This window comes from Streptomyces sp. NPDC047525 (genome assembly GCF_040643025.1).
Classification (GTDB): domain Bacteria; phylum Actinomycetota; class Actinomycetes; order Streptomycetales; family Streptomycetaceae; genus Streptomyces; species Streptomyces durmitorensis.
Window position 1 is genome coordinate 99,271 of the sequence record NZ_JBEYTL010000017.1, and the last position, 98,216, is coordinate 197,486.

Annotated in this window: 79 protein-coding genes and 1 pseudogene; 48 read left to right on the forward strand and 32 right to left on the reverse strand. The window is 70.8% G+C overall.

Features of this window, described 5'->3' with window-relative positions:
* Positions 1-27 precede the first annotated feature (27 nt).
* The 6 genes from ABZ833_RS36000 to ABZ833_RS36025 form a co-directional block, all read right to left on the reverse strand.
* The gene (locus ABZ833_RS36000) at positions 28-1,182 is read right to left on the reverse strand and encodes an LOG family protein (RefSeq protein WP_361055988.1); all 1,155 of its coding nucleotides are present in this window, start codon (positions 1,180-1,182) and stop codon (positions 28-30) included.
* Positions 1,183-1,219: 37 nt separating this feature from the next.
* Complete coding sequence (locus ABZ833_RS36005) at positions 1,220-1,624, reverse strand: VOC family protein (protein WP_361055991.1); 405 nt, start codon at positions 1,622-1,624, stop codon at positions 1,220-1,222.
* A gap of 151 nt (positions 1,625-1,775) precedes the next feature.
* On the reverse strand, positions 1,776-2,951 hold the full coding sequence (locus tag ABZ833_RS36010) for a hypothetical protein (RefSeq protein WP_361055993.1): 1,176 nt from the start codon (positions 2,949-2,951) through the stop codon (positions 1,776-1,778).
* The gene (locus ABZ833_RS36015) at positions 2,933-3,760 is read right to left on the reverse strand and encodes an ATP-binding cassette domain-containing protein (RefSeq protein ID WP_361055996.1); all 828 of its coding nucleotides are present in this window, start codon (positions 3,758-3,760) and stop codon (positions 2,933-2,935) included. Before ABZ833_RS36015 ends, ABZ833_RS36010 begins: the two co-directional genes overlap by 19 nt.
* A gap of 222 nt (positions 3,761-3,982) precedes the next feature.
* The gene (locus tag ABZ833_RS36020) at positions 3,983-5,362 is read right to left on the reverse strand and encodes an aspartate aminotransferase family protein (RefSeq protein ID WP_361055999.1); all 1,380 of its coding nucleotides are present in this window, start codon (positions 5,360-5,362) and stop codon (positions 3,983-3,985) included.
* A complete protein-coding gene (locus ABZ833_RS36025) occupies positions 5,347-5,859 on the reverse strand; it encodes an Lrp/AsnC family transcriptional regulator (RefSeq protein ID WP_249592806.1) in 513 nt (170 codons plus the stop codon). The genes ABZ833_RS36020 and ABZ833_RS36025 overlap by 16 nt, the downstream gene beginning before the upstream one ends.
* 161 nt (positions 5,860-6,020) lie before the next feature.
* Here ABZ833_RS36025 and ABZ833_RS36030 point away from each other — a divergent pair, with 161 nt between their 5' ends.
* The 3 genes from ABZ833_RS36030 (at position 6,021) to ABZ833_RS36040 (ending at position 11,575) form a co-directional block, all read left to right on the forward strand.
* Positions 6,021-7,460: a gamma-aminobutyraldehyde dehydrogenase gene (locus tag ABZ833_RS36030; protein WP_361056002.1), complete on the forward strand. Its 1,440-nt coding sequence runs from the start codon at positions 6,021-6,023 to the stop codon at positions 7,458-7,460.
* A 170-nt stretch (positions 7,461-7,630) separates the two neighbouring features.
* Positions 7,631-10,246 carry an MXAN_6230/SCO0854 family RING domain-containing protein gene (locus ABZ833_RS36035; RefSeq protein ID WP_361056005.1) on the forward strand — a complete coding sequence of 872 codons (2,616 nt, stop codon included), beginning with the start codon at positions 7,631-7,633 and terminating at the stop codon, positions 10,244-10,246.
* A 138-nt stretch (positions 10,247-10,384) separates the two neighbouring features.
* On the forward strand, positions 10,385-11,575 hold the full coding sequence (locus ABZ833_RS36040) for an extracellular solute-binding protein (RefSeq protein WP_361056008.1): 1,191 nt from the start codon (positions 10,385-10,387) through the stop codon (positions 11,573-11,575).
* 37 nt (positions 11,576-11,612) lie between these two features.
* Here the strand turns inward: ABZ833_RS36040 and ABZ833_RS36045 are convergent, their stop codons facing one another.
* The 5 genes from ABZ833_RS36045 to ABZ833_RS36065 all read right to left on the reverse strand — a co-directional run bounded on the left by ABZ833_RS36045 (position 11,613) and on the right by ABZ833_RS36065 (position 17,197).
* Positions 11,613-13,076 (reverse strand): hypothetical protein, encoded by a 1,464-nt coding sequence (locus ABZ833_RS36045; RefSeq protein ID WP_361056011.1) that lies wholly within the window; start codon positions 13,074-13,076, stop codon positions 11,613-11,615.
* Positions 13,060-14,112, reverse strand: a complete 1,053-nt coding sequence (locus tag ABZ833_RS36050) for a caspase family protein (protein ID WP_361056014.1) — start codon at positions 14,110-14,112, stop codon at positions 13,060-13,062. The genes ABZ833_RS36045 and ABZ833_RS36050 overlap by 17 nt, the downstream gene beginning before the upstream one ends.
* Positions 14,109-15,623: a hypothetical protein gene (locus ABZ833_RS36055; RefSeq protein ID WP_361056017.1), complete on the reverse strand. Its 1,515-nt coding sequence runs from the start codon at positions 15,621-15,623 to the stop codon at positions 14,109-14,111. The genes ABZ833_RS36050 and ABZ833_RS36055 overlap by 4 nt, the downstream gene beginning before the upstream one ends.
* A gap of 329 nt (positions 15,624-15,952) precedes the next feature.
* Positions 15,953-16,420, reverse strand: coding sequence for a hypothetical protein (locus tag ABZ833_RS36060; protein ID WP_361056020.1), 468 nt, complete (start codon positions 16,418-16,420; stop codon positions 15,953-15,955).
* Between the two features lie 84 nt (positions 16,421-16,504).
* Positions 16,505-17,197 (reverse strand): IclR family transcriptional regulator C-terminal domain-containing protein, encoded by a 693-nt coding sequence (locus ABZ833_RS36065; RefSeq protein ID WP_361056023.1) that lies wholly within the window; start codon positions 17,195-17,197, stop codon positions 16,505-16,507.
* A 97-nt stretch (positions 17,198-17,294) separates the two neighbouring features.
* On the opposite strand from ABZ833_RS36065, the gene ABZ833_RS36070 reads away from it, so the two are divergent.
* The 4 genes from ABZ833_RS36070 to ABZ833_RS36085 all read left to right on the forward strand — a co-directional run bounded on the left by ABZ833_RS36070 (position 17,295) and on the right by ABZ833_RS36085 (position 19,893).
* Complete coding sequence (locus ABZ833_RS36070; protein ID WP_361056026.1) at positions 17,295-17,945, forward strand: nitroreductase family protein; 651 nt, start codon at positions 17,295-17,297, stop codon at positions 17,943-17,945.
* A 71-nt stretch (positions 17,946-18,016) separates the two neighbouring features.
* Positions 18,017-18,160: a hypothetical protein gene (locus ABZ833_RS36075; protein ID WP_361056028.1), complete on the forward strand. Its 144-nt coding sequence runs from the start codon at positions 18,017-18,019 to the stop codon at positions 18,158-18,160.
* A gap of 177 nt (positions 18,161-18,337) precedes the next feature.
* Positions 18,338-19,174, forward strand: coding sequence for a hypothetical protein (locus tag ABZ833_RS36080; protein WP_361056030.1), 837 nt, complete (start codon positions 18,338-18,340; stop codon positions 19,172-19,174).
* Positions 19,171-19,893 carry a class F sortase gene (locus tag ABZ833_RS36085; protein ID WP_361056033.1) on the forward strand — a complete coding sequence of 241 codons (723 nt, stop codon included), beginning with the start codon at positions 19,171-19,173 and terminating at the stop codon, positions 19,891-19,893. The genes ABZ833_RS36080 and ABZ833_RS36085 overlap by 4 nt, the downstream gene beginning before the upstream one ends.
* Before the next feature lie 3 nt (positions 19,894-19,896).
* Here the strand turns inward: ABZ833_RS36085 and ABZ833_RS36090 are convergent, their stop codons facing one another.
* The 4 genes from ABZ833_RS36090 to ABZ833_RS36105 all read right to left on the reverse strand — a co-directional run bounded on the left by ABZ833_RS36090 (position 19,897) and on the right by ABZ833_RS36105 (position 23,267).
* On the reverse strand, positions 19,897-21,105 hold the full coding sequence (locus ABZ833_RS36090; protein ID WP_361056036.1) for a serine hydrolase domain-containing protein: 1,209 nt from the start codon (positions 21,103-21,105) through the stop codon (positions 19,897-19,899).
* A gap of 185 nt (positions 21,106-21,290) precedes the next feature.
* Positions 21,291-21,458 carry a hypothetical protein gene (locus tag ABZ833_RS36095; protein ID WP_361056039.1) on the reverse strand — a complete coding sequence of 56 codons (168 nt, stop codon included), beginning with the start codon at positions 21,456-21,458 and terminating at the stop codon, positions 21,291-21,293.
* Positions 21,459-21,488: 30 nt separating this feature from the next.
* Positions 21,489-22,187: a glycerophosphodiester phosphodiesterase gene (locus tag ABZ833_RS36100; protein ID WP_361056042.1), complete on the reverse strand. Its 699-nt coding sequence runs from the start codon at positions 22,185-22,187 to the stop codon at positions 21,489-21,491.
* Positions 22,188-22,208: 21 nt separating this feature from the next.
* Positions 22,209-23,267: an adenosine deaminase gene (locus tag ABZ833_RS36105; RefSeq protein WP_361056045.1), complete on the reverse strand. Its 1,059-nt coding sequence runs from the start codon at positions 23,265-23,267 to the stop codon at positions 22,209-22,211.
* A 478-nt stretch (positions 23,268-23,745) separates the two neighbouring features.
* Here ABZ833_RS36105 and ABZ833_RS36110 point away from each other — a divergent pair, with 478 nt between their 5' ends.
* The gene (locus tag ABZ833_RS36110; protein WP_361056048.1) at positions 23,746-24,204 is read left to right on the forward strand and encodes a DUF4190 domain-containing protein; all 459 of its coding nucleotides are present in this window, start codon (positions 23,746-23,748) and stop codon (positions 24,202-24,204) included.
* Between the two features lie 217 nt (positions 24,205-24,421).
* Here the strand turns inward: ABZ833_RS36110 and ABZ833_RS36115 are convergent, their stop codons facing one another.
* Complete coding sequence (locus ABZ833_RS36115) at positions 24,422-25,003, reverse strand: NADAR family protein (RefSeq protein ID WP_361056051.1); 582 nt, start codon at positions 25,001-25,003, stop codon at positions 24,422-24,424.
* Positions 25,004-25,179: 176 nt separating this feature from the next.
* Here ABZ833_RS36115 and ABZ833_RS36120 point away from each other — a divergent pair, with 176 nt between their 5' ends.
* From ABZ833_RS36120 to ABZ833_RS36155, 8 genes and pseudogenes are all read left to right on the forward strand, one after another.
* Complete coding sequence (locus ABZ833_RS36120) at positions 25,180-26,682, forward strand: gamma-aminobutyraldehyde dehydrogenase (protein ID WP_361056054.1); 1,503 nt, start codon at positions 25,180-25,182, stop codon at positions 26,680-26,682.
* 62 nt (positions 26,683-26,744) lie between these two features.
* A complete protein-coding gene (locus tag ABZ833_RS36125) occupies positions 26,745-27,989 on the forward strand; it encodes an extracellular solute-binding protein (RefSeq protein ID WP_361056057.1) in 1,245 nt (414 codons plus the stop codon).
* A 71-nt stretch (positions 27,990-28,060) separates the two neighbouring features.
* Complete coding sequence (locus ABZ833_RS36130; protein WP_361056060.1) at positions 28,061-29,221, forward strand: ABC transporter ATP-binding protein; 1,161 nt, start codon at positions 28,061-28,063, stop codon at positions 29,219-29,221.
* The gene (locus ABZ833_RS36135) at positions 29,218-30,156 is read left to right on the forward strand and encodes an ABC transporter permease (protein WP_361056064.1); all 939 of its coding nucleotides are present in this window, start codon (positions 29,218-29,220) and stop codon (positions 30,154-30,156) included. The genes ABZ833_RS36130 and ABZ833_RS36135 overlap by 4 nt, the downstream gene beginning before the upstream one ends.
* Positions 30,156-30,959: an ABC transporter permease gene (locus ABZ833_RS36140; protein WP_361056067.1), complete on the forward strand. Its 804-nt coding sequence runs from the start codon at positions 30,156-30,158 to the stop codon at positions 30,957-30,959. Before ABZ833_RS36135 ends, ABZ833_RS36140 begins: the two co-directional genes overlap by 1 nt.
* Positions 30,960-30,988: 29 nt before the next feature.
* Positions 30,989-32,407: an FAD-dependent oxidoreductase gene (locus ABZ833_RS36145; protein WP_361056070.1), complete on the forward strand. Its 1,419-nt coding sequence runs from the start codon at positions 30,989-30,991 to the stop codon at positions 32,405-32,407.
* Between the two features lie 140 nt (positions 32,408-32,547).
* Entirely contained in the window at positions 32,548-33,024 is a 477-nt protein-coding gene (locus ABZ833_RS36150; protein ID WP_249587428.1) for a hypothetical protein, read from the forward strand.
* Between the two features lie 298 nt (positions 33,025-33,322).
* Positions 33,323-34,327 (forward strand): annotated as a pseudogene (locus ABZ833_RS36155) (chitinase); the annotation flags it as partial.
* Between the two features lies 1 nt (position 34,328).
* On the opposite strand, the gene ABZ833_RS36160 reads toward ABZ833_RS36155, so the two are convergent.
* Positions 34,329-35,033, reverse strand: coding sequence for a phosphatase PAP2 family protein (locus ABZ833_RS36160; RefSeq protein ID WP_361056074.1), 705 nt, complete (start codon positions 35,031-35,033; stop codon positions 34,329-34,331).
* Positions 35,034-35,424: 391 nt separating this feature from the next.
* Entirely contained in the window at positions 35,425-36,759 is a 1,335-nt protein-coding gene (gene gabT / locus ABZ833_RS36165) for a 4-aminobutyrate--2-oxoglutarate transaminase (RefSeq protein WP_361056077.1), read from the reverse strand.
* A gap of 301 nt (positions 36,760-37,060) precedes the next feature.
* Between gabT and ABZ833_RS36170 the strand changes: the two genes are divergently transcribed.
* The 13 genes from ABZ833_RS36170 to ABZ833_RS36230 all read left to right on the forward strand — a co-directional run bounded on the left by ABZ833_RS36170 (position 37,061) and on the right by ABZ833_RS36230 (position 59,473).
* A complete protein-coding gene (locus ABZ833_RS36170) occupies positions 37,061-39,439 on the forward strand; it encodes an ATP/GTP-binding protein (RefSeq protein WP_361056080.1) in 2,379 nt (792 codons plus the stop codon).
* 205 nt (positions 39,440-39,644) lie between these two features.
* Positions 39,645-41,231 carry a PucR family transcriptional regulator gene (locus tag ABZ833_RS36175; RefSeq protein WP_361056084.1) on the forward strand — a complete coding sequence of 529 codons (1,587 nt, stop codon included), beginning with the start codon at positions 39,645-39,647 and terminating at the stop codon, positions 41,229-41,231.
* A gap of 173 nt (positions 41,232-41,404) precedes the next feature.
* A complete protein-coding gene (locus ABZ833_RS36180; protein WP_361056088.1) occupies positions 41,405-42,850 on the forward strand; it encodes an aldehyde dehydrogenase family protein in 1,446 nt (481 codons plus the stop codon).
* Between the two features lie 142 nt (positions 42,851-42,992).
* On the forward strand, positions 42,993-45,170 hold the full coding sequence (locus ABZ833_RS36185; protein ID WP_361056091.1) for a PQQ-binding-like beta-propeller repeat protein: 2,178 nt from the start codon (positions 42,993-42,995) through the stop codon (positions 45,168-45,170).
* A 156-nt stretch (positions 45,171-45,326) separates the two neighbouring features.
* Positions 45,327-47,699 carry a PQQ-binding-like beta-propeller repeat protein gene (locus ABZ833_RS36190; protein ID WP_361056094.1) on the forward strand — a complete coding sequence of 791 codons (2,373 nt, stop codon included), beginning with the start codon at positions 45,327-45,329 and terminating at the stop codon, positions 47,697-47,699.
* Between the two features lie 5 nt (positions 47,700-47,704).
* A complete protein-coding gene (locus ABZ833_RS36195) occupies positions 47,705-49,921 on the forward strand; it encodes a PQQ-binding-like beta-propeller repeat protein (protein ID WP_361056097.1) in 2,217 nt (738 codons plus the stop codon).
* 158 nt (positions 49,922-50,079) lie between these two features.
* Complete coding sequence (locus ABZ833_RS36200) at positions 50,080-52,026, forward strand: acyl-CoA dehydrogenase family protein (RefSeq protein WP_361056100.1); 1,947 nt, start codon at positions 50,080-50,082, stop codon at positions 52,024-52,026.
* A 109-nt stretch (positions 52,027-52,135) separates the two neighbouring features.
* A complete protein-coding gene (gene dxr / locus ABZ833_RS36205) occupies positions 52,136-53,392 on the forward strand; it encodes a 1-deoxy-D-xylulose-5-phosphate reductoisomerase (RefSeq protein WP_361056104.1) in 1,257 nt (418 codons plus the stop codon).
* Positions 53,389-54,690 carry a site-2 protease family protein gene (locus ABZ833_RS36210; protein WP_361056107.1) on the forward strand — a complete coding sequence of 434 codons (1,302 nt, stop codon included), beginning with the start codon at positions 53,389-53,391 and terminating at the stop codon, positions 54,688-54,690. Before dxr ends, ABZ833_RS36210 begins: the two co-directional genes overlap by 4 nt.
* 163 nt (positions 54,691-54,853) lie before the next feature.
* Positions 54,854-56,011: a flavodoxin-dependent (E)-4-hydroxy-3-methylbut-2-enyl-diphosphate synthase gene (ispG, locus tag ABZ833_RS36215; RefSeq protein ID WP_249587406.1), complete on the forward strand. Its 1,158-nt coding sequence runs from the start codon at positions 54,854-54,856 to the stop codon at positions 56,009-56,011.
* 242 nt (positions 56,012-56,253) lie between these two features.
* Complete coding sequence (locus tag ABZ833_RS36220; protein WP_361056111.1) at positions 56,254-57,102, forward strand: GNAT family N-acetyltransferase; 849 nt, start codon at positions 56,254-56,256, stop codon at positions 57,100-57,102.
* Between the two features lie 61 nt (positions 57,103-57,163).
* On the forward strand, positions 57,164-57,709 hold the full coding sequence (locus ABZ833_RS36225; protein ID WP_361056114.1) for a GNAT family N-acetyltransferase: 546 nt from the start codon (positions 57,164-57,166) through the stop codon (positions 57,707-57,709).
* Between the two features lie 69 nt (positions 57,710-57,778).
* Entirely contained in the window at positions 57,779-59,473 is a 1,695-nt protein-coding gene (locus tag ABZ833_RS36230; protein ID WP_249587403.1) for a proline--tRNA ligase, read from the forward strand.
* Positions 59,474-59,600: 127 nt separating this feature from the next.
* Here ABZ833_RS36230 and ABZ833_RS36235 read toward each other — a convergent pair whose 3' ends face one another.
* From ABZ833_RS36235 to ABZ833_RS36245, 3 genes are all read right to left on the reverse strand, one after another.
* Positions 59,601-60,494 (reverse strand): aminoglycoside phosphotransferase family protein, encoded by an 894-nt coding sequence (locus ABZ833_RS36235; RefSeq protein ID WP_361056117.1) that lies wholly within the window; start codon positions 60,492-60,494, stop codon positions 59,601-59,603.
* Positions 60,495-60,564: 70 nt separating this feature from the next.
* Entirely contained in the window at positions 60,565-61,032 is a 468-nt protein-coding gene (locus ABZ833_RS36240) for a ferritin-like domain-containing protein (protein WP_361056120.1), read from the reverse strand.
* Positions 61,029-61,568, reverse strand: a complete 540-nt coding sequence (locus tag ABZ833_RS36245; RefSeq protein WP_361056123.1) for a hypothetical protein — start codon at positions 61,566-61,568, stop codon at positions 61,029-61,031. The genes ABZ833_RS36240 and ABZ833_RS36245 overlap by 4 nt, the downstream gene beginning before the upstream one ends.
* Positions 61,569-61,816: 248 nt before the next feature.
* Here ABZ833_RS36245 and rimP point away from each other — a divergent pair, with 248 nt between their 5' ends.
* The 9 genes from rimP to ABZ833_RS36290 all read left to right on the forward strand — a co-directional run bounded on the left by rimP (position 61,817) and on the right by ABZ833_RS36290 (position 73,766).
* Positions 61,817-62,317, forward strand: coding sequence for a ribosome maturation factor RimP (gene rimP / locus ABZ833_RS36250; RefSeq protein ID WP_361056126.1), 501 nt, complete (start codon positions 61,817-61,819; stop codon positions 62,315-62,317).
* 2 nt (positions 62,318-62,319) lie between these two features.
* Positions 62,320-63,318, forward strand: coding sequence for a transcription termination factor NusA (gene nusA / locus ABZ833_RS36255; protein WP_249587398.1), 999 nt, complete (start codon positions 62,320-62,322; stop codon positions 63,316-63,318).
* A gap of 123 nt (positions 63,319-63,441) precedes the next feature.
* The gene (locus ABZ833_RS36260; protein WP_160507520.1) at positions 63,442-63,732 is read left to right on the forward strand and encodes a YlxR family protein; all 291 of its coding nucleotides are present in this window, start codon (positions 63,442-63,444) and stop codon (positions 63,730-63,732) included.
* A gap of 145 nt (positions 63,733-63,877) precedes the next feature.
* Positions 63,878-67,072, forward strand: a complete 3,195-nt coding sequence (gene infB / locus ABZ833_RS36265) for a translation initiation factor IF-2 (RefSeq protein ID WP_361056130.1) — start codon at positions 63,878-63,880, stop codon at positions 67,070-67,072.
* 138 nt (positions 67,073-67,210) lie between these two features.
* Complete coding sequence (locus ABZ833_RS36270; protein ID WP_249587396.1) at positions 67,211-67,504, forward strand: DUF503 domain-containing protein; 294 nt, start codon at positions 67,211-67,213, stop codon at positions 67,502-67,504.
* Positions 67,505-67,536: 32 nt separating this feature from the next.
* Positions 67,537-67,995 carry a 30S ribosome-binding factor RbfA gene (rbfA, locus tag ABZ833_RS36275; protein WP_361056134.1) on the forward strand — a complete coding sequence of 153 codons (459 nt, stop codon included), beginning with the start codon at positions 67,537-67,539 and terminating at the stop codon, positions 67,993-67,995.
* Positions 67,992-68,900, forward strand: a complete 909-nt coding sequence (gene truB / locus ABZ833_RS36280) for a tRNA pseudouridine(55) synthase TruB (RefSeq protein ID WP_361056137.1) — start codon at positions 67,992-67,994, stop codon at positions 68,898-68,900. The genes rbfA and truB overlap by 4 nt, the downstream gene beginning before the upstream one ends.
* Positions 68,901-69,160: 260 nt before the next feature.
* Entirely contained in the window at positions 69,161-72,703 is a 3,543-nt protein-coding gene (locus tag ABZ833_RS36285) for a trypsin-like peptidase domain-containing protein (protein WP_361056140.1), read from the forward strand.
* A gap of 115 nt (positions 72,704-72,818) precedes the next feature.
* Positions 72,819-73,766: a bifunctional riboflavin kinase/FAD synthetase gene (locus ABZ833_RS36290; protein ID WP_249587392.1), complete on the forward strand. Its 948-nt coding sequence runs from the start codon at positions 72,819-72,821 to the stop codon at positions 73,764-73,766.
* 44 nt (positions 73,767-73,810) lie between these two features.
* Here the strand turns inward: ABZ833_RS36290 and ABZ833_RS36295 are convergent, their stop codons facing one another.
* Positions 73,811-74,005 (reverse strand): hypothetical protein, encoded by a 195-nt coding sequence (locus ABZ833_RS36295; protein WP_361056144.1) that lies wholly within the window; start codon positions 74,003-74,005, stop codon positions 73,811-73,813.
* A gap of 184 nt (positions 74,006-74,189) precedes the next feature.
* Between ABZ833_RS36295 and ABZ833_RS36300 the strand changes: the two genes are divergently transcribed.
* On the forward strand, positions 74,190-74,414 hold the full coding sequence (locus tag ABZ833_RS36300; RefSeq protein ID WP_361056214.1) for a hypothetical protein: 225 nt from the start codon (positions 74,190-74,192) through the stop codon (positions 74,412-74,414).
* Positions 74,415-74,498: 84 nt separating this feature from the next.
* Here the strand turns inward: ABZ833_RS36300 and ABZ833_RS36305 are convergent, their stop codons facing one another.
* The 7 genes from ABZ833_RS36305 to ABZ833_RS36335 all read right to left on the reverse strand — a co-directional run bounded on the left by ABZ833_RS36305 (position 74,499) and on the right by ABZ833_RS36335 (position 84,744).
* Complete coding sequence (locus ABZ833_RS36305) at positions 74,499-74,696, reverse strand: hypothetical protein (protein ID WP_361056147.1); 198 nt, start codon at positions 74,694-74,696, stop codon at positions 74,499-74,501.
* 172 nt (positions 74,697-74,868) lie between these two features.
* Positions 74,869-75,885, reverse strand: a complete 1,017-nt coding sequence (locus ABZ833_RS36310; RefSeq protein ID WP_361056150.1) for an ABC transporter ATP-binding protein — start codon at positions 75,883-75,885, stop codon at positions 74,869-74,871.
* Between the two features lie 60 nt (positions 75,886-75,945).
* Positions 75,946-76,971, reverse strand: coding sequence for an ABC transporter ATP-binding protein (locus ABZ833_RS36315; protein ID WP_361056153.1), 1,026 nt, complete (start codon positions 76,969-76,971; stop codon positions 75,946-75,948).
* Positions 76,972-77,000: 29 nt separating this feature from the next.
* The gene (locus ABZ833_RS36320; RefSeq protein ID WP_361056156.1) at positions 77,001-77,939 is read right to left on the reverse strand and encodes an ABC transporter permease; all 939 of its coding nucleotides are present in this window, start codon (positions 77,937-77,939) and stop codon (positions 77,001-77,003) included.
* Entirely contained in the window at positions 77,936-79,018 is a 1,083-nt protein-coding gene (locus ABZ833_RS36325) for an ABC transporter permease (protein WP_361056159.1), read from the reverse strand. The genes ABZ833_RS36320 and ABZ833_RS36325 overlap by 4 nt, the downstream gene beginning before the upstream one ends.
* Before the next feature lie 3 nt (positions 79,019-79,021).
* Positions 79,022-80,935 carry an ABC transporter substrate-binding protein gene (locus ABZ833_RS36330; protein WP_361056162.1) on the reverse strand — a complete coding sequence of 638 codons (1,914 nt, stop codon included), beginning with the start codon at positions 80,933-80,935 and terminating at the stop codon, positions 79,022-79,024.
* Between the two features lie 374 nt (positions 80,936-81,309).
* On the reverse strand, positions 81,310-84,744 hold the full coding sequence (locus ABZ833_RS36335; protein WP_361056165.1) for an SCO5717 family growth-regulating ATPase: 3,435 nt from the start codon (positions 84,742-84,744) through the stop codon (positions 81,310-81,312).
* Positions 84,745-85,314: 570 nt separating this feature from the next.
* Between ABZ833_RS36335 and ABZ833_RS36340 the strand changes: the two genes are divergently transcribed.
* Positions 85,315-86,799: a PQQ-binding-like beta-propeller repeat protein gene (locus ABZ833_RS36340; protein WP_361056168.1), complete on the forward strand. Its 1,485-nt coding sequence runs from the start codon at positions 85,315-85,317 to the stop codon at positions 86,797-86,799.
* Positions 86,800-86,889: 90 nt separating this feature from the next.
* Here ABZ833_RS36340 and ABZ833_RS36345 read toward each other — a convergent pair whose 3' ends face one another.
* Positions 86,890-87,207: a DUF397 domain-containing protein gene (locus ABZ833_RS36345; RefSeq protein WP_249587382.1), complete on the reverse strand. Its 318-nt coding sequence runs from the start codon at positions 87,205-87,207 to the stop codon at positions 86,890-86,892.
* A gap of 306 nt (positions 87,208-87,513) precedes the next feature.
* Between ABZ833_RS36345 and rpsO the strand changes: the two genes are divergently transcribed.
* From rpsO to ABZ833_RS36370, 5 genes are all read left to right on the forward strand, one after another.
* Positions 87,514-87,801, forward strand: a complete 288-nt coding sequence (rpsO, locus tag ABZ833_RS36350) for a 30S ribosomal protein S15 (protein ID WP_160507553.1) — start codon at positions 87,514-87,516, stop codon at positions 87,799-87,801.
* A gap of 453 nt (positions 87,802-88,254) precedes the next feature.
* A complete protein-coding gene (locus tag ABZ833_RS36355) occupies positions 88,255-90,471 on the forward strand; it encodes a polyribonucleotide nucleotidyltransferase (RefSeq protein ID WP_361056173.1) in 2,217 nt (738 codons plus the stop codon).
* Positions 90,468-91,847, forward strand: coding sequence for a pitrilysin family protein (locus tag ABZ833_RS36360; protein ID WP_361056176.1), 1,380 nt, complete (start codon positions 90,468-90,470; stop codon positions 91,845-91,847). The genes ABZ833_RS36355 and ABZ833_RS36360 overlap by 4 nt, the downstream gene beginning before the upstream one ends.
* 30 nt (positions 91,848-91,877) lie before the next feature.
* Complete coding sequence (gene dapB / locus ABZ833_RS36365) at positions 91,878-92,630, forward strand: 4-hydroxy-tetrahydrodipicolinate reductase (RefSeq protein WP_361056179.1); 753 nt, start codon at positions 91,878-91,880, stop codon at positions 92,628-92,630.
* Between the two features lie 30 nt (positions 92,631-92,660).
* Entirely contained in the window at positions 92,661-93,113 is a 453-nt protein-coding gene (locus ABZ833_RS36370; protein ID WP_361056181.1) for a tetratricopeptide repeat protein, read from the forward strand.
* Positions 93,114-93,134: 21 nt separating this feature from the next.
* Here the strand turns inward: ABZ833_RS36370 and ABZ833_RS36375 are convergent, their stop codons facing one another.
* Together ABZ833_RS36375 and ABZ833_RS36380 are read right to left on the reverse strand one after the other, a co-directional pair.
* Complete coding sequence (locus tag ABZ833_RS36375) at positions 93,135-93,695, reverse strand: hypothetical protein (RefSeq protein ID WP_361056184.1); 561 nt, start codon at positions 93,693-93,695, stop codon at positions 93,135-93,137.
* 143 nt (positions 93,696-93,838) lie between these two features.
* Complete coding sequence (locus ABZ833_RS36380) at positions 93,839-94,078, reverse strand: hypothetical protein (RefSeq protein WP_361056187.1); 240 nt, start codon at positions 94,076-94,078, stop codon at positions 93,839-93,841.
* Positions 94,079-94,268: 190 nt separating this feature from the next.
* On the opposite strand from ABZ833_RS36380, the gene thyX reads away from it, so the two are divergent.
* From thyX to ABZ833_RS36395, 3 genes are all read left to right on the forward strand, one after another.
* Positions 94,269-95,009 carry an FAD-dependent thymidylate synthase gene (thyX, locus tag ABZ833_RS36385; RefSeq protein WP_249587375.1) on the forward strand — a complete coding sequence of 247 codons (741 nt, stop codon included), beginning with the start codon at positions 94,269-94,271 and terminating at the stop codon, positions 95,007-95,009.
* A gap of 190 nt (positions 95,010-95,199) precedes the next feature.
* Entirely contained in the window at positions 95,200-96,099 is a 900-nt protein-coding gene (dapA, locus tag ABZ833_RS36390; protein ID WP_361056191.1) for a 4-hydroxy-tetrahydrodipicolinate synthase, read from the forward strand.
* Between the two features lie 135 nt (positions 96,100-96,234).
* A complete protein-coding gene (locus tag ABZ833_RS36395; RefSeq protein ID WP_361056193.1) occupies positions 96,235-97,920 on the forward strand; it encodes a ribonuclease J in 1,686 nt (561 codons plus the stop codon).
* Positions 97,921-98,216 lie beyond the last annotated feature (296 nt).

Consider the following 98,216-nt stretch of genomic DNA (forward strand, 5'->3'; position numbering starts at 1 on the left):
GCGTCACCGGCTTCGCCGAGTTCGTCCTCAAACGCCGGACGGGCTGAAACCCCGCAGCACGTCCGGCGCCTCCTCCACCCTGTCCACCAAGGCGATCCTCGACTCCATCGACCGGCCCCGCGCCAGCGCCCGCAGCAGTGGCCATGCCGGGAGGCGGTTCGTCCAGTGGTCCTGGTTCACCAGGATCATGGGGGCCGGTTCGCCGCGGGACTCGTAGTAGTTCGGGGTTGCCGCGTCGAAGATTTCCTGGAGCGTGCCCGCCGCGCCGGGGAGGAAGATCACGCCCGCGTTCGAGCGGGCCAGGAGGCCGTCCTCGCGGGTGGCGTTGGCGAAGTACTTGGCCAGGTGGGTGGCGAAGGCGTTCGGCGGCTCGTGGCCGTAGAACCAGGTGGGGATGCCCACCGACGCGCCGCCCGACGGCCAGCGCTCGCGGACGTCGAAGGCCGCCCGCGCCCAATCGGTGATGGAAGGGGTGAAGGACGGGGTTTTGGCGAGGAGTTCGAGCACCTCGTCCAGCATCTCGTCGCGGAAGACGGACGCGTACGCGCCCAGGTTCGCCGCCTCCATCGCGCCGGGGCCGCCACCCGTGGCGACCGTGAACCCGGCGCGGGCCAGCGAGCGGCCGAGCCTCGCGGCACCCTCGTACGCCTCCGTGCCGCGGGCCATCGCGTGGCCGCCCATCACGCCCACCACCCGCGCGCTGACGAGCAGTTCGTCGAGGGCGTCCGAGACCGAGTCGTCGTGGATCGCGCGGAGCATCGAGGAGAAGACGTCGCCGTCGGCCTTGGTCTCCTGGAACCAGGCGTACGCGCGGGCGTCAGGAGTCGCCTCGTACCCGTCCTCGGAGAGTCCCGCGAAGAGTTCGTCCGGCGTGTAGAGGAGACCGCGGTACGGGTCGAACGGCAGGCCGGGGACGGGCGGGAACACCAGCGCCCCGGCGGTGCGCATCGCGTCCACGGCGTCCTGCTCCATCGGGCAGCCGAGGAACACCGCGCCCGTGGCGTCGCAGGCCCGCAACGCGGACGTACGCTCCGTCAGGTCTATGGCCTGGACGCGGCACCCGGCGAGCGAGCCGCGAGCGGCGATCTCGTCGAACTCCTCCAGCGACTCGATCTCGCGGTCGCCGCCCGGGAGTCGGGGCGAGGGGCCGGGGGCGGATGCGGGTTCGGGAGTCGGCTGCATCCGCCCATGCTAAGCAGGCCGCGCCGGGCGTCGGGCGTCAGCCCTGGACCTCGGACGGGTCCATCCACATGATTTCCCAGGTGTGGCCGTCCAGGTCGTCGAACGCGCGGCCGTACATCATGCCGTAGTCCTGCGTCTTGCCCGCCGTGCCGCCGGCCGCAAGGGCCTTGTCGACCAGCTCGTCGACCTTCTCGCGGCTCTCGGCGCTCAGACAGAGCAGCGTCTCGCTGGTCGTCGTCGAGTCCGCGATCTCCTTCTTCGTGAAGTCGCGGTAGCGCGGCTTGCTCAGCAGCATCGCGACGATCGTGTCGCTGATCACGACGCAGGCGCAGTCGTCCGTCGAGAACTGCGGGTTGATCGTGTAGCCGAGCTCCGTGAAGAACTTCCTCGAGCTGTCGACGTCGTTCACGGCGAGGTTCACGAAGATCATCTGCTGGTACATGAGGTGTCTCCCGTTGCGGTGAGTTCTGCGTGGCGCGTGCGGTCCGTGTCTTACGGAGGGGTAGACGTACGTTCGACGCAGAACTCATCGCCCGTCGCGGAATTTCTCGAAATTTCTTCCCGGTCTCTTCCCGCGCAGTCGGCGTGGCCGCTCACGCCGCGAGCGGCATCGCGGCCAGCTCCGCGACCACCCAGGTCAGCGGCCCGAGCACGGCCACGAGCGCGCCCGCCCGCAGCGCCGCGGTGCCGCGCAGCATCGAGGCGGGCGCCCCGAGCTGGAGCAGCGCGGACGTCGTGTCCGAGCGCGCGTGCTTGGCGTCGATCGCGGCCGTGGCCAGGGTGAGGACCGCGCAGCCCGCGACGAGCAGCGAGCCGAGCGTGGTCAGCGGGCCGACCTCGGGCCGCGCGCCGGAGTAGAGCGTGAGCGCCGCGTACGCCCCGGAGCCCACCGCGCAGAGCACCCCGAGGGGCCGCCCGATCCGCCGTGCCTCCTCCTGCAGCCCGCGCCCGGCCAGGAGCCGCACCGCGCCGGGCCTGACCGCCTGGAGGATCCGTCCGCACAGATATGTGAGGCCGGGGCCCGCGAGGGCGAGGCCGACCGCCGTGAGCGTCCACCCGGCGAGCACGCCGGCGGGGCTGCCGGTCAGACCGCCGGGCATCGTGAGGTCGGAGGCGCCGGGGGAGCGGCTCGCGTACGCCTCGACGGCGAGGCCCGCCGCGAGGAGCGCGATGCCCCAGGGCAGCCCGCTCGGCGGTGCGGCCGGTGCGGCCGGTCCGTCCTGGCGGGGCGGTTCGTCCTGCTCGTCGCTCGACTTCGTGGTCCTGGGGCGCAGTACGGCCGCGCTGGCTGCGGAGGCGGTCAGCGGGACGAGGGCGAGCAGGGTGAGGGCCGCGCCCAGGGGCAACGGCTGGTCGGCGGCGAGCAGTTCGGCCGCGGCGCCGTCGAACGGCAGACCCGTCAGATCGCCGCGCAGGTGCAGGAAGAACAGGAGCGCCACCATCGAGCCGAGCGTGCACGCCACGGCCGTGGAGATCGCGGCGAGCACGGTGAGCTTGGCCGGGCCGAGCCCCACGGCGGAGAGCCCGGAGCGCGGACGGGTCGCCGGGTCGGTGCGCGCGACGGTGACGGCGAAGTAGACGGTGGCGGCGATCGGCGCGACGCACCAGGCGAGCCGCAGCAGGGCCGCGCCCGACGCGTCCGGGTGTCCCATCGCGTACCCCAGCGTGCACAGCAGCAGGAAGCCGGTGCCGGCCGAAGCGGCGGCGACAAGCAGCCTGCGCAGCTGGACCAGGGGGTGGGCCCCGCGGGCTAGACGGAGAGCGAGCACGCGGCCCGGCCTTCCGCCTCGTCGGAGTCGCCAGCGGAGGCGGCGGTTTCCCCCGCGGCCCCCGCGGCCTCTGCGGCCCCTGCGGCACCGGCCACCGGTGCCGTCGGCTCGTCCGAGCCCGGCAGATGCACCGTGTTCACGCGCCTCCCGTCGAGCAGCGTGACCGTCCGGTCGGCGAGGGCGGCGACCTCGGCGTCGTGCGTGGCCAGGACGACCGTGATGCCGTGCGAGCGGGCCGCGGTCGTCAGCGTACGAAGGACGTGGGCGCGGTCGGCGCGGTGCAGCGGCGCGGTCGGCTCGTCGGCGAAGATCACGGACGGCATCGTGACCAGCGCGCGGGCGATGGCGATGCGCTGGCGCTGGGCCTGCAGCAGCGCGTGCGGCCGCTTGCGGGCGCAGTCGCCGATGTCGAGGCGCTCGAGCCACTCCTGGGCCGTGGTCTTGGAGACGCGGTGCGAAGCGTCGCGCAGCATCATCGGCAGCGCGACGTTCTCCCAGGCCGTGAGCTCGGGCACGAGGTGCGGCTCCGGGTCGATCCAGCCGAAGCGGTCGCGGCGCAGGCGCTCGCGGACCACGGGCCCCATCGTGTGCACCGGCGTGCTGTTGAACCAGACCTCGCCCTGCTCGGGCAGGAGCTGGCCGGAGAGACAGCGCAGGAGAGTCGTTTTGCCGCTGCCGCGCGGGCCGGTGACGGCGAGGATCTCGCCCTCGCGCACACCCAGCGATACGCCGGTGAGTGCGGGCGAGCCGTTGTGTGTGACGTGCAGGGCGCGTGCCCACAGCACGTCGTTGTCCGGCGGAGCCACCATCACGTACACCTCGGTTCAGATCAGTTTGCCTCCCCCGTACGGGGGAACGAAGGCGGGGCCGATCGGTCACTGGGCACGCTAGGGATCCAGGCCGCGATGCCTGGAAACGACGCGGCCCGGGGGCACCCGTTCTCACTCGAACGGGCGCCCCCGGGGCCGGTGTTGATCACTCGATCACACTATGGATCCCGGAGGTCCTGGAGGTCCCGGGGATCCCATGGATCAGAGCTTCGTCCACGCCTCCGTGAGCACGTGACGCAGCACGCCCTCGATCTCGTCGAAGGTCTCCTGGGTGGAGATCAGCGGCGGGGCGAGCTGGACGACCGGGTCGCCACGGTCGTCGGCGCGGCAGTACAGGCCGTTCTCGAAGAGCGCCTTGGAGAGGAAGCCGTACAGGACGCGCTCGGTCTCCTCGTCGTTGAACGTCTCCTTGGTGGCCTTGTCCTTCACGAGCTCGATGCCGTAGAAGAAGCCGTTGCCGCGGACGTCGCCGACGATCGGCAGGTCGTGCAGCTTGCGCAGGGTCTGGTAGAACGCGTCCTCGTTGTCGAGGACGTGCTGGTTGAGACCCTCCTTCTCGAAGATGTCGAGGTTGGCGTTGCCGACCGCGGCCGAGACCGGGTGGCCACCGAAGGTGTAGCCGTGCAGGAAGGTGTTGTCACCCTTGTAGAACGGCTCGGCGAGCTTGTCCGAGATGATGCAGGCGCCGATCGGGGAGTAGCCCGACGTCATGCCCTTGGCGCAGGTGATCATGTCCGGGACGTAGTCGAACTTGTCGCAGGCGAACATCGTGCCGAGGCGGCCGAAGGCGCAGATGACCTCGTCCGAGACGAGCAGCACGTCGTACTTGTCGCAGATCTCGCGGACCCGCTGGAAGTACCCGGGCGGCGGCGGGAAGCAGCCGCCCGCGTTCTGTACCGGCTCCAGGAACACGGCCGCGACGGTCTCGGGGCCCTCGAAGAGGATCTCCTGCTCGATCTGGTCGGCGGCCCAGCGGCCGAAGGCCACCGGGTCGTCGCCGTGGATCGGGGCGCGGTAGATGTTCGTGTTCGGCACCTTGTGCGCGCCCGGGACGAGCGGCTCGAAGGGGGCCTTGAGCGCGGGCAGGCCGGTGATGGACAGGGCGCCCTGCGGGGTGCCGTGGTAGGCGACCGCGCGCGAGATGACCTTGTACTTCTGGTGGTTGCCGGTGAGCTTGTGGTACTGCTTCGCCAGCTTCCACGCGGTCTCGACGGCCTCGCCGCCACCGGTGGTGAAGAAGACCTTGTTCAGGTCGCCCGGCGCGTGGTTCGCGAGGCGCTCGGCGAGCTTGACGGCCTGGGGGTGCGCGTAGCTCCAGATGGGGAAGAAGGCCAGTTCCTGCGCCTGCTTGTACGCCGTCTCGGCGAGCTCGTGACGACCGTGGCCGGCGTTGACCACGAACAGGCCGGAGAGGCCGTCGAGGTACTTCTTGCCCTTGTCGTCGTAGATGTAGGTGCCTTCGCCACGCACGATGGTGGGCACGGGTGCGTTCTCGTAGTCCGACATGCGGGTGAAGTGCATCCACAGGTGGTCGTACGCGGTTTGGCTGAGGTCCTTGCTCACGGCTATCGGGTTCCCCACATATAGGTCTGCTTCTTGAGCTTCAGATAGACGAAACTCTCGGTGGAGCGCACGCCGGGGAGGGCGCGGATGCGCTTGTTGATCACTTCGAGAAGGTGGTCGTCGTCCTCGCAGACGACCTCCACCATCAGGTCGAAGGAGCCCGCGGTCATCACCACGTACTCACACTCGGCCATGGCCGTCAGCGCCTCCGCGACGGGATCCAGATCGCCCTCGACATTGATGCCGACCATCGCCTGGCGCCGGAAACCCACGGTGAGCGGGTCCGTGACGGCGACGATCTGCATCACGCCCTGGTCGAGCAGCTTCTGGACGCGTTGGCGCACGGCCGCTTCGGAAAGGCCCACGGCCTTGCCGATGGCGGCGTACGGACGGCGTCCGTCCTCCTGAAGCTGTTCGATGATCGCCAGGGAGACGGCGTCGATGGACGAAGAACCGTTCCCTTGTCGGGAACTGCTGGAATCTGCGCTGCGACTGGCCACGACCCCATGGTGCACAGGACTCGACAGTTCCGCAAGGTCAGATCGATGAAATTCGTTGTCTGGAGCTTCGATCGTCACGGATTTCGCAGCTATGGGCCCCCGGGTATGTTGAAAGCGTCGGTACACCGACTAGGGTGGGTGTCTCATCCACTGGACATCTGACTGGAGGGCCGGAAGTGACCACCGAGCTGCGCCGTCTGCGTAACTACATCGACGGAGAATTCCGGGACGCCGCCGACGGGCGGACCACCGAGGTGGTCAACCCCGCCAACGGCGAGTCCTACGCCACCGCGCCCCTGTCGGGGCAGGCCGACGTCGACGCCGCCATGGAGGCGGCCGCCGCCGCGTTCCCCGCCTGGCGCGACCTGACGCCCGCCGAGCGCCAGAAGGCCCTGCTGAAGATCGCCGACGCCTTCGAGGAGCGCGCCGAGGAGCTCATCGCGGCCGAGGTCGAGAACACGGGCAAGCCCACCGGACTCACGCGGTCCGAGGAAATCCCGCCCATGGTCGACCAGATCCGCTTCTTCGCGGGCGCGGCCCGGATGCTCGAAGGCCGCGCGGCCGGCGAGTACATGGAGGGTCTGACCTCCATCATCCGCCGCGAGCCGATCGGCGTCTGCGCGCAGGTCGCACCGTGGAACTACCCGATGATGATGGGTGTCTGGAAGTTCGCCCCGGCGCTCGCCGCGGGCAACACCGTCGTCCTCAAGCCCTCGGACACGACCCCCGCGTCGACCGTCCTGATGGCCGAGATCATCGGCTCGATCGTCCCCAAGGGCGTTTTCAACGTCGTCTGCGGCGACCGTGACACCGGCCGCGCGATGGTCGAGCACCACACCCCGGCGATGGCCTCCATCACCGGCTCGGTGCGCGCCGGCATGCAGGTCGCCGAGTCCGCGTCCAAGGACCTCAAGCGGGTCCACCTGGAGCTGGGCGGCAAGGCGCCGGTCGTCGTCTTCGAGGACGCCGACATCGCCAAGGCCGTCGAGGACATCTCGGTGGCGGGCTTCTTCAACGCGGGCCAGGACTGTACGGCCGCCACGCGCGTGCTCGTCCACGAGTCCATCCACGACGAGTTCGTGACCGCGCTCGCCAAGGCCGCGGCCGACACGAAGACCGGCCAGCCGGACGACGAGGACGTGCTCTTCGGCCCGCTCAACAACGCCAACCAGCTGAAGCAGGTCTCCGGCTTCATCGACCGCCTTCCGGCGCACGCCAAGGTCGAGGCGGGCGGTCAGCGGGTCGGCGAGAAGGGCTTCTTCTACGCCCCGACCGTCGTCTCCGGCCTCAAGCAGGACGACGAGATCATCCAGAACGAGGTCTTCGGACCGGTCATCACCGTCCAGTCCTTCACGGACGAGGCGCAGGCCGTGTCGTACGCCAACGGCGTGGACTACGCCCTGGCCTCCTCGGTCTGGACGCAGAACCACGCGCGTGCGATGCGCATGGCCAAGGTCCTCGACTTCGGCTGCGTCTGGATCAACACGCACATCCCGCTGGTCGCGGAGATGCCGCACGGCGGCTTCAAGAAGTCCGGCTACGGCAAGGACCTCTCGGCTTACGGGTTCGACGACTACACGCGCATCAAGCACGTCATGACGTCGATCGAAGGCTGAGTCCACTTGGCCCTCGGCTAATTGGGATGCCCGGCCCCGCCGCCCCCGCGTACCGTCAGGAACGCGGGGGCGGCTCCGTGGTGTGCTTCCTTCTTCCTCATCTCTGTAAAAGATCCGTAGCGCACCCACTCTCCGCCCCCGCCTTTCTGTACCTACGGGGGTGGGACCTGATGATGACGACGGCCGACGATCTCGCCGGGCTGCTGCTGCGCCGCCGCCAGAGCGTGTACGTCCCCTCCGGCGCCGGACGGTCCGCCGTGACCGATGCCGCCGTGGTCGTCCTCGAAGCCGAACTCGCCGACCGCGGGCACCTGTTGACCGCTCCTCTGCGCCGCGCGCTGGCCGCGCTCTCCGTCGCCGACCTCGCCGAGACCGGCCGCGAGCTGATCGCCGACGTCGACGCGCTGATGGGCTCCGACCGTCACCACGCCCCGCTGTTCCAGCGCTTCCCCGACGACATCCCGTACCAGCACGCGTACGACCGCTACACCTCCCTCGTCGTCGCGCACCTCGCCGCCCAGCCGCACCAGCCCTGCATGAACTGCGCCGGCACCACGTCCCGCGTCCGCGCGCTCGCGCCCTGCGCGCACCTGCTGTGCGACGACTGCCACCGCAAGGAGGAGGACTGGGGCTGCTGCGAGGACTGCTGCGTCTGGTACGCCTGCCCGGTCTGCGAGAACCGCTACGAGACGGACGGGCCCACCGACCCCTGGATCGACTCCGGCGCCGGACTCGGCGGTGACGGCGGCGAGATCCTGCGCGCGCTGTGCCTGGCAGCGCCGGGCGACGCCGCCGCCGAGCTCACCGCCCTGCTCGCCCGCCGCACGCCCCTGAGCCCGCAGGACCACGACGACCTGGTCCTGCTGCTCGGGCACCTGGACCCGGCCGACGCGGCGGACTGGCTCCCGGCGGACATACCCCTGCGCGAGAGCAAGGCGCTCGCCCTCGCGCCGCTGCTCGACGTGCCGGACGTGCGCGCGCTCGTGGGGAGGTACGCGGACACCGCCACCGACGTGCTGCGGATCCTCGTCGTACGGTCTGGAGGCGACCCCGACCTGCTCGAACTGCCCCGCCTGCGCGGGCTCCCGCGTCCCGTACGCCGTGAACTCCTCGCCCTGCTCGACGGGTTCGACCTCCTGCGCCTCACCGAGGACATGGCCCGCAACCCGCGCGCCTGGAAGCGGGTCGGCGAAATCCTGCACCCCTTCGAGCAGGCGCACCGCCACGCGCGTGTGGCGCTCGCCTTCGCCGTCCTGCGCGGGACCCGCGTCGGGGACTCCGCGCTCGGTGAGGTGCTGCTCGCCGAGGCCGCCCGGCACGAGGACATCCGCATCGAGGGCGACCGGCTGCGGATCGTCACCTGGCAGGGGCGCGTCGAGGAGGCCATCGGCCGCTGGGACACCACGGCCGCCGCCGGGCTGCTGCGCGAGCGCCCCGGTGAACTCCTGCGCCGCCTGGACCTGTTGCTGGCCCGGTCGGGCTCCGAGACCCTGCCGGACGCGGTGGGCGAGGCGCTCGCGGATGCCCTGCCCCGCTCCGGACCCGGGCCGCTCCTTGGCGCGTACGGCCGCATGAAGGTCCGTTCCGTGCCGGGGCACCGCCGCGTCTTCTTCCCGCGCGGGCGCGTCACCCGGGCGTACGCGATCGAGGACCACCGGCCGCCGCTGCCGTCCCGGGTGGCGGTGCGGGCCGGGGAGCTGATCGAGGCGGAGGCGGTGCGGCGGCTCGCCGCGGGCTCGGAGGGCTCGGAGAGCCAGAAGTACGAGGTGGCCGTCCTGGACGCCTCGCTCGCCGACCTTCCGGTGCCGTTCGCCGAGCGAGCCTCGGCGGCCTCGCTGGTCGCGGTGCCGCGCGGCAGCTCGCTGCCCATGCCCACGGACAGCGAGACCGTGCGGCTCTTCCTGCACTGGCGGCAGCCCAAGGGCGTGCGGGTCGACCTCGACCTGTCCGTCGCGCTCTACGACGACCTGTGGCGCTTCATCGGCCTGTGCGACTACACGCAGCTGACGTACGCGGGCGGCGCCGCCCGGCACTCCGGCGACCTGACATCGGCGCCCGCCCCGCACGGCGCCACCGAGTACCTGGACCTGGACCTGCCGCGGCTCGCCCATGTGGGGGTGCGCTTCGTCGTGCCCGCGGTCCTCTCGTACAACGACGTCCCCTTCGACGAACTCCCGGACGCCTTCGCGGGGTTCATGGCGGTGGAGGGCACGGGGCGCGCGGTCTACGACCCGCGGACCGTGCGCCAGCGCTTCGACCTCGCGGGCGACGCGGCGCTGCGCGTGCCGATGATCGTCGACCTGCGGTCGCGGCGCGCCTGGTGGACCGACGTCACTCTCGCCACGGGCGACGGCAACCACGACGTGTGGCGGTACCGCAAGCAGCTCGGCCGCATGGGCAACGACCTGCTCGACACCTTCCTGCCGGGCGGCCGGGCCACCCTGTGGGACCTCGCCTGCTGGACGGCGGCGGCCCGCACGGACGGCACCGTGTACGTGCGGGGCAAGGGCCACGTCCTGTGGGGGTACCGCCGTGCGCAGGACGAGCCGCGCGCCGACTTCGCGCTGCGCGTGCGCGACGGCTGGGAGCCCGACGAGCTGCGCGCGGACCCTGCTCCGGAGCTTGCCGGACGCCGTGCGCTACTGGCGCTCCTGCACGGGGAGTTGGAGGGGGCGGAGGGCATCGCGTCCGGCACGGTGTACCGGCTCTACCCGGGGCCGGTGGACGCGGCCGCGGCGGTGCGGATCACGGCGGGGGACCTGGCGGGGTGGCTGGAGCCCGCGTGACCGGCGGGAGCGCGAGGGGCGGAGGGCGATGGGCGGAGGGCGACGGGCGGGGGTGATCGACAGGGTGTCGCTTCCCGACCGCTCGGCTCGACGCAGCGTCCATTGCCTGTACGTGACACGCAGGCGCATGCTGCCGGGGTGCGAGCGAACCCCAGAGCCTCCTCAGTCTCCCGTCGGTCCCTGCTGCGTGCCATCGGCGGCGGGGCGGCCGTCAGCGCCCTCGCGGGCTGCGGCGTGCCCGCGGCGTACATCGGACCCGGCGAGCGCGCGGCCGGGGACCGTTCCCGGCAGGACAAGACGCTGACCTTCGCGAACTGGCCGCTGTACATCGACACCGATGACGACGACTCGACGAAGCGGCCCTCGCTCGACGCCTTCGAGAAGCGGACGGGCATCGACGTCCGCTACACGGAGGAGATCAACGACAACGACGAGTTCTTCGGCAAGATCAGCCCGTCCCTGATGAACCACCAGGAGACCGGCCGCGACCTCATCGTCATCAGCGACTGGATGTGCGCCCGCTTCGTGCGGCTCGGCTGGGTCCAGGAGATGGACCGCGGCAGGCAGCCGAACGTCACCAAGTACCTTGACCCGCTGCTGCGTTCGCCCAGCTTCGACCCCGGCCGCAAGAACACGGTGCCCTGGCAGTCCGGGATCACCGGCATCGCGTACAACAAGCGCAAGCTGGGCCGGGAGATCAAGCACGTCTCGGACCTGTGGGACGACGACCTCAAGGGCCGGGTCACGCTGCTCTCCGGACTCGACGAGTCGTTCGCGCTGCTCATGCAGGGCGACGGGGTCGACATCACGAAGTGGAAGGCCGACGACTTCCACGCGGTGTGCGACCGGGTGGAGAAGCTGGTGGCCTCGAAACACATCCGCCGCTTCACCGGCAACGACTACATCAAGGACCTGTCGAGCGGCGACGTCCTGGCCTGCCAGGCCTACAGCGGCGACGTGATCCAGCTCCAGGCGGACGACCCGGACATCGAGTTCGTCGTCCCCGAGGAGGGCGCCGAACTGTGGGCGGAATCCCTGATGATTCCCAACCTGGCCCGCCACAAGCGGAACGCGGAAGCGCTCATCGACTACTACTACGAGCCGGAGGTGGCCGCGGAACTGGCCGCCTGGGTCAACTACGTCTGCCCCGTACCGGCCGCGCGCGACATCCTCGCCTCGTCCAAGGACAAGGAGCTGGCCGCGCTGGCGGAGGACCCGCTGATCTTCCCGGACGACGCCATGCGCAAGCGGCTCGCGATCGCTCGGGACATCACGTCGGAGGAGCGGACGGAGTTCGCGAAGCGGTGGAACGCGATCGCGGGGCTGTAGGCCCTTGCTTCGGGCGCGTTCACTGCTTCGGCCCGGTTCACACCGTCCGGTCGTCCAGACCGAGGTCCCGCAGCGCGGCGACCACCAGGGTCTCCGGAAGCTCGAAGCGGCGGGCGAGCTTCCGGCTGCCCAGCCGATTCACGACCTGTTGGTCCCCCGTCTCCCGCAGGGCGGCGATCTCCGTCACGGCCTTGGCCACCCGGTCCACGGCTGTCTCCGGGGCACGCACCTCCTTCCCCTCCGCCGCCCAGCCGTCCCGTTCGCCAAACTGGTACGCCCCTGGACCCCGCGTCTCCCACGGAATCGCCTGCTTGGCGTAGTGGCCCGTCAACAGGTCCTGGGTCGAGGCCCATTGGAGCCACGACCGGGAAGGGCGCAGGGCCGCAGCCACCCGCTCCGCCGGGCTGCCCGCAGGCAGCACCCGGCCGTCTTCGGCGTCGGCGGGCAGCAGGCAGTGCCGGTAGGCGGAGCGGAGCATGGGCGGCCACGGCACCGTCGTCGGGTTCAGCCGGGCCCAGGCGGCCAAGACGTCCGGATGCGCCGGCCACAGCCGGACCAGCAGCCCATGGACCACGCTCGCATAGGCCTCCGACGGCTTCCAGAGGTCCCGTTCCCGGTGCAGGGCGAGGATCGCCAGCATGGGGTTGGCCGTCTTCTCTTTGGCGAGCTTCTCGATCGCGTCCGCGCCGGGCAGCACTCCGTCCCGCAGTCCGGCCAGCGAGGCCTCGACCATCAGCGCTGTGAGGTCTCCGGGATCCCATGCCGTTCTCAGGGGGACCATGTGGACCGAAGCGCCCCTGGAGTCCGGGCCGCTGGGGGTGTTGGGGAGGAACACGAGCGTCTGCCATCCGGCGCACAGCCAGACCGTCTGGTCGGTCCACTCCGTCCGGCTTCCCGCCGCAGCGGCTTCCGGGGCGGCCTCCGTACGGCCGTCCGTGGAGCCCGCGGCCGACCCCGGATACGCGCTGTGGCCGGTGCGCAGGACATAGGGCCCCGGCTCCAGACGCCCGCACCGCCCGATCGCGGTGTGGTGGGGATCGGGAATCCAGTCCGAACTCCACCGGGACACCGGGCGCAGCCGCGAGTCGAGCAGCACGGCAAGGTCTCCACGCGGCGGAGCCTCGGGGGTGTCGCGCAGGGTGCGCAGGATCAGCACCGCGCCCGATTCCGGGCCGGCCCCGGCCGCGACCTCGGAGCTGAGGCGGCGGGCCAGTTCGCCGTGAGTCTCGTTCGCAGTCGGGGTGCCGTGTGCCGGGGCGCCGGCGGCGAACTCCACCGTCAGGCGCCGGCGTTTCCTCGCGCCGGGCGTCAGCATGACCAGTTCTGTCTTCTCGGCGCTGCCCACCCTGGCCTGGATCCGGTAGACGCCGGGCGCCAGCGCCATGCTCAGCTTGCCCTCCTTGGAGGCGATCTGCCGGAGCGTGCTGTCGAACACGCTGAGCAGCGTGTTCGAGGGCCAGCTGGACAGCTCGAGCCTGGCCGGCTCAGAGTCGGATGACACTGCCGCCTCCCATGGCCGCCATGAACATGCCTTCTTTGGCGAAGGGCTTCCCATCGAATGTGCCGGAGCGCACGACGGCGTACGCGCCCGGTGGCAGGGAGAGGACCCAGGGGCCGGCCGCCGGATCGTAGGTGGTCCGCACGGTGCCTTGGAGGAGATCCACCGGCTCGGTCCAGCCGGCGGGGAAGTGAATCGTCACCATGCGGGTCTCCTGGCCCCCGGCACCGCTGAAGACGATGGGGTGTCCGGGATCCGATGGCATCTCCGCCCGCTGTGGCACCGGCCTTTCCCGGGTGGCGTCCAGCACCGCGATCGCGACGTACTCGGCGAGGGTGACGGAGGTGACGGCGTCGAGGGCGGGGTCCTTGCGCGCACTGCGCAGGCCGTCCACGAGGGCCCGGGTGAAGTAGCCCCGCCGCTCGTCGGGCGCGATGGACAACTCCCGCTCCTCGTACGCCGGATCGTCCGGCCCGGCCGCGTACCCCACCAGGGTGCGGACCCGTTCCCCCGGTCGGGAACACAGGTCGAAGCCCACCGTGGACGGCTCCACCTGCCGGAAGTAGGTACGGCAGCAGTCGGCGAACACCACCACCTCGTGGAAGACCGCGCAGCTGCGGTACCAGTCGACGTAGGACCGCAGTTCGAGGTTCTCGTACCGGCCGAGCCGGGCGTCCGCGAGGAGCAGGGCCGCGTCGCCCCGCCCAGGCATGATGCCGTGGCCGGACACGTAGAGGTACAGCCGGGTGTTCTCCCAGCGGTGCGGGTCCCCGGCCACGGCCTCGTTCACTTCGGTGTGGATCAGTTCGAGCGCGCGGTCGATCTGGCGCTTGATCGGGCGTGCGAGGTAGGGGTCGGTGACCGTGGTTCCGGTGGGTGTCGTAGTGATCGTCTTGACGTGTTCCTTGGGGAGTTGACCGCCGAGCGGGTCGACCAGCCAGTTGCGGAACATCCGCGCGTCCATCACCGGCGACTCAAGGTCGGAGACTCCCGGATATCGGGTGATCCCGGCGACCACCGCGTAGTGGTCCTGGTTCACGGGGTGCCCCTCAGGATCGCAGCGATGCTGTCGAGCACCTGGGGGTCCTCGTCGAAGGTGGTGTGGCTGGTGGCCCCGGAGGCCCTGCCGGGGGAAGCGCCATCGGCGGTGGGGGAGAGGACCACTCGGGAGTCCGTCAGGAATTCCCGCCCGGCCGCCAGGCCCGGTACGTCCTTGAACTCCCCGTCCGCGTAGGCGGGTTCGCGGTAGCGGGCCATCCCGACCACCGGTGTCCAGGCGGAGGCGCCCTGCGGATCCCGTTCCAGGGCACCGGAGATGAGGTGCAGCAGGGACCGCGGGTAGAGGGGACCGACCAGGCGGTCCTTCTCCTCGGTGGCCCGGTCCATGGTGAACATCCGCAGGTCCGAGATCAGGTCCTCGTCCTTGTCGAGCACGGCCGCGAAGTTCTCGTACGTACAGGCCGGTGCCAGGAACACCACCTGGAAGCGGGCGTCCCGCGGCCAGGCCCGGTCACCCTGTGCACGGCCGCGGGCCACCTCCCCGAGCAGATGGTTGATGTAGACGGCGCCAGTACTGTGTCCGACAAGGGTGATCCGGGGGCGGGCACCGGTGGCGAGCGCCTCGCTCAGTCCGTCCAGGAGGGTGCGGCCGAAGCGGTCCGCGTCAGGGGCGAAGGTGTCCTGGGTCTCCTTCTTCATCGCGGCCCAGACCGCGCCGCCGGCGTTGGCGAGGTAGAACTCCCGCAGCAACTCCTCGACGACGGTGCAGTAGACCCCGTGGTCGTTGTCGGCACGGAAGCGGTCGATGACACGTTTGAGGACGTGTACGGCCTTCACCGCGAGGCCGATCGTGGTGAGGATGCCGCGTTCGCCCTCCGCCCGTCCCTGCTCGTCGATGGGGTGGAGGACGTCGGGATCCATGAGGCTGGCGCTCGATGCCACCCTGCGTACGGTGGCCCCCCGCGCACCCTCGTCCTTGACCTCCCGCTCGGGATGCCCGGCCGCCAGGATCGCGGTCAGATCGGCGATCAGGACCGGGTCCTCCTCGAGGGAGGCCTGCAGTTGCTGCTCCTCGGCGGGGCTCACCCCGGCAAGATCGGTCGGCGCCGCCTCTGCGGCGTACGGTTCCCCGCCCGCTGTGCGCGTGGCGAGTTCGATGTCCACCTCGCGGTCCTTGGGCAGCGGCACGGCCCCGGCGGCGCGCTCGCCGGGCCCCTGGCGGAACTTGCCCACGGTGAACTGGGTGACCCGCTTGAGGAGCCGCTGGAAGATGTCCTCGCCCACGATCTCGTCGAGGTTGTGCTTCAGGGTTTCGAGGAGTCCGCTCTGCCACACGACGAACACGGGCCGGGCTTGCGCCGCGAGGTAGCCGTCGGTGAGCCGGAGCGCCGTCTCGGTACCGCTGCGCTCGTTGACCAGGCCACCGTGGAGATGGATGACGATGGACTTCCCGTCACGGGCGGCCGCGAAAAGATCCTCGAGCTTCGCCGACTTCTCCGGGTCCGGCTTTCCGTTACGGCCCGTCGTGTAGATGTACTCGTTCGGTGCCATGACGTTCCTCCGCGCTGAAAAGGAGCGCGTGTACTTCTCCCATGGTCCCATGCGAGGTGTCACCGCGCGTGCCGGAGGCCGCGAAATCCCAGAAACCCAACCCACGTCGAGGGCGCGAAGTCATGCAATGAGGCGGGTCAGTTCACTGCGTGGCGCGGCTGAGCCTTCGACCGCCTGCGGATGCTCCTTGGGATACCGGTCGGCGCCGGGCACGGCGAGCGCGGTCCGGAACTGATCCCTTGCTTCGGCGATCCGGCCCGCCGTGCGGTAGGAGCGGACCAGTCGGCAGCGGACGACCCCGCGCCTCCGGTGACGAACGAGGGCCGCTCTCAGGAGCGACGTCGGCGCAGGGCCTTCCGGACGGCGCTGACCGCGTCATCGGACCGCATCCGCCAGACCTCCAGCTTGTCCTGCACCCTTGACGCCACCTTCCGCCACTTGAACCACGGCGGCAGCTGCCGGAACGGCACGAACGTCAGGGTGTCGTCGACGGCGGTCTCGGCGAAGCCGCCGTGGCCCTCGGCCTGCAGCGCGGCGTACAGCTCAGGTGTCAACGCGCCGTTGAGCCGCGCGGCGGCGCCCGCCGCGGTGAACGCGAACCCCCGCTCACCGCGGTCCGCCAACTGCATCGCCCTGATGATGCGTGGAGAGGCCTCCGCCAGCGAGCAGTTGAAGGCCAGGCCGATCGCGGCCGTGCCGAGTCGGCGCTCGCCGCGCTCGTGAGCCGCGTCCCAGTCGGCGGGGTCGTCGATGCGCAGCAGGCCTTCGCCGCTCTCCCAGTCCCATGCGGATGCCATGGCCGACATTCCTCCACCCCGTGATCCGTCGCACGGCGGTGGGGCCGCCTGCTGGATCCTGCTGATTCCTGCTGACTCCTGAGGCTATTGATCATGCCCCGTTCGTGCGGCCTGGGGCCACTTGCCCATCCTGGTCACGGCCTCCCGTACGGCAGTGACCAGACGTGCTGCAGGGGTCCCCGTTCGGGCGGTGACCGTGACGGCCGCGACGGTGGTCCCGTCGCGCAACACCGGCGCCGCATAAGCGAGTTCACCGAGTCGGTACTCCTCGTGGGCCGCGGCGAGTCCCGCCGTGCGGACAGCTGTCAGTTGTGCCGCGAGGCGGGCGGGGGCGATCACGGTGTGTGGGGTGTGACGGGTCAGTTCGCGTACGTTCCCGAGGCCTGCCGCAAGCAGTACCTTGCCCGCGGCCGTCGCATGCAGCGGCAACCGCTCGCCGCTCACCAGGAACAGTGCCGTCCCGTCCGACTCCACCGCCACGTCCGCGTGCCCGCCCGTCCGGGCGGACAGCTGCCGCAGCGCGGGGAGCGCCGCGTCGAGGAGACCGCGAGGGCAGGGCGCTGCCGCGCCGAGCGCCCTGATCCTCGTCCCCAGACGGTAGGAGCCGTCCGTGGCGCGCTCGAGTCCACCCCAGGCGACCAGCTCCCGCACCATCCGCAGCGCGGTCGGCAGTGGGAGGCCCGTGCGGCGCGCGATGTCCGTCAGACGCAAGGTGTCCGGTCCCTCCGCGAACGCGTCGAGCACCGAGAAGACCCGCCCGGCCACGCTCTCACCCATGCCGCCCACCCATGCCGCCACCCCGATCTCCCGTGGGCTTTCACTCAGTGGAAGCGATCCGTTGCCTCCCCGCCCGCTCGCCCGTGAAGGTCAACGCATGGCACTCGACCTCTCTTCCGACCAGCTCCTGTCCACCACCCGCGCGGTACGCCACCGGCTCGATCTCGCCCGACCCGTGGCCCGTGAACTCCTGGCGCAATGCGTCGACTTGGCGGTGCAGGCGCCGACCGGACGCAACCGTCAGCGCTGGCACTTCGTGATCGTCACCGATCCGGAGCGGCGCGCGGCGCTGGCCGATGCCTGGCGAGCGGGCGTCTCCGCTCCCGGCACCTCACCGGCGATCCCGGAGCGGGACATCCCGCGCATGAACGTCGAACCCGGAGTCATGGACCGCGTGTTCTCCGGCGCCACGCACCTCTACGAGCATCTGCACGAGGTTCCGGCGCTCGTGGTCCCCTGCGTCGAGGGCCGAACCGAGGGCGCGGCGGTCGTCCACCAGGCGGGGACCTGGGGGTCGATCCTGCCGGCAGTCTGGAGCTTCATGCTCGCGGCCCGCGCCCGTGGCCTCGGCACCTGCTGGACGTCCGGCAATGTCGCGAACGAGAAGGAGGCCGCCCGCATCCTCGGCATCCCCTTCGGGGAGGTGATGCAGGCTGCCCTGATCCCCGTGGCGCACACCGTCGGCGCGGACTTCAGGCCCGCGAAGCGGATTCCTCGGGAGCAGGTGCTGCACTGGGACCGGTGGTGAGGCCACCGCTCCCCGCCGGGCTGCGCCGACGCCTTCAGGAACGCCGTCGGCGCAGGGCCTTCCTGACGGGCATGAACGAGTCCTCGGACAGCATCCGCCAGTACTCCACGGGGCGGGTCGGCGAAGGCGTGGAGGTGGCCTGCGTGAACGTACAAGGGCGGCCGTTCAAGGGTAAGTCGGCGACGGTCCAGGGCAGATCCTCGCGCTCGTTTTGAACACCCAAGAGTCTCGTTGCGTTTCATAGGTAACTGCATGGCGCGCAACCGGAGGCCGACGGTATCCGCTTCGTCCGTCCCTCCAACTGCCGTGCAGCTAAGGAGAGTTGATGCCCACGTAGGTGCGATGTGCGGCCTTCCCGTCCCGTCGGGTGCCGCGGAAAAGGAACGAACGTGATGCCCAAGCGAATCGGCCTGCTCGCGGCGCTCGCCGCTCTGCCCGCCGCCCTTCTCACCGTGGCCGTGTCGTCCCCGGTGTTCGCGGCGGACACCCCGGCCTACCAGATCGACCTGGCGTCGCTGAACGACTCAGGCTCCACGGGAACGGCCCTCCTGAGCCTGCGCGGCAACGCGCTGACCGTGTGGATCAAGTCCGAGGGCATGGTGCCGGGACAGCCGTCGGCCCAGCATCTGCACGGGTCCACCGACGGCCACGACTTCCAGTGCCCGGACGACGGCGACGACACCAACGGCGACGGCATCCTCGACAACACCGAGGCCACCGTCCACTACGGCGACATCAACATCTCGCTGACCGAGTCCGGAGGCACCGACGCGGGCAGCGGACTCGCCGTGGACCGGATGCCGGTGGCCGACGCGCAGGGCAAGGTCTCCTACAAGCGGACCATCACGGTCGGGCAGGACGTGGTGGACCACATCAAGGACCTGCACATCGTGCAGCACGGCATCGACCGCAACGACAACGGCAAGTACGACTTCGAGGGCGCGGGCAAGAGCGAACTCGACCCGAAGCTTCCCCAGGAGGCCACCGCTCCGACCAACTGCGGTGTGGTCAAGGGCGCGGCCGTCGGATCCGTACCCGTCGGCGGGGTCGAGACCGGCAGTGGCCCGGCCGAGGGCGGCGGCATGTCCTCCGGTGCCGTGATCGGTACCGCGGGGACGGCGGCGCTGACGGCAGCGGGGCTGCTGGTCCTCGCGCGTCGGCGTCGGCAGACGGCGCCCGTCGCCGCCGTAGCCGTCGCCGCCGTCGCCAAGACCGGGGACGCCGCGTGAGCCGCTCGGTGCGCAGGGTGTGGGCCGGGGTCCGGCATGCCTCCGCCGCCGTGGTCGCCGCCGTCGCCGCGGCCCTGCTGCTCACCGCGTGCGCAGGTCAGGACAGCCCGGCCGCCTCGCAGGCGGCCCCCCGCCAGAGCGCCGCGCAAGACGGCGCGGAGGGCGACAGCACCGACAGCACACCGTCGGCGGAGTCGTCGGAATCGTCGGAGCAGTCGGAGCAGTCGGAGCAGCCGGAGCAGCCGGGGAACGCCGTCGCGGCCCTGGAGCGGTCGGCGCCCCGGCGCGTGGCCATCCCCTCCCTGGGCGTGACGAGCGAGCTGGAGACGCTGGGGCAGAACAAGAAGGGGGAGATGACCACGCCCGAGAACCCGGATCTGGCGGGCTGGTACGAACCGGGCCCCGCCCCCGGCTCCCAGGGCCCGGCGGTGATCGCGGGACACGTGACCTGGGACGGCGCGGACGCCGTCTTCAAGGGGCTGAAGACCATGAAGGCGGGGGACGCCATCGAGGTGACCCGCGAGGACGGCAGGACGGCGACCTTCACGGTGGACCGCGTCGAGGAGTACCCGAAGAAGAAGTTCCCCACCCTGGAGGTGTACAAGAACATCGACCACGCGGGGCTGCGCCTGATCACCTGCGGCGGCGAGTTCGACGCGGACCGGCACTACTACCCCAACAACGTCACGGTGTTCGCGAGCATGACGGGCGTCACGTAGGGCTCAGCCCTGGCCGAGGGGCTTGCTGGGGACCTCGGCCCGGGTGAAGGCGGCCCGTGCGATCCGCTCGGCGACCGGGTTCATGGTCGCGCCCTTGGCGTCGGTCGCGGTGACCGAGTAGACGAGGGTGCGCGAACCGTCCTCGGTGGAGGCGATCATGTTCGTGTAGCCGTAGCGGGAGCCGGTCTTGAGCCAGAGCACCTTGCCGTCGACCTTCATCCGCTGGAGTCCCGCTCCGAAGGAGGCCTCCGGGACGCCGGGCGCCAGCTCGGGCAGGGTGAACATCTCCTTCAGCTGCGGCTCCGGCACGACCTCTCCGTCGAACAGCGCCTGGGTGAACACCTCCAGATCGGCGGTGGAGGAGATCATGTCGCCCGCCGCGAAGCGGTCCGACTGGTTCCACTCGGTCACGTCGACGAGGCGGGTGGTGCCGTCCGGCTGCTTCATGCTCTGGTAGCCGCGGTTGTGCGGACCGCGGATGCGGGGGTCGGCGCCGGGGAAGTAGGTGTCGCGCATGTGGAGGGGCTTGAAGATCCGCCGGGCGGCCTGGTCGGCGTACGAGTCACCGGTGACGCGCTCGATCAGGAGGCCGAGCACGGTGTAGCCGATGTTGCGGTAGTGCTGCTCGTCGCCCGGGTCGTGCTCGGGGCCCTTGGCGATGGCCGATGCGACGACCGTCTGCGGCTTCAACGTGTCGTAGCGGTGGGCGTATTCGTCGTCGAAGCCGTCGCCCGACTTCAGGCCGCTCGTGTAGTTGAGGAGGCTGCGGACGGGGATGGGCTCGAACTCCTGGTGCGGCTTCCCCTTCGGGAACAGGTCCGGCATGTAGTGCTGCACCGGTCTGTCGAGGTCCAGCTCGCCGTCGGCGGCCAGCTGCAGCGCCACCGCCGCGGTCACGATCTTGGTCGTCGACCCGGCGCGGAAACGCCCGTGCGGGTCGGCCTTCCGGCCCGTGACCAGGTCGTGTACGCCGGAACTGCCGCGCCAGGTCCCGTCCGTGCCGCCGACACGGACGAGGGCGGAGGTCGCGTCGGTGTCCGGGAGTCCCTTGATCGCCTTGCGCAGGGCCTTGCTGTCGGGCGCGGAGTCCTGAGCGGGAGCCGTCGCGGCCGGTGGACGGGTGGGGGAGTGCGCGAGGGCGGGGGCGGTCGCGGCGCCGGTGAGGCCGATGACGAGGGCGGCGGCGAGGGCGGTGCGGGCGCGGAACTGCACGGTGTGACTCCAGGGTGGGCTGTGGTGTGGTGCTTCCCATCCTGGTGACCTGCGAGCCGGGTCGGATCCTCACTGGGGAGGGCGGGGTCCCGGTGTTCCCTGAGGGGGCAACACCCATATGTGTCAGGGGTGTTGGCGGTGATCCCCCTAGGGGGCTTCGGCGGATGACCTCGGGGCGGGGGACGTCACTTCGCCATGAGCAGGATGACTAGGACGACGCCGACCAGGAGAGCGATGGTCAGCATGCGGCCGACGGGATGCCGCGGATTGAGACGGTGGCCGCGGTAGCCCCGCTCGTCGCGCTCGTACACGAAGAGCGGCTCTTCCCGTTTGTCTTCGTCGCTGTTCCCCATGGACCACAAGCTAGTTGAGGGACCGCCCGGCTACGAGGGTGCGCCGTCGGACTGTGCCCGCAGGGCGTGCAGCGTGTCGACGCGGTTGGTCGTGATCGAGTCGACGCCGATGTCGATGAGGCGGCGCATCGAGCGCTTCGTGTCCGGGGTCCAGGCCGAGACGAGCAGCCCCTGGCGCTGCACGTGGACGGCCAGTTCGCGGTTCAGGAGCGAGAAGCGGTAGTTGAGCCAGCGGGGCTTGACCGCGTCGAGCACGGCCGGGCGCGGCGGTGCGAGGCTCGTCCAGGTCAGGGCGATCTCGGCGGCGGGATCCGCAGCGCGCACCGCGAGCATCGTGCGGGCGCCCGCGCAGTAGTACGTACGCTCCGCCGCCCCGCAGTCCGCGATGGCGCCGACGACCACGCGTACGGACTCCGGCGTCGCGCCCGGCAGATCGACCATCAGCCGGTGCCCTTCGGTCGCCGCGACGGCTTCTTCCAGGGTGGGTACGCCGCGGTCGGTCAGGCCGCGCACTTCGTCCGCGGAGAGCGCGGACAGCGGGCGGTCGAGGTCCCACAGACGCTTGAGGGTCGCGTCGTGCAGCAGGACGGGGACGCCGTCACGGCTGAGGCGGACGTCGATCTCCACCGCGTCCGCGCCCCGGTCGAGCGCGGAGCGCAGGGACGGGAGGGTGTTCTCGCGGACGCGGTAGGGATCGCCTCGGTGGGCCACGGCTGTCACGGTGCGCATGGGCCCATTGTGGTGCCGGGCCTAGGGGGCGAGCCAGGTCTGCGTGTACGTGTCGATCTCCGCGGTGAGCTTCGCCTTGCCCGCCGGGTCGAGGAACGACACCTCGACGGCGTTCTTCGCCAGGTCCGCGATGCCCCGTTCGTCGAGGTCGAGGAGGCGGGCGGCGACCGCGTACTCGTTGTTGAGGTCGGTGCCGAACATGGGCGGGTCGTCCGAGTTGATGGTGACCGGGACGCCGGCGGCGACGAACTGCTTGATGGGGTGCTCGTCGAGGGTGGCGACGGCGCGCGTCGCGATGTTCGACGTCGGGCAGACCTCGAGCGGGATGCGGTGCTCGGCGAGGTGGGCGAGCAGCTTCGGGTCCTGGGCGGCGCTGGTGCCGTGGCCGATGCGCTCGGCGCGCAGGTCGGTCAGGGCGTCCCAGATGGTGCCGGGCCCGGTGGTCTCGCCCGCGTGCGGCACGGAGTGCAGGCCCGCCGCGATCGCACGGTCGAAGTACGGCCTGAACTGCGGCCGCGGCACGCCGATCTCGGGCCCGCCGAGCCCGAAGGAGACCAGGCCCTCGGGGCGCAGCTTGTCGGTGGTCGCGAGCCGCACCGTCTCCTCGGCGGACTCGAGCCCTGCCTCGCCCGGGATGTCGAAGCACCAGCGCAGTACGACACCGAGCTCGTCCTCGGCGGCCTTGCGGGCGTCCTCGATGGCGTCCATGAAGGCGCGGTCGTCGATGCCGCGACGTACGGAGCTGTAGGGGGTGACGGTCAGTTCGGCGTAGCGGATGTTCTGCCGGGCCATGTCGCGGGCGACTTCGTACGTGAGCAGGCGTACGTCGTCCGCGGTGCGGACCAGGTCCACGACCGAGAGGTACACCTGGACGAAGTGGGCGAAGTCCGTGAACGTGAAGAAGTCGGCGAGGGCCTCCACGTCCGTGGGGACCTTGGAGTCGGGGTGGCGGGCGGAGAGGGCCGAGACGATGCGGGGGGACGCCGAGCCGACGTGGTGCACGTGCAGTTCTGCCTTGGGCAGTCCGGCGATGAAGGCATGCGGGTCGCGTGGCTCACGGGTGCTGCGCGGATCGGTCACGGTTTCCTCCCCAGGAACGGATTTGATCGGCTGATCGGTGGGTCGGGGATCATCGTAAGTGGCGCGCCTTCGGCCGGGGGCGGTGGCCGTAGCATGACGGAACGTATGAAAGAGGTGACGCGGGATGTCTGAGGGTTCGGCGGGCTCGGGTAGGGGCTCGGGTGCGCCCGAGGGGCGGGACCCGTGGGCTCCGCCGGAGGACGAAGGGGCGCGGGGGGCGGCTGGGGCGCCGGGGGCGGGGTCGGCTTCGGGGGCGGCTTCTGGACCGGTGCCGTTGGAGAAGCGGGATCCGTGGGCGGCGCCGTCCGCGCCGTCCGGGCAGGGGCAGCCGGGGAGCGGGCCCTTCGCGCCGCCTTCACAGCAGCCCTCTTGGCAGCAGCCCTCTTCACAGCAACAGCCTCAGCCTCAGCCTCAGGCGGGGCCTCAGGGTGAGGAGCCGGTGCCGCCGCCTCCGGTCGGGCCTGAGGGGCCGGGGCAGGTGCCTTACGGGTACCCCGGGTTTCCGGGAGGCCACCAGGGCGCCGGTGCGCACGGGCCGCAGGGCTACCCCGGTTATCCCGGCTACCCGGGCTACCAGGGGCAGGGCCCGCCCGGGTACGGCTGGCCCGCGATGCCGATGGCTCCCGCCAACGGGATGGGCGTGACCGCGCTCGTCCTCGGGATCATCGCGGCCGCCGGTTTCTGCCTGTGGCCCCTGGCGATCGTGCTCGGCATCCTCGCGATCATCTTCGGGGCGATCGGACGCGGCAGGGCGAAGCGGGGCGAGGCGACGAACTCCGGTCAGGCGCTGGCCGGGATCATCTGCGGGATCGCGGGCATCGTCCTGGGCGTGGCTCTGCTGGTGGTGCTGATCGTGACACCGGACGACGTCTTCGAGGAGGACGGGGCCTCGGACGACGGCAGCAGCTATTCGACGACCTTGGTCGTCGGCTCCTAGGGCCGGGGGCGCTCTGAACCGCCGCTTCGCGGCGGATCTTTCCCGCCCGCCCACCCGATTACCTCGCAGTGCAGGATGGGCGAAGAGCCTGGTGACGCCGGGCAATCGCGTGGGCGGGCCGGAGAACTTGCAGGACGCCCAGGCGCAAGGTCCCTGGGCGGGGGCACCAGGCCCCCGGCCGACGCAAGCCCTCGGGACAAGGCCCCCGGCCGAGGAGCTAGCGCAAACGCTCCCGCGCCCCCATCAACGCGAAGCCCAGCAGATTCGGCCCCCGCCACTTCTCCGGGTCCTGGGCCCGCTCGTCGTCGGCCGCCAGGCCTATGCCCCAGATGCGGTCCATCGGGCTCGCCTCGACCAGGACCCGCGAGCCCGTGCCGAGCAGGAACGAGCGCAGCGGCTCGGTCGACGCGAACTTGTGGACGCTGCCCTCGACCACGATCCCGAACCGCTCCCGGTCCCACACCGCCTCGTCGAAGCCTCGCACCAGGCGCCCCGCGTTCTTCGCCTCCGCGGGCGTACGCGCGGCGAGGATCGTGGCTTCGGCCTCCGGGTCGGCGAAGAGGCGGGCCTTGGATGCCATCATCCAGTGCTCAGCCGTCCCGTACTCCACCCCGTCCACGGTGAACGGCGCCGGCCACCACTGGCTCAGGCAGCTCGAACCGAGCGTCCCGTCCTGCCGCGGCCGGTGCCCCCAGAAGTGCAGATACTTGACCCGTTCCCCCGCACGCACCGCGTGGACCAGCGCGTCCACCGAGTCGATCTTCGTCATGCACGCGAGTCTGGCACGCACCACTGACATTCCGTCCTGGGTTTTCCAGGAGGACTCGACACCTGGTCGACAGATTCCGTCGCGTAACCAAAAGGCAACAACGGAATCACTTGTTGGAGTACCACTGCTCTGTCAGGATCGGCACTCAAATCGATCTGGAGCTACGCCGACCCCCTGGGACGGGGACGACGGCGGAGGAGAGCGTCATGCACAACTTCCAGGCGCAGGACCACTTCGCGGACGGCGCGCAGTACATCGCGGGACGGCTGACCAAGGGCACCTCAGGGCGCTCCCACGCCGTCGTCGACCCGGCCACGGGCGAGGACGTCCACCGTTACGAACTGGCGGGCGAGAAGGACGTCGACGCCGCGGTGGCCGCCGCCGCGCACGCCTTCCCCGAGTGGGCGGGCGCGACCCCCGGCGAGCGTTCCGACGCCATGCACCGCTTCGCCGGCGTACTGGCCGAGCGCGCCGAGGAGTTCGCGCAGGCCGAGTCGCTCCAGTGCGGCAAGCCCATCAAGCTCAGCCGGGAGTTCGACGTACCGGGCACCGTCGACAACGCCGCCTTCTTCGCGGGAGCGGCACGGCATCTGCAAGGACAGTCGGCAGGGGAGTACAGCGGGGACCACACCTCGTACGTACGGCGTGAGCCCATCGGCGTCGTCGGCTCCATCGCGCCCTGGAACTACCCCCTCCAGATGGCCGCCTGGAAGGTCCTGCCCGCCATCGCCGCGGGCAACACGATCGTCCTCAAGCCCGCCGAGCTCACCCCCTTCACCTCGCTCCTCTTCGCGCAGGCCGCCACCGAGGCGGGCATCCCGGACGGTGTCGTCAACATCATCAGCGGGGCGGGGCGCGATGCCGGAGAGCGGCTCGTCGGGCATCCCGACGTCGCCATGACCTCCTTCACCGGGTCCACCGGCGTCGGCAAGCGTGTCGCCGAGATCGCCACCTCCACCGTGAAGCGGCTGCACCTGGAGCTCGGCGGCAAGGCGCCCTTCGTCGTCTTCGACGACGCCGACCTCGACGCCGCCGTGCACGGCGCGGTCGCCGGCGCGCTCATCAACACCGGCCAGGACTGCACGGCCGCCACGCGCGCGTACGTGCAACGTCCGCTGTACGACGCCTTCGTGGACGGCGTCGCCGCGCTCATGGAGACCGTCCGGCTCGGTGACCCCTTCGCCGACGACACGGACCTCGGGCCGCTCATCTCGCACGTCCACCGCGACCGCGTCGCCGGTTTCGTCGACCGGGCACGCTCCTACGCGCGCGTGGTCACCGGCGGCGAGGCGCTCGACCACCCCGGTGCCTTCTACAAGCCCACCCTCATCGCCGACGCCGCGCAGGACAGCGAGATCGTGCAGTCCGAGATCTTCGGCCCCGTGCTCGTGGTGCTGCCCTTCGACTCCGACGAGGAAGGCATCCGGCTCGCGAACGACACCCCGTACGGACTCGCCGCCTCCGCCTGGAGCCGCGACGTGTTCCGCGCCAACCGCGCGACGCGCGAGATCAAGGCGGGCTGCGTGTGGGTCAACGACCACATCCCGATCCTCAGCGAGATGCCGCACGGCGGATACAAGGCATCCGGCTACGGAAAGGACATGTCCGCCTACTCCTTCGAGGAGTACACCCAGATCAAGCACGTCATGTTCGACAACACCGCGGTGGTCCGCAAGGACTGGCACCGCACCGTCTTCGGGGACCGATAGCCGATTGCTGGAAGGCCGCCCGACCAGCGGCCGCCCATCCTCCCGAAAGGGCAACCAAGCGCATGGAGCAGTACGAGCCCGAACCCCTCTCCCCGGCCCAACTGGCCGCCATGCACCGCAGCTTCAGGAACGGCAGGGCCGCCCTGACCCGCCGTTCCCTGCTGCGCGCCTCCGCGAGCGGCGCGTTCGCCGTCGGCGGTCTCGGTGCGCTCAGTGCCTGCGGGATCCCGGCAGCGAGCAAGGGCCAGGGCGACGTCACGTCCGACGACCACTCGGCCGAGGAGAAGCGGATCACCTTCTCCAACTGGACCGAGTACATGGACGTCGACGACGACGAACGACGCCCCACCCTGGACGCGTTCACGAAGCGCACCGGGATCACGGTCAAGTACACCGAGGACATCAACGACAACGTCGAGTTCTTCGGGAAGATCAAGCCGCAGCTCGCGGCGGGCCAGGACACCGGACGCGACCTCATCTGCGTCACGGACTGGCTGGCGGCCCGGCTCATCCGCTTCGGCTGGGTCCAGAAACTGGACCCGGCCAACCTGCCGCACGCGTACACGAACCTGGCCGCCCAGTTCCGCAACCCGGACTGGGACCCGGGGCGGGCCTACTCGTACCCCTGGACCGGCATCTCCACGGTCATCGCGTACAACAAGAAGGCGACCGACGGCGAGGACATCACCTCCGTCTCGCAGCTCCTGGACAACCCCAAGCTCAAGGGGCGCGTCGGCTTCCTCTCCGAGATGCGCGACAGCGTCGGCATGACGCTCATCGACATGGGCAAGGACCCCGCGAAGTTCACCGACGACGACTTCGACGCGGCCATCGCCCGCCTCCAGAAGGCCGTCGACAAGAAGCAGATCCGCCGCTTCACGGGCAACGACTACACGTCGGACCTCGACAAGGGCGACCTCGCCGCGTGCCTCGGCTGGGCGGGCGACATCGTCCAGCTCCAGGCCGACAACCCCGACATCGCCTTCCACATCCCCGACCAGGGCTACATCACGTCCACGGACAACCTGCTGGTCCCGAACAAGGCGCGGCACAAGAAGAACGCCGAACGGCTCATCGACTACTACTACGAGCCCGAGCCCGCCGCGCGCCTCGCCGCGTACATCAACTACGTCTGCCCCGTGGACGGTGTGCGCCCCGAGCTCGCGAAGCTCGACAAGAAGGCCGCGGCGAACCCGCTGATCCTCCCGGACAAGGAGATGGCCGCGAAGTCCCACGGATTCCGCTCGCTGACGCCGAAGGAAGAGACGGCGTACGAGGAGAAGTTCGCCAAGCTGACCGGTGCCTAGACGGTGCGCCCACGCCCGTCCGTAGTTCCCGCGCCCTCCCTTTCCGTCCCCTCGACCCCCCTGGACGCACCATGACGACTGCTACAGAACACGGCGGCGACGTCCGCCTCACCGGGATCAGCAAGACGTACGGCTCCTTCACGGCCGTCCGGCCGCTCGACCTCACCGTGCCGCAGGGCTCCTTCTTCGCGCTGCTCGGCGCGTCCGGCTGTGGCAAGACCACCACGCTCCGCATGATCGCGGGTCTTGAGGAGCCCAGCTCGGGCACCGTGCACCTGGGCGAGCAGGACGTCACGGCGCTGCCGCCGTACAAGCGGCCCGTCAACACGGTCTTCCAGTCGTACGCCCTCTTCCCGCACCTCGACATCTTCGAGAACGTCGCCTTTGGCCTGCGCCGCCGCGGCATCAAGTCCGTGAAGGGCAAGGTCGGCGAGATGCTCGACCTCGTCCAGCTCGGCGAGCAGGCCCGCAAGAAGCCGCACCAGCTCTCCGGCGGCCAGCAGCAGCGCGTCGCCGTCGCCCGCGCCCTGATCAACCACCCCAAGGTGCTGCTCCTCGACGAGCCGCTCGGCGCACTCGACCTCAAGCTGCGCCGCCAGATGCAGCTCGAACTCAAGCGCATCCAGACCGAGGTGGGCATCACGTTCATCCACGTCACGCACGACCAGGAGGAGGCCATGACGATGGCCGACCAGGTCGCGGTGATGAACGCGGGCCAGGTCGAACAGCTCGGCGCCCCCGCCGACCTCTACGAGAACCCCCGCACCACCTTCGTCGCCAACTTCCTCGGCACGTCGAACTTCATCGAGGCCGAGATCGCGGGCCGCAGCGGCGACGACCTCACCCTCAAGGCGGGCGACGGCAAGCTCACGCTGCCCGCGACGCGATGTACGGCGCCGACCACCACGGGCGGCAAGGTCATCCTCGGCGTACGCCCCGAGAAGATCTCCCTCACGCACGCCGACGAGGCGGGCCAGATCCCCGAGGGGCGCAACCGCATCACGGGCCGCATCGCCGACAGCAGCTTCATCGGCGTATCGACGCAGTACGTCATCGACAGCCCGCTCTGCGACGCCTTCGAGGTCTACGCCCAGAACATCGAGCGCGACACCCGCCTGGTCCCCGGCGTCGAGGTCGTCCTGCACTGGAACCCCGCCCACACCTTCGGCCTGGACGCCGCCCAGGACATCGAGGCGGGCGTCGAGAAGGTCGAGGAGGACGCCTCCGCATGACGACCACCCTCGCCAAAGCGCCCCCGGCCGGCGAGCCGGACGAGGCGCCCCGCAAGACCCGCAAGGTCCGCAAGCGCGGACGGCTCGTCCCCTACTGGCTGCTGCTCCCCGGCATCCTCTGGCTCGTCGTCTTCTTCGCGCTGCCGCTCGTCTACCAGGCGTCGACGTCCGTCCAGACGGGGTCGCTCGAAGACGGCTTCAAGGTCACCTGGCACTTCGCCACCTACTGGGACGCCCTGAGCGACTACTGGCCGCAGTTCCTGCGCTCGGTGATGTACGCGGGCGCCGCCACGATCCTGTGTCTGCTGCTCGGCTATCCGCTCGCGTATCTCATCGCGTTCCGCGCGGGCCGCTGGCGCAACCTCATCCTCGTCCTGGTCATCGCGCCGTTCTTCACCAGCTTCCTCATCCGTACGCTGGCGTGGAAGACGATCCTCGCGGACGGCGGCCCCCTCGTGGGCGCCCTGAACTCGCTGCACGTCCTTGACGTCACCAGCTGGCTCGGCGTGACGGAGGGCGACCGGGTCCTTGCCACACCGCTCGCGGTGATCTGCGGACTCACGTACAACTTCCTGCCGTTCATGATCCTGCCGCTCTACACCTCGCTCGAACGCATCGACGGCAAGCTGCACGAGGCGGCGGGCGACCTCTATGCCAAGCCGTCCACCACCTTCCGCAAGGTGACCTTCCCGCTCTCCATGCCGGGCGTCGTCTCCGGGACGCTGCTCACCTTCATCCCCGCGGCGGGCGACTACGTGAACGCGGATCTGCTCGGCTCCACCGACACCCGCATGGTCGGCAACGTCATCCAGACGCAGTTCCTGCGCATTCTGGATTACCCGACGGCCGCGGCCCTCTCCTTCATCCTCATGGCGGCGATCCTCGTCATCGTCACCGTGTACATCCGTAAGTCCGGGACGGAGGATCTCGTCTGATGGCTGCCTTCTTCCGCTGGCTCCGCGGCAAATTCGTCGTCATCGCGGGTCTGCTGACACTCGCGTATCTGCTGCTCCCGAACGTCGTCGTGACGGTGTTCTCCTTCAACAAGCCGAAGGGGCGCTTCAATTACGCCTGGCAGGACTTCTCGCTCGACGCCTGGAAGGACCCCTGCGGCGTCGCCGACATGTGCGGCTCGCTCAGCCTGAGCCTGCAGATCGCGGCCTGGGCGACGATCGGCGCGACCGTACTCGGCACGATGATCGCCTTCGCGCTCGTCCGCTACCGCTTCCGGGCGCGCGGCGCGGTCAGCTCGCTGATCTTCCTGCCGATGGCGATGCCCGAGGTCGTCATGGCAGCGTCGCTGCTCACGCTCTTCCTCAACATGGGCGCGCAGCTCGGCTTCTGGACGATCCTCATCGCCCACATCATGTTCTGCCTCAGCTTCGTGGTGACCGCCGTCAAGGCGCGCGTGATGTCCATGGACCCGCGCCTGGAACAGGCCGCGCAGGACCTCTACGCGGGCCCCGTGCAGACCTTCGTCCGGGTCACGCTGCCGATCGCCGCACCGGGAATCGCGGCGGGCGCGCTGCTCGCCTTCGCGCTCTCCTTCGACGACTTCATCATCACGAATTTCAACGCGGGCTCGACCGTGACCTTTCCCATGTTCGTCTGGGGATCGGCACAGCGCGGTACGCCCGTTCAGATCAATGTCATCGGTACGGCGATGTTCCTCGTCGCCGTTCTCCTGGTGCTCGGCGGCATGATCATTTCCAAGCGCCGCAACAAGCAGGCGCGGTAACACCCGACAGTTCTGAAGGAGTGGAAATCATGGCCCCAAGCGCCATGACCCGTTTCACCAAGTCCCTCTCCGACGCCCAGCCGGTCTCGTACTGGCTGGACGACCCCGGCAAGCCACGCGCCGAACCCGCCCTCACCGGCGACGAGCAGTGCGACCTGCTCGTCGTCGGCGGCGGCTACAGCGGACTGTGGACCGCGCTCATCGCCAAGGAGCGCGACCCGCACCGCGAGGTGGTCCTGGTCGAGGGCCGAGAGGCGGGCTGGGCCGCCTCCGGCCGCAACGGAGGCTTCTGCGCCGCCTCCCTGACGCACGGCATCTCGAACGGCCTGTCCCGCTGGCCCGGCGAGATCGCGAAGCTGGAGGAGCTCGGCGCCCGCAACCTCGACGAGATCGAGGCGGCCGTCAAGCGCTACTCCATCGACTGCGACTTCGAGCGCACCGGCGAGATCGACGTGGCGACCCAGCCGCACCAGCTCGCCGAACTGCACGAGATGTACGAGGAGATGGCGGAGCACGGCCTGGCGGGCGGCTCCGAGCTGCTCGACGCGGACGCCCTGCGCGCGCACGTCGACTCGCCGACCTTCCTCGGCGGCCTCTGGGACCGCGAGGGCGTCGCCATGCTGCACCCGGCGAAGCTCGCCTGGGGCCTGAAGCGCGCCTGCCTGGAGAAGGGCGTACGCGTCTACGAACACACGCCCGCGCTCCAACTCGCCTCGTCCGGCGCCGGGATGGCCGTGCGCACCCCCTACGGCCGCGTCCGCGCCCGGCAGGTGGCGCTCGCCACGAACATCTTCCCTTCGCTGGTCAAGCGCGTGCGCGCGTACACGGTCCCGGTCTACGACTACGCGCTGATGACGGAGCCGCTGACCGAGGACCAGCTGGCGGCCATCGGCTGGAAGAACCGCCAGGGACTCGGCGACAGCGCCAACCAGTTCCACTACTTCCGGCTCTCCGCCGACAACCGCATCCTGTGGGGCGGTTACGACGCGATCTATCCGTTCGGCGGCAAGCTGCGCGCCGAGCACGACGACCGCCCCGAGACGTACGCGAAGCTTGCGGGCCACTTCTTCACCTGCTTCCCGCAGTTGGAGGGCGTCCGGTTCACGCACGCGTGGGGCGGCGCGATCGACACGTGCTCGCGCTTCTCGGCGTTCTTCGGCACGGCTCACGCGGGGCGCGTCGCGTACGCGGCGGGGTACACCGGGCTCGGTGTCGGGGCCACCCGCTTCGGCGCCGACGTCATGCTGGACCTGCTCTCCGGCGAGCGCACGGAACGCACGTCCCTGGAGATGGTGCGCACGAAGCCGCTGCCGTTCCCGCCCGAGCCGTTCGCGTGGACGGGTGTCGCGCTGACCAAGTGGTCCCTGGCGCGGGCCGACGAGAACGGCGGCCGGCGCAATCTGTGGCTGAAGACCATGGACAAGCTGGGCCTGGGCTTCGACAGCTGACCTGACCTGCTCCGGGGCTTGGACCGGCTTTCTGTCGACGATTCGTCAACAAGTTCCCGGAACCCGCGTAATGCTGCCGCCCGAACCCCCTCTCTCCTGTGACATGCACAGCTGCAGCACAGGAAGAGGGAGGTCCCGCCATGACTGGCTCGGGCTCGGGAGCGAAGTCGGCGGTCGAATGGCTGGTGTCGGTGGCGCCGGATCCGGAGGCCTGCCGCTGGGAGTGGGAGCGCAACCCCCTGGGGGTCGCGCTCCTTCCCGCGGGCAGGCTCTGGGACGTACTCATCCTTCCCGGTGAACTCGGCTATCCGACGCTCGACGTACTGACCCGCTGCATCGACCGTCCGGGCCCGGTGCTCGCCGACTTCGGGGACTCCCGCATGGGGTTCTTCGTGCCGGCGGGCACGGTCGCGCGCTGGCTCGGCACAGGCGTACGCGGAGCGGGCCACGGCACCTGGATCGTGGTCCCCTACCCGGGGCGCGCCACGGGCGGCGTCCGCTGGCTCGTACCGCCCGACGGCTCGGGCACGCTGACGGATCCGGCACTGCTCGAACTCGCGATGCACGAGGCGGCGGCCCAACTGGCGCCGCGGGACGGGGAGCAGGCGGGGGAGTAGCCGGGGGAGTAGCCGGGGGAGTCACTGAGACGGACCGCCGCCCGGCGAAGGCTTGACGGGGCCTTGACAACTTGATTGGTCTGGACCAAATTGAGCGGCCCACCCTCCCATCCCCCCATGCCCGGAGGCAGTCGTGGACCGTTCATCGCCGCGTCCCCTTGTGCGTCCCCTTGTGCGCCGCATCAGACGTCTCACCCTGGCAGCGGCCACGGCCTGCGCGCTCGCCGCGTCCGGCCTGCTCGCCGCCGAGGCCTCGGCGGGCCCCTCGACGGGGCCGGTGCCGAAGGCTGCTGCCGACCACGCCCTGGTCGGCTATCTGCACACGAGCTTCGCCAACGGCTCCGGCTACACGCGGCTCTCGGACGTCCCCGACAGCTGGGACATCATCGACCTCGCCTTCGGCGAACCCACCTCCGCCGCGTCCGGCGACATCCGCTTCAGCCTCTGTCCGCAGACGGAGTGCCCGAACGTGGAGTCCAAGGAGGAATTCAAGGCGGCGGTCAAGGCCAAGCAGGCGGCGGGCAAGAAGGTCCTGATCTCCATCGGCGGCCAGAACGGCCAGGTCCAGCTGACCACCACACAGGCCCGCGACACCTTCGTCTCGTCGGTCTCCGCGATCATCGACGAGTACGGACTCGACGGCCTGGACATCGACTTCGAGGGCCACTCCCTCTCGCTGAACGCCGACGACACCGACTTCAAGAACCCCACGACCCCCTCGATCGTGAACCTCATCGCGGCGGTCAAGACCCTCAAGGCCAAGTACGGCAGCGGCTTCACGCTCACGATGGCCCCCGAGACCTTCTTCGTGCAGCTCGGCCACCAGTTCTACGGGACCGGCAAATGGGGCGGCCAGGACCCCCGCGCCGGGGCCTACCTCCCGGTCATCCACGCCCTGCGCGACGACCTCACGCTGCTGCACGTCCAGGACTACAACTCGGGCCCGATCATGGGCCTGGACAACCAGTACCACTCCATGGGCGGCGCGGACTTCCACATAGCGATGACCGACATGCTGCTCACCGGCTTCCCCGTGGCGGGCGACACGAACAACGTCTTCCCCGCGCTGCCCCCGGAGAAGGTGGCCATCGGCATGCCCGCATCGACGAACGCGGGCAACGGCCACGTCCCCACGACCGAGGTCAACAAGTCCCTGGACTGCCTGACGAAGGGCACCAACTGCGGCTCGTACAAGACACACGGCACCTGGCCGGGCCTGCGCGGCCTGATGACCTGGTCGATCAACTGGGACCGCCACAACAACTGGGAGTTCTCGAAGAACTTCGACGGTTACTTCGGCTGAGTCACGCCGGCTCAGCCGCTTCCTCGTCCGCATCGGTGGCGCGGCGGCCGTACCGCGCCACCACGAGCGCCATCACCTGCAGCACCATCCCGAACAGGCACCAACTGGCCACCACGTCCAGCGGCCAGTGATAGCCCCGGCGCATGAGCCCGAGGCCGACCCCGAAGTTCAACAGGGCGCAGGCGATGACCAGTTCACGGCGTGCGTACGGGCCGCGCAGGTACGGCAGCAGGAGCAGCGTCGCCCCTCCGTAGGCGACCATGGCCGTGGCGGTGTGGCCCGAGGGGTAGTAGCCGGTGCCGTCCGTGCCGGGGGGTCCTGTGCGGCCGATGAGTTCCTTGAGCGGGATCACGAGGACCGGGACCGCGACCATGGCCACGGCGGCGGTCGCCGGGCCGAGCCACCAGCGGAACGCGCCGGCGCGGTGGCCACGCCAGGCGGCGTAGGCGATGGCGGCGGCGAGGACCGGGGCGGCGACGGCGACCCCGCCCAGATCGGCGAGGAATTCGGCGGCCCCGTCCGGGAGGCGGCTGCCGGTGATCCAGGGGCCGAGCCGCTCGTCCGCGTCGCGGAGGGGGCCGTCGGCGATCACTTGCCAGGTGATGAGCGCGAAGAACAGCGCGCAGAGGCAGAAGAGGAAAGTGGTCGGCCGCCCCGGAACAGGGGGGGTAGTTCCGAGGCGGCCGTCCTGACCGGTGTGCCGCACGCCCCGGGGGGTTTGGGGCGGGCGGCCATCCGATCGGTGAGGAGTTCCGGAGCCAGAAGCTCCGGGTGTGTGCGCGAGGGCACGACCAGGACGGGGCTGGGGAGGCTCCGTCCAGGTGTCGCCCACAGTTCCCTGTGGGCGGGGTGTTTCTCTCATCTGCAGAAACCGTACGTCAGGTGGTGGCGGGCCGACAGGCGGAACGGCAACCCGTCATGGGGCTCGCACACGTTCTTCACATGCCCTGACGGTCACCCCAGGTCACGGGTCTGGCACCGCGCGCTGTACACACACGTCAGGGCATGTGCTGATACATGCGGAGCCGGGATCTTCCCCCTTTGGGGTGATCCCGGCTCCGCCGAGTGCTTCCGGTCGTACTTCTGGTCGTATGCGATCAGACGCGCGCGAACGCGGCCTCGATGATGTCCAGGCCCTCGGTCAGGAGGTCCTCGCCGATGACCAGCGGCGGCAGGAAGCGCAGGACGTTGCCGTACGTGCCGCAGGTGAGGACGAGCAGGCCCTCGGCGTGGCAGGCCTTGGCGAGCGCGGCCGTCGCCTCCGGGTTCGGCTCCTTCGTGGCGCGGTCCTTGACCAGCTCGATGGCGATCATCGCGCCACGGCCGCGGATGTCGCCGACGATGTCGTACTTCTCCGCGATGGCGCTCAGGCGGGCCTTCATCGTCGCCTCGATGGCCTTCGCCTTGCCGTTGAGGTCGAGCTCCTTCATGGTCTCGATGGCGCCGAGCGCACCGGCGCAGGCCACCGGGTTGCCGCCGTAGGTGCCGCCGAGGCCGCCGGAGTGCGCGGCGTCCATGATCTCGGCGCGGCCCGTGACGGCGGCGAGCGGAAGGCCGCCCGCGATGCCCTTGGCGGTCGTGATCAGGTCCGGGACGATGCCCTCGTCCTCACACGCGAACCACTGGCCGGTGCGGCAGAAGCCGGACTGGATCTCGTCGGCGACGAAGACGATGCCGTTGTCGTTGGCGAACTGCACGATCGCGGGCAGGAAGCCCTTCGCGGGCTCGATGAAGCCGCCCTCACCGAGCACCGGCTCGATGATGATCGCGGCGACGTTCTCGGCGCCGACCTGCTTGCTGATCATGTCGATGGCCTGCTTGGCGGCCTCGGGCCCGGCGTTCTCCTCGCCCGTGGGCCAGCGGTAGCCGTACGCTACCGGGACGCGGTAGACCTCGGGCGCGAACGGACCGAAGCCGTTCTTGTACGGCATGTTCTTGGCGGTCAGCGCCATCGTGAGGTTCGTACGGCCGTGGTAGCCGTGGTCGAAGACGACGACGGCCTGGCGCTTGGTGTGCGCACGGGCGATCTTGACGGCGTTCTCGACGGCCTCGGCGCCGGAGTTGAAGAGCGCGGACTTCTTCGCGTGGTCGCCCGGCGTCAGCTCGGCGAGCTGCTCGGCGACGGCCACGTAGCCCTCGTACGGCGTGACCATGAAACAGGTGTGGGTGAAGTCGGCGAGCTGCGCGGTCGCGCGGCGTACGACGGCCTCGGCGCTGGCGCCGACCGACGTCACGGCGATGCCGGAGCCGAAGTCGATGAAGCGGTTGCCGTCGACGTCCTCGATGATGCCGCCACCCGCGCGCGCCGCGAAGACAGGCAGCACGGAACCCACGCCACCGGCGACCGTGGCGGTACGGCGGGCCTGCAGCTCCTGGGACTTCGGCCCGGGGATGGCGGTGACGACGCGGCGCTCCTGCGGAAGTGCGGTCATGGGGTGCTCCTGGGGGTGGGGCGAGGCGGACGCTCGATGCTTGCTTTCGTTGCTGCTTTCTTTCGCAGGTTAGGGGCGGAGGGTGGGGGCGGGCATGCTCCACGGGGGAGTTGTTCGGCGTGGCGGTTGTCCGTGGTGGACATAGCGGCGGGTGGGCGGGGTGCGGCTTTCGTCCCCTTCGGCGGTGCGTGCGGGGCAGGGTGTCGCCGCAGGTCCCGGGCGCGTATGCGGTGAACTACCCCTGCGGGGGCACTAGATTGACGACTGAACCGACAGGCTGGCTGGTCAGGGGGCAAGGGCCATGGACTCCGAAGGCACGCACGACGCTCGCGGCACACACGCCACACCGGTGCCGCGCCCGGCGGGGCCTGCTGGCCCCGCGGCGCCGCCGATGCCTCGGCAGGCGCCCGGCGCCGGGAGTGCCTCATCCGTCGCCGAATGGCTCGCCGCGCCGCGCCCCGAGGCGGCTCCGGGCATCTGGCGCTACGCCTACCGCCCGCCCGCCCCCGAGGCCGAGACCGAGGGCGCCGACCGGCGCCTGATCGTGGGCATGGTGATCTCCACCGTGCTCGGCCTGCTGTTCTGGTCGCTGTGGCGGCAGGGCAGCATCCCCTACCAGTGGGCCCCGCTGAAGCTGTTCACGCCGGGCGAATGGTGGTGGGCCGGCAGCGCTCAGCCCAAGCAGCAGCAGGCCACGGACGCGCGGGTCGTCTACGACGGTCTTGTCTTCGGCGCCGTGGTGTACACCGTCGGGCGGCTCGGTGCCTGGCCCGACTCGATCCGGCACTTCGTGACGCGGCGCCCGCAGCCCTCCCGCGCCGTGCTCGCCTCCGTCGCGGCGGTCGGCGCCCTGGTCTTCGTCTGGCCGAGCGCCCTCGGTCTCGACGCACGGCCGCTGCCCGTGGCCGACCCCGTCTTCTCCCTGATCGCGCTCGTGGCCGGTGGCTACGAAGTCTTCGAGTCGCGCGTCCTCACCGACACCCTGTACGTCGTGATCACCCTCGCGGTGCTGTGGCCCTTCGCCCGGATCGGCGGGTGGTGGGAGGCGGTCCGCGACCGCAAGGCCGCGCCGGTCCGGCCGCGGGTCACCCCGCCGCGCCCCGCCGGCGCCCCCGCCCGCGCTCACTGGCCCGAACTGCGCGCGGCGGGACAGCACAAGGCCGCTGACCTGCTCTCCGCCGAGCTGGTCAGCGGACGTATGAACGACGTCGACTGCGCCCGCGTGGACCACGCCTGGCGGACGGCCGCGCCCGACCCCGGCGCGCTCGACACCTTCGTGGACACGGTCGCCCGGCACGGCTGCGCCGCCTGGGTCCACCCCTCGGGCCAGCGCGACCTGCCCGCTCGCACCGCCGTCCACGACCTGCTCGTCGGCCAGGTCAGGATCGGCCGGTTCGCGAAGGACGAGCGCAATCCCTACGCCGTGCGCAACGCCGAGGCCGCGCTCGATCCCGCCGTGCTCGGCACGTCGCTGCTCGCGGTGGGCCCGTCCGGCGCGGGCAAGACAGGCCGGCTCATGCGTCCGGTGGCCGAGTCGCTGGCTCTGGGCGCTCTCACCGGGCAGTGCGCCGTCGTCGCCGTGGGCGCGGCGGGCACGGCGCTCGGCGCGGACGACGCGTACGACGTCGTGGTCAAGCCGGGCGATCCGGCGTCCGTGCACGACATCGACCTGTACGCGGACTGCGCCGACGCGGACGAGGCCGCCGCCTTCCTCGCCGAAGGTCTGGTCGGCGACCTCGAAGCCGTCGACACGCGCCGCGCCGCCACCACCCTCGCCCAGCTCCTCGGCCCCTACCGCCTCCTCCATGGACGCTTCCCCTCCGTCCCCGTGCTGCGCGAACTGCTCGAAGGGGATCCCGCGGCCCTCGCCGACCTCCAGACAGGCCTCTCCGCGGGCGAGCACACCGCCATGCGCCGCGAACTCGACGCGCGCATCCGGCAGTCGGGCTCTCCCAACGACCCGGGTCCCGCCCTCGCCGACCGCCTCGGGCTGCTCGACCGGCCCGCCTTCGCCGACTTCTTCAACCCCGGCGGCGAGGGGCACCCCTTCTCGATGCGCGCCGTCGTCCATCACCCGCTGAGGGTCAGGGTGGATCTGCCGGAGCACGGACACGAGGAGGCGTCGCGGCTCCTCGCCCGGCTGCTGCTCGCCCAGTTCGCGTACGTCGTGCGCGGCCGTGCCCGGCGGCCGCACTTCGCCTGCCTGATCCTGGACGACGCCGCGCGCACCCTCACCACCGAGAGCGTGCGTGCCATCCAGCGCCTGCGGTCGCTGAACGCGGGCGTCGTGCTCGGTCTGCGCACCATCGGTGAGGTGCCGGAGCAGCTCCAGGGGCCGCTCTACGCGGCGGTCGGCTGCCGGATGGCCTTCTCCGGAGTGACGACCTGGGACGGGCGCCGCTTCACCGAGGCCTGGGGCACCGAGTGGATCGAGACCAAGGAAGTCGCCCAGCACACGGTCTTCGCCGATCAGCCGATGACGCGGGCGCTGCACTCCCTGCGCAAGCTCGTCACCGGCAAGGCGGTCACGACGGACGCCGTCACCGTGCGCAAGGTCGAGCGCGAGCGCTGGTCCGCGTCCGACCTCGCCCACTCCCTGCCCCCCGGCCACGCCGTCCTCTCCCTGACCGACGTGCGCGGCGAGCACGCGCCGCCCCTGTTGGTGGATCTTCGGGGTTAGCCGCCGGGGCGTAGGCAGGGATGTACGTACGGGCTATTCGGTCCCGTACGTACCGTACGGTGAGGCAGAATCGACACAGGTCGTTCATACGTACCGGCCAAAAGATCCACATCTCGTCCGGGATTCAATGGCCGACCGGCACGCGTGCCTCGTCCGCCGCTGCCAGACCTGCCGCCCTGACCTGCTGACCCGACCTGAAGGTCCCATGCCGCCCACGCTCGCCTCCCTCGTCCATCACTCCGCACTGAAGCTCACCGTGCGCGCGGGTGAGGAACATCTGGACGCGCCCGTGCGCTGGGCGCACGCCAGCGAGCTCACCGACCCCGTGCCCTACATGGAGGGCGGCGAGCTCCTCATGATCACCGCGCTCAAGCTGGACGCGGAGGATCCGGAGGCGATGCGCCGCTATGTGAAGCGGCTCGCGGCGGCGGGAGTCGTCGGGCTCGGGTTCGCGGTCGGCGTGCATTACAAGGACATCCCGGACGCGTTGGTCGCGGCAGCCGCGGATGAAGGGCTTCCGCTCCTCGAAGTGCCGCGGCGCACGCCCTTCCTCGCCATCAGCAAGGCCGTCTCCGCCGCCATCGCCGCCGACCAGTACCGCGCCGTCACGGCGGGCTTCGCCGCCCAGCGCGAGCTGACCAAGCAGGCGCTGAGCGACGGCCCCGAGGGGCTCCTCGGCGCGCTCGCCGGTCAGGTGGACGGCTGGGCCGCGCTGTACGACGCGTCCGGCGCCGTCGTCGCCACGGCCCCCGAGTGGGCCACCCGCCGGGCCGCCAGGCTCACCTCCGACGTCGAGCGGCTGCGGGACCGCGCGGCACCGGCGAGCGCGGTCGTCGCGGGCGCCGAGGACCGGGTGGAGCTGCACTCGATCGGCACGGGACGGCGCCCCCGCGCCGCGCTCGCCGTCGGCACGGCATCCACCCTCGGCACCGCCGAGCGGTACGCACTGCACTCGGCCATAGCGCTGCTCACCCTCACCACCGAGCGCAACCGCTCCCTCCAGGCCGCCGAGGGCCGCGTCGGCTCCGCCGTCCTTCGGATGCTGCTGGCCGGGGAGCCGGACCACGCCCGCACGGTGGCGGGGGAGCTGTACGGAAGCCTGCTGGACGCGCCGTTCCGCCTGGTCGTCGCCGAGGTGCCCGCATCCGCCGCGGAGGACGGCGACCCGTTCGCCGGGCTCACGGACGCCGTCGAGTCGGCCGCCGCCCGCGCCGGCGAGGCACTCCTCGTCGTCCCCTACGGCGAGCGGCTCGTCCTGCTCGTCGTGGACGGCGGCGCGGGCGCCGCGGCCTGCGTGGCGTACGCGCAGACGCTGGAGGCCGGGCGCACGGAGGCAGCGGAGGGCGCCGCGGGCGACGGGGCCGCTCTGCTCCTCGGGCTTTCCGCACCCGCGGGACCCATCGCGGCGGCCACCGCGTACAAGCAGGCCGACCAGGCGCTGTCCATCGCCCGGCGCCGGGGCCGCGCACTGGTCGAGCACGAGGACCTCGCGGCGGGCTCGGTCCTGCCGCTGCTCGCCGACGACGCGGTACGGGCGTTCGCCGACGGTCTGCTGCGCGCCCTGTTCGAACACGACGCCACCGGCCGCGGCGACCTGATCGCATCGCTGCGCGCCTGGCTCTCGCGCCACGGCCAGTGGGACGCGGCAGCCGCGGACCTGGGCGTCCACCGCCACACGCTGCGCTATCGCATGCGCAGGGTCGAGGAGATCCTGGGCCGCTCCCTGGACGACCCGGACGTCCGCATGGAGCTGTGGCTGTCGCTGAAGGCGACATCCAGCGGTACGGAGTAATCGAGCGGTACGGAGTAGCTGCGGGGGATTGGTCCGGATCCAGTCCCCTGCCAAAGAGGCGCGGGCCCCGAGGGCACTACTCCGAGTCGGACAAACGCCCTGCACCCTTACCGCCCCTACGGTGGGGAACGTACCCCCCAAGACACACCTTCGCGGAAGGGCCGGGAATCGACATGACTTCCATCCACGCCTTCTGGCTCGCCGGTCGCCAGACCACCGGTGAGACCACTCTCGACGTCACCTCGCCCTGGGACGGGCGGGTCGTCGGCAAGGCGGCCGTCCCGACCGACGCCCAGGTCGAGGAGGCCGTCGCCGCCGCGTACGCGGTGCGCGACGAGTTCGCCGCGACCCCGGCGCACGTGCGGGCCGCCGCCCTCGACCACGTGAGCCGCAGGCTCGTCGAGCGGACGGAAGAGATCGCCCAGCTCATCTCCGCCGAGAACGGCAAGCCGATCAAGTGGGCCCGCGGCGAGGTCGGCCGTGCCGTCTCCGTCTTCCGGTTCGCCTCCGAGGAAGCCCGCCGGTTCAACGGCGGCGAGGCCCAGCGCCTCGACACCGACGCCGGCGGCCAGGGGCGCCTCGCCTTCACCCGCCGCTTCTCCAAGGGCGTCGTCCTTGGCATCGCGCCGTTCAACTTCCCGCTGAACCTCTGCGCCCACAAGATCGCCCCGGCCATCGCGTCCGGCACGCCGATCATCCTCAAGCCGGCGCCCGCGACCCCGCTCTCCGGTCTCCTCATCGGCGAGCTGCTCGCCGAGACCGAGCTGCCCGCCGGTTCCTGGTCGGTCCTTCCGGTCGCGAACGAGAAGATGCCCGCCCTCGTGCAGGACGAGCGCCTTCCCGTCATCTCCTTCACGGGCTCCGAGAAGGTCGGCTACGCGATCCTGGACTCGGTGCCGCGCAAGCACTGCACCCTGGAGCTCGGCGGAAACGGCGCCGCCGTCGTCCTGCCCGACTTCTCCTCCGACGAGGACCTCGACTGGGCGGCCTCGCGCATCGCGACGTTCTCCAACTACCAGGGCGGCCAGTCCTGCATCTCGGTGCAGCGCGTCATCGCCGACGCCTCCGTGTACGACCGCCTCGTGCCGCGCGTCCTCAAGGCCATCGAGGCCCAGGTCACCGGCGACCCGTCCGACCCGAAGACCGACGTCGGCCCGCTGGTCAACGAGGACGCCGCCAAGCGCGTGGAGTCCTGGGTCGACGAGGCCGTGCAGGCGGGCGCCCAGCTGCTCGCGGGCGGCAAGCGGGACGGCGCCTCGTACGCGCCGACCGTGCTCGCCGACGTACCGGCCGACGTGACGATCGCCTGCGAGGAGGTCTTCGGGCCTGTCCTCACGATCAAGAAGGTGGACGGCGAGGCGGAGGCGTTCGCCGCCGTCAACGACTCCAAGTACGGCCTCCAGGCGGGCGTCTTCACGCACGACCTGCAGACCGCCTTCCGCGCGCACCGCGACCTCGAGGTCGGCGGCGTGGTCATCGGCGACGCCCCCTCCTACCGCGCCGACCAGATGCCGTACGGCGGCGTCAAGCAGTCCGGCGTGGGCCGCGAGGGCGTCCGCTTCGCGATGGACGACTACACGTACGAGCGGGTCATGGTGCTGACGGGCCTCGCCCTGTAAGGCAGTTCATGAAGTAAGGCAGTTCACGATCCGGACGGCCGGAGCCCACTGTGCGGGGGCTCCGGCCGTTCTCGCGTGTGTGCCGGGCACGCACGCGCCGGACCGCTTCCGGGCGTTGCCCCGCCCTGCCACCATGGCTCGCGTGGGGGACGTGGGGGAACTCCGGGGGGAATCGTCGCCGCACCCGGCGCGCATCGGCCCGTACCGCATCGCGGGCACGCTCGGCGAGGGCGGCATGGGAGCCGTGTACCTGGGGCGCGACCGGCGGGGCGGGGCCGCGGCCGTCAAGGTGCTCAGGGCCGAACTAGCCCGCGACCAGGGCATGGTGCGCCGCTTCCGGCGCGAGGCCGACGCCGCTTCGGCGGTACGCGGACGGGGCGTCGCCCAGGTGCTCGCGTACGACCTGGAAGGACCCGTGCCGTGGATCGCCGCCGACTTCCTCGCGGGGCCGACGCTCCGGGAGGCGGTGGCGGCGCACGGCACCTTCACCGAAGGCGGCGCACGGGCGCTCGGGGCCGCGCTCGCCCGTACCCTCGCGATGATCCACGCGGCGGGGCTCGTCCACCGTGACATCAAGCCGTCCAACATCGTCCTGACCCGCTCCGGACCGCAGATCATCGACTTCGGCATCGCGCGCCCCGAGTACGGCCTCACCCTCACGAGCCCCGGCACCGCCCCCGCGACCCCCGGCTTCGCCCCGCCCGAGCAGGTCACCGGGCGGCGCGCGGGACCGGCCGCCGACGTCTTCGCCCTCGGCGCGGTCCTCGCCCTCGCCTGCACGGGGCAGGCGCCTTTCGGCGGCGGGCATCCGGCGGGCGTCAACTTCCGTGTCGTGCACGAGGATCCGGACCTGGACGGACTGCCGGACGCGCTCCTGGCTGTCGTACGCGGCTGTCTGGAGAAGGACCCGGGGGCCAGGCCCGCGCCCGAGCGCGTCGCCGAGCTGCTCCGGGCGCGCGGGGGCGGTGAACGGCCGTGGCGGCGCGCGCCCTTGCGCACGGAGATCGAGCGGCGGGCACGGACGGCCGCGGCACGCCTGGCGGAGGCGGCCGCCGCCGAATCCGGGGCCGACCAGGGGCAACATCCCTCCAGGCGAGCCCTGTTGGCGGCTTTCGGTACGGCCGTGGTGGCCGCGGGCGGTGGTGGACTCGCCTGGTGGCTGCTGCGGGACGACGGGACCGAAGGGCCCCGCACGACAGCGGGCGGCGTTCCCTTCGCGGCTCCGGTCGCCCGGCCCACGGCGGGCACCGTGCCCTCGGCGCTGTGGCGCGCCCGCGGTGTCGACCCGGACGGGCCGGGGCCGCTGGCCGTCGACCGGGTGGTCGTCGCCCCGCTCGGGCCGGGGCTCGCCGCCTGGACGCAGCACACCGGCGAGCGCGCCTGGACCTGGCCCGGCAACGGCGCGCCCGCGCAGGGCGGCCCGCTGCTCTTCCAGGAGGCGGGGCGAGCGGTCATCGCCGTCACCCGCGGCGGCTGGGTCACGGCGCTCGACGCCCGCACCGGACGGAAGCTGTGGGACGCGCGCGCCGCCGACGCACGCCAGGCACTCGCCGTGGACTCCCGGCACGTGTACGTCCTCGACGGCGACCGGCATGTCCGCGCACTCGCCCTCGCGGACCACCGGGTCGGGTGGACGTCGAAGGCGGCCGTCGGCGCGGACGGGCCGCCATCGGCGGCGGTGGCGGGCGGACGGCTGCTCGTCACGACGCGGGATGCCCGTGCGGTCGCCCTCGACACCGCGTCGGGCGAGGTGAGCTGGGAGAAGGACCTCGGCCCGGTGAAGTCGTTCGCCGTGCCCGTCGGGCTGCCGCCCGCCGTCCTCGGCGACGGCTTCTGCGTGGGCGGCGACCGGATGGTGGCGCTGCGCGCCCGCGACGGCTCGGAGCGGTGGTCGCACGATGCCGACGGGCCGCTGACGCGGTGGACCTGGGGCGCGCCGACGGTGGTGGACGACGTCGTCTACGCCCCGCGCCGCCAGCTGTTCGAGGGGGAGATCCTCTGCCTGGACGCCGCCGACGGCTCGTCGCGCTGGACGGCGAAGGTCGGCTACGCGGGCGGCGGCCTCACGGACGCGGTGCTGCCGCTGCGGCCCGCCGTCCGCCAGGGGCACGCGCTGTACGTCCCTCTCGGTGCGGAGCCGAAGAGCGGCAGCGCGACGCGGACGCACGACCGCGGCGTCGTCACCCTCGACACCCGCTCCGGACGCAAGCTCTGGGCGTTCAACGACGATGCGGAGCAGGCGGGTTGGGGCCTGGCGGGCGCGGCGGGGCGGGTCTTCGTGGCGCGCGGCGGTGAGCTGAGGGCGATGCCGAGCCTCTGATGCGGCGATGGCCGACCCTCTGATGCGGCGATGGCCGACCCTCTGATGTCCGAGGGTGCGCAAGGCTCATGAATCCGGCATTCAGGGTCTACTCTGCGCAGCGTGCGCGGCGCTCCCGGTGGGGGAACCGGGCGGTGCGCACACGGGGGAGTACCGATGGAATACCTGCGCTCGGACGATCCGCCGGCCCTGGGGCCCTACCGCCTCGTGGCCCGGCTCGCGCCCGCCGGAGGGGAGCGGCGGTGGCTCGCCGTCGGCCCCGCGGGGCACCCGTACGTCGAAGTGACGCTCCTGGAGGGCGAGTCGGGTGACGGCCTGACCCTCCTGCGCGGCGCCGCGGCCGGGCCTGGCCTGGTGGAGGCGGTCGACGCAGATCCTGGCGCCGAGCCGCCGTGGCTTGCCTGCCGGTACGTTCCTTCGCTGACGCTCGCCGAGGTGGGCGGCCTGATGTACGGAGGGCTGCCGGACGCCACGGTCCGCGGCATCGGCGCCGCCCTCGCCGCTGCGCTGGCCCGGCTGCATGCCGCAGGCGCGGCGCACGGTGCGGTCAGCCCCGGCGGGGTGCTGCTCGGCGCAGGAGGCCCGCGGCTGGTTCGGCCACGGGGCAAGGGGAGCCCCGCCGATGACGTCGCCGCGCTCGCCACGGTCCTGACCGACGCGGCGGCGGGCCGCCCGCCCGACACCGAACTGCTGGCGCGCTGCCGTCACGCGGACCCCGGGCAGCGCCCCACGGCGGCCGAACTGGCGGCCCACTGGAACCCGGGGACACCACCACCGCTGCCCGCCAGGATCGTCGGCGCCCTGGCGAGGGAGGCGGAGGAGGCATTGGCCCAGGAGGGACTGCCGCGGCCCGGGGCATCTCATGGGGGCCACTTGCCGGAAGGGAGGCGTGCGGCCGATGCGGGGCGCGTGTCCGAAGCGGCCGGTGCGTCCGATGGGAGCCGTGCGGTCGAGAGGGCACGTGAGTCCGAAGCTGTCCGCGCGGCCGAAGCGCCCGGCTCGCCTGCCGTGCCCCCGACGGGACTTCACGCACCGCACGAGCCCGAAGCCCACCCGCGCCCGCACGCCCCGTCGGCCGCCCCGCAAGGCCGGGCAGCCGATGCCGCGCCAGCCGCCACGCCAGGATCCGAAGCCCCGCCCCTCGCCACCACCCCGGCGCGCAGCCCCCACCGCCCCGCACGCCCCGCTCACCCCACCCGCCGCACCCTCCTCACCGCATCGGCCGGCGCCCTCCTCGGTGCCGGAGCCGTTGGCGGCTGGGTCATGGCGCGCGGTGGAGCCGATGCCCTCGCCTCGCCGGAGCGGCGTACGCGCGCGGCGTCCTCCGGCACCGCCCGCGTCCCCCGTGGCGCCGCGCCACCCGCCCTGTGGCGTTACGACAACGAGGCGGGGCCGATCAAGGCCGACGTGAGCATGTGGGGCGGCGAGACGGGCTACGTCTCCGAGCCGCCCTTCCTCACCGCCCTGCGCCTCGACACCGGCCAGGTCGCCTGGACCCGTGACGACATGGCGGCCGCGCAGCCCGTCCTGCCCCTCGCCGACCAGGCCGTCACCGCGCGCTCCGAGCGCCTGGTCGGGCTCTCCCCGAAGGACGGGAAGCAGCTGTGGACCCGCACCATGAGCGTCCTGTCCGGCCGGGGCACGATGCGGATCCTCGGCGGTTCGTCCCGCGACCGCACGGTCCTGTGTCACGTGGCGCCGCCCTCCGGTGCCACGGGGGACGACAGACAGCCCTGGCTGGTCAACTTCGGCGTGGACGAGCGCGCCGACCGCTGGCGCATGAAGGTCACGACGGCCCTGCCGGGCGACCTCCGTGTCACCTCCCCCGACGCGGAGGGTGAGGAGGAGGAAGAAGAGGAGGCGGGCGCCCAGGGAGGACAAGAACAGGAACACGAACACGAACAGGACCGCGACCTCTATCTCATCGGCAGGCGCTATCCCCGGAGTTCCCGCCTGACCCGCGCCGACATCGCCACCGGACGCACGGTGTGGAACCACATCCACCCCTGGACGGACACCTTCCGCGCCACGCTCGTCTACGACCCGTACTCCCGGCAGCTCATCGAAGTCGTCGGCGGCCGGCTGCGCGCGGCGCCCCACGACGCCGACGCCCCGCGCCACCGCCTCGACCTGTTCCAGAACACGGCAGGCACCAAGCCCGACAAGGTGACGCTGTCCTCCAAGGTCCGCCGGATCAAGGGCGTCGGCAGCCCTCTCCTCTTCGTCGCGAGCCCGGCGCAGACCGTCATCGCCGTCGACACCGCACGGGTGCGGGAGTTCTGGCGCCACCGGCTCACCCCCGACCGGCTCTCCAAGGACCCCGCACCGCCCGTCCTGCGCGTCACCGACTCCGGCCGCACCCTGCTGGCCGCGAGCCGGTTCGGCGTCTTCGCACTCGACTCGCGCACCGGCGCCGAACAGTGGCACTTCGCCGTCGCCGACGCGGACGAGAGCTATCAGGTCCATACGTCGGGCCGCGTCGCCCTGGTGGTCAACGGCCCCTCGATCTACGCCCTTCCGGTGAGGTGACACCCATGGACGCCCTCGGGCCGCTCCTGCCCACAGACCCCGACACCATCGGAGACCACCGCCTCGTCGCCCGGCTCGGTTCGGGCGGCATGGGCACGGTCTATCTCGCGCGTACGCCCACGGGGCGCACCGTCGCGCTCAAGGCGGTACGCGCCGCGCTGGCCGACAACCCCTCGCTCCGGGCGCGCTTCCGCGAGGAGACACAGGCCGCCCACACGCTCGGCCGCCTCCCGCACTTTCCCGAGCTGGTGGACGCCGGGGAGCTGTGGTTCGCCACGGCGTACGTCCTGGGCCCCTCGCTCGCCGATGCCGTCTCCGCGTACGGCCCGTGGCCCGAGCCCGCGGTGCGCGCGCTGGCCGCCGAGCTCGCCACGGCGCTTGAGGCGCTGCACGGCGCGGGCTACGTGCACCGCGACCTGAAGCCCTCGAACGTGCTGCTCACCCCCGCGGGCCCGCGCCTCATAGACCTCGGCCTGGCCCAGGCCACCGGCGCCCAGCCGCTGACCGCTCCGGGTGAACTCCCCGGCACACCCGCCTACATGGCGCCCGAGCAGACCACAGGCGGCCGCGTCGGCCCGCCCTGCGACGTGTACGCGCTCGGCGCCGTCCTCGTCCTCGCCGCCACGGGACGCCCGCCCCACGGCGAGGGCGAGCCCGGCGAGCTGCTGTACCGGATCGCCCACCAGGAACCGGAGCTCGCCGCGGTCCCCGAGCCGCTGCGCCCGCTGGCGGCGGCCTGCCTGGCCCGCGATCCCGCCGCCCGCCCGGCCCCGGCCGATGTGCGCGCACGCGCGGGCGGCGACGCCTGGTTCGGGGACCGCCTTCCGCCCGCGGTGCTCGCCGACATCGCCGCCCGCACGGCATCCGTGGGCGACACCGGCGTACGCCGCCACACCGAGCCGGAGCCCGGCGTGGACGGGCCCACGCGCCGCCGCCTGCTGGCCGGCGGCGCGGCGCTCGCCGTCGTGGGCGCGGGCGGAGGCACCGCGTGGTGGCTCTGGGGGCCGGGTGGGAACCCCGGGTCCGATCCCTCGCCCTCACCCTCGCGCCGCCCCTCGAAGACGGTCCCCGGCGGGGCGCCGCAGCCCCTGTGGAGCTACCGGGGCGACCTCAGCGACAAGGGCATCGTCCCCGCCCTGCCGTTCGGCGACGTCGTCGTCGTGCCCGGCGCCGCCGACGGATCGCTCCTGGGCATCGACGCCCGCCGCGGCACGCTGCGCTGGCGGGCCCGCGCGGGCGCAGGCGTCGCGCCGACCCCGTGCGCGGACGCCTGTGTCCAGCCCACCGCGGAGCCCGGAGGCCGCCTCGCCGTGGTGGAGGCGGGGGACGGCCGCACCTGGACCACCGGCGCCCTCGACCTCGATCTGCGCCGGATGCGCCAGGCGGTCGTCGCCTACAGCAGCAGGGCCGTGTACGTGATGGGCCACGAGCCGGGGCACGGCGAGGAGGCCCAGCCGGAGGAGCTCGACCGCTTCCTCGTCGCGTACGACGTCCGTGACCGCCGCGTCGTCTGGCGCAGGAAGCTCGCCCGCAGCGTGGCGCGCACCGCCCGGATGGCGGGCAACGACCGGTTCGCACTGCTCCTGGAGACGGACTCGGTCACGGCCTACCGCACGGACAGCGGCAAGCCCGCCTGGCGGCGCACCCTCGCGACCGAGCGGACGCGGCTCGACCCGACGACCGCCACGGCCAGGCGGGCCATCGCCTCCGACGACAGGACGGTCGTGGTCAGCGGCCGCGGCTGCCTCGTCCTGGAGCTCGCCACCGGCCGCACGCTGTGGAGCCTGGACCCGGAGGAGGCCGAGAAGGGCCTGCCGGCCGAGGCGAGGGGCCGCAGTCTCTACGGCGCGGCCACGATCGAGGGAGAGACGATCTACTTCTCCTTCCTCGGCCGCGAGATGTGGGCGGTCCAGCGCACGCGCCGCAAGCAGGCCCGCAAGGGCGACGCCTGGCGGTGGAAGTCGACCGTGCCCCTGCCCGACCCGCCCGCGGCCCCGCCCCTGCCCGGCGGCCGCTATCTCTTCCCGCCCATGGCGCCCTCCGCGGACGCCGCGGTCATCGCCGTGGACCGCGAAACGTTCAGGACGGCGTGGACGTACACGATGCCGGACGAGCCCGAGGGCGCGCCCCGCTTCTCCACGCGCAAGAACCGTCTGTACGTCACCCGGGGGCGCACCCTGACGGTCCTTCCGCTGGACGGCTCGGGGCCCGGCGACACGTGACTCCGGCGGGGCCGAACGCTGCGCGAGGACTGGTGGGCTCCGGACGAATCGGGTACATACGATCCATACGATCGAGTAGCACCAGTCAGTAACCGACCGGGTCAAGATCGGCTCAATCGGAACCGATCGGCCCCATCCGCGGCGAGGTGAGCTCCTCAATGTCCGCACCAACCCCACCCCCTTCCGGGCCGTCCGTGACCGAACGCGAGGCCAGGCAGGTCGCCGAGGCCGCCCGCGAACAGGACTGGCGCAAGCCGAGCTTCGCCAAGGAACTCTTCCTCGGCCGCTTCCGGCTCGACCTGATCCATCCGCACCCCATGCCCCCGGACGAGGACGCGAGGCGCGGCGAGGAGTTCCTCGCCAAGCTCCGCGACTTCTGCGAGACGAAGATCGACTCGGCCCGCATCGAGCGCGAGGCGAAGATCCCCGACGAGGTCATCAACGGCCTCAAGGAGCTCGGCGCCCTCGGCATGAAGATCGACGTGAAATACGGCGGGCTCGGCCTCACGCAGGTCTACTACAACAAGGCGCTCGCCCTCGTCGGCTCCGCGAACCCGTCGATCGGCGCGCTGCTCTCCGCCCACCAGTCGATCGGCGTACCGCAGCCGCTCAAGCAGTTCGGCACCCAGGAGCAGAAGGACGAGTTCCTGCCGCGCTGCGCCCGCACGGACATCAGCGCGTTCCTCCTGACCGAGCCGGACGTCGGCTCCGACCCGGCGCGCCTGGCCACCATGGCGGTGCCGGACGGCGACTCGTACGTCCTGGACGGCGTGAAGCTGTGGACCACGAACGGCGTCGTCGCCGACCTCCTGGTCGTCATGGCGCGCGTGCCGAAGTCCGACGGCCACAAGGGCGGCATCACGGCCTTCGTGGTCGAGGCGGCGGCACAGGGCATCACCGTCGAGAACCGCAACGCCTTCATGGGCCTGCGCGGCCTGGAGAACGGCGTGACCCGCTTCCACCAGGTCCGCGTCCCCGCCGCGCACCGCATCGGCCCGGAGGGCGCGGGCCTGAAGATCGCCCTGACGACCCTCAACACCGGCCGCCTCTCGCTGCCCGCGATGTGCGTCGGCGCGGGCAAGTGGTGCCTGAAGATCGCCCGTGAGTGGTCGGGCGCGCGGGAGCAGTGGGGCAAGCCGGTCGCGTTCCACGAGGCGGTCGGCGCGAAGATCTCGTTCATCGCGGCGACGACCTTCGCCCTGGAAGCCGTACTCGACCTCTCCTCCCAGATGGCCGACGAGGACCGCAACGACATCCGCATCGAGGCGGCGCTCGCCAAGCTGTACGGCTCCGAGATGGGCTGTCTGATGGCGGACGAGCTGGTGCAGATCCGCGGCGGCCGCGGCTTCGAGACCGCGGAGTCCCTCGCGGCCCGCGGCGAACGCGCGGTCCCGGCGGAACAGGTCCTGCGCGACCTGCGCATCAACCGCATCTTCGAGGGCTCGACGGAGATCATGCACCTCCTGATCGCCCGCGAGGCGGTGGACGCGCACCTGAAGGTGGCGGGCGACCTGATCGACCCGGACAAGTCCCTCTCCGACAAGGCGAAGGCGGGCGCGAGGGCAGGCGGCTTCTACGCCCGCTGGCTGCCGAAGCTGGTCACGGGCCCGGGGCAGCTCCCGAGCTCGTACTCGGAGTTCCACCCCGACGGCCACGCGGACCTCTCCCCGCACCTGCGCTACGTGGAGCGCAACGCCCGCAAGCTGGCCCGCTCGACGTTCTACGCGATGTCGCGCTGGCAGGGAAAGATGGAGACCAAGCAGGGCTTCCTGGGCCGCGTGGTCGACATCGGTGCCGAACTCTTCGCGATGAGCGCGGCGTGCGTACGCGCGGAGCTCCTGCGGACGACGGAGGACTACGGCCGCGAGGCCTACCAACTGGCCGACACGTTCTGCCACCAGTCCCGCATCCGTGTCGACGAGCTCTTCGACCGCCTGTGGACCAACACGGACGACATCGACCGCAAGGTGGTCAAGGGCGTCCTGTCCGGCACGTACACCTGGCTGGAGGAGGGCGTCGTCGACCCCAGCGGCGAAGGCCCCTGGATCGCGGACGCCACACCGGGCGCGAGTACACGGGAGAACGTCCACCGGCCGATCCGCTGACGCGCTTTCCGGGGCGTTCCCCCTGCGGGGACGCCCCGGAACACGTTTTTGGCCGACCGGATCGGGGCGCAGTGTCTCCTCGCACCGTCACCCAGGCAAGAATGGGGGGATGAGCGACAGTCCAGCCCCCCTCGCCGACCCGCATCTCGTCTTCGACCCCGTCGTCACGGACGGCCCGCGGGACATCGTCATCCTCGGCTCGACCGGGTCGATCGGCACCCAGGCCATCGATCTCGTCCTGCGCAACCCCCGTCGCTTCCGCGTCACCGCGCTCTCCGCCGCCGGCGGCCGCGTCGCGCTGCTCGCCGAGCAGGCCAGGCAGCTGCGGGTGCGGACCGTCGCGGTGGCCCGCGAGGACGTCGTACCGGCGCTGCGCGAGGCGCTGAAGGGGCAGTACGGCACCGAGCCGCTGCCCGAGATCCTCGCCGGGCCCGACGCGGCCACGCAGCTCGCCGCTTCGGACTGCCACACCGTCCTGAACGGCATCACAGGATCCATCGGGCTCGCGCCCACCCTCGCCGCGCTGGAGGCGGGCCGCACCCTCGCGCTCGCCAACAAGGAGTCGCTGATCGTCGGCGGCCCGCTGGTGAAGGCGCTCGCGAAGCCGGGGCAGATCATCCCGGTCGACTCCGAGCACGCCGCGCTCTTCCAGGCGCTCGCCGCGGGCACCCGCGCCGACGTGCGCAAGCTGGTCGTCACGGCCTCCGGTGGCCCGTTCCGGGGACGTACGAAGGCCGATCTGGCGAACGTCACGCCCGAGGACGCGCTCGCGCACCCCACCTGGGCCATGGGCCCGGTCATCACCGTCAACTCCGCGACGCTCGTGAACAAGGGCCTGGAAGTCATCGAGGCGCACCTCCTCTACGACATCCCCTTCGAGCGCATCGAGGTCGTCGTCCACCCGCAGTCCTACGTGCACTCCATGGTCGAGTTCACCGACGGATCGACGCTGGCCCAGGCCACGCCGCCCGACATGGGCGGCCCGATCGCCATCGGCATCGGCTGGCCCGAGCGGGTGCCGGACGCCGCTCCCGCCTTCGACTGGACGAAGGCGTCGAGCTGGGAGTTCTTCCCCCTCGACAACGACGCTTTTCCGTCGGTCGGGCTCGCCCGGCACGTGGGGAAGCTCGCGGGCACGGCCCCGGCGGTGTTCAATGCGGCCAACGAGGAGTGCGTGGACGCGTTCTTGAACGGCGCCCTGCCCTTCAATGGGATCATGGAGACCGTGACGAAGGTCGTCGCCGAACACGGCACGCCGTCAGCGGGAACTTCCCTGACCGTCGCGGACGTCCTCGAAGCGGAGACCTGGGCGCGTGCCCGGGCCCGTGAACTGACGGCGAAGGCGACCGCGGAGGCCCGCGCATGACGACCTTGATGATGATCCTCGGCATAGTCGTCTTCGCGGTCGGGCTGCTGTTCTCGATCGCCTGGCACGAGCTGGGCCACCTGTCGACCGCCAAGCTGTTCGGCATCCGCGTGCCGCAGTACATGGTCGGCTTCGGCCCGACGATCTTCTCGCGCAAGAAGGGCGACACCGAGTACGGCATCAAGGCCATCCCCCTCGGCGGCTACATCCGCATGATCGGCATGTTCCCGCCGGGTCCGGACGGCCGCATAGAGGCACGCTCCACGTCCCCCTGGCGCGGCATGATCGAGGACGCGAGGTCGGCCGCCTTCGAGGAGCTCGAACCCGGCGACGAATCCCGCCTCTTCTACACGCGCAAGCCGTGGAAGCGCGTGATCGTGATGTTCGCGGGTCCGTTCATGAACCTGATCCTCGCCGTGGCGATCTTCCTCGGCGTGATGATGACCTTCGGCATCAGCACGCAGACGACGACGGTCGGCAAGGTGTCCGACTGCGTCATCCAGCAGAGCGAGAACCGCTCCAAGTGCGAGAAGGGCGACACGGCCGCGCCCGCCAAGGCGGCGGGACTGAAGCTCGGCGACAAGATCGTCGCCTTCCAGGGGCAGCCCGTCGACGACTGGTCCGCGCTCCAGGGCAAGATCCGCGAGACCATCGGCCCGGCCACCATCACGGTCGAGCGCGACGGCAAGCAGGTCGACCTGCACGCCAACCTCATCAAGAACCAGGTCAGCAAGACCGACGGCGACGGCGGCTATGTCGAAGGGAAGTACGTCTACGCGGGCTTCCTCGGCTTCACCCCCGCCACCGGCGTCGTCCAGCAGGGCTTCGGCGACTCGGTGAACCGCATGGGCGACATGATGGAGAACGGCGTCGAGTCGCTCATCGCACTGCCGTCCAAGATCCCCGACCTGTGGGACGCGGCCTTCGGTGACGGCGACCGCAAGCAGGACTCCCCGATGGGCGTCGTCGGCGCGGCCCGCGTGGGCGGCGAGGTCTTCACGCTGGACATCCCGCCGGAGAACCAGATCGCGATGATGCTGTTCCTGGTCGCGGGCTTCAACCTCTCCCTCTTCCTGTTCAACATGCTGCCGCTGCTTCCGCTGGACGGCGGGCACATCGCGGGAGCGCTGTGGGAGTCGGTGCGGCGCAAGGCGGCCAAGCTCCTGAAGCGGCCCGACCCGGGCCCCTTCGACGTCGCGAAGCTGATGCCCGTCGCCTATGTGGTGGCCGGAATCTTCATCTGCTTCACGATCCTCGTCCTGATCGCGGACGTCGTTAACCCGGTGAGAATCTCCTAATAACGTGAAGTTTGCGGCGGCCGGGCACTCTCTGTGTCCGGCCGCCCACCTTTGGGTGGAGTTACGGACGTGATGTGCTCGGGCGCGGTGGGGTGCCGTAATCTCGAAGCCTGGAGCCCGCCGATCTCGGGACCTTGATCCACACCTTGGGGATGCTCGCCAGATGACTGCCGTTTCTCTCGGAATCCCGTCCGTACCGACCAAGCTCGCCGACCGCCGTGTCAGCCGCAAGATCCAGGTCGGTACGGTCGCCGTCGGCGGGGACGCACCGGTCTCGGTGCAGTCGATGACCACGACGCGTACGTCCGACATCGGGGCGACGCTGCAGCAGATCGCGGAGCTGACCGCGTCCGGCTGCCAGATCGTGCGGGTCGCCTGTCCGACGCAGGACGACGCGGACGCGCTGTCCACCATCGCGCGCAAGTCGCAGATCCCGGTCATCGCCGACATCCACTTCCAGCCGAAGTACGTCTTCGCCGCGATCGACGCCGGCTGCGCCGCGGTCCGCGTGAACCCCGGCAACATCAAGCAGTTCGACGACAAGGTCAAGGAGATCGCGCGGGCCGCGAACGACGCGGGCACCCCGATCCGGATCGGCGTCAACGCGGGCTCCCTGGACGCGCGCCTTCTCAAGAAGTACGGCAAGGCCACCCCGGAGGCCCTGGTCGAGTCGGCCCTGTGGGAGGCATCGCTCTTCGAGGAGCACGGCTTCCGTGACATCAAGATCTCGGTCAAGCACAACGACCCGGTGGTCATGGTCAACGCCTACCGGCAACTGGCCGCCCAGAGCGACTACCCCCTGCACCTCGGCGTGACGGAGGCGGGCCCGGCCTTCCAGGGCACGATCAAGTCGGCGGTCGCCTTCGGCGCGCTGCTCTCCGAGGGCATCGGCGACACGATCCGCGTCTCCCTCTCGGCCCCGCCGGTGGAGGAGATCAAGGTCGGCATCCAGATCCTGGAGTCCCTCAACCTCAAGCCGCGCCGCCTGGAGATCGTCTCCTGCCCGTCCTGCGGCCGCGCCCAGGTCGACGTCTACAAGCTGGCCGAAGAGGTCACCGCGGGCCTCGACGGCATGGAGGTCCCCCTCCGCGTCGCCGTCATGGGCTGCGTCGTGAACGGCCCCGGCGAGGCCCGCGAGGCCGACCTCGGCGTCGCGTCCGGCAACGGCAAGGGCCAGATCTTCGTCAAGGGCGAGGTCATCAAGACCGTCCCCGAATCGAAGATCGTGGAGACCCTCATCGAAGAGGCGATGAAGATCGCTGAGCAGATGGAGAAGGACGGGGTCCCCTCCGGGGAGCCGTCGGTGGCCGTCGCCGGCTGACACCTGACGTGGCGCAAGGGACCGGGTGCCCCTCCGGAGGTGGCGCCCGGTCCCTTGCGTGCGGTGCTGCTCAGCATCTCCGGTTAAAGTACGGAGATCAGCAGACCGTGTGACTCCGCCCCGAGGGGCTTCTCGCAGTGACGCGACGGTCAAGCCCTGACCGGCGCCCGAGGGCACGCGGCGACGCTAGCAGGGTGTTCGACCGGTTGTCGTTGCCCGCAGGGAGTGATGGAGACGCCCCGTTGTTGACGCAGACCACCACCAGGGTCCTCGAACCGAGTGACCTGGACGCCGCGCTCGCAGTCCTCGACCGCGAGCCCGTGGCCAACGCTTTCGTGACCTCACGGGTCCGCGTCGCGGGCCTCGACCCGTGGCGGCTCGGCGGCGAGATGTGGGGCTGGTACCAGGACGGAATGCTGGAGTCCCTCTGCTACGCGGGCGCCAACCTCGTCCCGATCTGCGCGACCCCCCGAGCCGTACGCGCCTTCGCGGACCGCGCCCGCAGGGCAGGCCGCCGCTGCTCCTCCATCGTCGGCCCCGCCGAGCCCACCTCCCAGCTGTGGCGGCTGCTCGAACCCTCCTGGGGCCCCGCCCGCGAGGTCCGGGCCCAGCAGCCCCTGATGGTCACCGACCGGCTTCCGCACGACATCACCCCCGATCCGTACGTCCGTCGCGTCCGCAAGGACGAGATGGAGACGATCATGCCCGCGTGCGTGGCGATGTTCACCGAGGAGGTCGGCATCTCGCCGCTCGCCGGTGACGGCGGCCTGCTCTACCAGGCGAGGGTCGCCGAACTGGTCGGCGCGGGGCGGTCGTTCGCCCGCCTCGACCGCGACGGCAAGGTCATCTTCAAGGCCGAGATCGGCGCGGCCACGAACCAGGCCTGTCAGGTACAGGGCGTCTGGGTGGCCCCCGAGTACCGGGGCCAGGGCTACGCGGCACCGGGCATGGCGGCCGTTCTGCGCTACGCCCTCGCGGACGTGGCCCCGGTCGTCAGCCTCTACGTCAACGACTTCAACACCGCGGCCAGGTCGGCGTACCGGCGGGTGGGGTTCCAGGAGGTCGGGGCGTTCATGAGCGTCCTGTTCTAGCTCTTCCGCGTCTGGCACCGCACTCCTCACGCACCCCCGTCAGCGAGTTAAAGTTCGGCGCATGACTGACGACGTCGTGATCGGGCCGCTGGACCTCGCCACGCACGTGGACGAAGCGCTGCGGGTGCAGGCCCACGCGTTCGGGCTCAGCGACGACGAGGTGGCCGTGCGGCGGCAGATCGTGCTGCGGCACATCACCTATCCCGGCGCCCGTGCGCTCGGCGCCACTACCCCCGAGGGGCGGCTCGTCGGCTTCGTCTACGGCATGCCCAACGACCGCAGCCACTGGTGGTCCACGGTCGTCGAGCCGTATCTGCGCGCCGGGGACATGGACGGCTGGCTCGACGACTCCTTCGTGATCACCGAGCTCCACGTGCAGCCGGGACACCAGAACCACGGCGTCGGCCGCACGCTCATCACCACCATCACGGACGCCGTCCGCCAGCCCCGCTCGATCCTCTCCGCGATCGACACGGAGAGCCCCGCACGCGGCCTCTACCGCTCCCTCGGGTACACGGACCTGGCCCGCAACGTCCAGTTCCCCAGCGCCCCGAAGCCGTACGCGGTGATGGGCGCACCGCTCCCGCTGAGGCGGGTCACCGCCTAACCGATTTCCGCACGCGCCCGCGCCCCGGCTAACCTCCTGCCCATCACCCTTTCCACGCAGGAGTTCACCATGGCCCAGGTCCAGCGCATGTCCCGATTGATGATCAAGACACTGCGCGACGACCCGGCGGACGCCGAGACGCTCAACCACAAGCTGCTCGTCCGGGCCGGATACGTCCGCCGCACCGCCGCAGGCATCTGGTCCTGGCTGCCGCTGGGCAAGAAGGTCCTGGAGAACATCACCCACGTCGTGCGCGAGGAGATGGACGCCATCGGCGCCCAGGAGGTCCTCCTGCCCGCGCTCCTGCCCAAGGAGTCGTACGACGCGACGGGCCGCTACGACGAGTACGGCGACCTGCTCTTCCGCCTCAAGGACCGCAAGGGCGCGGACTACCTCCTCGGTCCCACGCACGAGGAGATCTTCACCCAGATCGTCAAGGACCAGTGCTCGTCCTACAAGGACCTGCCCGTGATCCTCTACCAGATCCAGACGAAGTACCGCGACGAGGCCCGCCCCCGCGCCGGTGTGCTGCGCGGCCGCGAGTTCCAGATGAAGGACTCGTACTCCTTCGACACGACGGACGAGGGTCTCGCCGAGTCGTACGCCCTGCACCGCGCCGCGTACATCAAGATCTTCGAGCGCCTCGGCCTCGACCACCGCATCGTCTCCGCCGTCTCCGGCGCGATGGGCGGCTCGGCGTCCGAGGAGTTCCTGGCGCCCGCGCCGGCCGGTGAGGACACCTTCGTGGACTGCCCCGCGTGCGACTACGCGGCCAACACGGAGGCGGTGTCCTTCGTGGCCACCGAGGCGGACGGTTCCGTGCACGGCCCGGTCGAGGACCTGGACACCCCCGACACCCCGACGATCGAGACGCTCGCGGCCCACCTCGGTGTGCCCGCGTCCGCGACCCTGAAGAACCTCCTGGTCAAGGTCGACGGCGAGATCGTCGCCGTGGGCGTCCCCGGCGACCGCGAGGTCGACCTCGGCAAGCTCGGCGAGCACCTGTCGCCCGCCGTCGTGGAGCTGGTGACGGCCGAGGACTTCGAGGGCCGCGACGATCTCGTACGCGGATACGTCGGCCCGCAGGGCCTGGAGAAGGTCCGCTACATCGCCGACCCGCGGGTGGCCGCGGGCACGGCCTGGATCACCGGCGCCAACAAGATCAACACGCACGCGAAGAACGTCGTCGCGGGCCGTGACTTCGAGGTCGACGACTACCTCGACGTCGTGGTCGTCGAGGCGGGCGACCCCTGCCCCAAGTGCGGCACCGGCCTGCAGCTGGACCGCGCCATCGAGATCGGCCACATCTTCCAGCTGGGCCGCAAGTTCGCCGACGCCTTCCAGCTCGACGTCCTCGGCCAGCAGGGCAAGCCGGTCCGCGTGACCATGGGTTCGTACGGCATCGGCGTCTCACGCGCGGTGGCGGCGCTCGCCGAGCAGACGGCGGACGACAAGGGCCTGTGCTGGCCCAAGGAGATCGCCCCCGCCGACGTCCACGTGGTGGCCGCGGGCAAGGCGCTCCAGACGGAGCTCGCCCTTGACGTCTCCGAGCAGCTGAACGCCGCGGGCGTGCGGGTGCTGGTCGACGACCGCGCGGGCGTCTCGCCCGGCGTGAAGTTCACCGACGCCGAGCTGATCGGTGTCCCGCAGATCCTGGTGGCGGGCCGCCGCTCCGCCGAGGGCGTCGTAGAGCTGAAGGACCGCAGGACCGGGGAGCGCGAGGAGCTGACCGTGGCTGAGGCGATTGCGCGGCTGACTGCCTGAGTGGGTTGCTGCTCAACGCCGGCCGGGCTGGATATCTCCAGCCCGGCCGGAATCTTTCAGCCCGTCCGGCGTTTGAGGACGAACTCGGCGAAGCCGGTGATGACGGCCACCAAGGCGCCCCCGCCCGCTACAGCCACCCGGCGAACTCCAGCAGCAGCTCCGCATCCTGCTCCCGCCCCACGCGCCGTGCCCGCACACCCGACTCCACGGCCCGGAACAGCGTCCACCCCCGCAACCGCTCCTGATCCACGTCCAGCGACTCGGCCAGCTTCTTCACCCGGCGACGGGTGATCGACGCCCCCGAGGGCGAGGCGATGAGGTCCTCCACCCGGTCCCGCACCAGCCGGGCCAGGTCGAACGCACACTCACCCACCACCGGATCGGGCCCCACGGCCAGCCACGGCACCCGATCCCCCTGAAGCACCTTGCTCTGCCGGAACGTGCCGTGCAGCAACCGCACCTCCACGTCCCCGGCGAGCAACTCCTCCCGCGCCGCGAGCGCGGCCTCGACCAGCGGCGCGACCTCCCCGTCGGCGGACGCCCGCATCGCATCGGCCTGCCGCCCCGTCCGCTCGGCGACCGTCTCGAAGCGGTGCCCCGCGGGCGGCTCCACCCACAGCCGCCGCAGCGTGCCCGCCGCCTCCAGCAGGGCCTTGGCCTCGGGCAGCGAACGGACCGACACATCGCGGTGCAGCCGTTCCAGCAGCAGCGCCCCGTCCGCGGCGGAGGGTTCCAGAAGCCGTACGGCACCGAACCCGTTCCAGTGCGCCAGCGCGGCCCGCTCGCTCTGCGGGCGTGACCTCGGCGGCACCAGCTTCAGGACCGCGGGCGTGCCGTCGGCGAGGCGCACCAGGACGACGAGGCCGCTGCGCCCGCCGGGCACGTGGACCCGCTCGACGGTCAACTCGCGTAGAGCAACGGCCTGTTCAGCTGCCTCGGGCAGCTTCTCCAGCCAGTCGTCGCCGTCCTGCGCCGTCTCACCGAGTGCGGTGACCAGACGCCGGGGCGGTTCGAGAGCCATACGTGAGTTGTTCCTTCCTGACTTCCTGGCCTGGACTGCCGGCCTGGCTTCCTGACTGCGTCAGCGCGTACTACGCCTTGGGCGCCGCCGGTGCGGAGGTGCCCGGCCCGGCGGCCCGCTCGGCGAGACCAGGGAAGGTTACGCTCCCGCCGCGCCACCGCGCCGCACGGACCGCCGCCTCCCGCAGCGCCTCGGCGGCGTGCCCGCGCCGGGCGCCGGTGGAGGCGCGCACGAGATCCGAGTAGACCCCCGCGACCCGCTCCTCCAGCTCCGTCGCGAGCCGCACGGCCGCCGCGGAGTCCCGCACCGCGAACGGCAGCGCGTAGGCGGCCGCCGACGGCTCGGGCTCGCCGCCCAGGTCGCGCACGGCGCGCTGCAGCTCGTCGCGCCGGGCACGGTGCGTGTCGTACGCCGTGCGCGCCTCGGCCCTGCGGTCCTCGCCGATCCGGCCGCCGACGACCCCGAAGCCGTACACGGCGGCGTGCTCGGCGCCGAGGGCGGCCTGCACCGCCTTCAACTCGTCCTTGGAATCGCTCACTTGTCGCCCTCCGTCAGCAGATACGCGTGCGCGGCGCCCGCGGCCGCCACCGAGGCGAGCAGCCTGGCCAGCTCCGCGGGCGCGTCCAGCAGCGCACTCCCGCGCTGCTTCGCCAGCTCCCGCTCGGCCTTCGCGAGCTCGCGCACGGCGTCCTTCTCGTCCTTGGGGACGGCGGGCTTCCGCGCGCGCGACGCGGAGGCGGAGACGGAGAGGGAGCCCGTGGGGGACGGGGGAGCGGACCCCTCGGCGAAGACCGCCTCGTGCCGCTTCACCTCCGCCCGCAGGGGATCGAGCCGGCCGGCCAGCGAGGGATGCGCGGCGAGGACGGCGTCGTACCGCCCGAGCAGCTCACCGCTGTCCTTGGCGGCCTGCGCGCGCAGCCGCGCGGCGGCGGAAGGGCGCTCGTCGGCGTCCGTGGAGTCGGAGTCGGAGCAGCCGGAGAGCAGCACGGCCCCGGCCGCTCCGGCGGCCCCGGTCAGCAGACTCCTCCGGCGCGGCCCCGAGCGGGCGTGCGAGGGGGTGGGATACGACGGCACAGCAGACGTCCTCGGCAGGAAGGCCAGAAAGGCAGGCAGTCAGAAGGTGGGCGGGCGAAGCCGGGCGCTCGGCGCCCGGTGATCACCGTACCTTCGGCCTGCCCTCGTACTCGTGAGCGGCTCGGCGCCGGGCGGACGGGGGCGGACGGGGGCCGGACGGCGGGCGGCAACACCCCTCCGGACCGGATACCCTTTGACCTGACACGCGACGATCCCACAACAGCACACGCGGCCGAGGAGTCACCCGGATGAGCACCACCCAGAGCGAGAGGCTGCGAGAACTGCTGGAACCGCTCGTCAGCTCGAAGGACCTGGATCTCGAAGAGATCGAAGTGGCCTCGGTCGGACGCAAGCGTGTGCTGAGAGTCGTCGTCGATTCGGACGACGGCGTGGACCTGGATCAGATCGCGGAGATCAGCCGCGAATTCTCCGAGAAGCTCGACGAGAGCGACGCGATGGGCGACGGGGAGTACACCCTCGAAGTCGGCTCCCCGGGCGCTGAGCGCCCGCTGACGGAGCACCGCCACTATCTGCGCGCCGTCGGCCGCCTGGTGAAGTTCCAGCTGACGGAGGGCGGCGACGATCTGATCGCCCGCATCCTCGAGGTGGACGACGAAGGCGTGGATCTGGAAGTACCGGGCGTGAAGGGGCGCAAGCCCACCGCCCGCAGGCTCGCCTTCGACGCGATCGCCAAGGCGCGCGTCGAGGTCGAGTTCAGCCGCAAGGACAAGAAGGAAGAGGAGGCGTAGCCGTGGACATCGACATGAGTGCCCTGCGGGGTCTGGTCCGCGAGAAGGAGATCTCCTTCGACCTGTTGGTCGAGGCGATCGAGTCTGCTCTCCTCATCGCCTACCACCGCACCGACGGCAGCTTCCGTCGCGCACGCGTGAAGCTGGACCGCGAGAGCGGCCATGTGACGGTGTGGGCGACGGAGGACCCGGCGGACCTCGAAGAGGGCCAGGAGGCCAAGGAGTTCGACGACACCCCGTCGGACTTCGGCCGCATCGCCGCGACGACCGCCAAGCAGGTCATCCTGCAGCGTCTGCGCGACGCCCAGGACGACGCGACGCTCGGCGAGTACGCGGGCCGTGAGGGCGACATCGTCACGGGCGTCGTCCAGCAGGGCCGCGACCCGAAGAACGTCCTGGTCGACATCGGCAAGCTTGAGGCCATCCTGCCGGTGCAGGAGCAGGTCCCCGGCGAGGAGTACGCCCACGGTCTGCGCCTTCGTTCGTACGTCGTCCGGGTGGCGAAGGGTGTCCGTGGCCCCTCGGTCACGCTGTCCCGCACGCACCCGAACCTCGTCAAGAAGCTCTTCGCGCTCGAGGTGCCGGAGATCGCCGACGGCTCTGTGGAGATCTCGGCCATCGCCCGCGAGGCCGGTCACCGGACCAAGATCGCGGTGCGCTCGACCCGCTCGGGGCTCAACGCCAAGGGCGCCTGCATCGGCCCGATGGGCCAGCGTGTGCGCAACGTCATGGCCGAGCTCAACGGCGAGAAGATCGACATCGTCGACTGGTCGGACGACCCGGGCGAGATGGTCGCCCACGCGCTCTCCCCGGCGCGGGTCAGCAAGGTGGAGATCGTCGACCTCGCGGCCCGTTCCGCGCGGGTGACGGTGCCCGATTACCAGCTGTCCCTTGCGATCGGCAAGGAGGGCCAGAACGCCCGCCTCGCCGCGCGGCTCACGGGCTGGCGCATCGACATCCGTCCGGACACCGAGCAGCCGCAGGACTCCCCGGAGTCCTGAGCAGCTCCAGATCAGCGCTTGATCAGGACGCCGATCGCGTCCTGATCGCGTACTGATCAAGACAACAACCGTTCGATTTTTGCCCCAAAGGGGTGAGGTCGGTGCGGGGAGGTAGACTTAATCGTGTCTGGCCGGACGCAAGCCCGCGCATGCCCTGAACGCACCTGTGTGGGGTGCCGGGAGCGAGCGGCCAAGAGCGATCTGCTGCGCATCGTGGCGAAAGAGGGCGCCTGCGCCCCCGATCCAAGCGGTACGCTGCCCGGCCGGGGTGCGTATATCCACCCCGTTCCGGTCTGTCTCGACCTGGCGGTCCGACGCAGAGCGTTCCCGAGGGCCTTCCGGGCCCCGGGCCCGCTCGACACGGCGGACTTGCGCCGAGCCGTCGAGACAGTTGCCCAGCAGGCAACACCGTAAGGAAGGTCGCGCGGAACCCCGCGCGGCCCTGGTATTCCGCGAGTTGGAAGTAGGTCGAGATTGCGATGAGCACTCGATGAGCACGCGATGAGTACGCCCATGAAGTAGCGACGGTCCGGCGTAACCCGGACCTAAAAGGAGCGAAGTGGCTAAGGTCCGGGTATACGAGCTCGCCAAGGAGTTCGGCGTAGAGAGCAAGGTCGTCATGGCCAAGCTCCAAGAACTCGGTGAATTCGTACGTTCGGCGTCCTCGACGATCGAGGCGCCCGTTGTACGCAAATTGACTGACGCATTGAACACGGGCGGTGGCAACGGCAAGCCCGCCGCCGCCAAGCCCGGGGCGCCGCGCAAGCAGGCCGCCCCCAAGCCGCCGGCCCCCTCGGGCTCGGCGTCCCCCTCTCCCGCGCAGGCCGCCCGTCCGGGTCCGGCCGCGCCCAAGCCGCCGGCGGCCAAGCCCGCCGCCGCGGCCGACAAGCCCGCGGCCTCTCCGGCCGCTCCCGGTCCGCGTCCGGGCCCGAAGCCGCCGACGCCCAAGCCGGCGCCCGCAGCTCCGGCCGCCCCGGCGGCTCCGGCTGCACCGGCCGCGCCCGCCGCACCGGCGAGCCCGGCTCCGGCCGCCCCGGAGTTCACCGCTCCGCCGGCAGCTCCGGCTGCTCCGGCCGCCTCCTCGGCGCCGGCAGGCCCCCGTCCGGGCGCTCGCCCGGGTGCCCCCAAGCCCGCGGGCCGTCCGGCCCCCGGCCAGGGTGGTCAGGGTCAGGGCGGTCAGGGTCGTGGCGACCGCGGCGACCGTCAGGGTGGCGCTCCGCGTCCCGGTGGCCAGGGTGGCGCTCCGCGCCCCGGTGGCCGTCCGGCCGGACCCCGTCCGGGCAACAACCCCTTCACCTCTGGTGGCTCCACCGGCATGGCGCGCCCGCAGGCGCCCCGTCCGGGCGGCGCCCCGCGTCCCGGCGGCCAGGGTGGCCCCGGCGGTCCCGGCGGCGCCCCGCGCCCGCAGGGCCAGGGCGGCCAGGGTGCTCCTCGTCCGCAGGGCCAGGGCGGCGCTCGCCCCAGCCCCGGCGGCATGCCTCGCCCGCAGGGTGGTGCCCCGCGTCCCGGCGGCGCCCCCGGTGGCGGCGGTAACCGTCCGAACCCGGGCATGATGCCGCAGCGTCCCGCTGCCGGTCCGCGTCCCGGTGGTGGCCCCGGCGGTGGCCGTGGTCCCGGTGGCGGCGGCGGTCGCCCGGGTGGCGGCGGCGGTCGTCCCGGTGGCGGCGGCTTCGCAGGCCGTCCGGCCGGTCCCGGTGGCGGCGGCGGTTTCGCCGGTCGTCCCGGTGGTGGCGGCGGCGGCGGTTTCGCCGGTCGTCCCGGTGGTGGCGGCGGTTTCGCCGGTCGCCCCGGTGGCGGTCGTCCCGGCGGTCCCGGTGCCCGTGGTGGCACGCAGGGTGCGTTCGGCCGTCCCGGCGGGCCCGCCCGTCGTGGTCGCAAGTCGAAGCGGCAGAGGCGCCAGGAGTACGAGTCGATGCAGGCTCCGTCGGTCGGCGGCGTCATGCTGCCGAGGGGCAACGGCCAGGCGGTCCGCCTGTCCCGTGGTGCCTCGCTGACCGACTTCGCCGAGAAGATCAACGCCAACCCGGCGTCGCTCGTCGGCGTGATGATGAACCTCGGCGAGATGGTCACTGCCACGCAGTCCGTCCCGGACGAGACGCTGAAGCTCCTCGCGGACGAGATGAACTTCGTCCTGGAGATCGTCAGCCCGGAGGAGGAGGACCGCGAGCTGCTCGAGTCCTTCGACATCGAGTTCGGCGAGGACGAGGGCGGCGAGGAAGCACTCGTCGCGCGTCCGCCGGTCGTGACCGTCATGGGTCACGTCGACCACGGTAAGACCCGACTTCTGGACGCGATCCGCAAGACGAACGTCATTGCGGGCGAGGCCGGCGGTATTACGCAGCACATCGGTGCGTACCAGGTCGGTGCCGAGGTCAACGGCGAAGACCGCAAGATCACCTTCATCGACACCCCCGGTCACGAGGCGTTCACCGCCATGCGTGCCCGTGGTGCGAAGTCCACCGACATCGCGATCCTCGTGGTCGCGGCCAACGACGGTGTGATGCCGCAGACGATCGAGGCGCTGAACCACGCCAAGGCGGCCGACGTGCCGATCGTGGTCGCGGTCAACAAGATCGACGTCGAGGGTGCCGACCCGACCAAGGTGCGCGGTCAGCTCACCGAGTTCGGTCTGGTGGCCGAGGAGTACGGCGGCGACACGATGTTCGTCGACATCTCCGCCAAGCAGGGCGAGAACATCGAGGCACTCCTGGAGGCCGTGGTCCTGACCGCGGACGCCTCGCTGGACCTGCGCGCGAACCCGGCGCAGGACGCGCAGGGTATTGCGATCGAGTCCCACCTGGACAAGGGCCGCGGCGCCGTCGCGACCGTCCTGGTCCAGCGCGGTACCCTCCGCGTCGGTGACACGATGGTGGTCGGCGACGCGTACGGCCGAGTCCGCGCGATGCTCGACGACAAGGGCGAGAACGTGGAAGAGGCGGGTCCGTCGACTCCGGTCCTCGTCCTCGGTCTCACCAACGTCCCGGGTGCCGGCGACAACTTCCTGGTCGTCGACGAGGACCGTACGGCCCGTCAGATCGCCGAGAAGCGTGCCGCTCGTGAGCGCAACGTCCGCTTCGCCCGCAAGGGTGTTCGGTTCTCCCTGGAGAACCTGGACGAGGCCCTCAAGGCCGGTCTGGTGCAGGAACTCAACCTCATCATCAAGGGCGACGCGTCCGGTTCGGTGGAGGCTCTCGAGTCCTCGCTGCTCCAGCTCGACGTCGGCGAAGAGGTCGACATCCGTGTCCTGCACCGCGGCGTGGGTGCCGTCACCGAGTCGGACATCGACCTGGCGACCGGCTCCGACGCGATCGTGATCGGCTTCAACGTCCGTGCGGCCGGTCGTGCCGCCCAGATGGCCGAGCGCGAAGGTGTGGACGTCCGGTACTACTCGGTCATCTACCAGGCGATCGAAGAGATCGAAGCGGCCCTCAAGGGCATGCTCAAGCCGGAGTACGAAGAGGTCGAGCTCGGCACGGCGGAGATCCGCGAGGTCTTCCGCTCGTCCAAGCTGGGCAACATCGCCGGTGTTCTCGTCCGGTCGGGCGAGGTCAAGCGCAACACCAAGGCGCGCCTCATCCGCGACGGCAAGGTCATCGCGGAGAGCCTCAACATCTCCGGTCTGCGCCGCTTCAAGGACGACGTCACGGAGCTCCGCGAAGGGTTCGAGGGCGGTATCAACCTCGGCAACTTCAACGACATCAAGATCGACGACGTCATCGCGACGTACGAGATGCGCGAGAAGCCTCGCGGCTGATCCACGCAGCTCGAACCGGGGCCGGTCGAGGGGAGTAAATCCCGTCGATCGGCCCCGGCCGTTCCGTGTACGGTTCTTGTGTCCCTGCCAAGTGGTTGGCGGGGCACGAACCCGAACCGGCGGGACATCCGGACACACATGTATGTGGGGACACTGTCCTTCGATCTGCTCCTCGGCGACGTTCGCTCGCTGAAGGAGAAACGCTCCGTGGTCCGCCCGATCGTCGCCGAACTCATCCGCAAGTACGCGGTGAGCGCGGCGGAGACCGGGAACCAGGACCTCCATCGCAGGGCCGAGATCGGCCTTGCGCTGGTCTCCGGGGAGACGGGGCACCTCACCGACGTACTGGACCGGTGCGAGCGTTTGGTCGCCGCCCGTCCTGAGGTGGAGCTGCTCTCCGTTCGACGCAGGCTCCACGGCGACGAAGACTGATTGCACAGCAAGGCGAAGAAGGAGACGGAGCAGTGGCCGACAACGCGCGGGCGAAAAGGCTGGCGGACCTCATCCGAGAGGTGGTTGCCAAGAAGCTGCAGCGCGGGATCAAGGACCCGCGGCTCGGTACGCATGTGACCATCACGGACACCCGGGTCACGGGTGATCTGCGGGAGGCGACCGTCTTCTACACGGTCTACGGGGACGACGAGGACCGCGCGGCGGCCGCCGCCGGTCTGGAGAGCGCCAAGGGCGTTCTGCGTTCCGCGGTCGGCGCGGCCGCGGGTGTGAAGTTCACCCCGAGCCTCGCCTTCGTGGCGGACGCGCTGCCGGACAACGCCAAGGCCATCGAGGACCTCCTCGACAAGGCCAGGCTCTCGGACGAGAAGGTGCGCGAGGTGTCCGCGGGCGCCGAGTTCGCCGGCGGTGCCGACCCGTACCGCAAGCCCGAAGACGATGACGACGAGACGGATGGCGACGCCTCGGCATGAGCAACACCAGCAACAAGACGCCGGACGGCCTTGTCATCGTCGACAAGCCGTCCGGCTTCACTTCGCATGACGTGGTCGCCAAGATGCGCGGGATCGCCAAGACCCGCCGCGTCGGCCACGCGGGCACCCTCGACCCCATGGCGACGGGCGTTCTCGTCCTCGGGGTCGAGCGGGCGACCAAACTCCTCGGCCACCTCGCGCTGACGGAGAAGGAGTACCTCGGCACGATCCGGCTCGGCCAGAACACGGTCACGGACGACGCCGAAGGCGAGTTCACCTCGTCGGCCGACGCCTCCGGGATCAAGCGGGACGCCATCGACGCCGGCATCGCCAAGCTCTCCGGCGACATCATGCAGGTGCCGTCGAAGGTCAGCGCCATCAAGATCGACGGCAAGCGGTCGTACGCACGAGCCCGCGAGGGCGAGGACTTCGAGATCCCCGCCCGCCCGGTGAAGATCTCCGCCTTCACCGTGTACGACGTCAGGGACGCCGTCGCCGAGGACGGCACCCCCGTCCTCGACCTGGTCGTCTCCGTGGTCTGCTCGTCGGGGACGTACATCCGCGCCCTCGCCCGCGACCTCGGCGCGGACCTCGGCGTCGGCGGCCATCTGACGGCGCTGCGGCGCACCCGGGTCGGGCCGTACAAGCTGGACGCGGCGAAGACCATCGACCAGCTCCAGGAGGAGCTGACGGTGATGCCGGTGGCGGACGCGGCCACGGCCGCGTTCCCGCGCTGGGACGTGGACGAGCGGCGGGCCAAGCTGCTGCTCAACGGCGTGCGGATCGAGATGCCGGGGGAGTACGCCGGAGTCGGCGCCGTCGCGGTCTTCGATCCGGAGGGCCGCTTCCTGGTCCTGGCCGAGGAGTTGAAGGGCAAGGCCAAGAGTCTGGCCGTCTTCGCCTGAGCCGACCCGTCCTCGCCCGCCTTCCCTTGCGCGGGTCTCCGTCGTGGAGCGGCGGACAGCTGTGCGCACTGCCGCGCGCCGCTCCACGGCGGACCCCCCACCCCTAGATGTATCCATCGAGCCCTGCCGATTCACCCCATCGGGCAGGCGCTCGGAGTGAACCGAGGGAGCGGAAGGGGGCGCGTTCGCGACGCGTTCTGTCCCGCTGATCACTGCCGACCTACCGTCGGAAGTACAGGGCATGGCGGGGAGGTTCGGGCATGGCGGGACAGGGTGACCCGGCGGCGCTCGACGGGGCCCTGGTGCGGATCTGCGATCTGGCCGGGCGCCCACGGGGGATGGGGTTCGCGGCCGACGACCACGGCACGGTGATCACCAGCCATGAAGCGGTCGACGGTCTCGCGCGGCTCGTGCTGCACGCGGCGGGGGAGCGCGTCTGCGTGGTGACCGCCGATTCCGTGGTGGCGCTCCCCGAGGCCGATCTGGCGCTCGTCCGCACAGAAGGGCTCGGCCTGCGGCCGCTGCCCGTCACGGTCCGCGAGACCGCTCCCGTGGGGGCCTACGTAAGCATCGTCGCGCGCGGCCGGCGCGAGGCGCGGGTCCTTGGCCCGGCGCCGGTGACATACACGGCGACGGACCGCTTCCATCTGGTCGACGCGGCCATGGAGCTGGCGATCGGCACGGACGGCGCGGACGCGCTGCGGCTCGGCGGCGGGGCAGCGGGCGGCCCGGTCGTCGACACCTCCTCCGGAGCCGTGCTCGCCGTCCTGGGGACCGCGCTGCACGGCGAGCACCGCGCGGCGGGGTTCGCGGTGCCGCTGCGGGAGGCGGCGGCCGCCGATCCGGGCGGGCCGCTCGCCGAGCTCCTCGCGCGCAACGCGGCGACGGTGCCCGCGTACGGCCGTGATCTGAACCTGGCGGGCGCGCTGCACCTCGCGGCGACATCGGTGGGCTCCGACGGACCCCGACCCGCCCTCCTCGAACCGGTCGAACGCCCGGACACGACACGGGAGTTGGCGGACTTCACGGCTGGTCCCGCACAGGTGCTCGGCCTGGTCGGCGATCCCGGTACGGGCCGGACGACGGAACTCGCGGCGCTCGCCGCGCTGCGCGCCCGGGGCGCCGAACCGGCCCCCACGCTGTGGCTGCGCGGCGCCGACCTCCAGGGCACGGACACGGGAGTCGGCGACGCGGTGGAGCGGGCGTTCCAGCGGGCGGGGCGGATCCTGGAGGCCTCGGAGGAGTCTTTCGCGGAGGCGGACGACGGGCTCGGGGACATCTCCGCGGGGCGGGTCGCCCGGCTCGTGCGGGACGAGGGGCGGGCGCTGCTGCTTCTGCTCGACGGGCCGGAGGAGATGCCGCCGGTCCTCGCGCACCGGCTCGCGGAGTGGAGCGGGGGGACGGCCGAGTGGCTGCGGGAGACGGGCGCGCGGCTCGTGGTGGCCTGCCGGGCGGAGTACTGGGAGCAGGCCGGAGAGCACTTCCCCGCGGAGCTGCTTCCTGGCTGCGTGCACCTGGGGGACCTGCCCGAGCGGCAGGCGCGAATCGCCCGTGCGCGGTACGGCATCCCGGACGGAGCGCTCGCGGCGGCCGATGCGGGGCATCCCCTCGCCCTGCGGCTGCTCGCCGAGGTGCGGGCGGCCCTGCCGGACGAGCCGCCGACGGGGGGCCCGGACGGGTGCCCGGACCGCGAGGAGATCTTCGAGGCCTACCTGGACGTGCTGTGCCTGCGCGTCGCGGTGCGGCTCGCGGCGGCGAACGGACTGAGGGGGGCGGCTGTACGGCGCCTCGCGGCGAAGGTGTCCGGGCAGGTGCATGAGGCTGCGCGGCGGTGTCTGGGGCCGGGGCAGGGGGAGCTCGACCGGGCGTCGTTCGAGGAGGTGTTCCCGTGGGGGGCGGGGTGGGCCTCCGCGGTCCTCACGGAGGGGCTCCTTGTCCCTGCCGGGGATGGCTATCGCTTCGCGCACGAGGAGCTGGCGGACTGGATCCAGGGGATGCATCTGGATGTGGACGGGGCTCTGTGGTCGCTGGTGCACCGGCATCGTGGGCCGGTGCCGGAGGCTGCTCTGCCGGTACCCCGGCACCGGATCGGCCCCGTGATCCAGGCCCTGCTGCTCCTGGACCGCCAGCGGGGCCCTGCGGAACTGGAGCCTCGGCTACGGGACTTGGCGCGGTTCGGCGAGCCATGCTCGTCGCCCGGTGAATCGGCACCCGGCATCCAGGGCCGTGCGGGACGCCTGCCCACAGCGGTAGAGACGGCAGCGGACAGCGAGCCCGCCCCTGTTGTGGGCAGGCGTTCCGCACGGCGATCGGGGCCTCCCCTGCTCGAGCGAAGCCGAGAGCTTGGGGAAGGGTGGGCACAACCCTCGATGCCGGGTGCCGATACGCAAGGGGACGCGTACTGGTGGGCCACCCACCTCGTGAGTGAGACGCTCTCCCGCGTAGGCGACGCCACGCCCTACCTCGGGCTGTTGAAAGACCTCGCCCAGCAGGCCCGGCACCCCGCCGGCTTCTGGCTGGGTCTTCCCCTCGCGGAAAGCGACCGCTTCGACCTCCTGCGGGAGGCAGTCATCGCAGACCCCCCGCCCGGCACCCCCCAGGGCCGCTGCCTGGACGCCGTGGCCGAGCGCCTGGCCACCGCGCCAGCGACCGTGCAGCCACAACTGACCCGCTGGTTCACCGACGAGCGCCCCCTCGAAGCCACCCCCCACGCCACCGTCGCATCAGCCGCCCAGGCCCTCCTCCACACCCACCGCCACCGCGCCGTCGACGACCTCACCGAGGTCCTGGTCGACTGCGCACACCCCCGCGCGGACGAACTGCTCGCCGCACTCGCGGAAGAGGAGCCCTCGGCCATCTGCCGGGCCGTGGACCGCTGGATCCACGACGAGCGGCCCGCACGCCATGTCGCCGCCGTCGCCTACGGCCTGCGCGCCGCCCCGCACGCCACCACGGACGCCGACCGCAGGCTCCTGCGGTACGCGGCCCTCGCCCTCCTCGCCCGCACCGCCGACGACACCCTGCACGGCGCCGCCCTCGCCCTCCTCGTGCGCGACCCGCAGACCCGCGCGCGCCATCTGCCGCCCGCCCTGAAGCGCTTCACCGCAGGCGATCCCCAGCTGCCCGCGAGCGCGCTCGTCACCGCCCTGGACACCCACCCGGAGCAGGTCATCGCCGCCTTCCGGACCAGGCTGCACGGCCCCGGCCCCGCGCCGGGCGACGTACTGCGCGGCCTCGCCGACGTGACGGCTCCGGGGCTCGCCCGGCGGGTGGCCGATCTCGTACGCGACGTCCTTGAGCTGCGCCCCGACCTGGCGGGGCACGTGGCCGACTACCTCGACCTGCGGTTCGAGCAAGGGCCAGGCGTCCGCGCCGTCCTCTTCCCGCTGGTCACGGGCCTTCTGCGGCATCGTCCGCCGCCGGTGCGCGCCGCGCTCGCCGCTGCCGTCGCCGCCCCCGGCACGGACGCATCGCGCGCCCTGCGCACCGAGCTCCTGGACGTGCTGCTCGCCCAGGAGCGGGAGCCCGAAGTCCTGGACGCCGTGCTCTGCGCCGTGGCGGGCGGCGGCGACAAGGACCGGGTCCGTGACCTGGTGCACCGCACCGCCGTGCTGCTCGTCCGCACCCCGGAGGGCGCGACCTGCTTCGACCGGCGCCTGGTCGAGCTGGCCCGTTCCGTACCGGGCTTCTCCACCCAGGTCTCCCGGTGGATCTGCGCGGCCCCGCAGGACTGGTCCGCCCTCGTCGGCCCCAGCTCGCGCCGCATGATCGAGAACCTCGCCGGAGCACGTGTCCCGGCGTGACCCCCGCCACCCCCTCCGATGCGATCCCGATCGCGCGGGCATGGCAGTCTTAGACCTGCGCAATCGGCAATGGGACGTACACACACGTACACAGGTTCGGCGAGGAGCAAAGACAGTGCAGCGCTGGCGTGGCTTGGAGGACATCCCCCAGGACTGGGGGCGCAGCGTCGTCACCATCGGTTCCTACGACGGCGTACACCGCGGGCACCAGCTGATCATCGGCCGCGCCGTGGAGCGCGCCCGTGAGCTCGGCGTTCCCGCCGTGGTCGTCACCTTCGACCCGCACCCCTCCGAGGTCGTGCGCCCCGGCAGCCACCCGCCGCTGCTCGCCCCGCACCACCGGCGCGCCGAACTCATGGCGGAGCTCGGCGTGGACGCGCTGCTCATCCTGCCGTTCACCACGGAGTTCTCGAAGCTGTCGCCCGCCGACTTCGTCGTCAAGGTCCTCGTCGACAAGCTGCACGCGCGCGTGGTCGTCGAGGGCCCCAACTTCCGCTTCGGCCACAAGGCCGCGGGCAACGTCGCCTTCCTGACCGAGCTCGGCGCCACGTACGACTACGAGGTCGACGTCATCGACCTGTTCGTGAGCGGCGAGGCAGGCGGTGGTGAGCCCTTCTCCTCCACCCTGACCCGGCGCCTGGTCGCCGAGGGTGACGTGGAGGGTGCCTCCGAGATCCTCGGCCGCCCGCACCGCGTCGAGGGCGTCGTCGTACGCGGCGCGCAGCGCGGGCGTGAACTGGGCTTCCCCACCGCCAACGTGGAGACGCTGCCGCACACCGCCATCCCCGCCGACGGCGTCTACGCGGGGTGGCTGCACGCCCAGGGCGAGGCGATGCCCGCGGCGATCTCCGTCGGCACGAATCCGCAGTTCGACGGGACGGAGCGGACGGTCGAGGCGTACGCGATCGACCGCGTCGGGCTCGACCTGTACGGCCTTCACGTGGCCGTGGACTTCCTCGCCTTCGTGCGCGGGCAGGCGAAGTTCGACTCGATCGACTCGCTTCTCGTCGCCATCGCGGACGACGTGAAGAAGGCGCGTGACCTGATCGAGGCCGCCGAGTAGTACGCCCTTCGCGTCCTTCGCCGTGTCCACCGGCCCGTCAGCGGCTACAACAGGTGCGGAAGGCCGACGTTGTTGACCAACGGGCCTTCGACGGTGACTCCTTCGGTGATCAGTGACTCGATGTGGGGCACCGGTGGAGGGTTCGCCGCTGCGGCCGGGGGAGCGGTGAGCGCGGTGACGGGCAGGGCGAGGGCTGCGAGCAGGGTGTAGGTCCGGACGCGGCGATGACGCATGCGCATGCGATCTCTGCTTTCTTACGGCAGGCGGGGAGAGGCCGGGTTAGCCCACACGGGCGACGCATGAGCCCCGGCGTCCGACGACCCGTTCGTATGATCGTCGGTGACTTCTTGGTCGTGCGGGGGTTACGCACGGCGAGCGGGCCGCGATCGGCGGCCCGCAGGCGCACGGTCCAAGGAGGCTGCAGTGAACGGCAGTTGGGTGCGGGCAACGTCCCGTTGGGTGCTGGTCGCGGCGATGGCCGCAGTGCCGTCCGTGCTGTGTTCGGGCGCGGCGCACGCCGATGAGACGCACGAGAACTCGCACAACGCTCCCAGGGTCTCGCTGATCAGCACCGGCCAGATCGACGACCCCCTCGAGGACGTGCTCGAGCACGTCCTCAACTTCGGGGACGGATACCGGTGGGACTGACGGGCTGAGCCGCTCGTGGTCGTACCGTACTTGCGCGGGTCCCGGGTGGCCGCGCAAGTACGTCACGACGCAGGGGTGTTCAGGTCACGGGGCGAGGCATGCCGCGCCCGGAACCTCGGAGGGGACGCCGGGGCTTGCCGGATCGACGAGCGAGGTGACGTCGCCGGCCGACTGCGCCACGCAGTCGACGGTCCCGACGGGGTCCGGGACGGCACTGGCGGGCACGGCGAGGGCCCCCAGCAGTGCGACGGCCCCGAGGACGACGGCGGCGGAACGACGCATGGAAATCTCCTTCATGTCGGTGGAGTTGCTCACGGTCCGTGATTGAACCGTTCCGCTGAGTGACTCCCCAGGGCTCACGCCGATAGGCCCCGTATCACCCGAACGTGGAAGAGGTAACGATCCGCCTGTCAGAACCCCGGTCTGACCCCGGTCAGGCCCTGGTCAGACCCGGTCAGACCCCGGACGCGCTGACGTTGACCGCCGCCCAGTGGCACGCCACCTGCGTCTCGCCGCCACCCGAAAGCACCGGCAGATCCTCCGTCCGGCAGCGGTCCGCCACGCCCGCCCGCTCCGCCTCGCCCGAGGCGAGCACCTGGCAGCGCGCGTGGAAGCGGCAGCCGCCCGGGATCCGCGAGGGGTCCGGCGGCTCGCCGGTGAGGACCACGGGGTCGCCGGGCGCCTCCGGGAGCACGGACAACAGCGCCTGGGTGTACGGATGCTGAGGCGAGGTCAGGACCTCCTCCACCGTCCCCGTCTCGACGATCCGGCCCAGGTACATCACCGCCACGCGGTCGGCGATGTTCCACGCGAGACCCAGGTCGTGCGTCACCACCAGCGCGGACAGGCCGAGTTCCTCGCGGAGCCTGAGCAGCAGAGCGAGGATCTCGCCGCGTACGGACGCGTCGAGCGAGGCCACCGGCTCGTCGGCGACGATCAGTTCGGGCTCGAGGACCAGCGCGCCCGCGATGACCACGCGCTGGCGCTGGCCGCCCGACAGCTCGTGCGGATACCGCAGGAAGAACCGCTCGGGCGGCCTCAGGCCCGCCCGTGACAGGGCGTCGGCGACCGCGGCCTGCTCGTCGCCGCCGTACCCGTGGATGCGCAGGCCCTCCGCGACGGCCTCGTACACCGTGTGACGCGGGTTCAGGGAGCCGCTGGGGTCCTGGAGGACCAGCTGGACGCGCTTGCGGTACGCCTTCAGAGCGCGGCCCGAGTAGTCGAGCGGCTTGCCGCCGAAGGTCACCCTGCCGGAGGTGGGTGCCACCAGGCCGAGCAGGGAACGGGCCAGGGTCGTCTTGCCGCAGCCGGACTCGCCGACCAGGGCCACGATCTCGCCCGGTTTGATGTCGAGGTCGACGCCGTCCACCGCCCGCGCGGGCGGTGCGCCGCGGCGGCCGGGGAACGTGATGTGCAGGTCGCCCGCCGACAGCAGGGGATCAGCCGACAGCAGGGGGTCATCGGTGGTCATGCGTCGCTGCTCCTCGGTGCGTGGTCTGTCGGGGCTCGCGGGGCGCGGGGGGTGCGGGGCTCACGGCGCCCGCTCCGCCGTCGCCGGTGCCGATGTCGGCTGCGCCGGAAGCTGCGCGCCCGCGTGCACGCACGCCGCGCGGTGCCGGGGGCCCGCGTCCCGCAGCGCCTGGTCCTCCGTGGTGCAGGAGTCGAGGGCGACCGTGCAGCGCGGGTGGAACGTGCAGCCCGTGGGGAGCAGGGACGGGTCCGGCGGGTCGCCGGGCAGGCCGCGCGGTGCGAAGCGGGACGCCGCGTCGCCGATGCGGGGGAAGGCCGCGGAGAGGGCCTTTCCGTACGGGTGCCGGGCGTTCTCGTAGACCTCGGAGGCCGGGCCTTCCTCGACGACACGGCCCGCGTACATCACCGCGAGCCGGTCGCAGGTGTCGGAGAGCACCGCGAGGTCATGGCTGATCATGATCAGGCCCAGATCCTGCTCGGCCACCAACTGCTCGATCAGGCGCAGGATCTGAGCCTGGATCATCACGTCGAGGGCCGTCGTCGGCTCGTCGGCGATGATCAGGCGCGGATCGCAGGCGAGCGCCATCGCGATCATCACGCGCTGCCGCTGTCCGCCCGACAGTTCGTGCGGATAGGCCTCGGCGCGGGCAGCAGGCAGACCCACCTGTTCGAGCAGCTCCCCGGCCTTCTTCTTCGCCCCCGCCTGGGTCGCCTTCTTGTGCAGCAGGATCGGCTCGGCGATCTGGTCGCCGATGCGGTGCACGGCGTTGAGCGAGTGCATCGCGCCCTGGAAGACGATCGACGCGCCCGCCCAGCGCACCGCGCGGACCTGGCCCCACTTCATCGTGAGGACGTCCTCGCCGTCGAGCAGCACCTCACCGGTCACCTTCGTGCCCGCGGGCAGCAGCCGCAGCAGCGCGAGCGCCAGCGTCGACTTGCCGCACCCGGACTCGCCCGCGACACCGAGCTTCTGGCCCGCGTCGACCGAGAGGTTCACGCCGCGCACGGCGGCCGCCCCGGACGCGTACGTCACTTCGAGATTTCTTACGTCGAGCAGGCGCTGTTCCGCCGCTTTTGCCTCTGCCACCTTGGTCTCCGTCACCTTGTCCGAACCACTCAACGGGAGACCCCCAGCCTGGGGTTGAGCACGGACTCCACGGCGCGTCCGCACAGCGTGAACGCGAGCGCCACGACGGCGATGGCGAGTCCGGGCGGAGCGAGATACCACCAGTCGCCCGCGCTGACCGCGCCCGCCTCGCGCGCGTCCTGGAGCAGCCCGCCCCAGGAGACGACGGTCGGGTCGCCGAGGCCCAGGAAGGCGAGCGTGGCCTCGGTGAGGATGGCGTTCGAGATCACGAGGGTGGTCTGCGCGAGCACCAGCGGCATGACGTTGGGAAGGACGTGCCGGCCCATGACATGGCCGTGGCCGCCGCCGAGCGCCTGCGCGCGTTCGATGTACGGGCGCGACTCCACGGCCAGGGTCTGGGCGCGGACGAGCCGCGCGGTCGTCGGCCAGGTCGTCACGCCGATCGCCAGGATGATCGTCCAGATGGACTTGGACATCACCGAGGCGAGCGCGATGGCGAGCACCAGCGTCGGCATCACCAAAAACCAGTCGGTGACGCGCATGATGACGGTGGAGTACCAGCCCTTGAAGTGCCCCGCGGTGATCCCCACGATCGTGCCGATGGCCACCGAGAGCACGGCGGCGAGCAGCCCCACGGTGAGCGAGATCCGCGCGCCCCACACGAGCAGGCCGAGCAGATCGCGCCCGAACTGGTCGGTGCCCAGCGGGAATTCACCGCTCGGCGACTCCATCGGCTTGCCCGGCGCGTCGGTCACGCTCTGCGCGTCCGAGCCGACGAGCAGCGGCGCGAAGACGGCGATGAGCGTGATGACGACGAGCGCGGCCAGGCCGAAGAGACCGGCCCGGTGGGTGCGGTACTCGCGCCAGAAGCGGGCCACGGAGTGCCGTCTGCGGGTCCAGGCCAGCGCCCGGGGGCTCTTCGCGACCGGGGCCTGCGGGACCTCGGTCTTGGTTGCTTCGGTCGTCATCGGCCCACCCTCGGGTCGAGCAGCGGATAGATCACGTCGGCCAGGGTGTTCATCAGGATCACCGCGGCGGCGAACACGAAGAACAGACCCTGCACGAGGGGCAGGTCGGGCACGCTGAGCGCGGCGTAGAAGAGCCCGCCGAGCCCCGGCCAGGAGAAGACCGTCTCGACGAGGATCGCGCCCGCCACCACCGTGCCGAGGTTCACGAACATCAGCGTGACGGTGGGCAGCATCGCGTTCGGGACGGCATGACGGCGGCGTACGAGATCGTCCCGCAGCCCCTTGGCGCGCGCGGTGGTCAGATAGTCGCTCCCCATCTCGTCGAGCAGGGACGACCGCATCACGAGGAGCGTCTGCGCGTATCCCACCGCCACCAAGGTGACAACGGGGAGCACCATGTGGTGCGCGACGTCGAGGACGTACGCGATGCCGGTCTCGCCACCGGATTCGAGCCCGCCGGTCGGGAAGAGCCCGGGAATCGGACCGACCCCCACCGAGAAGGTGATGATGAGCAGAAGCCCGAGCCAGAAGGACGGCACGGAGTAGAGGGTGAGCGCCAGGCCCGTGTGGACGCGGTCCCCGAGCCCGCCGTTGCGCCAGGCCGTGCGGGTGCCGAGCCAGATGCCGATGAGGGTGTAGAGCACGAACGCGGTGCCGGTGAGCAGGAGCGTGGCCGGCAGCGCGTCGGTGATCTTGTCCATCACCGGGGTGTGGAACTGGTACGACGTGCCGAAGTCGCCGGTCAGCGCGTTGCCGCAGTAGTCGAAGAACTGCGTCATGACCGGCTGGTCGAGGCCGAACTCCTTGCGCATGGCGTCCAGCTGTTCGGCCGACACGCGCTTTCCGCCCGTCATCTGCTTCACCGGGTCACCCGGGATGAGACGGAACAGGAAGAAGCTGGTGACAAGGACGGCGAACAGCGAGACGGCGGCGCCGCCCAGCTTGCCCGCCACGTACAGGAGATAGGCGCGGGTGTTGCGGGCCCGGGGGCCGCGGGCCGACGGCCCGGCGAATACCGGATCGTCGGTCGCCGCGGCGCCCTCGGTGTCGAGCAGTGCGGGATTGCTGTCAGCGGTCATGCGTTACTCGCGGTCCTCTGCGGTCGAACGGCGGCGCAGGGCGAACAGGACTCCACCGCCGACGAGCACCACCGCGGCGGCGGCGATACCGATGATGACACCGGTCGAGCTTCCATCCTTGGAGGAACTCTTCCCATCCGCGGGCACCGCTGACCACCAGGACCAGTAGCCGTCCTGGCCGTAGATGTTGCCCGCGGCCGTCGGCATGGTGGTGATGGACTTGATCTGGTCGGTGCGGTAGGCCTCGACGGCGTTCGGGTACGCAAGGATGTTCATGTACCCGGAGTCGTAGAGCCAGGACTGCATCTCCTTGACGGTCTCCGCGCGCTTGGCCGGGTCGTACTCCGCCAGCTGCTTGTTGTAGAGCTCGTCGTACTTCTTGTCGCAGATGAAGTTGTCGGTCGCGGCGCTCTCCTTGGCCTTCACCGGGAGCGCGGCGCAGGAGTGGATGCCGAGGACGAAGTCCGGGTCGGGGTTGACCGACCAGCCGTCGAACGCGAGATCGTACTCACCCGCGTACCAGGGCACGGACACGTCATCGAGGCAGTTGACCTTGAGCCCGATGCCAAGATCACCCCACCACTCCTTCAGATACTTGCCGACGGCCTTGTCGTTCGGGTCGGTGGCGTGACACAGGATGCGGAAGTCGAGCGGCTTGCCGTCCTTGCCGACGCGCTTGCCGTCGCTGTTCTTCTTGTAGCCCGCCTCGTCGAGGAGTTGGGCCGCCTTCTTGGGGTCGTACGACAGCTTCTGGTCGGCGGAGGGCTTCCAGGCGTACTCGGAGAAGCGAGGCGGAATGTATCCCTCGCCCTCGACGGCCTGCCCCTGGAAGACCTTGTCGACCAGCGCCTCACGGTCCACGGAGAGGAAGAGCGCCTGACGCACCTTCTTGTCCAGGAGGGCCTTGTTGCCGTCACCGAACTTCTTGCGGTCGCGGGTCTGGGCGCCGGGGTTGGTGGCGAGGGCGAAGAAGCGCCGGCCCGGCCCTTCGTTCACCTTCACGTTCTCCGTGCCCTTGAGCTCGGAGGCCTGCGCGGGAGTGAGGGCGGGCTGCCCGGCCACGAAGGAGACCTCGCCCTTCTTGAGCGCCGCGACGGCCGCGTCCTGGTCCTTGTACGTCTTGAAGACCAGCTCGTCGAACTTGGGCGCGCCGCGCCAGAAGTTCTTGTTGGCCTTCAGCTTCACGTACTGGTCGGTCTTGTAGTCCTCGAGGACGAAGGGGCCGTTGCCGACGATGGGGAAGGACTTGTCGTTGTTGAACTTGCTGATGTCGCCGACCTTCTCCCACACATGCTTGGGGACGATCGGCACGTCGAGGGCGGCCATGGTCGCCTGCGGCTTCTTCAGCTCGATGACCAGCTGGGTGGGGCTGGGAGCCGTCACCTTCTTGAAGTTGGCGACGAAGCCGGAGTTGGAGGTGGCGGTGCCTTCCTTGGACATCAGCTTGTTGAACGTCCAGGCGGCGTCCTCGGCCGTCGCCTGCTTGCCGTCGGACCACTTGGAGTTGTCCCGGATGGTGTAGGTCCAGGTCAGCTTGTCGGCGGACGGCTTCCAGTCGGTGGCGAAGCCATCGATGGCGTGGTTGTCCTTGGCGTCGTAGTTCGTCAGGTACTCGTACGTCAGGCGGTGGATGCTGGTGCTGAGCAGCCGCTGGGCGAGGAAGGGGCTGAGCGAGTCGACGCTCTGGGCCACCGCGACGGTGAGGGTCTTCTTGCCGTCCGCCTTGGCCTCGGCCTGGTCCGGGGCCGGGTTGAGGGGAGTGGCAAGGCCCGCGGTGAGGGTGAGGGCGCCGGCTCCGGCCGCCAGGAGGAGCGGGAGGCGGGTGCGGGCGCGGGTGCGGCTGCGGCCGCGGGGCCGTGGTGGTGCCTTCGTGGTGGGGTGAGACCGTGTTCTGCCGTGCTGATCTTGTGTATCCATGGGTCGGTGACCTCGCGTCATCGCTCGCGCAGAGATGGCTAGTTGATCAAGGAACGCCAGCTGGTTGATGTGTGTGTCTACCAGCGCCAGTCTGCGTCAGTCAACGGCAGGTGAACCCCATGTGGCCTGCGGAAATAACGAGTTGACCCGTATTTCATCCGCATTGGTCAAGACCTGTGAAGCGTGGCTGGTCGGGGGGTGATGGTGGAGGGAGGGGCAGGTGGGGGGTGTTGGGGATGTTGGGGGTGTTGGCTGCGGGGCAAACGGGTGGTTGGGAGGGAAAGCCTGTTCGTCAGCGGAGACTGCGGGGCGCCGGGGAACGGGACTGGGCCCGCACCAGGAGTCGGTGCGGGCCCAGTTGAGACAGGCGGAGGCTACTGCTGAGGCGCTTCCGGCGCCGGAGGCTGCGGCTGCGGCTGATAGGGAGCCCCGGGCTGGAACGGCTGCCCAGGCTGAACGGGCGGCGGCGCCTGCCCACCCTGAGGCTGCCCCTGAGGAGCCTGGAACGGCTGCCCCGGCGCGGGGGCGGCAGGAGCAGCCCCCTGCGGAGGAGCCGCGTTCTGCCAACCCTGCGGAGCCCCCGGCTGCTGCGGATACGGCTGCCCACCCGGCTGAGGCTGAGGCTGCTGCTGCGGCGGCTGCTGGGGAACGTACGGCTGTTGCTGTTGTTGCTGCGGCGGCGGCGCCTGCCCGGGCACCGGCCCCTGTCCCGGATACGGTGCCTGCCCAGGCGCAGGCGCCTGCCCGGGGTAAGGCTGCTGCCCGGGCGCGGGCGCCTGTTGACCGGGATAGGCCCCCTGGCCAGGCAGGGGCGGAGCCACGACCGGAGGCGGATTGCCGTCGGAGGTCCAGAGCCCCTGCTGCTGCTGAGCCCGCACGAAGTCCTCGGCGACCATCGCCGAAAGATTGAAGTACGCCTCCCGCACCTTCGGCCGCATCATGTCGAGGTCGACCTCGGCACCGGCGGCAAGGTGCTCGTCGAAGGGAATGACGACAACGCCCCGGCACCGCGTCTCGAAGTGCGACACGATGTCGTCGACCTTGATCATCTTCCCGGTCTCGCGCACTCCCGAGATGACGGTGATGGAACGCGACACAAGGTCGGCGTACCCATGCGCGGACAGCCAGTCCAACGTCGTCGACGCACTGCTGGCACCGTCCACGGACGGCGTGGAGATGATGATCAGCTGATCGGCGAGGTCCAGGACGCCGCGCATCGCGCTGTAGAGCAGACCCGTACCGGAGTCGGTCAGGATGATCGGGTACTGCTTCCCCAGTACGTCGATCGCGCGCCGGTAGTCCTCGTCGTTGAAGGTGGTGGAAACGGCCGGGTCGACGTCATTGGCGATGATCTCGAGCCCGGACGCGGCCTGCGAGGTGAAGCGCCGGATGTCCATGTACGAGTTGAGGTACGGGATCGCCTGGACGAGGTCACGGATGGTGGCCCCGGTCTCGCGCCGCACGCGTCGCCCGAGCGTGCCCGCGTCGGGGTTGGCGTCGATCGCGAGGATCTTGTCCTGCCGCTCGGTGGCGAGCGTCGACCCGAGCGCGGTGGTGGTCGTGGTCTTGCCGACGCCGCCCTTGAGGCTGATGACGGCAATCCGGTAGCAGGACAGAACGGGAGTCCGGATCAGCTCCAACTTCCGCTGCCGCTCGGCCTCTTCCTTCTTGCCGCCGAGCTTGAACCGCGACCCGCCGGCGGCAGGCCTGCTGCTCTTGGCCTTCGGCTTGGTGTTGCGAAGCAGCCGGTCGGAGGACAACTCGACGGCGGCGGTGTAGCCGAGCGGGGCCCCGGGGTTGGTCCGCTCCCGCTGATCGTGCTGCACGGCCTGTGGCCAGGCGGCGCCGGTGCGGGGATCGATGGGCGGCTGAGGCTGGGCCGGGGGCTGCGCCTGCGGCTGAGCTTGCGGCTGTGCCTGCGGCTGCTGCTGGGCCGGGAGCGGCTGCGGGGGCTGCTGTTGATGCGGCGGCTGTGGCTGCGCCTGAGGTGCTGGCTGCGGCTGAGGCTGCACGGCGGCGGGCGGGAGCGGCTGCTGGGCCTGCGGCGCGGGCGGTTGCGGGAACCCGTAACTGCCCTGAGGGGCAGGGGAGTTGGGGTTGTACGGGGCAGGAGCCCCCTGCTGCGGGAACCCGTAGCCACTCGGCGGGACGGGCGCGCTGCCCTGCTGCGGGAACCCATAACCGGCGGGCGGAGCGGGCGCTTCGGGGGCCGGGGCCGGGGCAGGCGTCACGGGAGCAGGAGCAGGAGCAGGAGCAGGAGCAGGTGCCGGAGCAGGCGCACCGGCCTGCGGGAACCCGTACCCAGTCGGAGGCGCCGGAGCATCGGCAACTGGCGTCGCGGGCGCGACCGGTGAGGGAGCCACAGGCCCGGTGGGCGAAGGCCAAGCGGGAGGCGCAGCCTGAACAGGCGCAGGCGCAGGTTCAGCCTGCTGCGGCACCTGGGGAGCCTGCGGCACCTGGGGCGCTTGCGGCACCGGCGGCTGCACGGGCTCGGCAACCGGAGTCGGCTCCGCGGGCGGCGGCGTCGAGACCTGGACGGGCACGGGCCACTGCGGCGCCGACGTGGGCGCGGCGGGCTGGAAGGCGGGCGGCAGCGGCGGAAGCCCACCGTGCGGCGCGGGCGGCGGGGTCCAGGACGGCGGCACGGAGTCCTGGACTTCATCGACGGGCGCGGCAGACGCGGCGTCCTCGGGAGCGGCATCCTCCGGAACGGCGTCACGGATCTCATCGGCGACGTCGACAGCGTCGCCATCACCGGACTCATCGGATCCCTCGCCGCGATCATCCGAGGCGGAATCGACCGCGTCCGAGTCGGCCTCTCCCACAGGGTCAGGCTCAGGCTCACCAGAAGGCGACGCGTCGTCTACGTGGCGGTCATCGGCAGGGTCGCCCTCGCCCAACTCATCCACGCCAGAGGACTCAGAGACAGGAAGGACAACCTCGTCGGCATCCGCATCCGCATCCGCATCCGCATCCGGATCTGCACCCGCATCCGAATCCGCATCATCCTGCGGAGCCTCAGCGGCGGCCCGCTCCTCGATCTCCCGCTTCAGGGCGGCAGAGGAGAACCGCATGGTGGCGCCACTCTCAAGGTCGCCATTGTCCTCGGCAACAGGCTCAGCGACGGGGGCGACCGCAGCAGGAGACACGGAAGCGGGTTCGGCCTCGGCCTCGTGTTCCGGCTCCGGCTCCCGCTCCGGCTCCCGCTCCGGTTCCCGCTCCGGCTCCGACGGAACCTCAGGCTTGGGAACGACACCGGTCACATGCACAGAGGAGGCGACACCAGCAACGGCACCACTCCAGTCAGCAGCACCTCCCGAAGGCGTACCCCCCTCCGACGCAGCCGGAGGAGCAGCAGGCTCCGGAGAGAAGTCCGGAGCAGGTGCAACAGGAGCGGGAGCAACAGGAGCGGGAGCAACAGGAGCAGGAGCAACCGGGGAAGGAGCAACCGGCGCAGACCAGTCCGCCTGCGGCTGGAACCCGCTCCCCACAGGCAGCTTCGGCACGGCAGTCGGCCGGACCGGCGGAGCCGGAGGCTCAGGAACAACGGGAGGCACGGCAGGCTCCGCGGAAGGCGAAACCGCGGGCGAAGAAACCGGCGGGGACGCAGCCGCGGAAGGCGAGGGAGGTGACGCGGGCGACGCCGAAGGAGTCTCCCCCGCACTGCCGGACGCATTCTGCGTGTACCAGGCAGGCGGGGCGTAGTCGATGGTGAACTCGCCCGTCGTCTCGGCAGCGGACTCCGCGTCGGACTGATCATCGACGGGTGTGTCCCAGCCCCCGCGGATCTCGTCCCGATCGCTGTTCACAATGCCTCCTGGTGTGGTCGAGCACCCTCGTGCCGTGGTGGGGGGCGACCGTTCCTGTCGTCCGATCCGCCTTGGCTCTCCCCGTTGGGGACGCGAACCACCCACTCGCGGGTTCTGGCGTCGCGCCCTGTCCCAGCCTAATCACCAAAAGCACCAGCACGGCAGGGCAGCCCACCCCACGAATGCTGTCCTTTGCGTCACGCTCCCCACGGGAGTGATCCCCGTATCCGAAACCGTGCCGGACAAATCCCCCAACAAGCGACAAGAGGCCGCCAATTCATGAGGCTGCCGGCGCCACCCAGTCGCTGAGTCGCCCCTCCGCGCCGTACTCAACGATCCGGTCTCGGCGTCTGCGACCTGCGCCTACCGTGCCCGGGTCGCGCATCCCGCCAGGGGCGGAGCGCGAAGGAACTCCCGCTCCGCGGCATGGCGTTGGTCGTGCTTGCGCCCTCGCAGTGGATCAACGGCCTGCGCGTCCGCGTACGATCATTCGCTTCGCCCCCCCGTGCCCCGGCGGATGCCCCATGCCCCACGCCTTGCCCCCACAGACGTAGACAAGGACCTCACGACGTGAGCTTCGGCCCGCCTCCTTCTTCCTTCACCCAGTCCGCGCTCGCGGCGGACGGAGCCCGCAGGATTCGTCGGAGACGACTGATCGGCGTCATCGCCGCCGTCCTCGTCGTCGTGCTGTGCGCCGGTGGCGGGTTCCTCTGGTTCGGGACCGGCGGCTCGACACCCGACGACGGCAAGGCGGATGCCGCACCTCAGGGCCGCCTCGACGTCAGGGAGACGGTCGAGGAGCGGCCCGCGACCACGAGGGGCCAGATGGCCTTCCGGTTCTCGGTCGACGACATGAGCCCCGGAGAGGAGTACGAGACGCCGGGCACCTGGGCGACGGACAAGATCCTTGCCAAGGGCATCAACAGAACGCTCGTGGGCTTCAAGATCGGCAAGGACGCGTCCACGGGTGACGAGACCTGGCGTACGCCGCTCGCCGGCCCCATCTGCGGGCTCACGCGGCATGTGACCGTGGAAGGCCGCACCGCGGTGCTCCACAGGTCCAAGAACGACCCGGAAGCACCCTGCGATCACGTGGCCTTCGTCGACATCGACACGGGCGAAAAGGTCTGGGAGAAGGAGTTCCCGACGTCCGGGACCGTGTTCGGACAGGACCCGACGAGTGTGTCGTTGACGCACGGCACCGTTGCCGTGACGTGGGGCAACGGCTCGGCGGGGTACGACATGGACACGGGGGACCGGCTGTGGAGGAAGGCCCGTGTCTCCGGCTGCGAGCACGCCGGTCTGGCGGGTGGGCGCGGCCTGCTCATGCTGTTGGCCTGCGTCCACACCAAGGACACGACGTATCAGGTGCAGAAGCTGAATCCCAGGACCGGCGACGCGAAGTGGACGTACCTGGTCGCCGACGGAGTCAAGGGTGTCAACCTGCTGTCCGCCGAGCCGGCGGTCATCGCCCCTGCCGCGGGCGACATCCAGGTGACGCATCTGATCTCGCTGGACGACCGCGGAAAGCGACGCGCGACCATCGGGCTCGAAGGTGGTCATTACGTCGTCAATTGCGACACCGCGACGGGCTTCGACGCGGTCGACAGCTGCCCCTCGACGGTGGTCAGTGGCGACCAGGTCTTCGTCATGAGCCGCGAGGACCCGCACGGCGACATGGTCAACAACGCGAATCGCATCGTGTCGTTCGACCTCGCGACGGGCAAGACGGTCAAGAAGTTCGAATCGGGGAACGATCAGCTGCTCTATCCCCTGCGGATGAGCGGGGACCAGCTCCTTGCGTACCGGGAGAGCAGTGACCGCATCACGCCCATGGGGGTGGTGAGCCTGAATCCACGGACCGGCAAGGAGACCCCGTACTTCTTCTTCGGCCTGCCCCTTGAAGGCTGGACACTCTCCGACCTGGAACTGAGTGACATCGTGGTCCAGGACGGGCGGATCTTTTTCGGCAGCAGGCGGGCGACAGGGCCCAGTGCCGAGAAGAAGAAGGAATGGACGTGGCTGGTCATCGGCATCGAGGGCGCGAAGCGGTAGATCCGCTCGGGCGCCGCACATCCACTGGAGCTCGGGAGAGCCACGCGAACTTTCGGCGTGAGCGCGGCCCCCGGCCCCAGGGGGTCTCGGTCAGCCCGTCGCCCGGCTGTCGTCGCGCGGCGCCGACTCCAGATCGAATTCCCCGTCCCGGGCCCCGAGCACAAAGGCCCGCCACTCCGCCTCGGTGTACCGCAGCACCGTCTCGGGCTCGATCGACGACCGCATGGCCACGGCCCCGTCCGGCAGGTACGCGATCTCGACCCGCTCCTCGTGCGCCTCGGTGCCCGGCGCGCTGTGCCACTCCACGCCGGAGATGTCGAGAGCGTAGAGCTCGTTCTTCTCCCGCTCCTTGCGTGCTGCGACGTCCTCGTCCTGAGCCTGGGCGCTCTTGCCCTCTGTCTCGGCCATGGTGCGCGGACCCCTCCCGTGCGAACGAACTGTCGGCTCAGACTACTGGCGGGCCGCGGCGGGAGACCGGGTATCGGATCACGTGCACACTTGTGGGGGTGGATGCGGTAAAGAGCACCACCGGGCGGGCGGTCCTGGCCGCCCTGGTACCCTGTGTAACGGCCGTATGTGTACGCGCCCCCGGACCCCCTCAAGCGAGGACCTGGAGGCAGCGCCCAGCGGACCTCGCCTCCCGAGTTATGGAAGCTCCCCTGCGATTTAGACCAGGGGCACTCGGTGGCCACGAAAAGACTACGAGGAGTAAGCGTGTCGCTCGACGCCGCTACGAAGAAGCAGATCATGACCGAGTTCGGCCAGAAGGAGGGCGACACCGGCTCCCCCGAGGTCCAGGTCGCCATGCTCTCCCGCCGGATCTCGGACCTGACCGAGCACCTCAAGACCCACAAGCACGACCACCACTCCCGTCGTGGTCTGCTGATCCTGGTCGGTCAGCGTCGCCGTCTGCTGCAGTACCTGGCCAAGAAGGACATCAAGCGCTTCCGTGCGCTGGTGGACCGTCTGGGCATCCGTCGCGGTGCGGCGGGCGCCAAGTAAGACATCGTGAAGGGGGCGGTTCCCACGCAAGAGGGGGCCGCTCCCTTTGCTGTATGCAAGCGTGCCGTACGTGATGTACGCATGCTCTACGTGCGAAGTGTCACCGGTGCTTTGTAGTCTGGTCGCACAACGTCATACGCACACCCATACCGGACTGGGCAGAATCGGACTGCACGGTTCGGAGACGTAACGGCGTCGCACATGGCGACGGGACGACGTCAACCGAACGAGGAGAAGCGCACCTCAAGGAATGCCGCCGCCGGTCCTCGGTAGTGGCGCCCGGGGTACAGGGAGGACTCGAGCATCGAGGAGAACTCGAACATCGAGCCATCGCGTACCGCCCGGGTGCTTCGATCGAAGACCGGCCCGCACCAGCAGGAGCGCTTCTCCGCCACAGTCCCCGTGCCACACGGGCCAGGGGACGAAAGACGACAAGTAACGGAGAAAACGCTAGTGGAGAACGAGACCCACTACGCCGAGGCTGTTATCGACAACGGCACTTTCGGCACCCGCACCATCCGCTTCGAGACGGGCCGCCTGGCCAAGCAGGCCGCAGGCTCCGCCGTCGCGTACCTGGACGACGACACCATGGTGCTGTCGGCCACCACCGCTTCCAAGCGGCCCAAGGACCAGCTCGACTTCTTCCCCCTCACGGTGGACGTCGAGGAGCGGCAGTACGCCGCCGGCAAGATCCCCGGTTCGTTCTTCCGTCGTGAGGGTCGCCCCTCCGAGGACGCGATCCTGACCTGCCGCCTGATCGACCGCCCGCTGCGTCCTTCCTTCAAGAAGGGCCTGCGCAACGAGATCCAGATCGTCGAGACGGTCATGGCGCTCAACCCCGACCACCTGTACGACGTGGTCGCGATCAACGCCGCCTCCTGCTCCACGCAGCTGGCCGGCCTGCCCTTCTCCGGCCCGATCGGCGGCACCCGTGTCGCGCTGATCAAGGGCCAGTGGGTCGCGTTCCCGACGCACACCGAGCTCGAGGACGCCGTCTTCGACATGGTCGTCGCCGGTCGCGTCCTCGAGGACGGCGACGTCGCGATCATGATGGTCGAGGCCGAGGCCACCGAGAAGACCATCCAGCTCGTCGCGGACGGCGCCGAGGCGCCGACCGAGGAGATCGTCGCCGCCGGTCTGGAAGCCGCGAAGCCCTTCATCAAGGCGCTCTGCAAGGCCCAGTCGGACCTCGCCGCCAAGGCTGCCAAGCCCACCGGCGAGTTCCCGGTCTTCCTGGACTACCAGGACGACGTCCTCGAGGCCCTGACCGCCGCCGTGAAGTCGGAGCTCTCCCAGGCCCTGACCATCGCCGGCAAGCAGGAGCGCGAGGCCGAGCTCGACCGCGTCAAGGAGATCGCCTCCGAGAAGCTGCTCCCGCAGTTCGAGGGCCGCGAGAAGGAGATCTCCGGTGCGTACCGCGCGCTGACCAAGAAGCTGGTCCGCGAGCGCGTCATCAAGGACAAGGTCCGCATCGACGGCCGTGGCGTCACGGACATCCGTACGCTCGCCGCCGAGGTCGAGGCCATCCCGCGCGTGCACGGTTCGGCGCTGTTCGAGCGTGGCGAGACCCAGATCCTGGGCGTCACCACCCTCAACATGCTCCGCATGGAGCAGCAGCTCGACACCCTTTCGCCGGTGACGCGCAAGCGCTACATGCACAACTACAACTTCCCGCCGTACTCGGTCGGCGAGACCGGCCGCGTCGGTTCGCCCAAGCGCCGCGAGATCGGCCACGGCGCGCTCGCCGAGCGCGCGATCGTGCCGGTGCTCCCCTCGCGCGAGGACTTCCCGTACGCGATCCGTCAGGTCTCCGAGGCCCTCGGTTCGAACGGCTCGACGTCCATGGGCTCGGTCTGCGCCTCCACGATGTCGCTGCTGAACGCCGGTGTGCCGCTGAAGGCCGCCGTCGCCGGTATCGCCATGGGTCTGATCTCGCAGGAGATCGACGGCCAGACGCACTACGTCGCCCTCACCGACATCCTCGGTGCGGAGGACGCGTTCGGTGACATGGACTTCAAGGTCGCCGGCACGAAGCAGTTCGTGACCGCGCTCCAGCTCGACACCAAGCTCGACGGCATCCCCGCCTCGGTCCTGGCCGCCGCGCTGAAGCAGGCCCGTGACGCGCGTCTGCACATCCTGGACGTCATGAACGAGGCGATCGACGTTCCGGACGAGATGTCCCCGAACGCGCCGCGCATCATCACGGTCAAGATCCCGGTGGACAAGATCGGTGAGGTCATCGGCCCGAAGGGCAAGATGATCAACCAGATCCAGGAGGACACCGGCGCCGACATCACGATCGAGGACGACGGCACCATCTACATCGGTGCCCAGCAGGGCTCGCAGGCCGAGGCCGCCCGCGCCACGATCAACGGCATCGCCAACCCGACCATGCCGGAGGTCGGCGAGCGCTACCTGGGCACGGTCGTCAAGACGACCACCTTCGGTGCGTTCGTGTCCCTGATGCCGGGCAAGGACGGTCTGCTGCACATCTCGCAGATCCGCAAGCTCGCCGGCGGCAAGCGCGTGGAGAACGTCGAGGACGTCGTCGGCGTGGGCCAGAAGGTCCAGGTCGAGATCGCCGAGATCGACTCCCGCGGCAAGCTCTCCCTCATCCCCGTCATCGAGGGCGAAGAGGGCGACGACACGAAGGACGACACCGACAAGTGACGTCGCGTAGCACCACGACGACGGCCCGCCCCTCTTCGGAGGGGCGGGCCGTCGCCCGTACCCAAACCCTCCTCAAGGGCAAGGACGGCATCGGCACGGTCCGCCGTACGACGCTGCCGGGCGGCCTGCGCGTCGTCACCGAGACCCTTCCCTCCGTACGCTCGGCGACCTTCGGGATCTGGGCGAACGTCGGCTCCCGCGACGAGACCCCGTCCCTGAACGGCGCCACGCACTACTTGGAGCACCTGCTCTTCAAGGGCACCAAGAAGCGCAGCGCCCTCGACATCTCCTCCGCGCTCGACGCGGTCGGCGGCGAGATGAACGCCTTCACGGCGAAGGAGTACACGTGCTACTACGCACGCGTGCTCGACACCGACCTGCCGCTCGCCATCGACGTCGTCTGCGACATGCTGACGGGCTCCCTGATCCTCCAGGAGGACGTCGACGCCGAGCGCGGCGTCATCCTCGAAGAGATCGCGATGACCGAGGACGACCCGGGCGACTGCGTGCACGACCTGTTCGCGCACACGATGCTCGGCGACACCCCGCTCGGCCGCCCCGTCCTGGGCACCGAGGAGACGGTCAACGCCCTCACCGCGGACCGGATCCGCCGCTTCTACAAGAAGCACTACGACCCGACCCACCTGGTGGTCGCGGCCGCGGGCAACGTCGACCACAACAAGGTCGTACGCCAGGTCCGTGCCGCCTTCGAGAAGGCCGGCGCCCTCCACCGCACCGACGCGACCCCGATGATCCCGCGCCAGGGCTCCCGCGCCCTGCGCACGGCGGGCCGCGTCGAGGTCGTCAACCGCAAGACCGAGCAGGCCCACGTCATCCTCGGCATGCCGGGCCTGGCCCGCACGGACGACCGCCGCTGGGCCATGGGCGTCCTGAACACCGCCCTTGGCGGCGGCATGTCGTCCCGGCTCTTCCAGGAGGTCCGCGAGAAGCGCGGCCTGGCCTACAGCGTGTACTCGTACACGTCGGGCTTCGCCGACACCGGCCTCTTCGGCGTGTACGCGGGCTGCCGCCCGAGCCAGGTGCACGACGTGCTGAAGATCTGCCGCGACGAACTCGACGACGTCGCGCAGAACGGCCTGAGCGACGACGAGATCGGCCGCGCGATCGGCCAGCTCGCGGGCTCCACCGTCCTCGGCCTCGAGGACACCGGCGCGCTGATGAACCGTATCGGCAAGAGCGAGCTGTGCTGGGGCGAGCAGATGTCGGTCGACGACATGCTGGCGAAGATCGCGGCGGTCACCCCCGACGACGTCCGTGAGGTCGCCCGCGAGGTCCTCGGCCACCGTCCTTCGCTGTCGGCCATCGGTCCGCTCAAGGACAAGCAGGCCGCACGCCTGCACGAAGCGGTCTCCTAAACCCCTTAAACCCCTTAAGGAATCAGGCACATGAGCAAGCTGCGCGTGGCGGTCGTCGGAGCCAAGGGCCGGATCGGCTCCGAGGCCGTCCGAGCCGTCGAAGCCGCCGACGACCTGGAACTGGTCGCCGCGCTGGGCCGGGGCGACAAGCTGGACACGCTGGTGGAGACCGGCGCCCAGGTCGTGGTCGAACTGACCAACCCCGACTCGGTGATGGGCAATCTGGACTTCTGCGTCCGGCACGGCATCCATGCCGTCGTCGGTACGACGGGCTGGACCGACGAGCGCGTCGCGCAGCTGGAGGCCTCGCTGGCCGCATCGCCGAAGACGGGCGTCCTGATCGCCCCGAACTTCTCCATCGGCGCGGTCCTCACCATGAAGTTCGCGCAGATCGCGGCGCCGTACTTCGAGTCCGTCGAGGTCGTCGAGCTGCACCACCCGAACAAGGCCGACGCCCCCAGCGGCACCGCACAGCGCACCGCCCAGCTCATCGCCGCGGCCCGTCGGGAAGCGGGCAGCGCCCCGCAGCCGGACGCCACGTCGACGGCCCTGGACGGCGCCCGCGGCGCGGACGTCGACGGGGTGCCGGTGCACTCCGTGCGGCTGCGCGGGCTCCTGGCCCACCAGGAGGTGCTGCTCGGCGGCGAGGGCGAGACCCTCACCGTCCGGCACGACTCGCTGCACCACAGCAGCTTCATGCCGGGCATCCTGCTCGGCGTACGGCGTGTGGTGAGCACTCCGGGCCTGACGTTCGGCCTGGAACACTTCCTGGACCTGAACTGACGCGGGCCGGACCGAGCTGAACTGATCCTCATGCGAGCAAAGATCACTTACGCCGTCACGGCTGCCGTCCTGGTCGTCTACTTCGTCCTGGTCGGCAGCCGCGGCGTGCTCCTGATACAGCACGGCACCGCGCTCACCGTCACCTTCGGTGTCGCGGTGCTCATCCTGCCGTTCATCGGCATCTGGTTCCTCTGGAAGAACACCCAGTTCGTCCAGCGCGCCAACCGCCTCGCCGCCGAGCTGGAGGCCGAAGGCGGCCTCCCCGTCGACGAGTTGAAGCGCACGCCGGGCGGTCGCATCGACCGCGACTCGGCCGACGAGGTCTTCGCCAGGCGCAAGGCCGAGACCGAGGACTCACCGGACGACTGGCGCTGCTGGTTCCGCCTCGCCGTCGCCTATCACGACGCCCGGGACACCCCGCGCGCGCGAAAGGCGATGCAGCGCGCGATCGCGCTGCACGCGGGCCGACCGGTGAACGTCTAGCTCGGGCGGTGCACGTCCGGCTCAGGCGGTGCGGCGGTACTCGTCGGCCCACACCTCGATGGAGTCGGCCGCCCGGTTGAAGGCCTCGTACCGCGCCAGGAAGTCGGCATTGCGGTCGGTGAGCAACGGCGGCTGCCCGCCGGCCTGCTGATCCCGTCGTACGAGGACGAGTGCCTGCCCCTGAACGGTGCGGGGCAGACCCAGCCACCGCACGGGCTGCTGCGTCGTACGCACCGTCACGACCTGCGCCCACGGCACGGTCTGCGTCGTCAGGAAGGCGACACGACGCAGTCCGTGCGCGCTGACCCAGGTACCCATCCGCAGCAGCCGCAGCGCGCTCACGATGATGACCGCGGCGAGCCCCGCGCAGATCGCGGCACCCGCCAGTGAGTCCGCGAACGCGATGATCACGGCGGCGACGAGGACGTACGAGGCGAGCAGCAGAAGCAGCGCGGCCGCCCCCACCCGCCACGGACCCGGCCGGTAGGGCCGCCGCCAGTGGTCGCGGTCGTCGAACGGCAGCGCGGCGTCGTCCGCTGCCTCGTCAAAGGCGCGGTCCGCCGTCAGGAAGGGCAGGGGCACGACTGAATCCTCACTCAATCCACGCACGGGCTGTGCCCGGTGAGGCTACCGAGCCCTGCTCCCTGCTACCACCTTTGGGGGGCCATGGGGGTACCCCCACGCCTTCAGGGCAGTGGGGGAGAGTCAGGGGGCCACGACGGTCGTCATCGACCGTCCGAGGCTTCGGACTGCTGGTTCTGTGCGGGTGCCTGATCGGGCGACAGGGCGGGCATGCCGACCAGCAGAGAACCTGCGAGTCCGGCGACCACGACCAGGCCGACCAGGGTGCGGCCCACGACCTGAGCGGCCGATGGGCGCTCTCGGGGTGGGGGAGTGACATTGCTGCGGAACTTGTCGGCTTCGGCGATGAAGGCGAACGGGACGGGCTCGCGCCGACGGAACATGGGGTGCGTTTCTCCTCACGCGACTCGAACGAAACTCTGTTGTCCAGTCAGACGCTCGAAACGCCCAAATGGTGCCCGGTTTCGCCAAATTCGCCGAAGAATGTCGTGGCGAGCCACCGAACGGCCGATTGTCAGTGCCGGGCCATAGAGTGGGCGCCGCCCGAGTGATGCACATGGAAGGACCCCGCCAGTGAGCGAGACCCCCACCGAAGACCTCAAGCCCAGCTTCCGCAGCGAGGTCACCGTCGAGTTGGTGAAGCATGCCGCGACCGACTCCGACGTCCTGTGGGCCGCCCGTGTCTCCACTGCCGGGGAGCAGTCCCTGGAGGAGCTCCAGAAGGACCCGGAGCGCTCCAAGGGCCTGATCAACTATCTGATGCGCGACCGCCACGGCAGCCCGTTCGAGCACAACTCGATGACGTTCTTCATCAGCGCCCCGATCTTCGTCTTCCGCGAGTTCATGCGGCACCGCGTGGGCTGGTCGTACAACGAAGAATCGGGCCGCTACAGGGAGCTCCAGCCGACGTTCTACGTCCCCGACGAGTCCCGCAAGCTGGTCCAGGAGGGCCGCCCCGGGAAGTACGTCTTCGTGGAGGGCACCCAGGCCCAGCAGGAGCTCACGGGCCGCGTCATGGAGGACTCGTACCGCCAGGCGTACGAGGCGTATCAGGAGATGCTCGCCGCCGGCGTCGCCCGCGAAGTCGCCCGCGCGGTCCTGCCGGTCGGCCTCTTCTCGTCGATGTACGCCACGTGCAACGCCCGTTCGCTGATGCACTTCCTCGGCCTGCGTACGCAGCACGAGCTCGCCAAGGTCCCGTCCTTCCCGCAGCGGGAGATCGAGATGGTCGGCGAGAAGATGGAGGAGCACTGGGCCAAGCTCATGCCTCTCACGCACGCCGCCTTCAACGGCAACGGACGCGTGGCTCCGTAAGGCACTGATGTACGGGTGGGCTGAGTGAGGTGTCCGTATTGCGGCATTTCGAGAAGTTCATCTAGCCTGATCAAACGGACCCGGCACTGCTTGAACCCCCGAGCAGGCAGTGCCGGGCTCCTCACTTGTCAGGTCCGCATACATCCCCCGAGGGGGGACCACGCGCTGAGCAGCGAGTAGCGTGTTACCCATGGCTCCGACCTCCACTCCGCAGACCCCCTTCGGCAGGGTCCTCACCGCTATGGTCACGCCCTTCACGGCGGACGGCGCGCTCGACCTCGACGGCGCCCAGCGGCTCGCCGCCCATCTGGTGGACGCAGGCAACGACGGCCTCGTCATCAACGGCACCACTGGTGAGTCCCCGACCACCAGCAACGCGGAGAAAGCCGAGCTCGTACGAGCCGTAGTGGAAGCAGTCGGAGACCGAGCCCACGTCGTCGCGGGCGTCGGCACGAACGACACCCGCCACAGCATCGAGCTCGCGCGCGACGCGGAGCGTGTCGGCGCCACCGGCCTCCTGACGGTCACGCCGTACTACAACAAGCCCCCGCAAGAGGGCCTGCTCCGCCACTTCACCGCGATCGCCGACAGCACCGAGCTGCCGGTCATGCTCTACGACATCCCCGGCCGCAGTGGCGTACCGATCAACACCGAGACGATCGTCCGCCTCGCCCACCATCCGCGGATCGTCGCCAACAAGGACGCCAAGGGCGACCTCGGCCGCGCCAGCTGGGCCATCGCCCGCTCCGGCCTCGCCTGGTACTCCGGCGACGACATGCTGAACCTCCCGCTGCTCTCCGTCGGCGCCTGCGGCTTCGTCTCCGTCGTGAGCCATGTGGTCACCCCGGAACTGCGCGCGATGCTCGACGCGTACTCCACGGGTGACGTGCGCAAGGCCACCGAGATCCACCAGAAGCTGCTCCCGGTCTTCACGGGCATGTTCCGTACGCAGGGTGTGATCACCACCAAGGCGGCGCTCACCCTGCAGGGCCGCCCCGCGGGACCGCTGCGGCTGCCCCTCGTCGAGCTGTCGCCCGACGAGACGGCCCAGCTCAAGATCGATCTCGCCGCCGGCGGGGTACAGCTCTGACCACAGACTTCACAACTGAATAGGCACGACCCGCAGGACACGGTCCTGCACCCACACCAAACAACTGCTACTGCACGAACGTCATGCGCGCCACGTGCCCCAGAGGTACGTGGCGCGTGTGGTGAGGAGAGTCTTTTGAGTCATCCGCATCCTGAACTCGGCGCCCCGCCGAAGCTCCCGAAGGGCGGCCTGCGGGTCACCCCGCTCGGTGGCCTCGGTGAAATCGGCCGCAACATGACCGTCTTCGAGTACAACGGTCGCCTGCTGATCGTCGACTGCGGAGTGCTCTTCCCCGAGGAGGAGCAGCCCGGAATCGACCTGATCCTGCCGGACTTCACGTCCATCAGGGACCGCCTCGACGACATCGACGGCATCGTGCTCACGCACGGCCACGAGGACCACATCGGCGGTGTCCCGTATCTCCTGCGCGAGAAGCCGGACATCCCGCTCATCGGCTCGAAGCTGACCCTCGCGCTCATCGAGGCGAAGCTCCAGGAGCACCGCATCCGTCCGTACACGCTCGAGGTCGTCGAGGGCGACCGCGAGCGCCTCGGCCCGTTCGACTGTGAATTCATCGCGGTCAACCACTCCATCCCGGACGCCCTGGCCGTCGCCGTCCGCACTCCCGCGGGCATGGTCGTCGCCACCGGCGACTTCAAGATGGACCAGCTGCCGATGGACGGCCGCCTCACCGACCTGCACGCGTTCGCGCGGCTGAGCGAGGAGGGCATCGACCTCCTTCTCTCCGACTCGACGAACGCCGAGGTCCCGGGCTTCGTCCCGCCGGAGCGCGACATCTCGAACGTGATCCGGGGCGTCTTCGCCGGCGCCCAGAAGCGGATCATCGTCGCGAGCTTCGCCAGCCACGTCCACCGCATCCAGCAGATCCTGGACGCTGCCCACGAGTACGGCCGCAGGGTCGCCTTCGTCGGCCGCTCGATGGTCCGCAACATGGGCATCGCGAGGGACCTCGGCTACCTGAAGGTCCCGCCGGGCCTGGTGGTGGACGTCAAGACGCTCGACGACCTCCCCGACAGCCAGGTGGTGCTCGTCTGCACGGGCTCGCAGGGCGAACCGATGGCCGCCCTCTCCCGGATGGCCAACCGCGACCACCAGATCCGCATCGTCCAGGGCGACACGGTGATCCTGGCGTCGTCGCTCATCCCCGGCAACGAGAACGCGGTCTACCGCGTGATCAACGGCCTGACCCGCTGGGGAGCGAACGTCGTCCACAAGGGCAACGCGAAGGTGCACGTCTCCGGCCACGCGTCGGCGGGCGAGCTCCTGTACTTCTACAACATCTGCAAGCCCAAGAACCTGATGCCGGTCCACGGCGAATGGCGCCACCTGCGCGCCAACGCCGAGCTCGGCGCCCTCACCGGCGTCCCGCACGACCGCATCGTGATCGCCGAGGACGGCGTCGTCGTCGACCTCGTCGAGGGCAAGGCGAAGATCGTCGGCAAGGTCCAGGCGGGATACGTCTATGTCGACGGCCTCTCGGTCGGCGACGTCACGGAGTCCTCTCTCAAGGACCGCAGGATCCTCGGCGACGAGGGCATCATCTCGGTCTTCGTGGTGGTGGACTCCAGCACCGGCAAGATCACCGGCGGCCCGCACATCCAGGCCCGCGGCTCCGGCATCGACGACTCGGCCTTCTCCGCCGTCATGCCGAGGGTCCAGGAGGTCCTCGAGAAGTCGGCCCAGGACGGCGTCGTGGAGCCCCACCAGCTGCAGCAACTCATCCGCCGCACGCTGGGCAAGTGGGTCTCGGACAACTACCGCCGACGCCCGATGATCCTTCCCGTGGTCGTCGAGGTCTGACCTGACACTGCGTGAACTCCGGAGCGGGGCGCCTCGATTTGCATCGGGGCGCCCCGCTCCAGTACGTTTACGTCTCCGCCTGAACGGGAAGCACCCGGCACTCACGTGCTCGGAGGGACCCGAACAGGGCGGGGAATTCCGACTCAGAATCTCTGATAAAGTCGGAACCGCCGGAAAGGGAAACGCGAAAGCCGAAAGGCCGGAGCGGAAACCTGAAAGGCACCGAGGGAAATCGGACACGAAAGAGTCTGATAGAGTCGGAAACGCAAGAACGAAGAACAAAAAGAAACACCGAA

Bases quoted from the DNA above. Each gene is read 5' to 3' on its own strand.
- ABZ833_RS36000 (WP_361055988.1), bottom strand. From the start codon at position 1,182: ATGCAGCCGACTCCCGAACCCGCATCCGCCCCCGGCCCCTCGCCCCGA.
- ABZ833_RS36005 (WP_361055991.1), bottom strand. From the start codon at position 1,624: ATGTACCAGCAGATGATCTTCGTGAACCTCGCCGTGAACGACGTCGAC.
- ABZ833_RS36015 (WP_361055996.1), bottom strand. From the start codon at position 3,760: ATGGTGGCTCCGCCGGACAACGACGTGCTGTGGGCACGCGCCCTGCAC.
- ABZ833_RS36035 (WP_361056005.1), top strand. From the start codon at position 7,631: ATGATGACGACGGCCGACGATCTCGCCGGGCTGCTGCTGCGCCGCCGC.
- ABZ833_RS36055 (WP_361056017.1), bottom strand. From the start codon at position 15,623: ATGGCACCGAACGAGTACATCTACACGACGGGCCGTAACGGAAAGCCG.
- ABZ833_RS36060 (WP_361056020.1), bottom strand. From the start codon at position 16,420: ATGGCATCCGCATGGGACTGGGAGAGCGGCGAAGGCCTGCTGCGCATC.
- ABZ833_RS36065 (WP_361056023.1), bottom strand. From the start codon at position 17,197: ATGGGTGAGAGCGTGGCCGGGCGGGTCTTCTCGGTGCTCGACGCGTTC.
- ABZ833_RS36070 (WP_361056026.1), top strand. From the start codon at position 17,295: ATGGCACTCGACCTCTCTTCCGACCAGCTCCTGTCCACCACCCGCGCG.
- ABZ833_RS36075 (WP_361056028.1), top strand. From the start codon at position 18,017: ATGAACGAGTCCTCGGACAGCATCCGCCAGTACTCCACGGGGCGGGTC.
- ABZ833_RS36080 (WP_361056030.1), top strand. From the start codon at position 18,338: ATGCCCAAGCGAATCGGCCTGCTCGCGGCGCTCGCCGCTCTGCCCGCC.
- ABZ833_RS36095 (WP_361056039.1), bottom strand. From the start codon at position 21,458: ATGGGGAACAGCGACGAAGACAAACGGGAAGAGCCGCTCTTCGTGTAC.
- ABZ833_RS36100 (WP_361056042.1), bottom strand. From the start codon at position 22,187: ATGCGCACCGTGACAGCCGTGGCCCACCGAGGCGATCCCTACCGCGTC.
- ABZ833_RS36115 (WP_361056051.1), bottom strand. From the start codon at position 25,003: ATGTCAGTGGTGCGTGCCAGACTCGCGTGCATGACGAAGATCGACTCG.
- ABZ833_RS36120 (WP_361056054.1), top strand. From the start codon at position 25,180: ATGCACAACTTCCAGGCGCAGGACCACTTCGCGGACGGCGCGCAGTAC.
- ABZ833_RS36125 (WP_361056057.1), top strand. From the start codon at position 26,745: ATGGAGCAGTACGAGCCCGAACCCCTCTCCCCGGCCCAACTGGCCGCC.
- ABZ833_RS36130 (WP_361056060.1), top strand. From the start codon at position 28,061: ATGACGACTGCTACAGAACACGGCGGCGACGTCCGCCTCACCGGGATC.
- ABZ833_RS36135 (WP_361056064.1), top strand. From the start codon at position 29,218: ATGACGACCACCCTCGCCAAAGCGCCCCCGGCCGGCGAGCCGGACGAG.
- ABZ833_RS36140 (WP_361056067.1), top strand. From the start codon at position 30,156: ATGGCTGCCTTCTTCCGCTGGCTCCGCGGCAAATTCGTCGTCATCGCG.
- ABZ833_RS36145 (WP_361056070.1), top strand. From the start codon at position 30,989: ATGGCCCCAAGCGCCATGACCCGTTTCACCAAGTCCCTCTCCGACGCC.
- ABZ833_RS36150 (WP_249587428.1), top strand. From the start codon at position 32,548: ATGACTGGCTCGGGCTCGGGAGCGAAGTCGGCGGTCGAATGGCTGGTG.
- gabT (WP_361056077.1), bottom strand. From the start codon at position 36,759: ATGACCGCACTTCCGCAGGAGCGCCGCGTCGTCACCGCCATCCCCGGG.
- ABZ833_RS36170 (WP_361056080.1), top strand. From the start codon at position 37,061: ATGGACTCCGAAGGCACGCACGACGCTCGCGGCACACACGCCACACCG.
- ABZ833_RS36175 (WP_361056084.1), top strand. From the start codon at position 39,645: ATGCCGCCCACGCTCGCCTCCCTCGTCCATCACTCCGCACTGAAGCTC.
- ABZ833_RS36180 (WP_361056088.1), top strand. From the start codon at position 41,405: ATGACTTCCATCCACGCCTTCTGGCTCGCCGGTCGCCAGACCACCGGT.
- ABZ833_RS36190 (WP_361056094.1), top strand. From the start codon at position 45,327: ATGGAATACCTGCGCTCGGACGATCCGCCGGCCCTGGGGCCCTACCGC.
- ABZ833_RS36195 (WP_361056097.1), top strand. From the start codon at position 47,705: ATGGACGCCCTCGGGCCGCTCCTGCCCACAGACCCCGACACCATCGGA.
- ABZ833_RS36200 (WP_361056100.1), top strand. From the start codon at position 50,080: ATGTCCGCACCAACCCCACCCCCTTCCGGGCCGTCCGTGACCGAACGC.
- dxr (WP_361056104.1), top strand. From the start codon at position 52,136: ATGAGCGACAGTCCAGCCCCCCTCGCCGACCCGCATCTCGTCTTCGAC.
- ABZ833_RS36210 (WP_361056107.1), top strand. From the start codon at position 53,389: ATGACGACCTTGATGATGATCCTCGGCATAGTCGTCTTCGCGGTCGGG.
- ispG (WP_249587406.1), top strand. From the start codon at position 54,854: ATGACTGCCGTTTCTCTCGGAATCCCGTCCGTACCGACCAAGCTCGCC.
- ABZ833_RS36225 (WP_361056114.1), top strand. From the start codon at position 57,164: ATGACTGACGACGTCGTGATCGGGCCGCTGGACCTCGCCACGCACGTG.
- ABZ833_RS36230 (WP_249587403.1), top strand. From the start codon at position 57,779: ATGGCCCAGGTCCAGCGCATGTCCCGATTGATGATCAAGACACTGCGC.
- ABZ833_RS36235 (WP_361056117.1), bottom strand. From the start codon at position 60,494: ATGGCTCTCGAACCGCCCCGGCGTCTGGTCACCGCACTCGGTGAGACG.
- rimP (WP_361056126.1), top strand. From the start codon at position 61,817: ATGAGCACCACCCAGAGCGAGAGGCTGCGAGAACTGCTGGAACCGCTC.
- ABZ833_RS36270 (WP_249587396.1), top strand. From the start codon at position 67,211: ATGTATGTGGGGACACTGTCCTTCGATCTGCTCCTCGGCGACGTTCGC.
- truB (WP_361056137.1), top strand. From the start codon at position 67,992: ATGAGCAACACCAGCAACAAGACGCCGGACGGCCTTGTCATCGTCGAC.
- ABZ833_RS36285 (WP_361056140.1), top strand. From the start codon at position 69,161: ATGGCGGGACAGGGTGACCCGGCGGCGCTCGACGGGGCCCTGGTGCGG.
- ABZ833_RS36295 (WP_361056144.1), bottom strand. From the start codon at position 74,005: ATGCGCATGCGTCATCGCCGCGTCCGGACCTACACCCTGCTCGCAGCC.
- ABZ833_RS36305 (WP_361056147.1), bottom strand. From the start codon at position 74,696: ATGCGTCGTTCCGCCGCCGTCGTCCTCGGGGCCGTCGCACTGCTGGGG.
- ABZ833_RS36310 (WP_361056150.1), bottom strand. From the start codon at position 75,885: ATGACCACCGATGACCCCCTGCTGTCGGCTGATCCCCTGCTGTCGGCG.
- ABZ833_RS36320 (WP_361056156.1), bottom strand. From the start codon at position 77,939: ATGACGACCGAAGCAACCAAGACCGAGGTCCCGCAGGCCCCGGTCGCG.
- ABZ833_RS36325 (WP_361056159.1), bottom strand. From the start codon at position 79,018: ATGACCGCTGACAGCAATCCCGCACTGCTCGACACCGAGGGCGCCGCG.
- ABZ833_RS36330 (WP_361056162.1), bottom strand. From the start codon at position 80,935: ATGGATACACAAGATCAGCACGGCAGAACACGGTCTCACCCCACCACG.
- ABZ833_RS36345 (WP_249587382.1), bottom strand. From the start codon at position 87,207: ATGGCCGAGACAGAGGGCAAGAGCGCCCAGGCTCAGGACGAGGACGTC.
- dapB (WP_361056179.1), top strand. From the start codon at position 91,878: ATGAGCAAGCTGCGCGTGGCGGTCGTCGGAGCCAAGGGCCGGATCGGC.
- ABZ833_RS36370 (WP_361056181.1), top strand. From the start codon at position 92,661: ATGCGAGCAAAGATCACTTACGCCGTCACGGCTGCCGTCCTGGTCGTC.
- ABZ833_RS36380 (WP_361056187.1), bottom strand. From the start codon at position 94,078: ATGTTCCGTCGGCGCGAGCCCGTCCCGTTCGCCTTCATCGCCGAAGCC.
- dapA (WP_361056191.1), top strand. From the start codon at position 95,200: ATGGCTCCGACCTCCACTCCGCAGACCCCCTTCGGCAGGGTCCTCACC.